General features: G+C 59.2%; 120 protein-coding genes (1 of these 120 only partly in view). 50 read left to right on the top strand and 70 right to left on the bottom strand.

The window, feature by feature from the left end:
• The 4 genes from RUE5091_RS10670 to lpdA form a co-directional block, all read left to right on the top strand.
• Nucleotides 1-565: the 3' end of a 2-oxoglutarate dehydrogenase E1 component gene (locus RUE5091_RS10670; protein WP_058281902.1), read on the top strand. The gene continues 2393 nt to the left of window position 1, outside the view; only the last 565 of its 2958 coding nucleotides appear in the window; its start codon lies off the left edge, out of view; it ends in the stop codon at nt 563-565.
• Nucleotides 566-568: 3 nt separating this feature from the next.
• Entirely contained in the window at nt 569-2065 is a 1497-nt protein-coding gene (gene odhB, locus RUE5091_RS10665) for a 2-oxoglutarate dehydrogenase complex dihydrolipoyllysine-residue succinyltransferase (RefSeq protein ID WP_058281901.1), read from the top strand.
• A 2-nt stretch (nt 2066-2067) separates the two neighbouring features.
• Nucleotides 2068-2337 (top strand): hypothetical protein, encoded by a 270-nt coding sequence (locus RUE5091_RS10660; RefSeq protein WP_058281900.1) that lies wholly within the window; start codon nt 2068-2070, stop codon nt 2335-2337.
• A gap of 73 nt (nt 2338-2410) precedes the next feature.
• A complete protein-coding gene (lpdA, locus tag RUE5091_RS10655) occupies nt 2411-3799 on the top strand; it encodes a dihydrolipoyl dehydrogenase (RefSeq protein WP_058281899.1) in 1389 nt (462 codons plus the stop codon).
• Between the two features lie 85 nt (nt 3800-3884).
• On the opposite strand, the gene RUE5091_RS10650 is transcribed toward lpdA, so the two are convergent.
• From RUE5091_RS10650 to RUE5091_RS10635, 4 genes are read right to left on the bottom strand one after another with little or no spacing between them, the layout of a single operon-like run.
• Nucleotides 3885-4490, bottom strand: a complete 606-nt coding sequence (locus tag RUE5091_RS10650) for a pyridoxamine 5'-phosphate oxidase family protein (protein WP_058281898.1) — start codon at nt 4488-4490, stop codon at nt 3885-3887.
• Entirely contained in the window at nt 4477-5217 is a 741-nt protein-coding gene (locus tag RUE5091_RS10645) for a lysophospholipid acyltransferase family protein (protein ID WP_058281897.1), read from the bottom strand. The genes RUE5091_RS10650 and RUE5091_RS10645 overlap by 14 nt, the downstream gene beginning before the upstream one ends.
• Entirely contained in the window at nt 5217-6116 is a 900-nt protein-coding gene (locus RUE5091_RS10640; RefSeq protein ID WP_058281896.1) for a cell division protein FtsX, read from the bottom strand. The genes RUE5091_RS10645 and RUE5091_RS10640 overlap by 1 nt, the downstream gene beginning before the upstream one ends.
• On the bottom strand, nt 6113-6790 hold the full coding sequence (locus RUE5091_RS10635; protein ID WP_058281895.1) for a cell division ATP-binding protein FtsE: 678 nt from the start codon (nt 6788-6790) through the stop codon (nt 6113-6115). The genes RUE5091_RS10640 and RUE5091_RS10635 overlap by 4 nt, the downstream gene beginning before the upstream one ends.
• A gap of 183 nt (nt 6791-6973) precedes the next feature.
• Here RUE5091_RS10635 and RUE5091_RS10630 point away from each other — a divergent pair, with 183 nt between their 5' ends.
• Nucleotides 6974-7723, top strand: coding sequence for a zinc-ribbon domain-containing protein (locus RUE5091_RS10630; RefSeq protein WP_058281894.1), 750 nt, complete (start codon nt 6974-6976; stop codon nt 7721-7723).
• Between the two features lie 18 nt (nt 7724-7741).
• Here the strand turns inward: RUE5091_RS10630 and RUE5091_RS10625 are convergent, their stop codons facing one another.
• The 5 genes from RUE5091_RS10625 to argH all read right to left on the bottom strand — a co-directional run bounded on the left by RUE5091_RS10625 (nt 7742) and on the right by argH (nt 13456).
• Complete coding sequence (locus tag RUE5091_RS10625) at nt 7742-10279, bottom strand: TIGR02302 family protein (RefSeq protein ID WP_058281893.1); 2538 nt, start codon at nt 10277-10279, stop codon at nt 7742-7744.
• A 36-nt stretch (nt 10280-10315) separates the two neighbouring features.
• Entirely contained in the window at nt 10316-11581 is a 1266-nt protein-coding gene (lysA, locus tag RUE5091_RS10620) for a diaminopimelate decarboxylase (RefSeq protein WP_058281892.1), read from the bottom strand.
• A 65-nt stretch (nt 11582-11646) separates the two neighbouring features.
• Nucleotides 11647-11796 carry a hypothetical protein gene (locus tag RUE5091_RS23245; protein ID WP_165590764.1) on the bottom strand — a complete coding sequence of 50 codons (150 nt, stop codon included), beginning with the start codon at nt 11794-11796 and terminating at the stop codon, nt 11647-11649.
• An 89-nt stretch (nt 11797-11885) separates the two neighbouring features.
• The gene (locus RUE5091_RS10615) at nt 11886-12071 is read right to left on the bottom strand and encodes an argininosuccinate lyase (RefSeq protein ID WP_370732170.1); all 186 of its coding nucleotides are present in this window, start codon (nt 12069-12071) and stop codon (nt 11886-11888) included.
• Nucleotides 12068-13456, bottom strand: a complete 1389-nt coding sequence (gene argH, locus RUE5091_RS10610) for an argininosuccinate lyase (RefSeq protein ID WP_058281890.1) — start codon at nt 13454-13456, stop codon at nt 12068-12070. The genes RUE5091_RS10615 and argH overlap by 4 nt, the downstream gene beginning before the upstream one ends.
• A gap of 21 nt (nt 13457-13477) precedes the next feature.
• On the opposite strand from argH, the gene RUE5091_RS10605 reads away from it, so the two are divergent.
• Nucleotides 13478-14044, top strand: coding sequence for a TlpA disulfide reductase family protein (locus RUE5091_RS10605; RefSeq protein WP_058281889.1), 567 nt, complete (start codon nt 13478-13480; stop codon nt 14042-14044).
• Here the strand turns inward: RUE5091_RS10605 and RUE5091_RS10600 are convergent.
• Nucleotides 14041-14364: a phosphotyrosine protein phosphatase gene (locus RUE5091_RS10600; RefSeq protein WP_243470766.1), complete on the bottom strand. Its 324-nt coding sequence runs from the start codon at nt 14362-14364 to the stop codon at nt 14041-14043. The two genes, RUE5091_RS10605 and RUE5091_RS10600, sit on opposite strands and share 4 nt — an antisense overlap.
• 124 nt (nt 14365-14488) lie before the next feature.
• On the opposite strand from RUE5091_RS10600, the gene RUE5091_RS10595 reads away from it, so the two are divergent.
• The 8 genes from RUE5091_RS10595 to yddG all read left to right on the top strand — a co-directional run bounded on the left by RUE5091_RS10595 (nt 14489) and on the right by yddG (nt 20713).
• Entirely contained in the window at nt 14489-14818 is a 330-nt protein-coding gene (locus tag RUE5091_RS10595) for a hypothetical protein (RefSeq protein ID WP_058281887.1), read from the top strand.
• Nucleotides 14819-14878: 60 nt separating this feature from the next.
• Nucleotides 14879-15265, top strand: coding sequence for a hypothetical protein (locus RUE5091_RS10590; protein WP_058281886.1), 387 nt, complete (start codon nt 14879-14881; stop codon nt 15263-15265).
• Nucleotides 15262-16233 (top strand): sterol desaturase family protein, encoded by a 972-nt coding sequence (locus tag RUE5091_RS10585; protein ID WP_058281885.1) that lies wholly within the window; start codon nt 15262-15264, stop codon nt 16231-16233. The genes RUE5091_RS10590 and RUE5091_RS10585 overlap by 4 nt, the downstream gene beginning before the upstream one ends.
• Before the next feature lie 92 nt (nt 16234-16325).
• Entirely contained in the window at nt 16326-16514 is a 189-nt protein-coding gene (locus RUE5091_RS10580; protein WP_058281884.1) for a hypothetical protein, read from the top strand.
• Nucleotides 16515-16606: 92 nt separating this feature from the next.
• Nucleotides 16607-17440: an EAL domain-containing protein gene (locus RUE5091_RS10575; RefSeq protein ID WP_058281883.1), complete on the top strand. Its 834-nt coding sequence runs from the start codon at nt 16607-16609 to the stop codon at nt 17438-17440.
• Nucleotides 17441-17623: 183 nt separating this feature from the next.
• A complete protein-coding gene (locus RUE5091_RS10570; protein ID WP_058281882.1) occupies nt 17624-18799 on the top strand; it encodes an acetyl-CoA C-acetyltransferase in 1176 nt (391 codons plus the stop codon).
• Nucleotides 18800-18986: 187 nt separating this feature from the next.
• On the top strand, nt 18987-19709 hold the full coding sequence (gene phbB / locus RUE5091_RS10565; protein ID WP_058281881.1) for an acetoacetyl-CoA reductase: 723 nt from the start codon (nt 18987-18989) through the stop codon (nt 19707-19709).
• 137 nt (nt 19710-19846) lie between these two features.
• Nucleotides 19847-20713 (top strand): aromatic amino acid exporter YddG, encoded by an 867-nt coding sequence (yddG, locus tag RUE5091_RS10560; RefSeq protein ID WP_058281880.1) that lies wholly within the window; start codon nt 19847-19849, stop codon nt 20711-20713.
• Here the strand turns inward: yddG and RUE5091_RS10555 are convergent.
• The 3 genes from RUE5091_RS10555 to RUE5091_RS10545 form a co-directional block, all read right to left on the bottom strand.
• Complete coding sequence (locus RUE5091_RS10555; protein ID WP_082643634.1) at nt 20710-20874, bottom strand: YdcH family protein; 165 nt, start codon at nt 20872-20874, stop codon at nt 20710-20712. The two genes, yddG and RUE5091_RS10555, sit on opposite strands and share 4 nt — an antisense overlap.
• A gap of 121 nt (nt 20875-20995) precedes the next feature.
• Entirely contained in the window at nt 20996-21769 is a 774-nt protein-coding gene (locus RUE5091_RS10550) for a tRNA1(Val) (adenine(37)-N6)-methyltransferase (RefSeq protein ID WP_058281878.1), read from the bottom strand.
• Nucleotides 21766-21981 (bottom strand): putative signal transducing protein, encoded by a 216-nt coding sequence (locus tag RUE5091_RS10545; protein WP_037316655.1) that lies wholly within the window; start codon nt 21979-21981, stop codon nt 21766-21768. The genes RUE5091_RS10550 and RUE5091_RS10545 overlap by 4 nt, the downstream gene beginning before the upstream one ends.
• Nucleotides 21982-22037: 56 nt before the next feature.
• On the opposite strand from RUE5091_RS10545, the gene RUE5091_RS10540 reads away from it, so the two are divergent.
• Nucleotides 22038-23036, top strand: coding sequence for a polyprenyl synthetase family protein (locus tag RUE5091_RS10540; RefSeq protein WP_058281877.1), 999 nt, complete (start codon nt 22038-22040; stop codon nt 23034-23036).
• On the opposite strand, the gene RUE5091_RS10535 is transcribed toward RUE5091_RS10540, so the two are convergent.
• From RUE5091_RS10535 to soxR, 4 genes are all read right to left on the bottom strand, one after another.
• The gene (locus RUE5091_RS10535) at nt 23029-23850 is read right to left on the bottom strand and encodes a 4-(cytidine 5'-diphospho)-2-C-methyl-D-erythritol kinase (RefSeq protein WP_058281876.1); all 822 of its coding nucleotides are present in this window, start codon (nt 23848-23850) and stop codon (nt 23029-23031) included. The genes RUE5091_RS10540 and RUE5091_RS10535 overlap by 8 nt on opposite strands.
• Nucleotides 23840-25501, bottom strand: coding sequence for a tetratricopeptide repeat protein (locus RUE5091_RS10530; RefSeq protein WP_082643633.1), 1662 nt, complete (start codon nt 25499-25501; stop codon nt 23840-23842). Before RUE5091_RS10530 ends, RUE5091_RS10535 begins: the two co-directional genes overlap by 11 nt.
• Nucleotides 25502-25656: 155 nt before the next feature.
• Nucleotides 25657-27303 carry an electron transfer flavoprotein-ubiquinone oxidoreductase gene (locus RUE5091_RS10525; protein ID WP_058281874.1) on the bottom strand — a complete coding sequence of 549 codons (1647 nt, stop codon included), beginning with the start codon at nt 27301-27303 and terminating at the stop codon, nt 25657-25659.
• Between the two features lie 135 nt (nt 27304-27438).
• Nucleotides 27439-27894 carry a redox-sensitive transcriptional activator SoxR gene (gene soxR, locus RUE5091_RS10520; protein WP_058281873.1) on the bottom strand — a complete coding sequence of 152 codons (456 nt, stop codon included), beginning with the start codon at nt 27892-27894 and terminating at the stop codon, nt 27439-27441.
• A gap of 88 nt (nt 27895-27982) precedes the next feature.
• On the opposite strand from soxR, the gene RUE5091_RS10515 reads away from it, so the two are divergent.
• The 3 genes from RUE5091_RS10515 to RUE5091_RS10505 all read left to right on the top strand — a co-directional run bounded on the left by RUE5091_RS10515 (nt 27983) and on the right by RUE5091_RS10505 (nt 29981).
• The gene (locus tag RUE5091_RS10515; protein ID WP_058281872.1) at nt 27983-28363 is read left to right on the top strand and encodes a VOC family protein; all 381 of its coding nucleotides are present in this window, start codon (nt 27983-27985) and stop codon (nt 28361-28363) included.
• Nucleotides 28364-28503: 140 nt separating this feature from the next.
• Complete coding sequence (greA, locus tag RUE5091_RS10510; RefSeq protein ID WP_058282071.1) at nt 28504-28974, top strand: transcription elongation factor GreA; 471 nt, start codon at nt 28504-28506, stop codon at nt 28972-28974.
• A 14-nt stretch (nt 28975-28988) separates the two neighbouring features.
• Nucleotides 28989-29981 (top strand): hypothetical protein, encoded by a 993-nt coding sequence (locus RUE5091_RS10505; protein ID WP_058281871.1) that lies wholly within the window; start codon nt 28989-28991, stop codon nt 29979-29981.
• On the opposite strand, the gene RUE5091_RS10500 is transcribed toward RUE5091_RS10505, so the two are convergent.
• From RUE5091_RS10500 to RUE5091_RS10480, 5 genes are all read right to left on the bottom strand, one after another.
• A complete protein-coding gene (locus RUE5091_RS10500) occupies nt 29978-32053 on the bottom strand; it encodes a molybdopterin-binding protein (RefSeq protein WP_370732164.1) in 2076 nt (691 codons plus the stop codon). The genes RUE5091_RS10505 and RUE5091_RS10500 overlap by 4 nt on opposite strands.
• Nucleotides 32050-32541 (bottom strand): molybdopterin-guanine dinucleotide biosynthesis protein B, encoded by a 492-nt coding sequence (gene mobB, locus RUE5091_RS10495; RefSeq protein WP_058281870.1) that lies wholly within the window; start codon nt 32539-32541, stop codon nt 32050-32052. Before mobB ends, RUE5091_RS10500 begins: the two co-directional genes overlap by 4 nt.
• The gene (mobA, locus tag RUE5091_RS10490) at nt 32538-33182 is read right to left on the bottom strand and encodes a molybdenum cofactor guanylyltransferase MobA (protein WP_082643632.1); all 645 of its coding nucleotides are present in this window, start codon (nt 33180-33182) and stop codon (nt 32538-32540) included. The genes mobB and mobA overlap by 4 nt, the downstream gene beginning before the upstream one ends.
• A gap of 58 nt (nt 33183-33240) precedes the next feature.
• Complete coding sequence (locus tag RUE5091_RS10485) at nt 33241-34194, bottom strand: AEC family transporter (protein WP_058281868.1); 954 nt, start codon at nt 34192-34194, stop codon at nt 33241-33243.
• A gap of 110 nt (nt 34195-34304) precedes the next feature.
• Entirely contained in the window at nt 34305-35246 is a 942-nt protein-coding gene (locus RUE5091_RS10480; RefSeq protein ID WP_243470762.1) for a formate dehydrogenase accessory sulfurtransferase FdhD, read from the bottom strand.
• Between RUE5091_RS10480 and RUE5091_RS10475 the strand changes: the two genes are divergently transcribed.
• Together RUE5091_RS10475 and RUE5091_RS10470 are read left to right on the top strand one after the other, a co-directional pair.
• Complete coding sequence (locus tag RUE5091_RS10475) at nt 35245-35955, top strand: AzlC family ABC transporter permease (protein WP_058281867.1); 711 nt, start codon at nt 35245-35247, stop codon at nt 35953-35955. The two genes, RUE5091_RS10480 and RUE5091_RS10475, sit on opposite strands and share 2 nt — an antisense overlap.
• Complete coding sequence (locus RUE5091_RS10470; RefSeq protein ID WP_058281866.1) at nt 35952-36284, top strand: AzlD domain-containing protein; 333 nt, start codon at nt 35952-35954, stop codon at nt 36282-36284. Before RUE5091_RS10475 ends, RUE5091_RS10470 begins: the two co-directional genes overlap by 4 nt.
• Here RUE5091_RS10470 and RUE5091_RS10465 read toward each other — a convergent pair.
• From RUE5091_RS10465 to RUE5091_RS10435, 7 genes are all read right to left on the bottom strand, one after another.
• Nucleotides 36273-36905, bottom strand: a complete 633-nt coding sequence (locus RUE5091_RS10465) for a hypothetical protein (RefSeq protein ID WP_058281865.1) — start codon at nt 36903-36905, stop codon at nt 36273-36275. The genes RUE5091_RS10470 and RUE5091_RS10465 overlap by 12 nt on opposite strands.
• An 18-nt stretch (nt 36906-36923) precedes the next feature.
• Nucleotides 36924-37058 (bottom strand): aa3-type cytochrome c oxidase subunit IV, encoded by a 135-nt coding sequence (locus RUE5091_RS10460; protein ID WP_058281864.1) that lies wholly within the window; start codon nt 37056-37058, stop codon nt 36924-36926.
• A gap of 69 nt (nt 37059-37127) precedes the next feature.
• Nucleotides 37128-37688 (bottom strand): hypothetical protein, encoded by a 561-nt coding sequence (locus tag RUE5091_RS10455; protein ID WP_058281863.1) that lies wholly within the window; start codon nt 37686-37688, stop codon nt 37128-37130.
• Nucleotides 37675-39513, bottom strand: a complete 1839-nt coding sequence (locus RUE5091_RS10450; RefSeq protein WP_058281862.1) for a glycerophosphodiester phosphodiesterase — start codon at nt 39511-39513, stop codon at nt 37675-37677. The genes RUE5091_RS10455 and RUE5091_RS10450 overlap by 14 nt, the downstream gene beginning before the upstream one ends.
• 62 nt (nt 39514-39575) lie before the next feature.
• Nucleotides 39576-40028: a DUF6173 family protein gene (locus RUE5091_RS10445; protein WP_058281861.1), complete on the bottom strand. Its 453-nt coding sequence runs from the start codon at nt 40026-40028 to the stop codon at nt 39576-39578.
• Nucleotides 40029-40032: 4 nt separating this feature from the next.
• The gene (locus RUE5091_RS10440; RefSeq protein ID WP_058281860.1) at nt 40033-41079 is read right to left on the bottom strand and encodes an MBL fold metallo-hydrolase; all 1047 of its coding nucleotides are present in this window, start codon (nt 41077-41079) and stop codon (nt 40033-40035) included.
• Nucleotides 41079-42782: an acyl-CoA dehydrogenase family protein gene (locus RUE5091_RS10435; protein ID WP_058282068.1), complete on the bottom strand. Its 1704-nt coding sequence runs from the start codon at nt 42780-42782 to the stop codon at nt 41079-41081. Before RUE5091_RS10435 ends, RUE5091_RS10440 begins: the two co-directional genes overlap by 1 nt.
• Nucleotides 42783-42920: 138 nt before the next feature.
• On the opposite strand from RUE5091_RS10435, the gene RUE5091_RS10430 reads away from it, so the two are divergent.
• Nucleotides 42921-43871, top strand: coding sequence for an L-threonylcarbamoyladenylate synthase (locus RUE5091_RS10430; protein ID WP_058281859.1), 951 nt, complete (start codon nt 42921-42923; stop codon nt 43869-43871).
• Here RUE5091_RS10430 and RUE5091_RS10425 read toward each other — a convergent pair whose 3' ends face one another.
• Nucleotides 43872-44426 (bottom strand): YqgE/AlgH family protein, encoded by a 555-nt coding sequence (locus RUE5091_RS10425; RefSeq protein WP_058281858.1) that lies wholly within the window; start codon nt 44424-44426, stop codon nt 43872-43874.
• Between the two features lie 146 nt (nt 44427-44572).
• On the opposite strand from RUE5091_RS10425, the gene RUE5091_RS10420 reads away from it, so the two are divergent.
• Together RUE5091_RS10420 and RUE5091_RS10415 are read left to right on the top strand one after the other, a co-directional pair.
• Nucleotides 44573-45385 carry a protein-disulfide reductase DsbD domain-containing protein gene (locus RUE5091_RS10420; protein ID WP_058281857.1) on the top strand — a complete coding sequence of 271 codons (813 nt, stop codon included), beginning with the start codon at nt 44573-44575 and terminating at the stop codon, nt 45383-45385.
• A 3-nt stretch (nt 45386-45388) separates the two neighbouring features.
• Nucleotides 45389-45808, top strand: coding sequence for an NUDIX hydrolase (locus tag RUE5091_RS10415; protein ID WP_058281856.1), 420 nt, complete (start codon nt 45389-45391; stop codon nt 45806-45808).
• Here RUE5091_RS10415 and RUE5091_RS10410 read toward each other — a convergent pair.
• From RUE5091_RS10410 to RUE5091_RS10385, 6 genes are all read right to left on the bottom strand, one after another.
• The gene (locus RUE5091_RS10410; protein WP_058281855.1) at nt 45805-49206 is read right to left on the bottom strand and encodes an efflux RND transporter permease subunit; all 3402 of its coding nucleotides are present in this window, start codon (nt 49204-49206) and stop codon (nt 45805-45807) included. The two genes, RUE5091_RS10415 and RUE5091_RS10410, sit on opposite strands and share 4 nt — an antisense overlap.
• 5 nt (nt 49207-49211) lie before the next feature.
• Nucleotides 49212-50666, bottom strand: a complete 1455-nt coding sequence (locus RUE5091_RS10405) for an efflux RND transporter periplasmic adaptor subunit (RefSeq protein WP_058281854.1) — start codon at nt 50664-50666, stop codon at nt 49212-49214.
• 106 nt (nt 50667-50772) lie between these two features.
• A complete protein-coding gene (moaB, locus tag RUE5091_RS10400) occupies nt 50773-51315 on the bottom strand; it encodes a molybdenum cofactor biosynthesis protein B (RefSeq protein ID WP_058281853.1) in 543 nt (180 codons plus the stop codon).
• A gap of 6 nt (nt 51316-51321) precedes the next feature.
• Nucleotides 51322-51942 carry a LysE family translocator gene (locus RUE5091_RS10395; protein WP_058281852.1) on the bottom strand — a complete coding sequence of 207 codons (621 nt, stop codon included), beginning with the start codon at nt 51940-51942 and terminating at the stop codon, nt 51322-51324.
• The gene (locus RUE5091_RS10390; RefSeq protein WP_058282067.1) at nt 51939-52538 is read right to left on the bottom strand and encodes a metallophosphoesterase family protein; all 600 of its coding nucleotides are present in this window, start codon (nt 52536-52538) and stop codon (nt 51939-51941) included. The genes RUE5091_RS10395 and RUE5091_RS10390 overlap by 4 nt, the downstream gene beginning before the upstream one ends.
• Nucleotides 52538-53302 carry a uracil-DNA glycosylase gene (locus RUE5091_RS10385; protein WP_058281851.1) on the bottom strand — a complete coding sequence of 255 codons (765 nt, stop codon included), beginning with the start codon at nt 53300-53302 and terminating at the stop codon, nt 52538-52540. The genes RUE5091_RS10390 and RUE5091_RS10385 overlap by 1 nt, the downstream gene beginning before the upstream one ends.
• An 85-nt stretch (nt 53303-53387) precedes the next feature.
• On the opposite strand from RUE5091_RS10385, the gene RUE5091_RS10380 reads away from it, so the two are divergent.
• The 9 genes from RUE5091_RS10380 (at nt 53388) to RUE5091_RS10340 (ending at nt 59165) form a co-directional block, all read left to right on the top strand.
• Nucleotides 53388-54017 (top strand): scavenger receptor class F, member 2, encoded by a 630-nt coding sequence (locus RUE5091_RS10380; protein ID WP_243470761.1) that lies wholly within the window; start codon nt 53388-53390, stop codon nt 54015-54017.
• 60 nt (nt 54018-54077) lie between these two features.
• Nucleotides 54078-55013 carry an aspartate carbamoyltransferase catalytic subunit gene (locus RUE5091_RS10375; protein ID WP_058281849.1) on the top strand — a complete coding sequence of 312 codons (936 nt, stop codon included), beginning with the start codon at nt 54078-54080 and terminating at the stop codon, nt 55011-55013.
• Nucleotides 55010-55528, top strand: coding sequence for a hypothetical protein (locus RUE5091_RS10370; protein ID WP_058281848.1), 519 nt, complete (start codon nt 55010-55012; stop codon nt 55526-55528). The genes RUE5091_RS10375 and RUE5091_RS10370 overlap by 4 nt, the downstream gene beginning before the upstream one ends.
• Nucleotides 55513-55899: a hypothetical protein gene (locus tag RUE5091_RS10365; protein WP_243470760.1), complete on the top strand. Its 387-nt coding sequence runs from the start codon at nt 55513-55515 to the stop codon at nt 55897-55899. Before RUE5091_RS10370 ends, RUE5091_RS10365 begins: the two co-directional genes overlap by 16 nt.
• A complete protein-coding gene (locus tag RUE5091_RS10360; RefSeq protein ID WP_058281846.1) occupies nt 55896-56357 on the top strand; it encodes a hypothetical protein in 462 nt (153 codons plus the stop codon). The genes RUE5091_RS10365 and RUE5091_RS10360 overlap by 4 nt, the downstream gene beginning before the upstream one ends.
• Entirely contained in the window at nt 56354-57634 is a 1281-nt protein-coding gene (gene pyrC, locus RUE5091_RS10355; protein WP_058281845.1) for a dihydroorotase, read from the top strand. The genes RUE5091_RS10360 and pyrC overlap by 4 nt, the downstream gene beginning before the upstream one ends.
• Nucleotides 57634-58239: a glycerol-3-phosphate 1-O-acyltransferase PlsY gene (plsY, locus tag RUE5091_RS10350; protein ID WP_058281844.1), complete on the top strand. Its 606-nt coding sequence runs from the start codon at nt 57634-57636 to the stop codon at nt 58237-58239. Before pyrC ends, plsY begins: the two co-directional genes overlap by 1 nt.
• Nucleotides 58236-58511: a hypothetical protein gene (locus RUE5091_RS10345; RefSeq protein WP_058281843.1), complete on the top strand. Its 276-nt coding sequence runs from the start codon at nt 58236-58238 to the stop codon at nt 58509-58511. The genes plsY and RUE5091_RS10345 overlap by 4 nt, the downstream gene beginning before the upstream one ends.
• 174 nt (nt 58512-58685) lie before the next feature.
• Nucleotides 58686-59165, top strand: coding sequence for a YHS domain-containing (seleno)protein (locus RUE5091_RS10340; RefSeq protein ID WP_058281842.1), 480 nt, complete (start codon nt 58686-58688; stop codon nt 59163-59165).
• Nucleotides 59166-59231: 66 nt separating this feature from the next.
• Here RUE5091_RS10340 and RUE5091_RS10335 read toward each other — a convergent pair whose 3' ends face one another.
• Entirely contained in the window at nt 59232-60215 is a 984-nt protein-coding gene (locus tag RUE5091_RS10335) for a quinone oxidoreductase family protein (RefSeq protein ID WP_058281841.1), read from the bottom strand.
• A gap of 192 nt (nt 60216-60407) precedes the next feature.
• Here RUE5091_RS10335 and RUE5091_RS10330 point away from each other — a divergent pair, with 192 nt between their 5' ends.
• The gene (locus RUE5091_RS10330; RefSeq protein ID WP_058281840.1) at nt 60408-61265 is read left to right on the top strand and encodes a DUF2189 domain-containing protein; all 858 of its coding nucleotides are present in this window, start codon (nt 60408-60410) and stop codon (nt 61263-61265) included.
• 31 nt (nt 61266-61296) lie between these two features.
• Here the strand turns inward: RUE5091_RS10330 and RUE5091_RS10325 are convergent, their stop codons facing one another.
• Together RUE5091_RS10325 and RUE5091_RS10320 are read right to left on the bottom strand one after the other, a co-directional pair.
• Complete coding sequence (locus RUE5091_RS10325; RefSeq protein WP_058281839.1) at nt 61297-62283, bottom strand: NAD(P)H-quinone oxidoreductase; 987 nt, start codon at nt 62281-62283, stop codon at nt 61297-61299.
• A 55-nt stretch (nt 62284-62338) separates the two neighbouring features.
• Nucleotides 62339-63031 (bottom strand): COQ9 family protein, encoded by a 693-nt coding sequence (locus tag RUE5091_RS10320; protein ID WP_058281838.1) that lies wholly within the window; start codon nt 63029-63031, stop codon nt 62339-62341.
• Between the two features lie 111 nt (nt 63032-63142).
• Here RUE5091_RS10320 and rpsU point away from each other — a divergent pair, with 111 nt between their 5' ends.
• From rpsU to RUE5091_RS10305, 3 genes are all read left to right on the top strand, one after another.
• The gene (rpsU, locus tag RUE5091_RS10315; protein WP_005614280.1) at nt 63143-63349 is read left to right on the top strand and encodes a 30S ribosomal protein S21; all 207 of its coding nucleotides are present in this window, start codon (nt 63143-63145) and stop codon (nt 63347-63349) included.
• 295 nt (nt 63350-63644) lie between these two features.
• Nucleotides 63645-64589 carry a CAP domain-containing protein gene (locus tag RUE5091_RS22625; protein ID WP_082643617.1) on the top strand — a complete coding sequence of 315 codons (945 nt, stop codon included), beginning with the start codon at nt 63645-63647 and terminating at the stop codon, nt 64587-64589.
• A gap of 233 nt (nt 64590-64822) precedes the next feature.
• Nucleotides 64823-65923: a CAP domain-containing protein gene (locus RUE5091_RS10305; RefSeq protein WP_243470759.1), complete on the top strand. Its 1101-nt coding sequence runs from the start codon at nt 64823-64825 to the stop codon at nt 65921-65923.
• 60 nt (nt 65924-65983) lie between these two features.
• Here RUE5091_RS10305 and ppk2 read toward each other — a convergent pair whose 3' ends face one another.
• Complete coding sequence (gene ppk2 / locus RUE5091_RS10300) at nt 65984-66901, bottom strand: polyphosphate kinase 2 (protein ID WP_058282066.1); 918 nt, start codon at nt 66899-66901, stop codon at nt 65984-65986.
• Between the two features lie 281 nt (nt 66902-67182).
• Here ppk2 and RUE5091_RS10295 point away from each other — a divergent pair, with 281 nt between their 5' ends.
• Nucleotides 67183-68022, top strand: a complete 840-nt coding sequence (locus RUE5091_RS10295) for a CPBP family intramembrane glutamic endopeptidase (protein WP_207383729.1) — start codon at nt 67183-67185, stop codon at nt 68020-68022.
• A gap of 3 nt (nt 68023-68025) precedes the next feature.
• Here the strand turns inward: RUE5091_RS10295 and RUE5091_RS10290 are convergent, their stop codons facing one another.
• Nucleotides 68026-68484 carry an Lrp/AsnC family transcriptional regulator gene (locus tag RUE5091_RS10290; RefSeq protein ID WP_058281836.1) on the bottom strand — a complete coding sequence of 153 codons (459 nt, stop codon included), beginning with the start codon at nt 68482-68484 and terminating at the stop codon, nt 68026-68028.
• 138 nt (nt 68485-68622) lie between these two features.
• On the opposite strand from RUE5091_RS10290, the gene ald reads away from it, so the two are divergent.
• Nucleotides 68623-69741 (top strand): alanine dehydrogenase, encoded by a 1119-nt coding sequence (gene ald, locus RUE5091_RS10285; protein WP_058282064.1) that lies wholly within the window; start codon nt 68623-68625, stop codon nt 69739-69741.
• Nucleotides 69742-69933: 192 nt separating this feature from the next.
• Here the strand turns inward: ald and RUE5091_RS10280 are convergent, their stop codons facing one another.
• Complete coding sequence (locus RUE5091_RS10280; RefSeq protein ID WP_370732157.1) at nt 69934-70746, bottom strand: mechanosensitive ion channel family protein; 813 nt, start codon at nt 70744-70746, stop codon at nt 69934-69936.
• Between the two features lie 208 nt (nt 70747-70954).
• Between RUE5091_RS10280 and RUE5091_RS10275 the strand changes: the two genes are divergently transcribed.
• Nucleotides 70955-71653: a glutathione S-transferase family protein gene (locus RUE5091_RS10275; RefSeq protein WP_058281835.1), complete on the top strand. Its 699-nt coding sequence runs from the start codon at nt 70955-70957 to the stop codon at nt 71651-71653.
• 70 nt (nt 71654-71723) lie between these two features.
• Here the strand turns inward: RUE5091_RS10275 and RUE5091_RS10270 are convergent, their stop codons facing one another.
• The 10 genes from RUE5091_RS10270 to RUE5091_RS10225 form a co-directional block, all read right to left on the bottom strand.
• A complete protein-coding gene (locus RUE5091_RS10270) occupies nt 71724-72173 on the bottom strand; it encodes a YtoQ family protein (RefSeq protein WP_058282062.1) in 450 nt (149 codons plus the stop codon).
• Between the two features lie 104 nt (nt 72174-72277).
• Nucleotides 72278-74674, bottom strand: a complete 2397-nt coding sequence (pheT, locus tag RUE5091_RS10265) for a phenylalanine--tRNA ligase subunit beta (RefSeq protein ID WP_058281834.1) — start codon at nt 74672-74674, stop codon at nt 72278-72280.
• Between the two features lie 88 nt (nt 74675-74762).
• Nucleotides 74763-75170 carry a cupin domain-containing protein gene (locus RUE5091_RS10260; RefSeq protein WP_058281833.1) on the bottom strand — a complete coding sequence of 136 codons (408 nt, stop codon included), beginning with the start codon at nt 75168-75170 and terminating at the stop codon, nt 74763-74765.
• A gap of 69 nt (nt 75171-75239) precedes the next feature.
• Nucleotides 75240-76046 carry a CE1 family esterase gene (locus tag RUE5091_RS10255; RefSeq protein WP_058281832.1) on the bottom strand — a complete coding sequence of 269 codons (807 nt, stop codon included), beginning with the start codon at nt 76044-76046 and terminating at the stop codon, nt 75240-75242.
• Nucleotides 76047-76257: 211 nt separating this feature from the next.
• Complete coding sequence (locus RUE5091_RS10250; protein WP_131726298.1) at nt 76258-76608, bottom strand: hypothetical protein; 351 nt, start codon at nt 76606-76608, stop codon at nt 76258-76260.
• 41 nt (nt 76609-76649) lie between these two features.
• Nucleotides 76650-77723: a phenylalanine--tRNA ligase subunit alpha gene (gene pheS, locus RUE5091_RS10245; RefSeq protein WP_058281830.1), complete on the bottom strand. Its 1074-nt coding sequence runs from the start codon at nt 77721-77723 to the stop codon at nt 76650-76652.
• An 83-nt stretch (nt 77724-77806) separates the two neighbouring features.
• A complete protein-coding gene (locus tag RUE5091_RS10240; RefSeq protein WP_058281829.1) occupies nt 77807-79177 on the bottom strand; it encodes a glutamate--cysteine ligase in 1371 nt (456 codons plus the stop codon).
• Nucleotides 79178-79241: 64 nt separating this feature from the next.
• Nucleotides 79242-79769 carry a hypothetical protein gene (locus tag RUE5091_RS10235; RefSeq protein ID WP_058281828.1) on the bottom strand — a complete coding sequence of 176 codons (528 nt, stop codon included), beginning with the start codon at nt 79767-79769 and terminating at the stop codon, nt 79242-79244.
• A complete protein-coding gene (locus RUE5091_RS10230) occupies nt 79766-80614 on the bottom strand; it encodes a GNAT family N-acetyltransferase (protein ID WP_058281827.1) in 849 nt (282 codons plus the stop codon). Before RUE5091_RS10230 ends, RUE5091_RS10235 begins: the two co-directional genes overlap by 4 nt.
• Entirely contained in the window at nt 80611-81336 is a 726-nt protein-coding gene (locus tag RUE5091_RS10225) for a 16S rRNA (uracil(1498)-N(3))-methyltransferase (protein WP_058281826.1), read from the bottom strand. Before RUE5091_RS10225 ends, RUE5091_RS10230 begins: the two co-directional genes overlap by 4 nt.
• A gap of 12 nt (nt 81337-81348) precedes the next feature.
• Between RUE5091_RS10225 and ubiA the strand changes: the two genes are divergently transcribed.
• The 4 genes from ubiA to RUE5091_RS10205 all read left to right on the top strand — a co-directional run bounded on the left by ubiA (nt 81349) and on the right by RUE5091_RS10205 (nt 85500).
• On the top strand, nt 81349-82311 hold the full coding sequence (ubiA, locus tag RUE5091_RS10220; protein ID WP_058281825.1) for a 4-hydroxybenzoate octaprenyltransferase: 963 nt from the start codon (nt 81349-81351) through the stop codon (nt 82309-82311).
• Nucleotides 82312-82375: 64 nt separating this feature from the next.
• Nucleotides 82376-84292, top strand: a complete 1917-nt coding sequence (locus tag RUE5091_RS10215) for an OmpA family protein (RefSeq protein WP_058281824.1) — start codon at nt 82376-82378, stop codon at nt 84290-84292.
• Between the two features lies 1 nt (nt 84293).
• Nucleotides 84294-84614, top strand: coding sequence for a hypothetical protein (locus RUE5091_RS10210; RefSeq protein WP_058281823.1), 321 nt, complete (start codon nt 84294-84296; stop codon nt 84612-84614).
• Between the two features lie 67 nt (nt 84615-84681).
• On the top strand, nt 84682-85500 hold the full coding sequence (locus RUE5091_RS10205) for an isocitrate lyase/PEP mutase family protein (protein ID WP_058281822.1): 819 nt from the start codon (nt 84682-84684) through the stop codon (nt 85498-85500).
• Nucleotides 85501-85533: 33 nt separating this feature from the next.
• Here RUE5091_RS10205 and RUE5091_RS10200 read toward each other — a convergent pair whose 3' ends face one another.
• The 3 genes from RUE5091_RS10200 to pgsA are packed head-to-tail and all read right to left on the bottom strand — an operon-like array spanning nt 85534 to nt 86896.
• Nucleotides 85534-85977 (bottom strand): molybdenum cofactor biosynthesis protein MoaE, encoded by a 444-nt coding sequence (locus RUE5091_RS10200; RefSeq protein WP_058281821.1) that lies wholly within the window; start codon nt 85975-85977, stop codon nt 85534-85536.
• Nucleotide 85978: 1 nt separating this feature from the next.
• Nucleotides 85979-86224, bottom strand: a complete 246-nt coding sequence (moaD, locus tag RUE5091_RS10195; protein ID WP_058281820.1) for a molybdopterin converting factor subunit 1 — start codon at nt 86222-86224, stop codon at nt 85979-85981.
• 3 nt (nt 86225-86227) lie between these two features.
• Nucleotides 86228-86896 carry a CDP-diacylglycerol--glycerol-3-phosphate 3-phosphatidyltransferase gene (gene pgsA, locus RUE5091_RS10190; RefSeq protein ID WP_058281819.1) on the bottom strand — a complete coding sequence of 223 codons (669 nt, stop codon included), beginning with the start codon at nt 86894-86896 and terminating at the stop codon, nt 86228-86230.
• 181 nt (nt 86897-87077) lie between these two features.
• Here pgsA and RUE5091_RS10185 point away from each other — a divergent pair, with 181 nt between their 5' ends.
• On the top strand, nt 87078-87962 hold the full coding sequence (locus tag RUE5091_RS10185) for a DMT family transporter (RefSeq protein WP_058281818.1): 885 nt from the start codon (nt 87078-87080) through the stop codon (nt 87960-87962).
• On the opposite strand, the gene uvrC is transcribed toward RUE5091_RS10185, so the two are convergent.
• The 6 genes from uvrC to RUE5091_RS10150 form a co-directional block, all read right to left on the bottom strand.
• Entirely contained in the window at nt 87959-89833 is a 1875-nt protein-coding gene (gene uvrC / locus RUE5091_RS10180) for an excinuclease ABC subunit UvrC (protein ID WP_058281817.1), read from the bottom strand. The two genes, RUE5091_RS10185 and uvrC, sit on opposite strands and share 4 nt — an antisense overlap.
• Before the next feature lie 290 nt (nt 89834-90123).
• Nucleotides 90124-90903 carry an SDR family oxidoreductase gene (locus RUE5091_RS10175; protein WP_058281816.1) on the bottom strand — a complete coding sequence of 260 codons (780 nt, stop codon included), beginning with the start codon at nt 90901-90903 and terminating at the stop codon, nt 90124-90126.
• Nucleotides 90904-90924: 21 nt separating this feature from the next.
• The gene (locus RUE5091_RS10170; protein WP_058281815.1) at nt 90925-91887 is read right to left on the bottom strand and encodes a calcium/sodium antiporter; all 963 of its coding nucleotides are present in this window, start codon (nt 91885-91887) and stop codon (nt 90925-90927) included.
• Nucleotides 91888-92055: 168 nt separating this feature from the next.
• Nucleotides 92056-92853, bottom strand: coding sequence for a S49 family peptidase (locus RUE5091_RS10160; RefSeq protein ID WP_058281813.1), 798 nt, complete (start codon nt 92851-92853; stop codon nt 92056-92058).
• Nucleotides 92854-92967: 114 nt separating this feature from the next.
• On the bottom strand, nt 92968-93729 hold the full coding sequence (locus tag RUE5091_RS10155; RefSeq protein ID WP_058281812.1) for an ABC transporter permease: 762 nt from the start codon (nt 93727-93729) through the stop codon (nt 92968-92970).
• Nucleotides 93726-94655 (bottom strand): ABC transporter ATP-binding protein, encoded by a 930-nt coding sequence (locus RUE5091_RS10150; protein ID WP_058281811.1) that lies wholly within the window; start codon nt 94653-94655, stop codon nt 93726-93728. Before RUE5091_RS10150 ends, RUE5091_RS10155 begins: the two co-directional genes overlap by 4 nt.
• A gap of 171 nt (nt 94656-94826) precedes the next feature.
• Here RUE5091_RS10150 and RUE5091_RS10140 point away from each other — a divergent pair, with 171 nt between their 5' ends.
• Nucleotides 94827-95936: a CaiB/BaiF CoA transferase family protein gene (locus tag RUE5091_RS10140; protein ID WP_058281809.1), complete on the top strand. Its 1110-nt coding sequence runs from the start codon at nt 94827-94829 to the stop codon at nt 95934-95936.
• Nucleotides 95937-95966: 30 nt separating this feature from the next.
• Here RUE5091_RS10140 and hemE read toward each other — a convergent pair whose 3' ends face one another.
• The gene (hemE, locus tag RUE5091_RS10135) at nt 95967-97001 is read right to left on the bottom strand and encodes a uroporphyrinogen decarboxylase (protein ID WP_058281808.1); all 1035 of its coding nucleotides are present in this window, start codon (nt 96999-97001) and stop codon (nt 95967-95969) included.
• A 107-nt stretch (nt 97002-97108) separates the two neighbouring features.
• Between hemE and hemC the strand changes: the two genes are divergently transcribed.
• Nucleotides 97109-98068, top strand: a complete 960-nt coding sequence (hemC, locus tag RUE5091_RS10130) for a hydroxymethylbilane synthase (protein ID WP_058281807.1) — start codon at nt 97109-97111, stop codon at nt 98066-98068.
• Between the two features lie 226 nt (nt 98069-98294).
• On the opposite strand, the gene RUE5091_RS10125 is transcribed toward hemC, so the two are convergent.
• Genes RUE5091_RS10125 through RUE5091_RS10090 form a run of 8 tightly spaced genes read right to left on the bottom strand, consistent with a single transcriptional unit; the run spans nt 98295 to nt 107283 of the window.
• A complete protein-coding gene (locus tag RUE5091_RS10125; RefSeq protein WP_058281806.1) occupies nt 98295-99572 on the bottom strand; it encodes an aspartate aminotransferase family protein in 1278 nt (425 codons plus the stop codon).
• A 1-nt stretch (nt 99573) separates the two neighbouring features.
• Nucleotides 99574-100677 carry a mandelate racemase/muconate lactonizing enzyme family protein gene (locus tag RUE5091_RS10120; protein WP_058281805.1) on the bottom strand — a complete coding sequence of 368 codons (1104 nt, stop codon included), beginning with the start codon at nt 100675-100677 and terminating at the stop codon, nt 99574-99576.
• The gene (locus tag RUE5091_RS10115; RefSeq protein ID WP_058281804.1) at nt 100674-101780 is read right to left on the bottom strand and encodes a mandelate racemase/muconate lactonizing enzyme family protein; all 1107 of its coding nucleotides are present in this window, start codon (nt 101778-101780) and stop codon (nt 100674-100676) included. The genes RUE5091_RS10120 and RUE5091_RS10115 overlap by 4 nt, the downstream gene beginning before the upstream one ends.
• Nucleotides 101777-102061 carry a cupin domain-containing protein gene (locus RUE5091_RS10110; RefSeq protein WP_058281803.1) on the bottom strand — a complete coding sequence of 95 codons (285 nt, stop codon included), beginning with the start codon at nt 102059-102061 and terminating at the stop codon, nt 101777-101779. Before RUE5091_RS10110 ends, RUE5091_RS10115 begins: the two co-directional genes overlap by 4 nt.
• Complete coding sequence (locus RUE5091_RS10105; protein ID WP_058281802.1) at nt 102058-103164, bottom strand: mandelate racemase/muconate lactonizing enzyme family protein; 1107 nt, start codon at nt 103162-103164, stop codon at nt 102058-102060. The genes RUE5091_RS10110 and RUE5091_RS10105 overlap by 4 nt, the downstream gene beginning before the upstream one ends.
• Nucleotides 103161-103739, bottom strand: coding sequence for a dimethylsulfonioproprionate lyase family protein (locus RUE5091_RS10100; RefSeq protein WP_058281801.1), 579 nt, complete (start codon nt 103737-103739; stop codon nt 103161-103163). Before RUE5091_RS10100 ends, RUE5091_RS10105 begins: the two co-directional genes overlap by 4 nt.
• Nucleotides 103736-104818 carry an alcohol dehydrogenase family protein gene (locus tag RUE5091_RS10095; RefSeq protein WP_058281800.1) on the bottom strand — a complete coding sequence of 361 codons (1083 nt, stop codon included), beginning with the start codon at nt 104816-104818 and terminating at the stop codon, nt 103736-103738. The genes RUE5091_RS10100 and RUE5091_RS10095 overlap by 4 nt, the downstream gene beginning before the upstream one ends.
• A complete protein-coding gene (locus RUE5091_RS10090) occupies nt 104815-107283 on the bottom strand; it encodes an FAD-dependent oxidoreductase (RefSeq protein ID WP_058281799.1) in 2469 nt (822 codons plus the stop codon). Before RUE5091_RS10090 ends, RUE5091_RS10095 begins: the two co-directional genes overlap by 4 nt.
• A gap of 68 nt (nt 107284-107351) precedes the next feature.
• Here RUE5091_RS10090 and RUE5091_RS10085 point away from each other — a divergent pair, with 68 nt between their 5' ends.
• The 4 genes from RUE5091_RS10085 to RUE5091_RS10070 all read left to right on the top strand — a co-directional run bounded on the left by RUE5091_RS10085 (nt 107352) and on the right by RUE5091_RS10070 (nt 110589).
• On the top strand, nt 107352-108239 hold the full coding sequence (locus RUE5091_RS10085; RefSeq protein WP_058281798.1) for a MurR/RpiR family transcriptional regulator: 888 nt from the start codon (nt 107352-107354) through the stop codon (nt 108237-108239).
• A complete protein-coding gene (locus RUE5091_RS10080; RefSeq protein WP_058281797.1) occupies nt 108236-109327 on the top strand; it encodes an aromatic ring-hydroxylating oxygenase subunit alpha in 1092 nt (363 codons plus the stop codon). Before RUE5091_RS10085 ends, RUE5091_RS10080 begins: the two co-directional genes overlap by 4 nt.
• 373 nt (nt 109328-109700) lie before the next feature.
• Entirely contained in the window at nt 109701-110123 is a 423-nt protein-coding gene (locus tag RUE5091_RS23430; protein WP_207383728.1) for a hypothetical protein, read from the top strand.
• Between the two features lie 82 nt (nt 110124-110205).
• Nucleotides 110206-110589, top strand: coding sequence for a carboxymuconolactone decarboxylase family protein (locus tag RUE5091_RS10070; protein WP_058281795.1), 384 nt, complete (start codon nt 110206-110208; stop codon nt 110587-110589).
• The last annotated feature ends 96 nt before the right edge of the window (nt 110590-110685 follow it).

The following is a 110685-nucleotide window of genomic DNA, read 5'->3' as shown; positions in this document are numbered from 1 at the left end:
CCTGCGCCGTCAGCTGCACCGCACCTTCCGTAAACCGCTGATCCTGGTAACGCCGAAATCGCTGCTACGCCACAAGCTGGCAGTCAGCACCGCTGACGATTTCACCACCGGGTCAAGCTTCCACCGGGTGTTGTGGGATGACGCGCAAAAGGGCAATTCGGATACCAAGCTGGTCAAGGATGACAAGATCAAACGGGTCGTGATGTGTTCCGGCAAGGTATATTTTGACCTGCTGGAAGAACGCGACGCCCGCGGGATCGACGATGTCTACCTGATGCGGATCGAACAATTCTACCCCTTCCCCGCCCACTCGCTGATCAATGAGCTTGAGCGTTTCAAAGGGGCTGAGATTGTCTGGTGTCAGGAGGAACCCAAGAACCAAGGCGCCTGGACCTTTATCGAACCCAATATTGAATGGGTGCTGACCCGCATCGGCGCCAAACACACACGGCCGCGCTATGTCGGTCGCGCAACCTCGGCTTCGCCCGCGACGGGTCTGGCCAGCCAACACAAAGCTCAACAAGAGGCGCTTGTGAACGAAGCGCTGAGCCTCGAAGGAAAGTAAACGATGACCATTGAAGTTCGTGTACCTACGCTAGGCGAATCCGTCACCGAAGCCACGGTTGCCACCTGGTTCAAGAAACCCGGTGACGCTGTGGCCGTGGATGAGATGCTCTGTGAGCTTGAAACCGACAAAGTAACGGTCGAGGTTCCGGCCCCCGCTGCCGGTGTGATGGGCGAAATCGTCGCCGCCGAAGGCGAAACTGTGGGCGTTGACGCGCTGCTGGCCACCATCACTGCAGGCGAAGGGGCCGCTCCGGCCCCTGCCACAGCCCCGGCCCCTGCCGCCGCGCCCGCCCCGGCTGCCGGTGGTGGCAGTGTCGATGTGATGGTGCCCACTCTGGGTGAATCCGTGACCGAGGCCACCGTTTCGACCTGGTTTAAACAGGTTGGCGATGCCGTGGTGCAGGACGAGATGCTGTGCGAATTGGAAACCGACAAGGTTTCCGTCGAGGTTCCGGCCCCCGCAGCGGGCGTTCTGGCCGAGATTGTGGCGCCCGAAGGCGCTACCGTGGGCGCCTCGGCCAAGCTGGCCGTGATCTCGAGTTCTGGTGCTGGTGCCGCCCTGTCTGCGGCCCCAGCCGCTGCAGCAGCCCCTGCAGCAGCAACCGCTGGTAAGGACGTAGCAAATGCGCCTTCGGCGGAAAAAGCCATGGCCGAGGCGGGTCTCTCCGCCGATCAGGTCACCGGCACCGGTCGCGATGGCCGCATTATGAAAGAGGACGTGGCACGTGCCGCCGCAGCCCCCGCACCGGCCCCAGCGCCTGCACCTGCACCGCGCGCGCCGGTTGCCGCTGGTGACGCTGCACGTGAGGAACGGGTCAAGATGACCCGCCTGCGCCAGACCATCGCCAAGCGTCTAAAAGACAGCCAGAACACCGCTGCCATGCTGACCACCTATAACGAGGTGGACATGACTGAGGTGATGGCCCTGCGCAACGAATACAAAGAGCTGTTCCAGAAGAAGCACGGGGTCAAACTGGGCTTTATGTCTTTCTTCACCAAGGCCTGCTGCCATGCGCTGAAAGAAGTGCCCGAGGTCAACGCGGAAATCGACGGCACCGACATCGTCTACAAAAGCTTTGTCCACATGGGCGTCGCCGCGGGAACCCCAACCGGCCTTGTGGTTCCGGTTATCCGCGACGCAGATTCGATGTCTTTTGCCGCGATCGAGAAAGCCATCGCCGAAAAGGGCAAGCGCGCCCGTGACGGCAAGCTGTCGATGGCGGAAATGCAGGGCGGTACCTTCACCATCTCGAACGGTGGTGTCTATGGCTCGCTGATGTCCTCGCCGATCCTGAACCCGCCTCAATCGGGTATCCTGGGCATGCACAAGATTCAGGACCGTCCGATGGCGATCAACGGTCAGGTCGTGATCCGTCCGATGATGTATCTGGCCCTGTCCTATGACCACCGGATCGTTGACGGCAAAGGCGCCGTGACCTTCCTTGTTCGTGTAAAAGAGGCGCTGGAAGACCCGCGCCGCCTGCTGATGGATCTGTAATTATGGCAACTCATGTACTGTGGCAGGCCGATGTGGCCGATTTCGATGCCTGGCTGAAAGTGTTTCGTGAGGATACGCCGATGCGCAAGGCCGCGGGTATCCGCGACTTGCATGTCTGGCGTGACCCGGATCAGTCCGATCATGCCATCGCCATGTTCGAAGTTACGAATCTGGAAAAGGCGCGGGCCTTTTTCGGCTCGGAAGAGCTGGCGATGCACCACGAACGGGGCGGCATTGCCCATATCACCATCAAGCTGCTGGAACCGGTTTGAAGAAAGCATCACATGATCCATTCACTGTGGATCATGCAGCCACCGGTCATTCCGGTCGACTTAGGAGAGTAAAATGGCAAATTATGATGTCATCGTTATCGGCGCCGGCCCCGGCGGCTATGTCTGCGCCATCCGCTGCGCCCAGCTGGGCCTGAAAACCGCCGTTGTCGAAAGGCGTGAAACCTTGGGCGGCACCTGTCTGAACGTTGGTTGTATCCCGTCCAAGGCGCTGCTGCACGCTTCTCATCAATTGCATGAGGCCGAGCATAACTTTGCCAAGATGGGTCTGAAGGGCAAAAGCCCCTCGGTCGACTGGAAACAGATGCAGGCCTACAAGGAAGAGACCATCGACGGGAACACCAAAGGCATCGAGTTCCTGTTTAAAAAGAACAAGATCGACTGGCTGAAAGGCTGGGGGGCGATCCCCGCCGCAGGTCAGGTCAAGGTGGGGGACGAGGTTCACTCGGCCAAGAACATCATCATCGCATCCGGGTCCGAACCGTCCTCGCTGCCGGGTGTTGAGGTGGATGAGAAAGTCGTCGTGACCTCGACCGGGGCGTTGTCGCTGGGCAAGATTCCGAAAAAGATGGTCGTCATCGGTGCTGGTGTGATCGGGTTGGAGCTGGGCTCGGTCTATCAGCGACTGGGCGCTGAGGTCACGGTGATCGAATTCCTCGACGTGATCACCCCGGGCATGGATCCAGAGGTGCAGAAGACCTTCCAGCGCATCCTCAAGAAACAGGGCATCAAGTTTGTCATGGGTGCGGCGGTGCAAAAGACCGAAGCCACCAAGACCAAGGCCAAGGTGACCTATAAGTTGCGCAAGAATGACAGCGAACATGTGATTGACGCGGATACTGTGCTGGTCGCGACCGGGCGCGCGCCGTTCTCGGACGGGCTGGGGCTGGACGCACTGGGTGTCGAAATGACCCCTCGCGGCCAGATCAAGGTGGGCGCAGACTGGCAGACCAACGTGCCGGGCATCTACGCCATCGGCGACGTCACCGAAGGCCCGATGCTGGCTCACAAGGCCGAGGATGAAGGCATGGCCGCTGCCGAGCAGGTTGCAGGCAAGCATGGCCACGTGAACTATGGTGTCATTCCCGGCGTGATCTACACCTGGCCCGAAGTGGCCAATGTGGGCGAAACCGAAGAGACGTTGAAAGCGCAGGGCCGCAACTATAAGGTCGGCAAGTTCATGTTTATGGGCAACGGCCGCGCCAAAGCGAACTTTGCCGCCGATGGTTTTGTGAAGATACTGGCCGACAAGGACACCGACCGCATTCTGGGCTGTCACATCATCGGCCCGGCAGCGGGCGATCTGATTCACGAGGTCTGTGTAGCGATGGAATTTGGCGCTTCAGCCGAAGATCTGGCGTTGACCTGCCACGCCCACCCGACCTATTCGGAAGCGGTGCGTGAGGCTGCGCTGGCTTGTGGTGACGGTCCGATCCACTCGTAGGACAGCAATGAACCAACCGGAGTTCGCGAGGCTAAGCCTCGCGCTCCGGGACATTCTAACGCTCAATGAAGAAGCCGAGCCCCCGTTACCACATCGTTTTCGCCGCGCGTGCCGCCCATTCTGAATCGTAGCTTTCACCACCTTCTTCACCCTGGCTGGCCTCGGCCAGAATCGCGCCAATGCTGGGCAAGTCAGCGGTTTCATCGCCCGAAGTCCAGATTTTGGCCCGCATCAATGCACGGGCGCATTGCGTGTAGATCTCGTTGATTTTGATAACAATAACCGTAGCAGGCTGTTTGCCGTGTTTCTCAAACCGGACACGCAGGTCAGCTTCCGCAGTCAACCGGGCCGTTCCATTCACGCGCACCACGTTGTTGGACCCCGGCACCAAAAACATCAACGCCACGCGCGGATCACGCACGATATTACGCAGCGAATCCAATCGGTTATTCCCGCGCCAATCCGGCAAGGCCAGTGTGTGCGGATCAAGTTCCAACACCGCCGGGCCATCATCGCCCCGGGGGCTGCCGTCGACACCTTCGGGCCCTACTGTGCTGAGAATGCACAGCCGCGAGGTCATGATCCATTTGCGGTAAAGCGGCGTCAGGCTGTGAACCACCTTCCGCAATGAGGGCGCACCAGGTGTGCGATAGAGCCCTTCTAGCGTTTCGATATCCTCAATGAACTCCATCCGGATCAAACCCCACTTCTTTCATCAATGCATCGGAACGCGTTTCGATTACGTCTTCCAATCGACCTAGAAACGAATTGCGCGCAACGCCGGGCTCGATCGGATCAAGAAAGTCCACAATCGCCAAACCCGGCTTGCGCAGAACACCCGTGCGCGGCCAAAAAACACCGGCATTTGTCGCGACCGGGACACAGGGAAATCCCAGTCCTTCATAAAGAACTGCTGTGCCCACTTTGTAAGGTTTCTGAACCCCTGGTGCAACGCGTGTACCCTGGGGGTAGATCACCAACTGACCGGGTTCGGTAAACTCTTTGGCGACGTCTTTGACCATCTTGGCCACGGCCGCGCCCTTTTTGCCGCGATCGACCGGGATACAACCCAGACGCCGGGCGTACATGCCGATGACTGGGGTCCACAGCAACTCTCTCTTCATGATGAATTTGCCGTGGGGGATGGCATCGAAAATGATGATGATGTCGAGAAAGGACTGGTGCTTGGCGCCGATCACCACTTCGTCCACCGGCACCGTTCCGCGTACCTCAGACCGAATGCCGACCATCCAGCGCGCCAGCCACAGGGTCGTGCGGGCATAGGTCTTGCAGGCCCGCAGCGCGCCACGTTTGTTGAACAAGGCAAAAGGGGCAAACACGATGCCCAGGATCAGCATCCAGACATAGATCACGATCATGAAGATCAAAGAGCGCACCCATTGAAACGCTGTGGCCATCACGAAAGCTCCTTCAATTTACGGCTGGCTGCGGCCCAAGTGGCCAGAAAGGCCACCGCCGCCCCCAACAGAGGGATCAGCACCGGCAGCAGCCAGCCAATCCCTTGAAAACCCAGACCGGTTAGAAACCCGCCCTCGTCCGAAGCTTCGGGCAGTAGTAAAACGCCGGTCATGCCTAGTAGAACCCCGACGACCGCCCCAAAGAACGCCCGATAGGTAAAGCGCCGGACAAAGGCACGAGCGATAAAGCCATCGCGGGCCCCGACCAGACGCAGCACCTCGATGATTTGCGCGTTCGCGGCAAGTGAGGCATTGGCGGCCAGCGTGATCATCGCTGCCGTGGCGCCGCCTATCAGCAGGATCGCAACCCAGCCCAGTCGGCGCAGCGACATCGCCGCATCCACCAGCGGCTCGCGCCAGCGGGTGTGGTCGTCCAGCACTGCACCTGGGACTTCGGCCCCCAATCGCAGACGCAGCCCGGTCGTGTCCAGACCGGGTTCACCTTCGACAATCTCGATCAGTTGTGGAACGGGCAACGTATCCAACGGTAGGTCCGATCCGAACCAAGGCGACAACAAAGCAGCCTGTTCTTCAGCCGTCAGCGCCCGTGCTGACGCAACACCGGGCGTTTGAGTCAACACCGTCAGCGCTGCCTCAGTTTGAGCTGCCAACTGGTCTGCCGGTGCGTTGATCCGCAGCGTGGCGGCCCCGGCCAATTCGGTTGCCCAACGGTCGGCTAGCCGCCCGGATGCCAGTGCCAGCGCCAGTGCAAACACGGCCAGGAAAGCCATCGCGCCAGATACGAACAGGGTCAGATGCGCAGTATAACCTGTGGGTGGCACCACCCTGTCAGCGCGCGCATCTCGTTTTAGCAGGTTCCGGATCGTCCACTTGCTCATAGGTCGGCCCCCGCAAGCTGGACCTGCCGTTGCGAGATCCGCAGTACCCGCGCCTGCACCTGGCTTTTGGCGGCGCGGATCAGGCTCAGGTCATGGGTGGCGATCAACACTGTTTTGCCCATCTTGTTCAGTTCGACCAGCAGGCGCAGCAGACGTTGCGACATTTCCCAATCTACATTGCCTGTGGGCTCATCGGCCAGAACCACATCGGGCGAAAGGATCACCGCACGGGCCAGCGCAGCACGCTGACGCTCGCCACCAGACAGTTCAGGAGGGTACGCGCCCAGCCGCGTGCCCAGACCGACCCATGTCAGCAAATCGGCCAGATCGTCCTGCAGCGCGGATTCTGATCGCCCCGACACCATCAATGGCATTGAAACGTTCTCGGCCAGGGTCATGTGATCCAGAAACCGACAATCTTGATGCACAACGCCAACCCGGCGGCGCAACAGGGCCATCTGATCGCGATCCAGTTGGGCAACGTCCTGTTCAAACACGCTCAGCCGTCCGGATGTGGATAACAGCGCGCCGTAACACAACTTGAGCAAAGTGGTCTTACCCGCGCCCGAAGGGCCGGTCAGAAAGTGAAACGAGCCCGGCTGCAGCCGCAGGGACACGTTGCTCAGCAATTCACCACCACCATAGGTGTAGCTGACATTTTCCAGCTCGATCACAGGGGCCCCCGTTCTAATTGCCGCTCTTCTTGCCTTAGCGCGGTTGTGGTTTCAATGCCTGCACCGGGTCGAATTGGTGACAATTGTATTCCGAAACCGAAAACACCCTTTGCGGTCAGGTCTTAACGGAATATCATCCCTGAAAAAACTATTATCAGGTCGAGGTCCCGACCAGGAGGCAGCATGCGTCTTACTTGTCCTAATTGCAGTGCCCAATATGAGGTGCCAGACGAGGTCATCCCGGAAGAGGGCCGCGATGTTCAGTGTTCAAGTTGCGAGAACACCTGGTTTCAGGACAAGTATCCGGATCGACCCGCACCCACACCCGCAGCTGAAGAGCAGCCGGACCAGGAGAAAGCCTCAGAACCTGCGCCCACGCCGGTAGATGAAGCATTTGCCGCCGACGTGAATGTGGAAAGCAGCCCAGAGCCCGCTCCAGAACCGGAAAAACCTGCTGCGACCGGTAATGTCGACCCCGCAGTTGCCAGCATCCTCAAAGAGGAAGCCGCTCGCGAAGCTGACCTGCGCGCCCGTGAAGGTGGTAGTCTTGAAACCCAGCCGGATCTGGCACTCGATACCCCTCCGGAGCCTGATCCCGAACACGCCGTCAAGGAACTGACGGCCACGGAAACCGCCGAAGATGCGGGCCAGAAAGACGCTCTACCGGATGTTGAGGCGATCAATTCCAGCCTACGCAGCGATGACATCATGGGAGTGGACGAAGAACCTGCACCACGCAAGTCGGGCGGTTTTGCACGCGGATTTGCGTTAATCCTGATTGTCGGCATCATTCTGCTGCTGGTTTACAGCAACGCCCAAAAAATCAGCGAGGCTGTACCACAGGCCGAGCCGATCCTGGACCCTTATGTGTCAATGGTAGATCAGGCGCGGTTGTGGCTTGAGGCGCAGACCTCGGGGACCGCGCAGAACTAAACTGGTTATCGGGCGGGCCTAGAACCGCTCCAACAGCCGCTTGAGGTATTCCAATTCGATCTGAGGACGGTCCGTATCGCCGGTACGGCGACGGATTTCGTCCAGCAATTCGCGTGCACGGCGATAGACATCTTCGCCCTGCAACAGGCTGTCATCGGTCGAAATCGACCCGTTTGCGCCCGGGCTGCGGCCAAGCGGATCGCGGCTGTTGGCCTGCATATCACCTTCTTGCGACCCCTGGCCCGGTTGGTTCTGCTGATTTTGGGCCAATGCCTCACCCAGGGACCGCATACCTTCGCGCAGGGCTTCCATCGCCTCGGACTGGCTGTCGATCGCGTCGGCCAGATCATCATTGCGCAGCGCATTCTCGGCCTCATCCATGGCCCGCCCGGCCCGGCCCAACGCATCGCGCGCGGCGTCGCCTTCGGACGTACCCGCTCCGGGCAAGTTCTGCTGCTGGCGGCCCAATTCATCGCGCAGGGCTTGCTGGCGGTCAGCCAGTGATCCCTGACCTTGCTCACCGTCGCTGTCTTGATCGGAACCTCGACCGCCCTGGCCTTCGTGGCTTTGCCCACGGCCCTGACCGCCGTTGCGGCCTTCGTTGCCCTGGCTTTCGCCCGCCTGAGCGCCCGGGTTGAACTGTTCCTGCAAATCGCGGAAGGCCTGATCGCTAAGACCCTGCTGTTCACGCAGGGTTTCAGCCAACCCTTCCATCGCCTGTTCGCCCTCGGATTGCTGACCCTGACCCTGGCCCTGAGTGACGCGCATATTCTCCATCATCCGCTGGAACTCTTCCAGCGCCTGCTGCGCCTCAGCCATGCGGCCCTGTTCCATCAGTTCCTGAATGCGGTCCATCATCCGTTGCAGGTCATCCTGCGTCATCTGCAGGGCATCGTCGTTCTGGCTTTGCTGGTTCTGGTCAAACTCACCATTTTCCTGCGCCAGACGCTGCAATTGGCGCATGTAGTCCTGCGTTGCCTCGCGCAGCTCTTGCATCAATTCAGTGATTTCCTCATCGGTGGCGCCGTTCTTCATCGCCTCGGACAGGCGCTCCTGCGCGCGACGCATGCGCTCCAGCGCATCAGCCAGCGTGCCCTCTTCGATGATAATCGCCAGATCCCACAGAGCCTGGGCAATTTCTTCCTGTTGTTCCAACGTCAGCCCATAGTCGTCGAACATTTCCAACCGCCGCAGAGTCACGCGCAAACGCAGATATGCGGTTTCGGACCGGAAGAAACCTTCGGGCAAATGCGATACCGCACGCAGGATCCGAGACACCCGGGTCGCATTGTCCCGCGCCCACAGCAGATCGCGCCGCTGTTCGATCACCGCTGCGGCCAGCGGATCAAAAAAGCGCCGCGCAGGTAAGTTGGTTTGATAAGGTTCAGAATGACCGTCCTGATCTGCTGCATCCCGCGCGGTCAGGGTGATCTTTACCGGCAGATGCGCCCATGGATGCTGTGAGAAATCCTCGATCAGGGCTTCGTTGAAATCCATCCGGTCGCCGATGATTGGCATCGGCAGTTCTACTTGGATAACATCGCGTGGTTCGGGCGCCGTGGCCAGACCATAACGGCGGCTGACCTCGGGCAGGTCCAGCGCGATCACGGCCGAGCCAGAGACTACGCCATAATCATCCGCTGCCGCAAAAAGCAGCTTCATGCGTCCGCCTGCTTCGGCCTCGGCATCTTCGGCCACAGCGATCTTCGGTGATGTATCCGCAATGACATTCACGGCCCAATCGCGACCTGCCGGGCCATCAATTGTCAATTGACCCGAACGGGTGGCGACAAAATCCTGTTCCGGCTCGGATGCGCTCTCAGCACCTATTGGTGAAGTCGTCTCGGTCAGGCTATGGTCACCAACCTCTCCATAGAAGCGCAGGGTGATGCGGCTGCCTTGCGGCACTGACAACGTCGTGCCGGATTGATCCGCCAAGTACAGTGTCGGCAATCCGGTATAGCGCGGCGGCTCCACCCAGCCTTCCCAACTAGGCCCTTGTCCGGCTATGGCTGCGCCCGGAGTCATTTCGGCCACGGAACCAATGCGCCAGAAAGACCCGAACAGTCCTGCGATCACCAGCGCCAGCAAGGCAGAGTAGCGCAGGGCATAGGGATCACGGTCAGCCAATCGCAAATCCGGTTTGACAGGCTCGGCCTGCGCAGCGCGTTGCGCCATGCGCGTTTGATGCGCCTGCCACAAAGCCACCGATTCCGCATCCATTGCCCCAATGGCCTGATCGTCCATAAGCGCCTGAATCGGGCGCCCCGGCAATGACGCATCCAACCGCATCAGCGCTTCGGCCCGGCTGGGGAGGTGGAATCGCCTGAAACCCCAAACCAGCGTCGCCATCACGGCAATCGCAGCGATAGCACCCGCAGCCCAGACCATTTCGACACGGACATGATCTTGCAATCCCAGCATCAAAACGGCCAGAATTGCCATGAAAATTGAGAAAAAAGGCCAAAAGGCGCGCAAAACCTGCTCGGCCAGCATCCCTGCATGCGTCAGCCACAGAGACAGTCTTGGAATCGGCAGGTTATGTCTTGCGGTCAAGGCAGGCCTCCTGAGCGGGCCCGCGCGGTTATCGCGTCAAAGCCACCCGGGTATGGTATCGCGGTTTATGATTTCGTCAAAGCTCGGCCGTTCACGAATAACTGCAAATTGATCCCCATGGACCAAAACCTCGGGGATCAGGGGGCGGGTATTGTATTCGCTGGCCATCACCGCCCCATAGGCTCCGGCGCTGCGAAAGGCGACCAGATCGCCCGGCGCAAGCGGCGGCATATTGCGCTGTTTTGCAAACGTATCGCCGGTCTCACACACAGGGCCGACGATATCATAGGGCTGTTGTTCAACGCCCGGCGCGGGTTCCTGCACGGCAACGATATCGTGATACGCCTCGTACATCGCAGGGCGGATCAGATCATTCATGGCCCCGTCGAGGATCAGGAAATCGCGCCCCTCGCCGGATTTCACATAAATCACCTTGCTGACCATCAAACCAGCATTACCCGCGATCAGGCGGCCCGGTTCGATCTCGATCTCGCAGCCCAGATGGCCCAGCGTTTTCTTGATCAGCGCGCCATATTCCACCGGCAGCGGCGGTGCGTCGTTGGCGCGGGTATAAGGAATGCCCAAGCCCCCGCCCAGATCAAGACGGCGGATGTTATGGCCCTCGGCACGCAGTTGCTCGGTCAACTCGGCGACTTTGGTATAAGCCAGTTCGAACGGCTCCAGCTCGGTCAGTTGCGAGCCGATATGGACGTCGATGCCAATCACCTCGAGCCCCGGCAAGGTCGCTGCATGAGCATAAACCTCGGACGCACGGGTGATGGGAATGCCGAACTTGTTTTCGGACTTACCAGTAGCGATCTTGGCGTGGGTCTTGGCATCCACGTCCGGGTTCACCCGCACGGTGATCGGCGCGACCACACCCAATTCCAGCGCAACTGCGTTGATCACTTCCATCTCAGGCTCGGATTCGACGTTGAACTGGCGGATACCACCGGTCAGCGCAGCCCGGATTTCATCCGCGGTTTTGCCTACTCCCGAGAACACGATCTTGTCACCCGGCACACCCGCCACCTTGGCGCGCAGGTATTCCCCGCCCGAAACCACGTCCATCCCTGCGCCCGCCTGCGCCAGCGTCCTCAGGATTGCCTGATTGCTGGCCGCCTTCATCGCATAGCAGACAAGGTGGTCGGTTCCTTCCAGTGCATCATCGAACAGCTGGAAATGGCGCAACAGAGTCGCCGTCGAATAAACGTAAAACGGGGTTCCGACCGCAGCAGCGATTTCGGAGATTGGGACATCCTCGGCGTAAAGCGCGCCGTCGCGGTAGAGAAAGTGATCCATGACTGCGCGCTTAGACCAAAACGGACCTGCGGATCAATGGCTTCCGCACATTCGGTGGCGGTCGGTCAGTTGGTGACGGAAACGCCGACCCGGCCATAGCCCGAGACGGAAACGCCAGAACTGCCCGAATTCGCCTCGGGCTCGGGGCGGGAATTGTGCGAAGGTTCGCAGGCCGCAAGAACTGCTAGAGTCAGGATCAGGCCAAAAATTTTCATATTGTCATCTTAGTCCAAGAAATTCGGCGTCAAGCCAACTAAACGAAAAACAGAGCGCGGTTCAGGTGAAACGCGATTACCTCTGAGATTTAAATCCCCAGGTAAACACCTAGCCCACCGCGCCGAAAACCAACGCCACCGCCGACATGGGTGCCACTGCTGCCGACTCCGACATTGGCGCTCATCGTGGGTTGGATTGGCTCACCATCAGCACCGCAGGCAGCCAAGGCGAACCCGGCCACAATCAGCAGGACCACACGGAGTATATGCATCATACCAGCGCCTTCCATCGCTTGACCTGGGCACGTACCTGATCCGGAGCGGTGCCACCATAGGACTGGCGCGAGTTTACCGAATTTTGGACGGTAAGGACAGAATAGACATCATCGGTGATATCCGCATGGACCGATTGCATATCTTCCAGCGTCAGGTCTGGCAGGTCGCAGCCCTTGCTTTCGGCCATGGCCACTAGTGAACCAGTAACGTGGTGCGCATCGCGGAACGGCAGGCCCAGCACCCGCACCAGCCAGTCAGCCAGATCGGTCGCGGTCGAGAAACCAGACCCGGCAGCGGCGGCAAGGCTTTCACGGTTGGCGGTCATGTCCTTGACCATACCTTCCATCGCCGCCAGCGCCAGCATCCAGTTGTCCGCGGCGTCAAAGACCTGTTCCTTGTCTTCCTGCATATCCTTAGAATAGGCCAGCGGCAGGCCTTTCATCACCATCATAAGCGCAGTGTTGGCGCCATAGATACGGCCCACCTTGGCGCGGATCAGTTCCGCCGCATCGGGATTCTTTTTCTGCGGCATGATTGACGAACCGGTCGAGAAGCGATCGGACAGCGTGACAAACCGGAACTGGGCCGAGGACCAGATCACCAGTTCCTCTGCAAAGCGCGACAAATGGACGGCGCAGATCGAGGCGGAGGACAAAAATTCCAACGCAAAATCGCGGTCGCTTACGGCGTCCAGAGAGTTTGCGGCGGGGCGATCAAAGCCCAGCGCCTCGGCCGTCATTTGGCGGTCGATGGGGAAGGACGTACCCGCCAGCGCAGCCGCCCCCAGTGGGGATTCGTTCATTCGTGCGCGCGCGTCGCGGACGCGTGAAAGATCACGGCCAAACATCTCGACATAGGCCATCATGTGGTGGCCCCATGTCACCGGCTGCGCGGTTTGCAGATGGGTAAAGCCTGGCATGACCCAATCGGCACCGGCCTCGGCCTGCGCCAAAAGCGCGCGGATCAGGGCCAACAAGCCCGATTCCGCAGCGTCCAGTTGATCGCGCACCCACAGTTTGAAATCGGTCGCGACTTGGTCATTACGCGACCGGCCTGTGTGCAAACGGCCTGCGGGCTCGCCGATCACCTCTTTCAGGCGTGCTTCGACATTCATGTGGATGTCTTCCAGCGCGGTCGAGAACTGAAATTCTCCGTTCTGGATTTCTGACAAAACGGTGAGCAGCCCTTCCCGAATGGCCTGTGCGTCACTATCAGTTATAACGCCTGTGGCGGCCAGCATGGCGGCATGGGCGCGCGAGCCTGCGATGTCCTGGGCTGCCATCCGCTGATCGAACCCGATCGAGGCGTTGATTGCCTCCATGATCGCGTCTGGACCTGCGGCAAAGCGGCCGCCCCACATCTGGTTCGAAGATTGATCGGTCATGTAAGAAAACCCGGAGTTGATATGCGCCTATTTCGTCTGATCCCCCTTTATCTTGCCCTTGCGCTGGGTGCAAACGCGGCTTTGGCCACGGATGCCGAAACTCTTGGTCCGCTGCGCGACGGCACCCTGAAACGCCTGATACTGCATTCTGAACCCAAGGCCGCCAAGACAATCGAATTCCAGCTGGAAGACGATGGCGGTGTTGGCACACTTGAGGATTATGCAGGTAAATATGTTCTAGTGAATTTCTGGGCGACCTGGTGTGCACCATGCCGCAAAGAAATGCCGCAGATCGCCGAGCTGCAGGAAGAATTCGGCGGCGACAAGTTCGAGGTTCTTACCCTCGCCACTGGGCGCAACTCGCCCGCCGGGATCAAGAAGTTCTTCGAGGAAAACGGCATCAACAACCTGCCCCGCCATCAGGACCCCGGTTCAGCCGCCGCGCGTGAGTTTGGCGTCGTCGCGCTGCCGATCACGGTCATCCTGAACCCCGAAGGTCAGGAAATAGCCCGGCTGATTGGTGATGCGGAATGGAATTCCGAAAGCGCCAAGGCGATTATCGCGACGCTGGTAGGCACTGAAAGCTAAGCCGGGGCAACCAGAACTTGCTTCAACTTTGGCATCATGAAAGCAACTAATTCTGGCGACATGTAGTCAAATCGATCGGGGACACCCAGAACAACAACCTTGGTGTCCCTTAAAATATCGTCAAATTGATTCGACAGACGCTTTTTCTGACGCCTGTCCATTACAAAAATCACATCCGCCCACTCAATGTGATCAGATGAGAGTCTCTCATCAGCATCCCGGCTGAGACCTGCAAAATCAGTGCAGTAGCCCGGCCATTTAGCCACTATGTCGGCGGCCGTAGGGCTGCGCATCCGCGCTTTACCACAGACAAAAAGCACATTCTTCAAAGATACATTCCAGTTCGATGGGCAGCTAACTCAAAATCATTCCGAACATTGTCGTGCTATACTTACCTCTCTCTTGGCAAAACCTTTGACCGGGTTCAATTGAAAGGAGGCGACAATGAAACCAGTGGTTCTGTTGATCGGCCGCTTGCCGAATGTCATCGGCGACGTGGCCCGGCGTCTGGATCATATGCCGATCCAATGGCTGGGCGCGCATGATCAGGAGGAGGTCCGACGGCAACTGGATGCCGAACCCCGGATTGTCTGTGCAATCATGGGGGCCGGTCTGGATGACAATATCCGCGGCGAGTTGGTCGGCGTAATCGCGGCACGCCGGCCGGATATCTGTATCCACCTGAAAGACAGGGCCTCGGGGCCCGACGGGCTAGTGCCCTTTGTGCAACGCGTGGTGCAGCACGAAATCCTGGACTCGCTCGAAACTGGCTGACGCCACGCCACCTTTGACAGCATCGTCACCACCCTGCAGTTTGTCGGGCGGGAGGAAAGTATGCCGCTTGAAATACTTCTGGTTCTGGTGATCGGAGGCGTCGTCGGGATAACCGTGATGTTGCATCTGTCAGGACGATCCCGCGTGCGTGAACTGACCCCACAGACGGCACGTTCGGAATGGCTGCGCCATGCACCGGACGACGTAATCATTGACATTACAATCGCTCATGACAAGCGGTCCGCCCTGATCCGGACCGAGACCGGCAATGGGCTGCTGTGGTCCTTTGGCGCCGATACGGTGGCACGTCACCTGCTGGATTTCGACTGGATCGACCACCCCGAGGGCTTCGAGATTGTTTTTCACGACTTCGGAACGCCCAAAGCTCTCATCCGCCTTGACGATTTTGAACGCCCACACTGGCAAAACCTGATGGACCCTGCATGACCGACCAAGTGAGCTTTCCCGACGCCGTGCAGTGGGCAGTACCCTTTTTTATTGCTGCCATTCTGGCCGAGTTCCTGTGGATCGCTTTCAAGGGCAAAGGTGGACGGTATGAGACCCGCGATGCCGTGACCTCGCTGGTGATGGGGGCGGGGAACATCGCCTCGGGCCTAGTGCTGGGGTTCATCGCCTATGGCTTTTTCATGTGGCTGTGGCAGATCACGCCGCTGAACCTTGGTACCTCGATTCCGGTGATCCTCCTGTGCTTTGTACTGGATGATCTGCGCTATTACTGGGTGCATCGCTTCGGCCACCGCATTCGCTGGGTCTGGGCCAGCCATGTTAACCACCACAGCTCGCAGCACTACAACCTGACCACAGCGCTGCGGCAGACCTGGACCTATACGTTCACCTTCATGATGGTGGTGCGCGCGCCGCTGATCCTGCTGGGGTTTCATCCGGCGATGGTGCTGTTCTGCGGCGGTTTGAACCTGATCTACCAGTTCTGGATTCACACCGAGGCGATTGGCAAAATGCCCCGCTGGTTCGAGGCGGTAATGAACACCCCCAGCCACCACCGCGCCCATCATGGCCGCAATGCGCGCTATCTGGATTGCAACTATGCCGGGGTTTTCATCATCTGGGACAAACTGTTCGGCACCTTCGTGCCCGAACAAGAAGACGATCGCGTCGACTTTGGACTGGTGCACAATATCGGCACGTTCAACCCGCTGCGTGTGGCCTTTCACGAATGGGTTGGTATCTGGCGCGACGTGACCCAACCGGGGCTGACCCTGCGCGAACGCCTTGCCTATTGCTTTGCTCCGCCGGGCTACAGCCATGATGGCAGCCGCGAAAGCTCGGAACAGATCAAAGCCCGGCACCTGGCGCGCCATCCCGAAGACCGCGGGACGCCTGGTTTCGAGCAATTCGAGACCAAAGCGCCCAATACGCAGGCAAAACAGGCTTAAATCCGCCGGTCCGATTCCCCGTTTCCTTGAAATCGGGATTTCACATTCCATATTCAGCGGATGTGACCCGTTTCGAGTAACCGGAGGCCGCCATGACCCGTTTGATGACAGTATCGACCGCACTTGGCTTGATCGGTCTGGCTCTGGCCATGTTGACGGCACTGACGGGCGGTCCCTCAATTATTGTTGCATTGGGTTTTGTCATGCTGGCGCTAGGCTTCATGGGCGCCGTGGTCAGCGCGGCGGCTGCGCTGGGGCGCGTCTGGGAAACCGCGCGCTAACGGTGGGCAAATTCACCCCTCTTAACCGCAGATTCATACCTTTACCTTGAAATGAGACCCTGACCGTCGACGTTAGGGGGCTTGGCAAGGACATGCGGGACAGAAAACAAGCAGATGTGCCCGAAGGTACTGAAAGCCCGCTGAACGCGGCCGTCACGTCCCGTGACGAATCCTCGGTTCAGATGGCGACTGATGCGGTGAAGCACAAACAGTGCAAACTGGCCTTTCAGCCTGTCATGCAGGCCCATCAACCATTTGGCGTGGCATTCTACGAAGGGTTCATCCGGGTGCTGGACGAAACCGGGCGGGTCATCCCCGCGCGCGATTTCATGCCACAGCTTGAAAACACCCCCATCGGTCGAGATCTGGATTGCGTCGCGCTTGAAATGGGACTGCGAACGCTGACCCAAAACCCCGACATTCGCCTGTCCATCAACATGTCCGCGCGCTCGATCGGCTATGCGCGATATTCCCGGGTGATGGAACGTTTTCTGAAAAAGGACTCCAGTGTAGGCGAACGGCTGATTCTTGAGATTTCGGAAAGCTCGGCCATGACAGTGCCCGAACTGGTGATTGATTTCATGGACCGGCTGCAACCGCGCGGCGTGGCCTTTGCGCTGGACGATTTCGGGGCCAGCAATTTCAGCTTCCGCCATTTTCGCGAATTTTTGTTCGATGCTGCCAAGATTGATGGGCAGTTCGTCCGCGGAATTGCCGACAACCCGGACAATCAGGCTCTGGTCCGGGCACTGGTCGCAGTGGCGAGGGAATTTGAAATTCTAGTGACCGCCGAATCGGTCGAAACCAGAAAGGATGCCGAATTCCTTGTGGCCAATGGCGTGGACTGCCTGCAGGGGTTTTTATTCGGCGCACCCACTGTCTCGGCCCCATGGAAGGGTGAAAAAGCCAAGCAAACAGGTAGCTAAGCGCTGAAAAACTGCCCCTACGGCATCTGAGGCAAGCTAACCGTTGCTGCAACTGCAGCATTACGCTATTCCATGTACAGTCGGAGCGGGGGATCATGAGGCGCTCTTGTTCACAGGGGCCGGGCCTCTGCGATCTGCGCCATCACGGTTCCCACAGGACCTTGATGGTAAAGGATTGTCTATATGACCAACGTAGTAATCGCATCCGCCGCACGCACTGGCGTCGGCAGTTTTGGCGGCTCGTTTGCAAACACACCCGCACATGATTTGGGTACCGCTGTACTTGAGGCCGTCGTTGAACGGGCCGGGATCGACAAGGGTGAAGTCAGCGAAACCATCATGGGTCAGGTGCTGACGGCCGCTCAGGGCCAGAATCCGGCGCGTCAGGCTCATATCAACGCCGGTCTGCCGCAGGAAAGCGCGGCCTGGGGTATCAACCAGGTGTGCGGGTCGGGCCTGCGGGCTGTGGCACTGGGTGCCCAGCACATCCAGCTGGGCGATGCCGAGATCGTCGCTGCTGGTGGACAAGAAAACATGACCCTGTCGCCCCATGCCGCCGCCCTGCGCGCCGGTCATAAAATGGGTGACATGAAATACATCGACACGATGATCCGCGACGGTCTGTGGGATGCGTTCAACGGCTATCACATGGGTCAGACCGCCGAGAACGTCGCCGAGAAATGGCAGATCAGCCGCGACATGCAGGATGAATTCGCCGTTGCCTCGCAGAACAAGGCCGAAGCCGCGCAAAAGGCTGGCAAATTCGCCGACGAAATCGTGCCCTTCACCATCAAGACTCGCAAAGGCGACATCGTGATGGACAAGGACGAATACATCCGCCACGGCGCAACCATGGAAGCCATGGGTAAACTGCGTCCGGCCTTCGCCAAGGACGGCTCAGTCACTGCGGCAAACGCATCCGGTCTGAACGACGGTGCGGCTGCAACTCTGCTGATGTCGGCCGAAAATGCCGAAAATCGCGGGATCGAGCCCTTGGCACGCATCGCATCCTACGCCACCGCCGGTCTGGACCCGTCGATCATGGGCGTCGGTCCGATCTATGCTTCACGCAAGGCGCTGGAAAAGGCAGGCTGGTCGGTTGACGATCTGGATCTGATTGAGGCCAACGAAGCCTTTGCCGCACAGGCCTGTGCAGTGAACAAAGACATGGGTTGGGATCCGTCCATCGTGAATGTCAATGGTGGTGCCATCGCTATCGGTCACCCAATCGGGGCATCGGGTTGCCGCGTTCTGAACACGCTGCTTTTTGAGATGAAACGCCGCGACGCGAAAAAGGGTCTTGCGACCCTGTGCATTGGTGGCGGCATGGGTGTCGCCCTGTGCGTGGAGCGCGACTAAGGGCGTTGACATCTAAATAGAAAAGGGCGTCCACTGGACGCCCTTTTTCGTTACAATAAGGCATTATCCCTTAGATGCGACAATATCGCCGAACAGAAAGAGCAAAACAGACACGAAACGATATTGCGCAGCAATCTCTCTCAGAGTAACAGAATTACCAAGTCAGACTAAATTGGAGGATTCCTCAATGGCACGTACAGCACTCGTCACCGGCGGTTCACGCGGCATCGGCGCAGCAATTTCCAAGGCGCTCAAGGCCGAAGGCTACAATGTTGCAGCCACCTATGCCGGCAATGACGAAGCCGCCGCAAAGTTTACCGAGGAAACCGGCATCGCCACCTACAAGTGGAACGTGGCCGATTACGACGAATCAAAAGCGGGCATCGAAAAGGTCGAGGCTGAGGTCGGACCAATCGACATCGTGGTCGCCAACGCCGGCATCACCCGCGATGCGCCGTTCCACAAGATGACGCCCGATCAGTGGAAAGATGTGATCGACACAAACCTGACCGGCGTGTTCAATACCGTTCACCCTGTCTGGCCCGGCATGCGCGAGCGTAAGTTTGGCCGCGTGATCGTCATCAGCTCGATCAATGGTCAGAAAGGCCAGTTTGCTCAGGTGAACTATGCCGCAACAAAAGCAGGTGATCTGGGCATCGTGAAATCGCTGGCCCAAGAAGGTGCGCGTGCAGGTATCACAGCGAACGCCATCTGCCCCGGCTACATCGCAACCGAGATGGTGATGGCGGTTCCCGAGAAGGTTCGTGAATCCATCATCGGTCAGATCCCGGCGGGTCGTCTGGGTGAGCCTGAAGAAATCGCGCGCTGCGTTGCGTTCCTGGCGTCGGACGATTCTCAATTCATCAATGGCTCGACAATTTCGGCCAACGGTGCGCAGTTCTTCGTCTGATCCGAAAGCTCATATTCAAATCAGGCCGATCCTTTTGGGTCGGCCTTTTTCGTTCCGAAACCGACAGTTAAAGAATTGCGCGTCTTCCCGTTGGTTGTATCCTTTCAAATCAAATCAGTGAAAGAGGTCACGGCTCCATGAAAAAAGCACAGGCGACAGCAATCGGCTTTGTGGCCGTTCTGCTTTGGTCTTTGTTGGCCCTGTTCACAGTCGGCTCGACCCCGACACCACCGCTTTTGCTGAACGCCATCTGTTTTTCTATCGGAGGCACACTGGGCCTGATCTGGACAGGTATCACCGGCGGGCTGCACCAATTGCGGACAGTGCCCCGGACAACGTATCTCTTCGGTGCAGTCGGATTGTTTGGCTATCACGCACTGTATTTTTCAGCCCTGCGCATGGCTCCAGCGGCCGAGGCCGGGCTGATCGCCTATCTTTGGCCCCTGTTGATCGTGCTGTTTTCCGGGCTTCTACCGGGCGAGCATCTGCGTATTGGTCATTTTTTCGGGGCGTGCCTGGGTTTTGCCGGGGCTGCGGTTATCATCGCAGGGGGCGGCAGCACAGGGTTTCAAACCGCACATCTGCCGGGGTATGGGCTGGCGCTGCTTTGCGCTCTGACATGGTCGGGCTATTCGGTCCTGTCGCGCCGATTGGGGGACACGCCGACCAGTTCGGTCACCATATTCTGCTTCGCGGCAGCGATCGCCTCGGGCATGCTGCATCTGGCCGTCGAGGAAACCATCTGGCCTGACAGCACCTTTGGCTGGGCCTCGGTCGTGGCACTGGGTCTGGGGCCGGTGGGGTTGGCATTTTATGTATGGGATATCGGGGTAAAGCAGGGCGACATACAGATACTCGGCACGGCGTCATACGCGGCACCGCTATTGTCTACGCTGGCTTTGGTTTTGGCCGGGATCGCCGCCCCGTCCTGGGGTTTGGCGACCGCGGCCGTGTTGATCACTGGCGGCGCGGCCATCGCCGCGCGGGCGAGCCTGGGTCGCTAGTTCGACAGGCGCTCGATCTCTTCTTTAAGCCTAAGCTTCTGCTTTTTGAGTTGTGCAATATGGAGATCGTCGATGCCAGGCGAGCGTTGGGCTTGTTCAACTTCAAGACCGAGTGTTTCGTGCTTCTTCTTCAGTTCGGTCAGGTGTGCGCTCACGCTCATGGCGATACTCCTCTGTTGGTGTCTGAGTTTCACGTAAGAAGTTGACCACATCGTTTCCACCCTGTCACGCTGCATACGCACAGATTCTGTAATAAATCCGACAAATTCGGCTGGTTAATGCCTATTGACTGGAAAATCCCGGCAACACAGCCCCGTCGCGCAGAACCGCTGAAACCTGCGGCGTATAGCTTTCACCGTCCCTTTCATGGCTATCCCCGGCATGCAGGATCAGTGGTGCATGCAGCTGAAACGCGGCTTTTCCGCCCTTTCTGGCCCGTAAAATCACCAATTCTGCGGCCCGACCAGTGCGTGCCACCAGCGGCAGTACCTCGACCGAGCCCAAACGCCCGTTACACCCCGCCAGCATATCCGGCAAACGGTCGGCCTTTTGGATCATGTGCAAATAGCCACGCGGCGCGAGGCGTCTGGCGGCAATATCGAGCCAAAGGTCCAGCGCCGTGCCCTCGCCCAGCGCGATGGCCCGCCCGTCGTCGGCGGCAGCGCTGTGCGCGCCAGCACGATAGTAAGGCGGGTTGGCAATCACATGGTCGAACTGGCGCTGCTTCAAATCGGCCGGAAGTGCGGCCAGATCGGCCTCGACCACCTCTAACGGTGCTTCGTTTTCAGCCGCGTTGCGACGCGCCAGCTCGGCATAGGGTGCCTGCAGTTCAACTCCGACCCCCTGCAACCCCGGCACACGCGCCAGAAGGCTCAGGATCGCAGCCCCTGCTCCACAGCCCAGCTCCAACACGGTGTGACCACATGTCGCCGGGACGGCAGCCGCCAGCAACACCGGGTCCACACCAGCACGATATCCCGAACGTGGCTGCCACAGGCGCACACGACCGTTCAAAAAATCGTTACAAGTCAACTCATTATTCGAAAAATCGCTCATCGACCCAACGGAATTTCGTTATCCCGCATCACCCGTTCGGCCCGTGTCAGATCATCGGCCCTCACCATCAGGCGTCGGGGGAAGATTCCGATGCCGCCTTCGAGGATGCTCATATTTACGTCCATTTGAAAGCAGTCTATATCCTCACCCTCAAGAAGGGCTGAAGCAAAGGCCAGGATCGTTGGATCGGTGCTGCGCAAAAGTTCTTTCATGGGGATGGATGTAAGGGCAAGGTAAGCCGAAAGTCGAGCCTTGTATCAGGAGTGTGATGGATATCGACACGATCACAAAACCGCATGAGCGGCTGGCCGACCTTCTGACCGGCGAAATGGGCGCAGTGAATGAACTGATCCGAACGCGCATGGCCTCGGAACACGCGCCGCGCATCCCCGAGGTGACAGCCCATCTGGTCGAAGCTGGCGGCAAACGCCTGCGCCCGATGCTGACGCTGGCCGCTGCACGTCTGTTTGGTTACATGGGCGACCATCATGTGCGTCTGGCCGCAACAGTGGAATTCATTCATACCGCAACCCTGCTGCATGACGATGTGGTGGACGAAAGCGCCCAGCGACGTGGCCGCCCGACTGCAAACCTGTTGTGGGACAACAAATCCAGCGTTCTGGTGGGCGACTACCTGTTCTCCCGCAGTTTCCAGTTAATGGTTGAAACCGGGTCGCTGCGTGTTCTGGACATTCTGGCCAATGCCTCGGCTACAATTGCCGAAGGCGAAGTACTTCAGATGACCGCCGCCACCGATCTGGGCACCGACGAGGCGATTTATCTGCAGGTTGTACGCGGCAAGACTGCCGCTCTGTTCTCGGCCGCGACCGAGGTTGGCGGAGTAATCGCCGGAGCGTCAGAGGAACAGGTCAAGGCGCTGCACGACTATGGCGATGCATTGGGCATTGCCTTTCAAATCGCTGATGATCTGCTGGATTATCAAGGTGATAGTAAAGCCACCGGCAAGAACATCGGCGACGATTTTCGCGAGCGCAAGTTAACCTTGCCGGTGATCAAGGCCGTCGCCCAAGCCACCCCCGACGAACACGCGTTTTGGGAGCGTACGATTGGCCGGGGCCGTCAGGAAGAGGGCGATCTGGACCATGCGCTGAGCCTGATGGGTAAATACGGCACGCTCGACGCCACCCGGGCGGATGCGTTTGGCTGGGCCGTCAAGGCCAAGGAAGCGTTGGCACCCCTGCCCGATCATGAGATTCGCGCATTGCTGCGTGATCTGGCGGATTACGTGGTCTCGCGCCTCAATTAAGCAGTACCGCGCGGCACCACCAATCGGGATGGGCCGCGCCGATCTCGTAAGCCGCAAAATGCGCGTCTTTCATCGTCGGATAGAGCGCAAAACAGGTTGAACCTGACCCCGACATACGGGCCAACAGAGCTCGTTTGGAGTCTTCCAATGCATCAAGCAAACGGACTACGTCAGGAGCCAAACTTTTTGTCGGCGGTTCAAGATCGTTGCGATGATCTTGCAGCCATGTCGCGCAATCTTCGGGCGTCTCAAAAGCCGGAATATCCTCGGGCATGGGCGAGTTGTTCCGACTCTCCAAAGCCGAGAATACCGCGCCAGTGGGCACTTCGACCCCAGGATTGACCAACAGGGCAGGCAATTGGGGCAACACCACCGGGTCAAGTTGCTCACCGATCCCGCGCATCCGGGCGGCTCGCGCCAACATACAGACCGGAACGTCCGCACCCAGTGACAGCGGCATGTCACGCAATATTGGCGTGCCTTGATCAGCAACCATTCGAAGGGTCGCCGCAGCATCGGATGATCCACCGCCAATCCCGCCGCCGTGAGGCAGCACCTTGTTCAGGTTGATATGCCCGGTCCAGCCCGCAGCCTCGGCAGCTTTCAAGACCAGGTTTCGGCTGTCCGTTGGTACACCCGCCGCATGTTCTCCGCTGACCGAGATCGACAATTCCAGGCCCGGCGTGAACTGCAACCTGTCGCCGACATCCGCAAATACAACCAGCGAATCCAGCAGATGAAATCCATCAACCCGTTGGCCGGTCACATGCAGGGTCAGGTTGATCTTGGCGGGCGCAAAGGCCTCAGTTGCCATTGGCAACCTTCAGCGGTTCTGCCCCTTCTTCGGCCAGAACGCCATCCAGACCGATTTCCAGCTTTCGGCGGATGCGGTCAGGATCAGCCTCACCGTCAGTATCTTCGGGATCAATAAAGGACAGCGCACGCTTCCACTGGAATTCAGCCTCACGCGCGCGGCCCACGGCCCAATAAACGTCGCCCAGATGATCGTTCACCACCGGGTCAACCGCCATCAGCTCGACGGCACGCTCCATATGTTCAACAGCTTCGTCATAGCGGCCCAGACGGAACAGGACCCAGCCCAGACTGTCGACGATGTAGCCACTGTCGGGGCGTGCGGCGACGGCGCGTTCGATCATGTCCAGCGCCTCATCCAGCTTTTCGCGCCGTTCAACCAGAGAATAGCCCAGGTAGTTCAGCACCTGCGGCTGACCAGGGTTCAGTTCCAGCGCGCGACGAAAATCGGCCTCGGCCTGATCCCATTGCTTGAGCCGTTCGTGCGAGATTCCACGAGCATAATGCAGGAACCAGTTCCCGCCAGAGCCTCCATCGGTCAGCTCAATCGCACGATCATAAGACGCGACAGCACTGGCGTAGTCCTCTTGCTGGCGTTGCAGATCGGCCAATGCCACATGAACGCTGGGCAGGTCCGGGTTTTGACTTGCCAGCGTCTGCAGAACCTCGGCGGCGGCATCCTTTTTTTCCGACCGGCTGAGCACCTCAGCTCGGCCCAGTTCAGCGGCGTGATAGTCGCTGCTGCTGGTGGGTACCTGACGATAGGCTTCTACCGCCAGATCGTATTGTTCCAGCGCGTCCAACAGTTCAGCGCTCAGCAGAAGTGCATCAACGTGACCCGGGCGCAGGAACGCAGCTGTCCGCACATACAGCAGAACATAATTCTGCGCCGCTTCATTGCTCAGCGCGGCGCCGACAGAAAAGAACACCTCGGCCATGCCGTCCTGCGCCGATTGCACATGGGTAAAAGGCAGAGTGTCACCAGCGGTCAGGCGTGCCACATAGCCTTCGATGGACGGATCGCGGCCTGCCGCAAACACTTCACCGAGGAATTGCAGTGCCTCTTCATTCCGGTCCAGCTGCGACAGCACCTCGGCTCGGGCCAGAGCAGCCCGACGCGACATGCGTGCGATGACACCGTTATGTGCCGTGAAAACGTCTTCGGCACCTTCGAAATCACCCACCGATGCCAGCGCCAAGGCCTTGTGGAACAGCGCGAAGTCACGCAACCCGTCTTGGGTTGCGACCTCGTCAAACTTCTCGATCGCGCGGGTCATGGCCCCTTGGCCGATATACGCCCAGCCTTGCATCAGGCCGTCAACCAAAGGTCCCACACCCTGTGTTTCCGGATCGCGCGCCAGAAATTCATCCAGTTTCCCATCGGCCACCAGGTTGGCCGTGATCACCATCCGGGCCGCCTGACTGGGCAGGCCTATATCTTCGATCATCTGCGCAACAGGAAGCGCGCGCTTTACTTCGCCCAGGGCCAACCGGGCGACCACAACACTTTCCAACAAAGCTGGGTTTTCAGGGTCGGCCTTCAGGGCCTGTGCATAGTATCTTTCAGCTGACGCATAGTCGTTCTGATAGATGGCCTGACGGCCAGCCAGATACGCACCCGACCCGGAATCCGCCAGAGCCGGAAGCACCATAGACGAGGAGAAGAGCGCAGCCATTGCGGCGCGACGAACCAGAGAAATCACCGAAATCCTGCCTTGCTGTTCTTATCTGCGCAACAAGCTAGGGCTTTGGCTGGCAAGAGGCAATGGCAGAGCCTTCACGACCCTGCCAATGCCCGGTTTTTTGCTTACATGTTTGGATAGTTTGGCCCGTCTCCACCCTGAGGCGTAGTCCAGGTGATGTTCTGGCTCGGGTCCTTGATATCACAGGTCTTGCAATGGACGCAGTTCTGAAAGTTGATCACGAACCGCGGGGTACCCTCATCCTCGACCATCTCATACACGCCCGCTGGGCAGTAGCGCTGCGCCGGTTCGTCGAACTTGGGCAGGTTCACTTTGACCGGGATGTCCGGGTCAGTCAGCTTCAGGTGGCAGGGCTGGCTTTCCTCGTGATTGGTCGCAGCGAAGGAAACGTTTGTCAGGCGATCAAAGGACAGTGTGCCATCAGGTTTCGGATAATCGATGGGCTGATGCTTGCTGGCCTCTTCAGTCGATTCCGCATCGTTCTTGCCGTGACCCAATGTGCCCAACAGCGAAAAGCCCAGCGTGTTGGTCCACATATCCATACCACCCAGCACCAGGCTGGCAGTCAGGCCGTACTTCGACCACAGCGGCTTGACGTTGCGCACCTTTTTCAGGTCGTCGCCAATTGCGCCGTCACGGACATCGACCTCATAAGCGGTCAGCTCATCGCCCGAACGGTCGGCTTTGATCGCGTCATAGGCTGCTTCGGCAGCGGCCTTGCCTGACAGCATGGCGTTGTGGTTGCCTTTGATACGCGGCACGTTGACCATGCCCGCCGAGCAGCCCAGCAGCGCCACGCCCGGAGCGACCAGCTTGGGCATCGACTGATAACCGCCCTCGGTGATCGCACGCGCACCATAGGCCACGCGCTTGCCGCCCTTCAGCAGCTCAGCCACCACCGGGTGATGTTTGAAGCGCTGGAATTCCATGTACGGGTACAAGTGCGGGTTCTTGTAGTTCAGGTGAACCACAAACCCGACATAGACTTGATTGTTTTCAAGGTGATAGATGAACGATCCACCACCCGCATTGCTGCCCAGCGGCCAGCCCATCGTGTGGGTGACGGTGCCTTCCTTGTGCTTGGCCGGGTCGACCTCCCAGATCTCTTTCATGCCAACGCCGTATTTCTGCACCTCTTTGCCGGCAGACAGGTCGTATTTGGCGATCACTTCCTTGGACAGCGAGCCACGCACGCCCTCCGACAGGAAGACATATTTGCCGTGCAGCTCCATCCCCGGCTCGGTGCCGGGTCCGTATGATCCGTCGGGTTCCAGCCCAAAGACACCGGCCACAACGCCCTTGACCTCACCATTGTCGCCATAGACCAGTTCGGAACAGGCCATGCCGGGGAAGATTTCCACGCCCAGCTCCTCGGCTTGTTCGGCCATCCAACGGCAGACATTGCCCATCGAGACGATGTAATTGCCGTGGTTGTTCATCAACGGCGGCATCGGGAAGTTGGGAATGCGGATCTTGCCCGCCTCACCCAGCATATAGAAATTGTCTTCGGTCACCGGCGTGTTCAGCGGCGCGCCTTTTTCCTTCCAGTCAGGGATCAGCGCATCCAGACCACAGGGGTCCAGCACCGCGCCAGACAGGATATGTGCGCCCACTTCCGAGCCCTTTTCAAGAACAACAACGTTCAGATCGCCATCCAGCTGTTTCAGACGGATGGCCGCCGACAGGCCCGCCGGGCCTGCGCCCACGATCACCACATCGTATTCCATCGCTTCGCGTTCAATCTCGGCCATCGCGGGCTCCCTAGCTAACTTTCCGAATTGGCGCTTTCACTGCGTGGTCTGCGCAATATTGTTTCACGGCTGATTACATGGTTGCTAAGACCTTGGTCAATCAAAACACGGCGTAACATTGCTGCAATGCGGCAGTTATGTATCGGGAGAGTCCCCCATAAGGTACCTGGGACCGCTACCATGGGATTTGGCGCGGTCATCCGGGTTGTAAAGGGCGCACTTTGGCAGGCTCAGGCAGCCACAGCCGATGCAACCATCCAGATTGTCGCGCAATCGCGTCAGGGTGGCGATTCGCTGATCCAAGCGGGCACGTAGTCTTACGCTGATTTTCCGCCAATCCTGAGGCGTTGGTGTGCGGCTTCCAGGCAAGCCGGACAATACGTCACGAATCTCGGGCAATGTCAGGCCGAATTGTTGGGCAATCATGATGAAGCTCAACCGCCGGATATCCGCACGTTGATACCGTCGCTGCCCACCTGCGTTGCGCCAAGGCGCGATCAACCCCTGCGCCTCGTAATATCGGATGGCCGATACGGCCAACCCCGTGCGCCGGGCCAACGCGCCAATTGCCAGCCCTTCGGATACCGCCATTTTGACCTCAAAAAAATACCTTGACCTAAAGTTAGGTTTAGAAATTACAGTGAGTCGTGACAAGCCTCAATTCACAAAGGAGACCCCCATGATGGCGACGCTTGAGCACACCAATTTCACCGTTCGCGACCCGCAGGCTTCGGCCGCATGGATGCACAAGGTATTTGGCTGGAAAACCCGCTGGGAAGGCCCGGCGATTGCGGGCGGCTACACGGTGCATGTGGGCAGCGCGCATACCTATCTGGCGCTTTATGCGCCCAGCGATCCGCAGCCATCGGGCGAAAGCAGCTATGACATCATTGGCGGGTTGAATCATGTGGGTGTTCTGGTCGAAGATCTCGACGCCACCGAACAGCAAGTGATCAAAGCCGGATTCACGCCCAAATCACATGGGGATTACGAACCTGGCAAACGGTTCTACTTTGACGACGACAATGGCATCGAATTCGAAGTGATTAGTTATGGATAGGCCGTAATCCGCCCGCTGAAGGTTCAAGCCCTCTTGCAATTCACGCCTCATTTGGGTCAGGTATTTATCAACCCATCAATTCGCCCCGACGCTGGTTCCATGCGGCGGGGCGCATCAATTTATGCGTGGACGACAAGACCATGGAAAAAATTCCGATGACGCCTACGGGCAATGCCGCGCTTGCGGCAGAGCTGAAGAACCTCAAATCCGTTGAGCGCCCTGCGATCATCGAAGCCATCGCTACGGCCCGTGAACTGGGCGACCTGAAGGAAAACGCCGAGTATCACTCGGCCCGCGAAAAGCAGGGGTTCATCGAAGGCCGCATCAAGGAACTCGAAGGTATCCTGTCGCTGGCCGATGTGATCGACCCCGCGAAGCTGTCCGGCGCGATCAAGTTTGGGGCCAAGGTCACGCTGGTCGACGAGGACACTGACGAGGAAAAGACCTGGCAGATCGTGGGTGAGTATGAGGCCAATATCGAAAACGGCCTGCTTAACATCAAATCTCCTATCGCCCGCGCCCTGATCGGCAAGGACGAAGGCGACAGCGTCGAGGTCCGCACCCCCGGCGGCGTGCGGTCTTACGAAGTTCTGAGTATCGAGTACGCCTGACCGGAGCGTCCCTCATGTCCGAACCTACACCAGATCACGAACCCGAGCGACCGACGTCGCTGGGTATTTACGACAAGCCATCGCGGCCTTCAGTTACCGAGATCGAAATCGCGGCCATCGTGCTCAGCGTGATCTGGCTGGTGGTTTCGGTGGTCTTCCTGGTGCTGCCCGACGATGTCGAAGGCGGCGGGTTCGTGGTGACCTTGCTGGCGGTATTCATGCCAGTGGCGATGATCTGGGTCGCGGCCACGGCGATGCGTGCAAGCCGCGTCATGCGCGAAGAAAGCGAGCGTCTGCAGACCGCAATCGACGCGATCCGACAAACCTATGTCCTCCAGCAACAGCGGGCCGCCATTTCCCATGAACCGGCCGTCAGCAAGAAGCTTGATGAAATCGCTGTTTCCACGAAAAAGACCGAAAGCGCGCTGGCCACGTTTTCCACCAATCGCAGCGAACCCGCGCGGGCGGCAGCGCCGAACAGAACTGGCGACCAGACTTCGTTAGAGTTGGGCACGCAGGCCGAGGACATCGCGCCACCGCTTGGCACCGATATCTTTATCCGGGCGTTAAACTTTCCCGAAACGCAGGATGACGCCGAGGGGTTCGATGCCCTGCGTCTGGCGCTGAAGGACCGCAAGACTGCGCAGCTGGTACAGGCCTCGCAGGATGTCTTGACCCTACTCAGCCAGGAAGGCATCTATATGGACGACCTGCGCCCCGACATGGCTCGCCCCGAGATTTGGCGGCAATTCGCGCAAGGTGCCCGCGGTCGTTCTGTGGCGGCATTGGGTGGCATTCGGGATCGGTCATCGTTGGCGCTGACGGCCGCGCGGATGAAGCAAGACCCGATCTTTCGCGACGCCGCACATCATTTCCTGCGCCGCTTTGACCACATGATCGTGGCGTTCGAGCCCGACGCCAGCGATGCCGACCTATCCGCCCTTGGCGAAACCCGCACAGCACGAGCTTTCATGCTGCTGGGGCGAGTGGCCGGAACTTTCGATTAAAGCCCGAAACTGCCGTAGGGGATGAACCGTACCATATCGCCCGGTTTGATATGGCGTGCGCCGTCTTCGATTTCGACCAACCCTTCGGCCCAGCTGAGCCCGCTGATCCGGCCCGATCCTTCCGAGGCAAAAACTTCGGCCCGGCCATCGCGCACACGGGCGCGCAGATATTCGCGGCGACCCGGTTTCTTGCGTTTCTCAAAAGCAGCGGGCAGGTCAAACCCTTGAGGGTCTTGCCACCCCTCACCCGCCATCAGGCCCAGCGCCGGGCGGGCAAAAATCAGCGTACAAACCATGGCAGCAACCGGATTTCCCGGCAGGCCAAACACCGGCGTGCCGTCCCACAGCCCCAGAGCCAGTGGCCGCCCCGGTTTCAGCGCGATCCGCCATTCCTGCATCGCACCCGCCTCTCGCAACAAGGCCGACACGTGATCCTCATCCCCAGCCGACGCACCACCGCTGGTCAGGATCACATCCGCCTGTTTCGCGGCTGAATTCAGTCGGGCGCGCAAATCCTCCCGATCATCTGAAACGCGCCCCATATCCACCGGCTGAAAACCCAAGCGGTCGATCAGCGACAGCAGCATCGGACGGTTGGCGTCGAATATCTGACCGGGACCGGCACTTTTCCCGGGCTCGACCAACTCGTCCCCGGTCGAAAGCACGGCCACACGCAATGTCTTGCGCACCAAGACCTTTGCAATTCCGGTGGCCGACAAAAGCGCCAGATCGGCTGGCGTCAACCTGCGCCCGGCGGGCAGAACCAGATCGCCCTCGGTCACGTCCTCACCAGCACGCCGAGTATTGGCTCCCTGTTTCAGTGGACCGTGAAAGGCGATGTGGTTGTCCTGTACGGTCACGTCCTCTTCGAGAATGACCGTGTCCACTCCCGCGGGCAGCGCCGCACCGGTCAACACGCGCAGTGCATGACCCTCCGGCACTAAGCCATCGAACGGAATTCCCGCCGCTGCGCGTCCGGGATGCAATGGCATCACCTGTGGGCCCTCGGGGGCGGCACCGGCAAACCCATAGCCATCCACAGCCGTATTCGGCTGCGGCGGGTTCGAGCGTTTAGCGATGATATCCTCGGCCAGAATGCGCCCTGTAGCCTTCGGCAAAGCCACCATTTCGGTCGCTGTGACCACCGTCAAGCGCTGGCGCAGCAAGGCCAGCGCGTCATCCACCGGCGTCCAGTTCACCCCGGCGGGCAAGGCAAAACAATCGTTGCGCAGGGGGGGCGGTGCGATATCCGGCTTGTGTTGTGACACTCCCAAAATCCAACCTTCCTCTGCTGCGGTGACGTTCAGATGACCCGCCAATTCCTCGGGAGGCATTCCAGCGAGCGACATGGCAACTTGTTCAACTTGCCAAGCATCCTTGATACGACCTTCCGGCCCAGCCCCCAAGGTAAGCGAAGGCCAGATTTCCACAAAGGCGACCGGGGTGTCCAGCGCCTCGAACGGCCAGACCGAGACCTTCCCCGCAAAAACCCGACGCAGGCGGGCCAGAACCGGCAGGCCGGTCATGATCTGCCCACCCACAGCACCGGTCCCTCCCATTTGCCAGCAGGTAAAGCTGCCTTTGGCTTCAGGGTTCAGTTCAACGGAACGGCGGTCGGGAAAAGGGTTGTGATAGTCTGACTTGTTCTTGGGCAGACCGTCGATGTCCCGCTGCAGCCCATTGAACCAGAACGGCCCCCTACAGCTAAAGCGCCGGTTAATCTCCCCGGCCAGATCGAACCGGTTGTTGGCTTTTGGCGTATCCTCGATCCGTTCCTCAAACCACTCCCACAAACGCAGCGGATCATCCGACCCGGTTAGCGCGTGGGCGAACCCTTTGGGATAGCCAAAGGGGAAATCGAACCCCAAAAACAGCCGCCGCCCGGAGGCAATCTCATCCGCAATCAGGTTGTGCAGCCATTGCTCGGCAATCTTGCGATTTCTGAGGTATATCGGCTCCTCTGCCCTACCCTTGCGCACCACACAGGCCCAGATGGCATCCTTGCGCGGGCGGGGTCCGGTGTCATTGCCACCGGACCAGTCGACCATGGCAAAACTGTCGAAACTGGTCACAAACCGACCTCGTGCAGGATGAAATCTGCGATGCCTGCGGTGTCATTCAGGTCAAAGACCGGCACTGCTACATCCAACGGCGTGTCGCTGGCTACGGCGCGAATGGTGGCGTTTTCGGGTGCCATCAACGGATTCCCGGCCACGGCCCGATAGGCCTCGACCTTAGGGTGCGCCTCGCGTTTGAACCCCTCGATCAACACCAGATCGACAGGCGACAGGCGCGCCAGCAACGCATCCAAAGATGGCTCGGGCGCGCCGCGCAGCTCTTGCATGATCGCGACGCGCTGACCCGAGGCAAGCAGCACTTCTGACGCACCCGCAACACGGTGACGATAGCTGTCCGTGCCTGGCTGATCTACGTCAACGTTGTGATGGGCGTGCTTGAGGGTCGAGACAGTAAAGCCACGCGGGGTGATCTCGGCCACCAGCCGCTCCATCAGCCCGGTCTTGCCGGCGTTTTTCCAGCCGGTGACGCCGTAGACCCTCATGCCTGCTCCAGCAGTTGTTCCGCTCGCGCCAGATCCTCGGGAGTATTGACGTTGAAAAACGGGTCGAAGGGGTCGGCGTCGAACAGCGCTTCACGCCCGTCATGCTTGTCGGTCCACAGCACGACCTTGCGTAGCCCATCGTTAAGCGCGCCCCGCAAATCATCTCGCAATGCGACCGGCCAGAGGCCAAAGGTCGGGTGCCGGTTGATCCGCTTACCTCCACCGGATTTCAGCGCCTCATCCCCGGTGCGCGGCGTGGTGGCCAGCACCAGCGGATGCGCCTGCCCTTGGGCAGCCTCAGTCAGCCGTGCCACCAGATCACGCGGGAAGAACGGCGTGTCGGCGGCGGCGGTGACAATGCAGTCAGCCCCCTGCGTGGCCGCCCAGTCAAGGCCAGCCAGAACTCCGGCCAAAGGTCCCGCGTACCCATCGATCGTGTCTGGCAGAATGGGCAGATTCAGATCGAAAAACCGTTCCGGATCACCATTGGCGTTCAGCGCAAGGCCGTCCACTTGCGGGGCAAGGCGGTCGATCACATGGGACAGCAGACTCTGCCCGCCGACCTGCAACAATCCTTTATCGCCTCCGCCCATTCGGGTAGCGAGGCCACCTGCGAGGATCACACCTAGAGGGTTGCTCATTTCCGCACCTTGCATCTTCACCTGCCCGAACAGTCTTCCGCAACTTTGTAGATCGAACTCAATTCAATTGAAACGCGGTTGGGTACAGATGGTGCAGGACAAACAACCACAGGATCAACGTTCCCACCGAAAGAAAGGATGTGGCCGAGACGATGTGCGCTGCAAGCTGGGGTTCCTGGTCGTAGTGCTTGGCCAGCAGAAATATATTCTTTGCCGTCGGCACAGCCGATGAAACAGTGGCTGCAATTGTCCATAACGGGTCGAGCCCAACAAGATGCGCTGCCACTAATACGAGCCCGGGCGCGACAATCAATTTCACGAGTGTTAAGAACAGGATCAATGGCCCGGTTTGAACAATCGTTCGCACACTGGTCGTGAACCCGATCGCGAACAACGCAACGGCAGCTAGCGCCTGACTGAGCAATTCCAGATAATCCGAAACCGCATCTGAAAACCCAATATCGGTGAAGGAATACGCAACGCCCAGAAGGGTTGCTGCGATAATCGGGTTCTTCAGGACATTCACGAGAATCTTGTAAATTGGCGTCTTTGTGCTTGCTTTATGGCCTGCCGAGCTCTCGAGAATCGTGGTCATGACAAGAAGCAATACCGCTACCACGAGGTTCGCCAGAACAGCCGGCAACGCACCCTTAGAGCCAAAGATTGCGTGAAGGATGGGTAAGGCAACCAGCGCTGTATTCGATGCAACACCAGCAAACGCCGCAACGGTCGCTGACCCGATCTGAAAGCCCACCACAGTTTTCAGGCATACGAACAGAACGACGAAGAGAAGCATCAGAGTCCCGCCGTAGGAGAGATAAAAACCATAGTTCAGAAGGTTCTCAAATTTCTCCTGCCCGATCAGATAGAACATGATGGCGGGGATCAGGACATAAACTGCAAATTGAACAAGCGCGTCGGATGTGTCTTCGCCGAGGAGTTGGGTCCACGAAAACACATATCCGGTCAAGATCACCGCAAAGACCGGAGCAATGAGGTTGATTAGCTCCATAGCGCTCTCAATTTATAACTTCCAAAATTCCACACAGTTGCGTCCTACTGTAGGGCACATCCTTTTGAATTTGAATGGTTTTCTGAAAACACCCCCACTGCAGCTGATGTTCATTGTTGAGCGCTTTTTCTTCTGTGTTTCTTATCCTCAACCGCCACGCTTGCCGGGTCCACGTCGCGCATCAGCCGATCCTCGCCCGACAGGCACACGAACCGCTGCCCGCGCATGCGACCGATCAGGGTCAGTCCGACCTCGCGGGCGATCTCGACCCCCCAGGCGGTGAAACCGGACCGTGAGGCCAGCACCGGAATACCCATCATCGCCGTTTTGATTACCATTTCGGATGTCAGACGGCCGGTGGTGTATAGGATCTTGTCCTCTGCCGTCTCGCCTTCGGACAGCATCCAGCCCGCGATTTTGTCGACCGCGTTGTGGCGGCCAACATCTTCCATATAGACCAACGGGCGGTCTTCGTGGCACAGGACCGTGCCGTGGATCGCACCGGCCTCAAGATACAGCGACGGGGTACGGTTAATTTTGGCGGCCAGATCGTACAGCCACGAGGTCCGCACCTGAACCTGCGGCAGACGCACGTCCTCTAGCCCTTCCATCATGTCGCCGAACACCGTGCCGACCGCACATCCGCTGGTGCGGGTTTTTTTCTTCAGCTTGTCCTCATAGGATGTCTCGCGCGCGGTGCGCACAATCACGGTTTCCAGATCATCGTCATAATCAACCTGCGTGATCTGATCGTCGGTCAGCAACATTCCCTGATTGCGCAGGAACCCCAGCGCCAGATATTCCGGATAATCCCCAATGGTCATTGCGGTCACAATTTCCTGCGAATTGAGAAAAATTGTCAGAGGGCGTTCTTCGACAACCGAGATCTGGCTGATCTCTCCATTTTGGTCCACGCCTTCAACCGCGCGGGTCAGGCGGGCCGCGCCGGGATCGGGGGCGATGATATAGTCCGAGACATCCAGTTCCTTGGCCAATTGCAACCCTTTCCCAAGACCGCTACTGCTGCGGCTATCACCATAGGATTTAGCCATGGCAGACACCACAACCAAGTCATACTATTGGAAGGGTTTTCGCGACGGGGCCCCGTTCATTTTCGTCGCCATCCCCTTTGGTGCGCTTTTTGGCGTATTCGCCACCGAGGCTGGGCTGAATATCGTTCAGACAATAGCCTTTTCGGCCACCGTTTTCGCGGGCGCTGCACAGTTTGCGGCCCTGCAATTGCTGCAGGACAATGCGCCAACCGTTATCATTCTGGCCTCGGCATTGGCGGTAAACCTGCGAGTGGCGATGTATTCGGCCTCGCTGACCCCTTATCTGGGGGCCGCCCCGCTGTGGCAGAGGGCTTGTGCTGCCTATTTGATCGTGGATCAATCCTATGCCTGCTCGATCGTAAGGTTCGAGAAAGAGCCAAAGATGACCGTGCCCCAGCGCATGACGTATTTCTTCGGCACAGTCTCTCTGATTACGCCGTTGTGGATGCTCACCACTTATCTCGGCGCCGTTCTCGGAACACAAATTCCCGAAAGCTGGGCGCTGGATTTTGCGCTGCCGATTACATTTTTATCCATGGTTGGGCCAATGATGCGGACGCTTGCACATGTGGTTGCCGCGCTAGTCGCAATCATTGTCGCGCTGCTGACCGTCGCTGTGCCGTTCAATCTGGGTTTGCTGATTGCCGGGGCGGCAGGGATGATCGCCGGGGCACAGGCCGAATTGTTGCTTGAGCGGAGGAAGCCATGACTCAGGTCGATCCTGCAACCATCTGGATTATCATCGCCGGGCTCGCCATCGGTAGCTTCGCCCTGCGCTTTACCTTTATCGGAGTGGTCGGCGACCGTCCTATGCCCCCGTGGCTGCTACGGCATCTGCGGTACACGGCAGTGGCAATCATACCTGCTCTGATCGCGCCCCTCGTAGTTTGGCCAACTGCGACCGACGGTCAACCGGACATCCCGCGCTTGGCTGCCGCCGCCGTTGCGGTGGTAGTCGGGTTGATCACAAAAAACGTGCTTGCGGCGATCTTTTCAGGGGCTGCGACCCTGTACGGGCTGCTGTACCTATTGGGCTAGCGCGCCGCTCTGCTGGTTCAGCAGGGCATTGTTCGCCGCAAGACCCTTTTGCAGGTCGGCATCGTCATTCTCACGGTACTCGGAGGTGGAAACCCCCGGTATCTGGCCGAATTGCTCGGACAGTTTGACCGGGTAAAACGTGGTGCCGATCTGTTCGAACCCCGGCACCTGCTGCAACAGCTGAGAAGTCGAGTTGGCGCAGTACGCGCTGGACACTGGCCCCATCTGCTTAGCCAGCTGCAGGGCGATCTCAGCCTGTTGTGGGGTGACCTCGATGGTTTGAATGCGCGCAAAATGCGTCTCGCGCGCGTGGCTGCTGCGATAGGCGCGTTCGACATTCGGAGTGATGCCGTACAGCACGTCATTCTTGATCGGCACAACATCCGCACGGAACGAGCCTGCCGGGTCAAAGATCACCCGCTCACTGCCGCTGATCATCAACGAGGTATGCGCACCCGAACCGGTTCGAGTGTTGATCATCGTATAAAGGGTCAGCGTTGACGGGCCCGGATCACGGTAAGACCGCGCCACAACCTCCGACTGATCCGCCTGAGGGCGCTGCGATCCGGTGCAGCCTGCAACGGTTGCCGCCAGAAGGCAGGCAATCAAAATCCTGATCACGGTCTACCCCGATTTGGATTACGCGGCGAAAACCGCCAGGAACAGGCAAAGGAAGGCGATCGCAACTACGCACCATGTGGTGGCCTTGATGAAACCGTTGAAGGTTTTGGTTTGAACGGTGATGTCCATTTCGCCGTGCTTGTATTCAGCCATGACTCAGAGATTCCTAAATTCGCGTGTTTGAGATGTTGGATAATCGAAAAACCAGGGCCTGTCACCACGTCATTCGCGCGCAGGGGCCCCGGATTGAAACACGGAACACCCCGGATACCCAAATCCCCAGCGCCAGGGCAGGCCGGAACAGGGCCCACCCCCCAATCGCACGGCGGTATGCATCGCCTCGGCCGTAAAGAAGTGGGCTGTGCGAATCTGATCGGGTGTCATGTCATAGCGTTGGGCATAATCTGCAGCATGGTCTTCGCCATGCTGTTTGACGCAGGCGCGCAACGCATCATCTGCCGATAGGCGCGCGTCAAAGCTTTGCTCGGCGTGCGACGCGCCGCCCGCGTTGTGATAGGCGCGATCATGGGTCACGCAGCAATATTCCCACGGTGGATGTGCCTCATACAGCGCGCTGAATTTGGGGAAGGTTTCAGCCACAAAGCGCCAACTGGCCGACAGACCGCCGGAACAACCATCCGTTTCAAAGGGAATGACCTCGGCATCACCACGTTGCGCAATCAACGCGCGGTGGGCTGGCATTTCGAGGTTGCGCATGAATTCCTGTGCTGTCGCCGGGGCGGCCACCAACGCCAACACACCCGCCAGCTTAGGGGCTTTCATCGCGCATCGCCTCTGTGTCGATGGACATGCCAAAGGTGGTCGCCATCCACAGCAGCAACCGTTCGGCCGGGCCCATTTCGGCCCGCACCCGCAGCACTTCATTGGCCATTGCGGGGCGGTCGGTGATCAGCCCATCTACGCCCATCGAAGCCATGGCCGACATCTGCAACGGGTCATTCACCGTCCAGACATAAATATCCTTGCCCGCCTCATGGACCGAGCGCACCAACCCCGGCGTTGCCATCGCGGCGTTGACGGCAAGGAAATCACCCTCAAGCCCTGTCAGGTCACCCACTGCCGTTGCCGCCAGAACGCCGGCCCGCCAATCGGGGCGGATGGACTTCATCTTTTGCACCGCAGGATATTTCAACGACATAGTGGCGATGTCGTCCTGCATCCCCAATTCTTCAACAAGGGCCACCACGCGATTTTCCAGATCGACGTCATGGCCGTAATACTTCAGTTCGATGATGACCTTGGCTTTGCCTTTTGCCGCCTCAAGCACCTCACGCAGGGTCGGGGTGCGTTCATCGGCATATTCAGGACCAAACCAGCTACCGATGTCGATCTGGGCGACATCCTCCATTGTCGCATCCCAGACCTTGAGGTTCACACCCGCCAGTTTCATGAAATCGCTGTCATGGGCAACGATGACCACATCATCAGCCGTTTCCTGCACGTCGATTTCGACCCAGTCCGCGCCGTCCTCGATGGCCTTGAGCACTGCCGCCATTGTGTTTTCCGGACGCACCGCCGCCGCGCCGCGATGGCCGATGACCTCAGCCCGGTCAGGGGCCTGTACGCGTTCCAGCAAATGCTGGCCGAACCACAGCCCGATCAACACGGCCACCGCAGCCGCACCGACGGTTGCAAACAGCGGAATGCGCAGGCCGCCGGGTTCGGGATGAGGTGGCTCGTCTGTCTTGATCTCAAAAAATCCATCCAGCAATACCGCCAGCGCACCCAGCGCGGTGGCCGCCAGCACCAACCCGGCCAATGACCAAACTCCCGCCACCAGCAGGCTGTAAAGCAATGCCAAACGCAGATGGCTGGCACCTTGCAGGGGGACGATGGCGAATAAGAGACCCGCTACCCATGCAATCAGCGCGGCGATGATCAGACGCAGGATCAGCCATACCGCCAGTTCGATCTTGAGGCGCCCGCGTTTACCCTCCATCCGGGTTGTGCTGATGTTGAAGGCGTGCGCGGGATGTACGTTCTCAAACAGGACCAAGTGCAGAGACAGCGCCCACGCAGACAATCTACGGATCAGCACCCAGGCCATGACCAGAACCACTGCTCCGATCAGCACCACCGCCACCCAGAACGAGGGAGGGTGGAAAGTCAGGTAATAGTTGATGTCATACTCGGTCAGCGTCCACCATGCGATCAGCGCAGCAATCACGGCAAAGGGCAGCACCAGCAGCAGCACGCGCAGCACGAACCGCACGGCAAATCCGAACAATGCCGGGAGGCGCGACAGGATCAGACCAATGGCCGAACTTCCCGCGCGCCACGGATCGGATTCGCCCATCCGCAACGATCCGGCCATGACCGAGAAGACAAACACCTCGGCCAGCAAAAACAGGCTCAGCACGGCGACGGCGGCGAAGAACCCGGCAGGCGACAGGATAAAAGCCGCGATGGCCTGATCGGTCAGCGCGGTCTGATTCGACAGCGACACAGCAAGGTTCACAGTAATTGCCACACCCGGCGCAATCAGCGCCACCAGCAGCAGGCGCACGGCGATATAGATCGGCACAAACACGCGGCGACGCGCCCACGCGCGCCTGTAGGCAGTTGTAACGGCTGAGAAACTGGTCACGTGGCCCCCTTGAAAGTTGCACTTATTCAAGGCTGCGCAGACGTGAATTGCAAGTCAGTCGATCAGCTTTCTTCCAGATCCTTGGCCAGCCGGAACCCGATGCGATTGGCGGGCTTGTCCTCGACCGATTTGGGCAGCGCGCGCAGCATCACGTTTAGCTGGCTAACATGCTGCACCAACTGGGTTCGCGCACCGGTTGCGTCCGAGCCGTAAAAGGTAATGATATCGGGATCGAAATAACCCATACCCTCGATCCGCATCACGCCCGCGTCGCCACCGGTGAAACCCATGGCGACCTCCTGATCTCCGGTTAGCGTCTGCTCAAAATTCTGGATGTACAGAATCAACCGCTCATAGGCCCATTGCGCCGGGCTTTTGGTCTCGACCGGTTTTTGCAGCTGTCCGGGCAGGTCCTTGGTACCAGATTGCGCGTCCGGGTTGGCGTGCACCTCATAGCAACGGGGCAAAGCTGCTGCTTCTGCTGCCTCGGCCGATGTTTCGATCTGGTCCTGCATGGCTTTACCCTTTGCGCTGAAACTCCCAAGCCCCGTCCGCGCGGCGCGACCGGGTGACAACTCCAATGTGGTAAAGATGGTTCAGATGTGCAACCGCTTCGACCAGCGCCAGCCCATACTCAAGCTCTCCGATCTGGCGTTTGAACAGAGGCATAAAACAGTCGGCTGCAGTTTTGGGTTGATCGAGGGAACCCTGCAACCGGTCCAGCGCGCCATGATGGTTGTCGATCAATTGCTTCATCCGAATAGGCAACCCGGTAAAGGGCAGCTTGTGCCCGCCCAGCGCCAGATGATCGGGCCGCGCCAGACCCTGCAACCTCTCACACGCCTCAAGCCATTCGGCTACCGGATCAGCCAATGGTTCGGTGACATAGACGCCCAGATTGGGACTGATCGAGCTCAGGATCTGGTCGCCGGTGATCACCAGATTGTCATCGCGGCTCCAGAACGTGGCGTGTTCGGGTGCGTGGCCGTTGCCCATATGCACGTCCCAGTCGCGCCCGCCCATGCGGATGACGCTGCCCTGTTTGATTCGGGTAAAGCCTAGCGGCATGGGATAGACAGTGTCGCAATAGTTGAACGGCCGCTGGGTCATCCGCCTGGCCAGAAGATCCGCATCCATCCCGGCACTGCGATAATAATCCAGTGTTTCCTTCGGCCAGCTTTCCTGCACGTCCAGTTGCAGCATCCGCGCGAACAGCCAGGCAGTGCGCGTGGTGACCAGCTCGGTACCATGCTCGGATTGAAACCACCCCGCATTGCCGACGTGATCGGGATGATGGTGGGTCACAACCACCCGGTTTACCGGTTTACCAGCCAAGGGCCCTGCCATCAGCGTGTCCCAGATACGGCGGGTTTTGTTCGAAGACATGCCCGTGTCGATCACCGTCCACCCATCGCCATCATCCAGCGCATAGATATTGACGTGATTCAGCGCCATTGGCAGAGGCAGGCGCATCCACAGCACCCCTTCGGCGACCTCAATCGCCTCACCCTCGGTCGGAGGTTCAGGCCACGGATAGCGCATCGTCAAAGGAGTATCTCCGTCCATCAGACCGCCAGCTCCTCGGCGCTGAGGGCATAGATATCCTCGGCCCCGTTCTGCGTTTGCGCCAGCAGACCGGCGTATTCGGGCAGCAATGCGTTGATGTAGTACCGCGCCAGCTTAAAGCGCGGACCGTTTGGTTCGGCCAGCGCCGCCTTCAGATGGTAGTGCGCCCCCAGAACGCGAGCGAAGGAGTGCAGATAAGGCACGGCACCGGCAAACCGGGCGTTCATGTCGGATTGCGCCACGATCCATTCGGTGGCCTCGCGCAGGCTTTCTGTGGCCTCCCACACGGGGCCAGCCAGATCCGGCAGGCTGGCACGGGCCTGTTCAGCGTGATCCTCGATCTCGTCCAACAGGCGCGAGGCTGCCTCGCCGCCATCCATCATCTTGCGCGCCACAAGGTCCATGGCCTGAATGCCGTTCGTGCCCTCATAAATCGCTGTCACGCGGACATCCCGGTAATATTGCGCCGCACCAGTTTCTTCGATGAAGCCCATACCACCGTGAACCTGCACGCCGGTTTCCGAGACACGCATGCCCGTTTCGGTCCCGAAGGCCTTACAGATTGGGGTCAGTAGTGCGGCGCGTGCGTTCCATTCGGCGTCATCGGTGGCCGTGGCCATGTCGATGGCGGCAGCATTGGCAAGCATGATGGCGCGCGCCGCAAAGGTATCGGCACGCATGCTCATCAGCATCCGGCGCACATCCGCGTGGTCAATGATCGTGCCCGAGGGCGTCCTGCCCTGCTTGCGTTCCAACGCATAGGCCAAGGCGTGCTGATATGCGCCCTCGGCTGCGCCCACGCCCTGGCCACCAACACCCAGGCGGGCATTGTTCATCATGGTGAACATCGCCGCCATACCGCCATGTTCCTTGCCCACAAGCCAACCCTTGGCCCCGTCATATTGCATCACGCAAGTAGGCGAGCCATGCAGGCCCATCTTGTGTTCCAGTGACACCACTTTCAGATCGTTGGTCACACCGGGATTGCCGTTTTCATCGGGCAGGTATTTGGGCACCAAAAACAGCGAAATCCCCTTGGTTCCCGGCACCCCGTCCGGCAGGCGCGCCAGCACCAGATGGCAGACATTCTCGGTAAAGTCGTTGTCGCCCCACGAAATGAAAATCTTCTGCCCGCTTACCGCATATGTCCCGTCACCATTGGCTTCGGCTTTCGAGGACAGCGCCCCCACATCCGATCCAGCCTGCGGCTCGGTCAGGTTCATGGTGCCTGCCCAATCGCCCGCCATCATCTTGGGCAGATACAGCGATTTCAACTCGTCGCTGGCGTGATGTTCCAGCGCCTCGATCTGGCCTTGGGTCATCAACGGTGCCAGTTGCAGGGACAGGCACGCCGCCGACATCATCTCATTCACCGCAGTGGTCAGGGTCATTGGCAGGCCCATACCGCCGTATTCGGGATCACCGCTCATCCCGACCCAGCCGCCATCGGCGATGGCTTTCCAGCCCTCGGCATAACCGGGTGAGGTGCGCAGCACACCGTTTTCCAACCGCGCCGGTTCCAGATCGCCGGGACGCTGCAACGGGGCCATAACTTCTTGGCACAACTTGCCCGCTTCGGTCAGGATTGCACCGACCACATCCTCGCTGGCTTCCGAGAATTTCTCGGTCGCCGCGATCTGATCGAATCCGACAACATGACGGAACAACAGTTCGTAATCGGATATGGGCGCGCGGTATGGCATGTCTTCCCCCGGGGTTGTCTCTTCGGTTTTTCGCGGGTGGGGTTGGAAATTGCAACGCCCACCTTTATGCATCCTGGATTAATTCGATTACCTAGCCAGCCAAGTGGTACAAGCAATCAAAACGCGGCGTCACCAGATATGATCCCCAACGGTACTTTGGATTTAGCCGCCGATCCGGGCGGAATCGCGCAGGCGGCCGATTTGCTGCGGCAAGGCCTGCTGGTTGCCTTTGCCACTGAAACCGTCTACGGGCTGGGCGGCGATGCCCGCAATAGTGAGGCCGTAGCCAGCATCTACGCGGCCAAAGGGCGGCCCAGCTTTAACCCTCTGATCGCACATGTGGCGTCTGCCGAGGCGGCACAGCGTTTTGTCGAATGGTCCGATCGGGCCGAGTCTTTGGCCGCAGCCTTTTGGCCCGGCCCCCTTACGATGGTGCTGCCGCTGCGTGAAGGGCATGGGATTTCACCGCTGGTCACGGCCGGGCTGGATACGCTGGCGGTTCGGGTGCCCGCGCATGGAACCGCTCGGGCTCTGTTGTCAGCCTTCGACGGGCCGGTTGCGGCGCCATCGGCCAACCCGTCGGGCCAAATCAGCCCCACGACCGCCGATCACGTGCGCGCGGGCCTGAACGGGCGTATCGCGGCCATTCTGGATGACGGTCCCTGCGGTGTAGGTCTGGAATCCACCATCGTCGGGTTGGCCGGAGAGCCCGCTTTGCTTCGCCCCGGCGGTGTGCCGCTGGAACAGATCGAAGCGGTTCTGAACACGCAATTGCACCTTCATCAGGCCACGGATGTACTGACCGCGCCGGGTCAATTGCAGTCACACTACGCCCCGGAAGCGCCGGTGCGCCTGAATGCGGACAACCCGCAGGGCGACGAGGTGTTGCTGGGGTTTGGTCCCGTTCAATGTGATCTGAACCTGTCAGAGAGCGGTGATTTGACCGAAGCCGCAGCGAACCTTTTCTCGGCGCTACACAGGCTGAACATTACGGGTCGCCCGATTGCTGTATCACCGATTCCGAATCATGGGCTGGGCGCAGCCATCAATGACCGCCTGCGCCGCGCCGCCGCACCGCGCGACAGTTGATCAGGCGCGTCCGGCGCTGGCCGACAAGGACAGCGGGTCTACACCCAGCGTCGCCAGCGCGGCCTCCCATTTCTCATCATCGGGAACGTCAAACACCAGTTTCGAGGTCGCCTCGGTGGTCAGCCAGCCGTTCATGCCAATCTCATCCTCAAGCTGATCTGGGCCCCACCCGGAATAGCCCAGCGCCAGCATCGAATTCAAAGGCCCTTGCCCCGAAGCCAGATCCTCGAGCACATCCAACGTGGCGGTCATGCTGAAATCGTCCGAGATTTGCATCGAATGCAGGTTGGCATCGTAATCCGCGCTGTGCAGGACAAAGCCGCGTGACATTTCGACCGGGCCACCGAAATGAACCAGACGTTCGCCCACGACTGGGATGCTGCAAGCGATGTTCAACTGGCTCAGCAGGGTTTTAATCCGCAAATCCGACGGTTTGTTGACGATCAGACCCATGGCCCCGTCCTCACCGTGACTGCAGATATACACCACCGAGTGATCGAAGCGTGGATCACCCATCCCGGGCATCGCAATCAACAGTTTTCCAGTCAGGTCCATGAATTTAAAACTCTTGCTTCGTCTTCCTTCAACAATGGCCCCGGCACGTGGGGGTTGGCAAGAGATCAGGTCACATTTCGACAGATTTCATCCAGGTTACCCGAACGTGACTTGGAATCGCGGGCAAGACCGCGCATCTATGAGGTATGAAGCGTTATCTAAAGTCGACTGCGGCTGCCCTGACCGCCTGTTTTGTCCTGACCACCCCCGCCCATGCGCAGGTGGCGGACAATGTCGTACAACTGGATGTTCTTGATGGAGGTCGCACGGCCAACGGCACCTATCTGGGGGCGTTGCGACTGACGCTGAAGGACGGCTGGAAAACTTATTGGCGTGCGCCCGGCGATGCTGGGATCCCGCCGCAGTTTGATTGGAACCGTTCGCAGAATGTGGGCGATGTGGAGATCACATGGCCCGCGCCCGACGTATTCGTACAAAACGGCCTGCAATCCCTAGGCTATGCCAATCAACTGGTGCTTCCGGTTGAGATCACGCCCCGAAACCCCGCCAAACCCGTGCGACTGCGTGGGGAAATGGATTTGGGCGTCTGCAAAGACGTCTGCATCCCCGAAACGTTGGATTTCGACCATACACTGGACGCTGACGCGGGGCGCAACCCGGCCATCGCCGCAGCGCTGGCACAACGTCCCTATTCAGCGAAAGAAGCGCGCGTAACCGCTGCTAGCTGCCATCTGAGCCCCACGTCGGACGGCATGCGGATCGAAGCCCGGGTGACCATGCCCTCGGCCGGAGGACGCGAGGTTACCGTGATCGAGCCGGGCAATCCTACGCTTTGGACTTCGGAACCCGAAACGACACGGCAAGGCGGGACTCTGGTGGCCACATCCGAGGTTATCAGCGCCTCGGGCGGACCCTTCGCCTTGGACCGGTCCGATATCCGCATTACAGTGCTGGGCGCCAATCATGCCGTTGATATTCAGGGATGCAGCGCGGGCTAAGACATGGAGAAATCGCCGAAGATCGGCGCGCTGGCCGTAGTGGTGCATGAGGCGCGCGTATTGCTGGTTCAACGCAGCAAGCAGCCTGACGCGGGGCTATGGGGCTTTCCCGGTGGGCATGTGGAATGGGGTGAGACCGTCTTTCAAGCCGCGCAACGGGAATTGCTTGAAGAAACGTCCGTCATCGCGGAACCGCTGCGCTACCTCGACAATCTGGATCTGCTGCGCCACGACGAACAGGGCGCAGTGCAATCGCACTATTTACTGGTCGGAGTAGCCTGCGACTATCGCTCAGGTTCTCCGACAGCCGGGGATGATGCCTTGGACGCCCGCTGGTTTCCGATTGATCAGATCAGGCAGGGTAATCTGCCCATGAGCGAGCGGGTCATCGACCTGCTGGAAACCGCCCTGCAGGCGCGTTAAACCGCCTGTCCCCTAAGGCGAATGTAAAGCAAACCGGACAGCACGACGCTTAGCACCAGAATTGGCAGTGCCCCAGCAACAAATGCACCCAACCCCATTTGCAGGGCTGCGACGCCCTCTTCGCCCGGATAGAGCCCAGACAACAGCGCAACCGGCGCGCCCGCTACCGCGGGCCAGATCATCGTCACACCGAACCACAGAAACAGCACAAACCCGGTGGCGGTCACCGCGCCCTGCACCACACGATCCGGTGCCCGCAACGCCCTTCGCAATGCGGTCATCGGGCGCGACAGGTCGTTCAGAATGGCCAGCAGCGCTGGCACCAGCAACAACACCAGCAGCATTCCGAAACCCAACCCGTACACCAGCGTGATCACCGTCGGTTTTAAGAATTGCGCCTGCTGCGAGCCTTCGTACAGCAGCGGCGTCAGTCCCAGCACCGTGGTCAATGTCGTCAGCATCACCGGGCGCAGCCGGTCTGCAGTGCCCTCGACAATCGACGGCACCAACCCGCGATCCTGCTGATAGTCGTCGATGGTTGTAACCAGCACGATCGAGTCGTTGATGATGATCCCGGTCATCCCCAACAGGCCGATCACGGTAAACATACTCAGCGGCACTTCCCAAATGTAATGGCCCCAGATCGCGCCTACCAAGCCAAACGGAATGATCGCCATCACCACCAGGGGCCGCGCCCAGCTGGCAAATACCCAGGCGAGCACAAGGTAAATCCCGGTCAGACACAGGATCAGGCCGGTGCGTGCCTCGGTCAGGAATTCGTCTTCCTGCTCGCTCAAACCCGCCATTTGCCACTCGACTTGCCGTTCGGAGGCGATTTTGGGCAGAATCTCGTCGTTCATTGCTCGGGCAATTTCCGCCGCGCGGGCCGGATCATCCTCGGAGATGTCGCCGGTCACCGAAATCACCCGAAGGCCGTTTTCACGCCGAACCGTCGAAAAGCCCGACTTGCGCTCGACCGAGACAATATCGGCCAACGGCACATACACCCCGTCCGGCGTGCGCATCAGGGTGCGTTCCAGAAAATCGGCAGTCAGCTCGCCCTCGGGCAGTTCCACGCGTATTTCAGCACTGCGTGGGCCGTCGGGGAAGGTCGCGGCCTCGATACCATTCAGCCGGTCACGCAGAACCCGGCCCAGCGTTTCCATGCGAAAGCCCAGCGACTGTCCTTGCGCAGTCAGATCCAGAATGAAATCTTCTTTGTCATAGGTCAGGTCGTCTTCCAGCGCGGAAACTTCGGCGTATTTCGACAGTTCAGCCTGCAAATCCTGGGATGCGGATTTGAGCGTATTCACATCCGCCCCGTAAAATTGCACATCAATCGCATCACCGCCGGGGCCGGACCGCCAACCGCGGAAGCTGAGCAATTCCACCTTGGGGTGGCGCGGCACAAAGTCCTGCAATTCACCCACAAATTCGAAACTGGAATAAGGCCGCAGGTCGGCGTCAATCAACTCGATTGAAATCCCGCCGAGCAGATCCTGATCCTTGCCTTCTGCAGCGGGCGGGTTGAACCAACCAGCATTGCCGCCCACTTCGGCCAGAACATAGTCGATCGGGTTGCGACCGTGACGTTCTTCGTAAATCTGCCCCAGCTCTTCGGTGGCGCGCTGGATCTCGTGCATCATCGCAAGTGAATCTTCGCGGGTTGCACCCTCGGCCATGATAAAATTGCCGGTGACTGAGCCACGCTCGGGCGCATTGAAGAACCGCCAGTTCACGTCGCCTTTGATGAACAGCGCAATCTGACTGGCGAGGATTACCACCATCACCGCCACGACGACATAGCGCGCCCAGACCACCCAGGCGATCAATGGTCGGAACAGGTGATCGCGGACCCAGCGGAAGCCGCGATTGACCACGCGGTTCGGCAGGTCATACCAATGTTCTTTGGCCGAATGCGCGATGGCATGGGCCATGTGATTGGGCAGGATCAGGAAACATTCAATCAACGAAGCAATCAGCACTGCAATCACGGTGAACGGGATGTCATAGATCAGTTCGCCGAACCGGCCACCGATGGCTGTCAGACCGAAAAAGGCGATCACGGTGGTCAGGGTGGCTGCAAAGACCGGCATCGCCATGCGCCGCGCCGCACGCTCAGCCGCCACAACCGGGGCCTCGCCCAATCGGCGGGCCCGGAAATCGGCGTGCTCGCCAACAACGATGGCGTCATCCACCACAATGCCCAGCGTGATGATCAACCCAAACAGTGAAATCATGTTGATCGACAATCCGCCGATATACATGAACGCAATCGCTGCGGACATCGCCACCGGGATACCCGCCGCCACCCAGAAGGCTATGCGCGCATTCAGGAACAGAAACAGCAGGCAGACCACAAGGCCCAGACCCACCAACCCGTTGTCGACCAGAATATCCAGACGGTCGGTGATCGCCTGCGCGCGGGTTCGTATCAGCTCGATCGTCACACCTTCGGGCAGGCTGGCCTGAAGCTCAGCCACGACATCCTCGACCGCGCGCTGAATCTGGATGGCGTCGCCTAGGTTCGAGCGGTCGACCCGCACCGACATGGCCGGATTTTCACCAACAAAGTAGCTGCGGTTGCGATTGACGCCCTCAATTCGGATGTCCGCCACGTCTCCTATATACAGCTTGGAGCCGTCGGCGAAGTTGCGCAGCGCAATGCCCTCGATCTCTTCGGGCGTGCGTTTTTCGGTGCCAGTGCGGATGCGGGCGTTGGCGCCGGTGACGTCGCCTGCGGGGCTGGCCATCGCCTCGGCGGCAATGGCCTGGGCAATTTCGGATAGGGTGATGTCATTTGCGATCAGCTGCGCCGTCGGCACCTCGACCACCACACGGGGCGCGGCAAGACCCCGGATCGTGGTGCGGGTCACGCCAACCGCAAACAGGCGATTGATCAGCTCATCGGTGAATTTGGCCAGTTGATCCGGATCGACCGGGCCTGTCACGACCACATCCGTCACCCGATCCCGCCAAGCCGCCCGCCGGATCGAGGGTTCTTCGGCATCCTCGGGCAGGTTGGTTACGCTGTCGACTGCGGTTCTGACCTCGTCAACAGCACGCGACATGTCCCAATTGGGCTCGAATTCCAGCCGGATATTGGCGCGCCCCTCGCGCGAGGTCGAGGTCGTACTGGCCACTCCCTCGACCGCCAAAAGGGCCGGTTCCAGCAACTGGACAATGCCGTTGTCCACGTCCTCGGGGCCGGCGCCTTCCCATTCGACGTTGACGTCGACACGCTCAAGAATCACGTCGGGGAAGAACTGCGCCCGCATGGCTGGAATAGCCGCCGCCCCCAGAACCATCATCACCAGCAACAGCAGGTTGGCCACCGTCCGATGACGGGTAAAGTAGCTGAGGATACCGCCCGCCGCGCCGGGGATGTCGCGCATCATGGCGCTTACCCTCCTGCCCGGGTCTCGATGCTACGCACCAGTGAAGCCGGGACGCGGACCTCATTCAACTGCCCCAGAACACGGGCCTTGACGTCTTTGGGCATCTGATCGCTGGCCTCGACTCGTGCCATCAGTTGGGCGCGCTGTTCATCCGACAATTCAACCATATCCTGTTCAGCCCCGGCATTTGCCTCAATCCGCAGCGGGCGCACCCGGACCCCACCACCCAGCAGCGGCGTCCGGCCAACAACGACCTCGCGCCCAACCAGCCCGTCACCGCGCAACAACACCTCATCGCCTTGACGGCGGATCAGTTGCACCGGCAGCGCCTCGAGCCGGTCGTCGGGACCCAGCACCAGCACCGTACCCGCCGAATCCAGAACCGAAGATGGCAGGCGCACCACATTGTCCAGCGGCTGTTCCTGCACCGTAACAGTTACAAAATCGCCGGGTTTGAACCCCGGCGCATCATCCAGACGGGCATAAATCAAACGGCCAGTCTGCCCCTCACCCGCTGATCCGCTGTCGCGGCTGATGCGCCCCGTGGCTTTCAGATCGGCGCCTGTCACCTCAAGCGACACGGTCACCGGCGCGTTGATCAAATCACCCTCGGCATCCAAAAGACGGACAAACTGTGCGGTCGAGACGCGAAAGGCGACCTCCAGCGCGTTGGGGTCAACCAGTTCCGCCAGCTTTTCATTCGCGGCAACCAACCGTCCCTCAACCAAGGTCACATCCGTTAGCGTCCCGGCAAACCGCGCGCGGACGGTCATGTCGTCCAGATCGCGTTCAGCGGCCTCAAGCGTAATACGGGCGCGGGCCAGCAACGTGGTCGCCTGATCGACCCGCGATTCCGCTTGTGCCAGCGCGATGCGGCGCGCCAAAACCGCCTGCTGCGCAACCGCTTCGGCCAATTCCGCCTCTTCCGCGGCGGCAGGGGTTCCAACCCCGCGGCTTTGCAAATCCTTCTGGCGCTGCATGGCACGTCCGCGCAGCGCCGCCTGTGCCTCGGCCGAGTTCAACTCATCTTGCGCCAGCAACAGTGAACGTTCAGCATCGCGTTCTTCGAACTGAGCGTCCAGCAGATCGGACTTGGCCCGATCCAGTGCCGATTGCGCATCAGCCGGGTCCAACTGGACCAGAATCTCTCCGGTGGAGACGACTCCCCCATCCTCGAAATCGTCGGCCAGTGCAATCACACGCCCACCCAGCGCCGCGCGCAGTTCCAAGCGACGACGGCTTTGCACCTCGCCAAAGGCTTCTAGATAGGGGGTTACCGTCTCTAATTCGGCAGGCTGCACGCTGACGGCGAATATACGTTCGCGCGCCTCGGGTGGTTCACTGTCGCGGTTCAGCGCCTCTTGCACCGCGCTGGTGATCAGTTGCACCGCGACAAATATCAAGGCCAGCGTCAGAAACGCCAGAAAGACACCAACAAGGCTTTGCCTCAAAAATCGCATCTATCACTTACCCCGGTCGCAGCAGGCTGCCATGTGCAAAACGTAGCCGGGCACAGAAAAATGCCAAGCCACAAAGCGGTTACAATCAGTTATACGCGCAACCAGTTTACTTCCGTCGCAGATGTTCGTCCAATCGGGGCATAATTTCCACGAAATTGCAGGGGCGATGCCGGTAATCGAACTGTTTTTCCAAAATACCGTCCCAGGCGTCCTTACAGGCACCAGGGCTGCCAGGCAGAGCAAACAGATAAGTACCTTGTGCCACGCCACCCGTAGCGCGGGATTGTACAGCCGACGTGCCAATCTTTTCCATCGAAATGAGGGTGAAAACGATGCTGAACGCCTCGATTTCCTTTTCATAAACGTCCCGATGCGCCTCAACCGTCACATCACGGCCTGTCAGGCCGGTGCCGCCGGTTGAGATCACCACGTCAATCTCCGGATCCCCGGCCCATAGCCGCAGCTGCGCCGCGATTTCACCGCGCTCATCGCGGATAATTTTGCGGTCGGCCACGGAATGACCCGCGCGTTCGATCCGGTCCACCAATGTCTGGCCCGAGCGGTCATCGTCCAGCGATCGTGTATCCGAGACGGTCAAAACAGCGATCCGAACTGGAATGAACTCCATGCTTTCATCAATGCGTGACATATGGCGTCAGGCCCTTTCCATGATGGCAAGCCGGATGGCGAGAGCGGCGAATATCCCCCCGCTCACCCAGCCCATGATACGTGAGGCGCACGGGTTCGAAATCAGAGCCTTCCCTGCACCTCCGGCAAATATGCCCAGCAGCCCGTTCACCACGAACCCGCCCAGCGCGATGATGACACCGAGAATCAGAAATTGCGGCAGGATCGGCCCGATTGCGGGGTTCACGAATTGCGGAATGAAGGCCAGAACGAACAGAATGACCTTGGGATTCGTCAGGTTCACCACCAGCCCATCGCGAAACGCATGGCTTGTGGATTTCGCGGGCGCTTCGGATGGCATTGCCCCGTTGCGGATCGCGCCCCAGGCGAGAAACAGCAGATAGGCCACTCCCATCCAGCGGATCGCATCGAACAGCCAAGGTATCGTCGCCACGGCCGCCCCCAATCCAAGCCCGGCCAGCAGAACATGAACCATTGACCCAAGCGAAATTCCGGCGCTGGCTGCAATCGCCGAGCGCGCGCCCGAGCGTAAACCCTGCCCGAAACAGAACATTAAATCGGCACCAGGCGTTAAATTCAGCGCTAAAGCCGCCGGAATAAACGCCAGCAGAGTAACCGTTTCAATCATACGGTGACCTCGAACCAGTTTACACTAGGACCCAGATTGGCGATCTGCGTGCGGCCCAAGGCCCCGCGATAACCCCAGCTGTCATGGATGTGGCCGCACAACGCGTATTGCGGCTGCAGGCGTTCCACCGCGTCGCGTACAGCAACAGAGCCCACCGCATCGCCCTGCGACGTGACATCTCCATATCCCTTGGGCGGAGAATGCGCGATCAGAATATCCGCCCCGTCACAGCGGTCCAGCAGTTCGGTCGCCTCGGCGTCGGTCAGATCGCAGGACCAGTCGCCAAAGGGCGTAACCGGCACGCCATACCCCAGTCCGAACAGGCGCAGGCCGTCCAAGGTCATGCCCGAGCCGTGCAGCACATGGCCACCTTCCGGCGCGGCCTCGACCAGTTCCTGCGCGCTTTCGGCATTGCCAGGCACCATCACGAACGGCGCGGTTATGCCGGACAGCATCGCCATCGCCTGGTCCAACCCCTGTCGCGCGTTGCAGAAATCCCCAGCCCCGATCACCAAATCGGCCTCGGCGCTGGCCGCGACAACCTCGGCCGCGCGGTTACGCGCCATATGCAGATCCGAAAAGGCCAGAATACGCATCATTTGCCCTCCAACCGGGCTTTCAACTCAAGCAGATCGGCCCAAGCCTGCCGCTTCATCTGTGGCTGGCGCAGCAGGTAGGCCGGGTGGAACATTGGGATGACTGGGAGATCCAGAGCCTGGCTCCATTGCCCCCGCAACCGGGTAATGCCGCGTTTGCCCAGCACTGCCTGACAACTGATATTGCCCATGATCACCAGAACTTCGGGCTTGGCCAGCGCGACGTGCCGTTCCAGAAACGGTTTCATCATCCCGATCTCTTCGGGTTTTGGGTCGCGGTTCTGCGGTGGACGCCAAGGCAGGACGTTGGTGATATAAGCATTCTGGGTCCGGTACAGATCAATTGCCGCCAACATCCTGTCCAGCAATTGACCGGCGTTGCCGACAAAGGGCTTGCCTGCGTGGTCCTCTTCCCGGCCCGGTGCTTCACCGATGATCATCACGCGCGCACCCGGTGTGCCGTCAGCAAAGACCAACTGCCGCGCGCCCCGCTTTAGCTCGCAATGCTCAAACCCATCCAGCGCCGCACGCAACTGATCCAGCGATCCCGCGGTTTGTGCTGCCGCTTTCGCCACCACAACCGGGTCTACTTGCCTGGGCTTTTCCGGGGCAGTCTGGGCCACGGCGGGCTTTTTGGCCTTGGGCGCAGTGTCGGGCAGCGCAAAACGGTCAACCGGCGTGTCACCGATTGCGTCTGTCGCGCCCAGTTCGATCTGCCATTCCAGCAGAGCCCGCGCCGTATGATAGTCCAAAGCCGATTCCATACCCCTCAATCTAACCAGCTTTTGATCGAGGGAAAGCGAATAGGCCTTGATCGGGCGGTCCGTCGCACCGACCATGAGGGTATTCATGTTCGTTCTATTGCGATTCCTTATGATTTTACTGCTGCTGACCACCCTCAGCGGCCCTGCTTTTGCGCAACTTTTCGACCGCAACGGTCAATGCCGCGCCGGTCAGTTTCAATGCGGCACAAGGTGCTGTTCCGGCGGGCAAAGGTGCAGCTTTGATGGCCACTGCATTCCTCTGGGCGGCACCTATTGCGGCGGCGGACGCACCTGCGGACCGTTCGAACGTTGCGTGGCGGGCGGCACGCGATGCGCACCTGCGGGGGCGAACAGATGTACTACGCGCGCAGATTGTCCGGGCGGTTCGATCTGCAACGCACGACGCGAATGTGAACGGATCACACCCGATTTCGATCCCAACACAGCGATCGAGGGTCTGCCCACACTCTGCGACGACGGCGTGACCTGCGGTGCGGGATCGTCCTGCCTGCCGGGCGGCGGGTGCACGCGCCCCGGTTGGTTTTTATGCGAAGAGACCGACTCGCAATGCCGTCCCGGGTTCAAATGTTCCGAACATCAGGGCTGTGTACCGATCAAGGCCGTCGACTGCGGCTATGGCAAATGGTGCAAACCCGGCGAGCAATGTCTGCCGGAAGGCGGGTGCGAGAAACTGCCCGAAGGGAGCGATCCCTAGCTTGCCTAGGCGCACGGACCTTTCTATAAGCGGCCCGATTGTCAGACAGGAGCCCGCCACATGCGTTTCGCCCATCGTCACCTTCTTGGCATCGAGCATCTGTCGCAGTCCGATATCACCGCCATTCTTGATTTGGCCGAGACATATGTCGACCTGAACCGACAATCGGCCAAGCATTCCGACGTACTGTCGGGGCTGACACAGATCAACATGTTCTTCGAAAACTCGACCCGCACACAGGCCAGTTTCGAAATCGCCGGCAAGCGATTGGGCGCGGATGTGATGAACATGGCGATGCAGGCCAGTTCGATCAAAAAGGGTGAGACCCTGATTGACACGGCGATGACGCTGAACGCGATGCATCCCGATCTGCTTGTGGTTCGGCATCCACATTCCGGCGCGGTCGATTTGCTGGCGCAAAAGGTGAACTGCGCTGTCCTGAACGCGGGCGACGGCAAGCACGAACACCCGACGCAGGCCCTGCTGGATGCGCTGACCATTCGCCGCGCCAAGGGTCGACTACATCGTCTGAACATCGCCATTTGCGGCGATGTCGCGCATTCCCGCGTAGCGCGGTCGAACCTGATCCTGCTGGGTAAGATGGAAAACCGCATCCGACTGATCGGCCCGCCCACTTTGGTGCCCGACCACTTTGCCGAATTTGGTGCCGAGATCTATGACGACATGAATGAGGGCCTTAGGGACGTCGATGTCGTAATGATGCTTCGCCTTCAAAAGGAACGGATGGATGGCGGCTTTATTCCGTCCGAGCGTGAGTATTACCACCGCTATGGGCTGGACGCCGCCAAGCTGGCACTGGCCAAGCCTGATGCCATTGTCATGCATCCCGGCCCGATGAACCGCGGGGTCGAGATTGACGGAACGCTGGCCGACGACATCAACCGCTCGGTCATTCAGGAACAGGTCGAAATGGGCGTCGCAGTTCGCATGGCCGCGATGGAACTGTTGGCCCGCAACCTGCGTGAAGTCGCATGAGCGATCTGACCGTTGCCCCAAACGAACGCGGTGTGATCCGCCTGTTCGCGCTGAACATGCGCTCGGAAGAGGCCAAGTTCCTGCGTGAACCCGGTGCGGCCAATCAGGTATTGGGCGTTGCGAAACTGGATATGGATCAGATCGACATCTTTCCGGTCTCGGACCTCGAAGATCTGGGGCTTTATGGTTATCTGAACGAAGGCTGCGGCGTGTCTGCCGATCTGCTGGATCGCAAGTCACTTGAGGCCATCACAGGGTGGGTCATGGTGGTCCGCAGTGCAGCCTTTGGCGGTCGCGCGGTCACTATTACCCCTGACCGGCGATTGCACCTGTTTGGCCCGTTCACCGAAGAGGCGACTAACTGGGCCGGCGGCCCGATTGAGACCGAAAGCGCGAAACCGTTCTCGGCCCCTCAGACCTCACCGCAATCAGATCAACCGCGCCGCATCGGCTCCGCCGTTCTGGCGCTGCTGATCCTTCTGGCCATCGGAGGCATCCTGTGGCTGATCCTGTGATCTTTGCGCCCGACAAAGGCGCCTATATCCGCACCAACGCATGGCTGGCCGCCGTGGCCATGGCGGGCGCAATGATTGTGTTATGGCTGATCGGCAATCCCTATCCTTGGACCGGTGCCCCGGCTGGTCTCGCTGCTGTCGGTATCCGGGCGTGGTACATGGCCTCGGAAGAACTTGTCGCCACATGGCAGATGACGGATACCACCCTCACCGGCCCCGGCCCGCGCAAGGTGGTGCTGAACCAGATCGAGGCCGTCAAAATCATGGGCAGCTTTGTCCAGATCGTCACCAAAGGCGGCGACAAACACCTGATCAAATACCAAGCAGACCCCGCCGCCACTAAAGCCGCAATCGAAAGGGCGATTGGATGACGGTTGCCGACGCAGATTGGTGGCGCGCGCGCCTTACTGATGAAGAGGATGTGCTGTGGTCAGGGCGTCCAGATCAGGGGTTTTTTCCGCTACAATACGGTTGGGTGTACAAAGTCTTCCTTCTTGCTCTTGCTGTCCTGTGGCTGGTCAGCCCTTGGATGTTGGAATCCGTCCGAGAGTTCTGGAAACTCACAAGTGTTACTCTGCTGCTGACTTTTACATTGTGGGCGGACCAGTTCGTCCGATCACAACGGGTGTATGTAGTGACCTCGCAAGACGCTTGGACGCTCAACAAAAAGCTGAAATCAAAAGCGTTGAAAATTGACCGGTTTCTGAGCTTCACAACCGGTCGCCGAGCAGTCGTGTTCAATCGTCACCCGTTTTTCCGATTTGATCATCTGTCCGACCCCAGTGCCGCATTTTCGGCGTTGCTCCAAGCCCAAGAGGCCTCGAAATGACTGCTGTACTCTTCACCAACGCCCGCCTAATCGACCCTGAAACCGGCACAGACAGCCTTGGCTGGCTGCAGGTGGAAAACGGACGCATTGCCGCGCGCGGTGAGGATGAGGCCCCCGCGACTGACGCCCAAATCATCGACTGCAGCGGGCACTGTCTTGCCCCCGGCATCGTCGATATCGGCGTCAAAGTTTGCGAACCGGGCGAGCGGCACAAGGAAAGCTATAAATCCGCCGGTCTGGCAGCAGCGGCCGGTGGTGTGACCACCATCGTCACCCGCCCCGATACCAGCCCGGCTATCGACACGCCCGAAAGCCTTGAATTTGTCACCCGCCGCGCGCAGGCGGATACGTCGGTCAACGTGTTGCCCATGGCCGCCCTGACCAAGGAGCGCGACGGGCGCGAGATGACCGAGATTGGCTTTTTGCAGGATGCAGGCGCGGTGGCATTCACCGATTGCGACCATGTCGTCACAAATACTAAGGTTTTTACCCGGGCATTGACCTATGCGCGGTCGTGCGACGCGCTTGTCATCGCGCATCCGCAGGAATCCATCCTCAGCGCCGGGGCTGCCGCGACCAGCGGCAAGTTCGCCACCCTGCGCGGCTTGCCCTCTGTGTCCCCCATGGCCGAACGGATGGGGTTGGACCGCGACATCGCTCTGTTGGAGATGACCGGCGCAAAATACCACGCCGATCAGATCACAACCGCCCGCGCGCTGCCGGCGTTGGAACGCGCCAAGCGCAACGGGCTGGATATCACCGCCGGAACCTCGATCCACCATCTGACACTGAATGAGCTCGACGTGGCCGACTATCGCACCTTCTTCAAGGTCAAGCCGCCGCTGCGGTCTGAGGATGACCGGCAGGCCGTGATCGATGCCGTGCGAAGTGGCTTGATCGACATCATCAGCTCGATGCACACACCGCAGGACGAGGAAAGCAAGCGCCTGCCGTTTGAAGAGGCGGCCTCGGGCGCAGTTGCGCTGGAAACACTGCTGCCTGCAGCGCTGCGCCTTTATCATGCGGACCAGTTGGACCTGCCGACGCTGTTCAGGGCCATGGCGCTGAACCCGGCAAAACGGCTGGGGCTGGACAGCGGTCGCCTGTCCGAGGGCGCGCCTGCCGATCTGGTGCTGTTCGACCCGGATGTGCCCTTTGTGCTGGACCGGTTCTCGCTGAAATCAAAATCGCAGAACACACCGTTTGACGGCCAGCGGATGCAAGGTAAGGTCACGGCAACCTACGTGGCTGGACAAGAAGTTTACCGGAGACCCTGATGCCCCCCTTTGACAGTTCGATGACCCAGCTGATCCTCTGGGCTGTGCTTGGTTATCTGATGGGGTCTGTTCCTTTTGGCATGATCATTGCCAAGGTCATGGGGCTGGGCAACCTGCGCAATATCGGGTCAGGCAATATCGGGGCAACCAATGTGCTGCGCACAGGCAACAAGGCCGCCGCCGCGCTGACGCTGATATTTGATGCCGCCAAAGGTGCGGTGGCCGTACTGCTGGCGCGGGCGCTGGCCGGGGAAGACGCCGCCCAGATTGCGGCGCTGGCTGCGTTACTGGGCCACTGCTTTCCAGTCTGGCTGGGCTTCAACGGCGGCAAGGGTGTTGCCACATTTCTGGGCCTGTGGCTAGCGCTGGACTGGCGCGTGGGCGTGGCCTGCTGCCTGACATGGCTGGTGGCCGCGGCAATCTGGCGGATCTCGTCGCTGGGCGCGCTGGCGGCGGCGGCCATGTCGGTCATCTGGGTGCTGGTGCTGACCGATAGTTCTGCCTTTGCGCTGAGCATTATCCTGACCCTGCTGGTCTATTGGCGCCACAGTGCAAATCTAGCGCGGATCAAGGCCGGAACCGAGCCGAAAATCGGCAAATCGTGATCGCGTCGGAGACGTTTCTGAACGCCTTTCTCGCGCTGCCCGAGGGCACTTTCATCGGTCATACCAACGGGCGGCGTTATGTTGTCAGCCGCACGGTTTTTGGCGCTGGAAAATCCCACAAGCTGGTGGCCCATGAACTTGGCGGGCCGGGCTACATCAGTATGAACCTGTATTTGACTCAACACAGCGGCGCCTTGTTGCGCCCGTGCGAAATGCCTGCCGAAAAAGTCGTGTTGTTTGTTACCAATCTGATCCCCGATACTGATATTTAGTCACCAGATTTTTATGTTACCGCACCTTCACAATTGATTGTCTTGAACGTGATCAGAGCGCTGCCCAATTGAGGTTCTGTGACGGCCAATTACCGGCGTCGCAAAAACAAATCCGGCTTGCCCGGGGCAAAATTTAGGTGCTCTTGAGCGAGCCTATTCACGAAAGGTGAAATCATGAACAAGTTCAAATCCATTCTGGGCGGTGTTGCGCTGTCCGTTGCAATCGCAAGCTCGGCTCTGGCCGCTGGTGTTGAGATCAACGCAAGCTCGACCGGTCTGGCAATGCAGGGCTATGACCCGGTTGCATATTTCACCGTAGGCGAGCCGACCAAAGGCGATTACCGCATCTCGACCCTGCACAACGACGCGCTGTACCGTTTTGCTTCGGAAGAGAACAAAGTAGCCTTTGAAGCGAACCCGGAAGCGTATCTGCCTGCCTATGGCGGCTACTGCGCATTCGGCACCGCGATGGGCTTCAAGTTCGACGGCGACCCGACCTACTGGAAAATCGTTGACAACAAACTGTACCTGAACCTGTCGAAAGACATTCAGGAGCGCTGGGAAGGCGACATCCCGGGCTTCAACGAGCGCGCCGACGTAAACTGGAAAGATATTGCTGACAAAACCCCCGCTGAGCTGCAGGCCGATCAGTAATCATCTAAGCAAGACTTGGATGAGTGGCGACGGGGAAACCCGTCGCCATTTCTCGTTGAGCATGGATCAAGGTTCTAGGACCGTGCTGCCAGTTGTCTGTCGTGTTTCGAGCGCGCGCTGCGCATCCGCCACCTGATCCAGCGGAAAACGCTGGTCGATGTGGATCTTGACTTCTCCGCCCTCGACCTTGCCGAACAGACGTCGGGCCATCGCCTGACAGACCGCATGATCAGCAAGGTGTGTAAACAAGGTCGGCCGGGTGATCTTGAGTGAGCCCTTCTTGGCCAGCATCCCGATATCAATCAACGGCACCGATCCCGAGGCATTGCCGAAGGAAATCATCATCCCCAGCGGTTTAAGACAATTCAGTGACCCGTTGAATGTGTCTGCCCCGATGGAGTCCATCACCACATCCACACCCTTGCCACCGGTGATCTCGGTTACCCGCTCAACAAAGTCTTCGGTCCGGTAGTTGATGCAATGCGCGGCGCCGTTGAATTGCGCCAAACTGCATTTCTCGTCGGTGCCGGCGGTGCCGATCAGAGTGATCCCCTCGGATTTAGCCCATTGGCAGGCGATCAGCCCCACACCCCCGGCTGCCGCGTGGAACAAAACGGTATCCCCACGTTTCAACGGTGTGGTGCGGTGAAACAGGTATTCGACCGTCATCCCCTTAAGCATCATCGCTGCCGCCGCATCAAAGGAAATTCCATCAGGCAGTGGGCAGACCTGTGCGGCAGGCATCACCCGCGCCGCGGAATAAGCACCAGCGGGCGCCGCAGCATAGGCCGCCCGCTGACCGTGTTCTAGATGGGTTACACCTTCGCCAACAGCTTCGATCACGCCAGCGGCCTCCATGCCCAGGGCGTGCGGCAGGTCCATCGGATACAGCCCGATACGTTGGTAAATATCAATAAAATTCAGCCCGCAGGTATGGTGGCGGATGCGCACCTCGCCGGGGCCGGGGCCCCCCAGGGGGCGGTCTTCGATCTTCAGAACTTCGGGGCCGCCGTGTTCATAAATGACGACGGTTCTTGCCGTTTGCTGCATGCTGACCTCCTGTTGCCTGCAGCCAAGCTAACACGGCTGAAAATAAGGGCAATCCGCACAATTCCGCATCACGCAACCGCAACGAGAAAAAATATGCTATACTGCTATCTGTGCGTTGCCGGCGAGTCCGGCCAAGGGCAATTGTTGCCGGATTCACCCCGCTGCGCTGATACGCAATGGGAGGGGATATCAATGGCGAAAACGATTGGAAATCCAATTAGCTGGGCCGCTCAGAATATCGGCGCGACCAGCGATCACATAGCCGAAAGCGTAAACCGCATCGGCAGTTCGGACACGCGGCATCTGCCGGTGGTGCAGAACCTGACAATGCAGGACATCAGGGCCTGTTTACGTGCGGGGTATGATGATTTTCTTGAGACACGCGCAGATGCCATCTTCATCGTGCTGATCTACCCTATCGCGGGGTTGCTGATGTTCGGGTTCGGGCTGAACCGCAACATGGTGCCGCTGTTGGCACCGCTGATCATGGGCTTCGCGCTGATCGGCCCGATCGCCGCTGTGGGCCTGTACGAAATCAGCCGCAAGCGCGAACAAGGGGACGAGGTGCATTGGCTGGACGCGTTTGGCGTGTTCCGTTCACCGTCCTTCGGAGCAATTCTGATGTTGGGCTTCTATCTGGTTATGCTGCTGCTGGTCTGGCTGATGGTAGCGCAGAGTATCTATGTCCACACGCTGGGCCCTGATCTGCCAACATCCATCGGTGCCTTCGTGACACAGTTATTCACCACCGGAGCGGGATGGACGATGATCATCTTCGGCAACGCGGTAGGGTTCTTGTTTGCTCTGGTCGCACTTGCGATCAGCGTGGTCAGCTTTCCGTTATTGCTGGACCGTAAAGTAGGTCTGCCAGTGGCGGTTGTGACCTCGGTCCGCGTGCTGCGGCAAAATCCCGGAGTGATACTGACATGGGGCTTTGTAGTCGCCGCCCTGCTGGTGATTGGCGCGATCCCGATGCTGCTGGGTTTAATCGTGGTGATGCCGGTTCTGGGTCATGCCACGTGGCATCTGTATCGCCGGGCCGTCGCCTAAAGCGCGCGGTCTGAACCGCGCGCCGGTCAGGTTATCCGGATACGTTCAAAGCAATCTTGCCGATGTGATTTGAACTTTCCATACGCGCATGCGCAGCGACGGCATCGGCCAGCGCGAACTCGCTGTCCATCACGGGCGCTACCCTTCCGGCGTCCAGCAATGGCCAGACCGCCTCGCGCAGGTTCTGCGCAATCTTTGCTTTGGCCAGATCGCTTTGCGGGCGCAGAGTGCTGCCTGTCAAGGTCAGTCGTCTGACCATCATCAGAGCGAAGTTCAGTTCGACCTTTGGCCCCTGCAAAAAGGCGATCTGCACCAGACGCCCATCCTCGGCCAGCGTCTTGATGTTCCGCGGGATATAGTCGCCACCAACCATGTCTAGAATCAGGTTCGCTCCGCCTTCGGCGCGCATGATGGCCACGAAATCCTCATCGCGGTAATTGATCGCCTTTTCGGCCCCCAGTTTGACGCAGGCCTCGCATTTTTCGGTCGACCCGGCGGTCGCAAAGACCCGTGCGCCGAATGCGTTGGCCAGTTGGATGGCTGTGGTCCCGATACCGCTGGAGCCACCGTGGATCAAAATACGCTCACCGGCTTTTAACCCGCCGCGCATAAAGACGTTGGACCACACGGTAAAGAAGGTCTCGGGCAGGCAGGCTGCCTCTTTCATGCCCATGCCCGCAGGCACCGGCAAACAATGCGTTGCAGGCGTGGCGACATATTCGGCATATCCACCGCCGGGCAACAACGCACAGACCTTGTCGCCAACCGACAGACCATCGACACCCGGGCCGATGGCCGCGACCTCTCCCGACGCTTCCAGACCCGGCAGATCGCTGGCACCCGGAGGGGGATCATATGCCCCTGCGCGCTGCAACGCATCCGGGCGGTTTACCCCGGCATATGCCACTTTGAGGATAATCTGCCCGGCCCGCGGCTCCGGCACGGGGCGGTCTGTCAGCTGCAAGACCTCTGGTCCACCGGGTTTGGTGATCTCAACGGCGCGCATTGTCTGGGTCATGGGCAAATCTCCTTTGCCCAATGCCTAGCAGGCAATTTCTGCAAGGCCCAGATGCTTACTTGCGCGGATTCAGCATCCCGGGCAGATCGACCCGCATTTTCACGGGCGGTTTCACGTGGCTGGCAAACCAGTTCGGCACTGCCAGAAACGGTTTGAACAGCGGATTGCCATTCACCTGCGCCTTGAGCTTTTCGAATTGCATGACGTTGTCGATGCGACGGTCCAGAAACTCCCACGTTTTCTGATGGTCCGGCGAATCATCCCCCAACCAGAACAACAGGGTCGAGGAATAGACTCCAGACAAGGTCGCGCGCTTGGTGTACCAGTTCACATCGTCCGAGGTATCGCCCAGCGTGTCCCAGATCAGATCGCAGGTCTGCCACAGCGCCTTGGCCCCATCCGCCGCATGGGTCGGCAGCGAAAACAGCGTCATGCCCCGGCGCACCAATTCCTTGTCGGGCACAGCCTCAAGCCGGAACCGAACGGCAGCGGCCACACGCTCGCGGAATTTCAACTCGCTCAGGTCGGTGGATTTCAGACGCTCTACCATGGCCGCATCCCCGCGCGCGTGAAAAGCCAGCGCCAGATCAACCGCGCCTCGGGGGCAGATCGCGCGCGCCAAACCGTCATCCAGATCGCAATCAATGATCGCGGCGCGAAAGCTGGTTTCAGACCAACCGTCAAAGGGCACGTGGGTCAGCATCGCGTCCAAAAGCTGTTGTTTTGCATCTTCATAGGTAACGGTCATGGCGGTTCTCCGGTTCTCGGGGCCAGTACTAGACAAGATAGACCGGCTTTGCTATACGGCCAACTCCTGCAATTTCCTTGCAACTCTATCTAGAAAGGTGGTGACAACCACATGCAGGTTAGTGTTCGCGACAATAACGTCGATCAGGCGCTTCGTGCCCTGAAGAAAAAGCTGCAGCGCGAAGGCGTGTTCCGTGAAATGAAGCTGAAGCAACATTTCGAGAAACCGTCCGAGAAAAAAGCGCGCGAGAAAGCTGAAGCGATCCGCCGTGCCCGTAAACTGGCACGTAAGAAAGCCCAGCGCGAAGGTCTGCTCTAAGACCCGCCTCGTCCAGCTTTGGATGACACTATTTGACGACCCCCGAGGCCCCGCCCGGGGGTTTGTCGTTTCTAGCACCGGTTGCATCCCGCCGAGTCTGCCTCAGCCCTAAGCGACAAGCTGCTAAATCGGACCAAGCAACATTTTGCCCGGCATTTTGCAGCGCAGCGAATCCCGCATCGGTAGCACGCCCCTGCTGAAATTCGCCTAAAACGCCGGCACCTCTATCAGTCTTTTCAATGCCTCCTGTAACTGGCCCCGTCTACTCAGACGACCACTTAAACCGGAGGCTACCATGTCAACTGCAAGTACATTCGAGCAAGAAATGCTGGCGCTGATCAATGATGAGCGCACATCCCGCGGATTGAACCCGCTGCAACTGGAAACCCGCCTGAACGACTCGGCCGAGGATCACAGCACCTGGATGCTGAACGCCGATATATTCAGCCACACCGGTTCGGGCGGATCGAGCGCGACCGAGCGTATGCAGGATGCCGGGTTCGATTTTTCGGGCAGCTGGCGGTCGGGTGAAAACATCGCCTGGCAATCGGAACGCGGCACTGAGGGCATCAGCGACGATGTGGAGCAACTGCACCAAAGCCTGATGAACAGCCCCGGCCACCGCGCCAACATCCTGAACCCTGACTACGAATATATCGGCATCGGGATTGAAGAAGGTGACTATAATGGGTGGGACGCCGTCATGGTGACCCAGAACTTTGCCACCACAGACGCCGAGGTCGTGCTGGACAATGGCGCGGCACCAACACCGCCCACGGACGAAGTGGCAGAACCCGAAGATCCCGTGACAGAAGATCCGGACACGGATGTTACCGAGACTGAAGACCCGGTTGAAGAAACGCCAGGCACGGACGTTACCGAGACCGAAGAACCGGTCGATGAAACGCCGGACACGGACGTCACCGAGACCGAAGAACCGGACGACGAAACGACGGACACTGATACAGTGGCAGGCGATTGCTTCAACGTCGAAGAGTTCCTTGCGGCGATCGAAGATTTCGTGAACGACCTGCTGGCTCTGGTCGACGATTTCAGGATGAACGACAACCTGGTGACTGATGCGGACAACACTGCAGAGGATGACTTCATGCTGACCCTGGATATGTGTGACGACACTCCGTCGGCAAGCGAGGATTCCCCGGTTATGGAGGCAGACGCACCGGATGATTTCTTTGTCCTGATGCCGGTCGATAACGGGTGCATGATGGACTTTGTCTAAGGACCTACGCAGGAAGTGGGGCACTGAAACGGCGTCCCACACCACATTCACAGCGCACTTGCGCAGGTTTTCGCACAAACAAGACGAAACGGGCGGTGGCAAATCGCCGAGCGAGTCGGGATGTCCGGATTGTGTCTGTATCCCGCCAAATTCTCGCCATTAATGTCACGCCAAAATAACTCAATTCAATTGGAGGCAGAATCATGTCAACCGCCAGCAATCTAGAAAGGCAGATGCTTGCGCTCATTAATGAGGAACGCACAAGCCGGGGGCTGCAGCCGCTGAAGCTTGAACGGCAGCTGAACGACTCGGCCGAAGATCACAGCGAATGGATGCTGCAGACGGACACCTTCAGCCATACCGGTCAGGGTGGATCAAGCGCGACGCAGCGGATGAGAGATGCGGGTTTCGATTTCACGGGCAGTTGGAGATCGGGTGAAAACATCGCCTGGCAATCGGAACGTGGCCCCGCTGGCGCCAGCGACGATGTCGTGCAACTGCACCAAAGCCTGATGAACAGCCCCGGCCACCGGGCCAACATCCTGAACCCCGATTTCGAATATATCGGGATCGGCATCGAAGAGGGTAACTTCAACGGTTGGGATGCCGTGATCGTGACTCAGAACTTTGCCACGACCTCCGCGCCGGTTCTGCTGGATACCGGTGGCTCAGGCGGCGGCTCAGGCGGCACCCCAACGCCAACCCAACCCGGCCAACTGGCCGTGGACGCGGGTACTGTCGGCGATGCATCAGATAACTGGTTTATTCTGAAATCCGGCCAGGCGGGAACACTGGATGGCGCAGACGGCGATGACATTCTTGGCGGCGGCAGCGGCAGCGATACGTTGCGGGGCGGAATGGGTGACGATAACCTGAGCGGTCATGGCGGCAACGACAGACTTTTTGGCGGCCAGGGCGTCGATTTGCTGAAGGGATCAACCGGGAATGACTTGCTGCAATCCGGCACAGGCGCTGATCGGCTACAAGGCGGTGCTGGTGACGATGTGCTTCGCGGTGGCCGTGGCCGCGACACCCTGATCGGAGGCGAAGACGACGATGTACTGATCGGTGCGCGCGGTATTGACACTCTGACTGGTGGTTCCGGTTCGGACACGTTCGTATTCACCATTGGGCCGGACACCGTCACGGACTTTACCCTGGAGGATTTCATCGACCTCAGCCAGAGTGCGGCGATCACCGGATATAACGACCTGATGACCAATCACATTTCGCAATCCGGCAGCGATGTGATCATCGACGACAACGCAGGGAATACCCTGACGTTGCAGAACACACAGCTTGCTGATCTGGCAAACGAATATTTCGTGTTCTAAATATTCCTGAAGCCCAAACAGAGAACGTCCCCGAATGCGGGGGCGTTTATTTGTTTTTGGTCAATAGATTTTGGGAACATGCAACTCATCCGGCAGGACGCGCCGTTCATATTCCGGGTTGTATTTTCGATCCGGCAAATCGACCTTTTCCTGCGGAACGTCTGTATAGGGGATCTTGGTCAGAAGATGCTCGATACAGTTCAGACGCTCTCGTTTCTTGTCGTTGCCTTCGACAATGTACCAAGGCGCCTCTGGGATGTTTGTGCGGAACAGCATGTCTTCCTTAGCCTTGGTGTAGGCCTCCCAGCGGATGCGGGATTCAAGGTCCATCGGCGACAGCTTCCATTGTTTCATCGGGTCATGAATACGCATGAGGAATCGCAGTTGCTGCTCCTCGTCCGTGATCGAGAACCAGTATTTCAGCAAGATGATCCCCGACCGCACCAGCATCCGTTCGAATTCGGGAACGTCCTGAAAGAACTGCCCCACCTGATCCTCGGACGCAAAGCCCATTACCCGTTCTACCCCGGCGCGGTTGTACCAGGACCGGTCGAACAGCACGATTTCCCCGGCTGCGGGCAGATGCGGCACATAGCGCTGAAAATACCATTGGCTTTGTTCCCGGCGGCTGGGCGCAGGCAAGGCGACCACGCGCGCGACCCGTGGATTTAGACGCTGGGTTATACGCTTGATCACGCCCCCTTTACCGGCACTGTCGCGCCCTTCGAACAGGATACAGACTTTGGCCCCGGTATACTGCACCCAGTCCTGCACCTTGATCAACTCGGCCTGCAGGCGCAGCAGATTGCGGAAATATACCTTGCGGTCCAGCATTTCAGGGTGCTGGTCCTTGTAGATCTTGCGGATTTCCATCGAAAGCATGGGTTCGCTGAACTCGATCTCGAAATCTTCGTCCAGCGTGTCTTCCAACTCGGCTTCCAGCCAATCTTTGGGGGCATCGTTATGTTCGTAAGCCAAGGTCTTTTCCTTATCGTCTATCGGGTCCGGACCGTACACCGAGCGTGTAACCACCTGATGTCATCAGAAGAATAGATGAAAGCCCTGCCCCAAGCGAAACCGTATATGGCAGCAAGGTCAAGGTTATGCAAAAAGGGGTTTGGTCTATCCCCAAATTTGAACCGACAAGTCACGGGATACAAGCGGCAGAATTGCCGCATTGCCAACAGGTTGGCGCTGACCTGCTTGCCTGACGATACATTCTAACGGCAGTAATACCCCGTCAAACCCTTGAGGCACCCGTGGCACATTTCATTTCCCTTCTGCCTGCGATCTGGCCCTGGTTCATCCTGATAGCGGCACAAATAGGCATGGCGGCTGGCCGACAAAGGTTGGGCCTGACTCTGCTGGCGGTGTTCACAGGTTCCGCAGCAGTGCTTGGTCTAGTGACCCCGATGGCGGTGACAATTGCAGCGGCGGGCCTGCTGGGCGCGGGGGGTCTGCGCCGTCTGACGGGCGGTACTGCCCTTTTTGCACACCTAGCGCTGATCCTTTGGTGCTTTGCGCTGGGGGCGCATCTGATCCCCGGATTTCACAATCTGCTGATTTTGGATCAAGTGCAGGCAGGACCGGAGAGTTCTGCCTTCACTATGTACCTCAATCTAGACAAGCCAATGGTCTTGTTTGCCGTTCTGTTGGCCTGGCCCGGTATGATCCATGACGGACGACAGTTCAGAACGATGCCATTGCTGACCGGGCTGGCGATGTTGCCTGCCCTGTTCATCCTAGCACTTGCATTGGGCGCGGTGCGATCCGAGATCGGCCTGCCCGTCTGGTGGCTGATCTTCGCTTTATCAAATCTGTTCCTGACCTGTCTGACCGAAGAGGCGTTTTTCCGCGGCTATATGCAGTCGGCTCTGTCTTCGCGAATTGGGGCGGGGTTGGGGATCGCGGCGGCCAGTCTTCTGTTCGGTCTGGCCCATGCAGGCGGAGGTCCAGCACTTGTAGTATTCGCCTCGATCCTCGGGGCCGCCTGCGGATTGGGATATTACGCAACCGGGCGGCTCTGGGTGCCAATTCTGATGCATTTTGGCTTCAACGCCCTGCATCTGGCGTTGTTCACCTATCCCGGCCCGGCCTAAGCATCACACCGGTAGGGCGGTGGTCTTGAACACTGTGCGCAACGCAAACGAGCTTTGCATCTGCGCCACGCCTGGCAGCCGCGACAGGTATTGGCGGTGGATACGGGCGAAATCCTCGGTGTTTTCAGCGACGACCTTCAGGATATAATCTGCCGTGCCGGCCATAAGATGGCATTCCAGAACGTCCGGAATCCGGGCCACAGACTTTTCGAACGCGTCCAGAAGCTCTTCAGCCTGACCCTGCAACGTGATCTCGACAAACACCGTCGTGGGCACATTCATCTTGCGCGCATCCAACAGCGCCACATAATTGCGGATATAACCGTCAGCTTCCAGTCGCTGAACCCGTCGGTGGCAGGCCGAAGGTGACAGATTCACCTGCTCGGACAGTTCCGCATTCGACATGCGGCCGTCCCGCTGTAGGGCCGCCAGAATCTTTTTATCTGTCGCGTCCAAGCTCATTCACGCAATTCCTTTGCGAGTTTTTAGTAATGTAACGCAGAATCTCCTAAATAAAAACCATTTCGCAGGCAGAGTTTCACAGAAATTGCGCTCCGAATCGCCCATTATTTAGGCAGTTTATGAATGGAGGAGCGAAAAATGAAAATCGGTTGCCCCAAGGAAATCAAACCCCAAGAATTCCGCGTTGGCATGACGCCCAACGCCGCGCAAGAGGCCGTTGCACGTGGCCATGAGGTTCTGATCGAAACCAATGCCGGGATCGGCTCGGGCTTTGATGATGAATCCTATGTCGCCGCCGGCGCCCGGATCATCGACACGGCAGAAGAGGTGTTCGCCACTGCCGACATGATCGTCAAGGTCAAGGAACCCCAGGCGGTCGAGCGCAAGATGCTGCGCGAAGGCCAGCTGCTGTTCACCTACTTGCACCTGGCACCCGATCCGGATCAGACCCATGACCTGCTGGCGTCAGGCTGTACCGCAATTGCATACGAAACCGTCACTGCGCCCGGCGGCGGCTTGCCTCTGCTGGCCCCGATGTCCGAGGTTGCCGGTCGTCTGGCTCCGCAAGTTGGCTCATGGACCCTGCAAAAGGCCAATGGTGGCCGCGGCGTTCTGATGGGCGGTGTTCCGGGCGTGGGTCCGGCCAAAGTCGTCGTGATCGGCGGCGGTGTTGTCGGCACGCATGCTGCAAAAATCGCAGCGGGCATGGGCGCGGATGTTACCATTCTGGATCGCTCTCTGCCGCGCCTGCGTTACCTCGATGACGTGTTCGGCGGAACTTTCAAAAACCAGTACTCGACCGCTGGTGCCACTGCCGAACTGATCCAGGATGCCGATATGGTTATCGGCGCGGTTCTGATCCCCGGTGCGGCCGCCCCCAAACTGGTGACCCGCGAGCAGCTGTCCACCATGAAACCCGGTGCGGTTCTGGTTGACGTTGCCATCGACCAGGGTGGCTGTTTTGAGACCTCCAAAGCAACCACCCACGCAGATCCGATCTACGACGTGGATGGCATCATGCACTACTGCGTTGCCAACATGCCGGGCGCCGTCGCGCGCACCTCGACCATCGCACTGGGCAACGCAACCATGCCGTTCCTGCTGTCACTGGCCGACAAAGGCTGGAAAAAAGCATGTCAGGACGACCCGCACCTGCTGGCCGGTCTGAACGTACATGCTGGCAAACTGACCTATGAAGCGGTTGGTACGGCGCTGGGTATCGACGTCGTCGCCCCCGAGGCGATCATCAACTCCTAAGGTCCTCCCGCCCCTGAAAGCGCCCTCTGACGAGGGCGTTTACAGCGTTGGGCCAAGCGCCGCACCTGCGGTGCTGCGCAGTTGAACTTTGATCCAACCTTCCTACAAACGAAAACGGCGCCGCGCGATCAGCGCGGCGCCGGGCCCAACAAGAGGAGGGCATTCCAATGCCCGATCGATGGGCGGGAGCCCTCAGGCCTGTTTGTGAATCTCCACAGAATGCGGATACGGGATCGACACGCCTTTTGCGTCGAACGCCTCTTTCACAGCTTTGGTGATTTCGAATTTCACATCCCAATAATCCGCCGCTGCGCACCACAGGCGGGCTGTCAGATCAACCGAACTGTCGCCCAGATTGGTGACACGCACCCAAGGCTCGGGGTCGCTGTGAATTCGTTCATCTGCTTTAGCAACGTCCAGAATGATCTTCATGGCCTCATCTGCGCTGTCGCCATAATCGATGCCGAAAACCAGATCGACGCGCCGGGTGTCATGCGCCGAATAGTTGGTGATGATCGAGCCCCAAGATTGCCCGTTGGGTACGATGATCTGCACATTGTCAGGCGTCACCAGTTCGGTGGTGAACAGGTTTAAGTCTTTAACCGTCCCTGCCGTACCCCCAATATCCACATATTGACCCAGCTTGTATGGGCGGAACACTACCAACATGACACCGGCCGCCAGATCGCTGAGCGTTCCTTGCAGCGCCAGGCCAATGGCCAGTGACGCGGCACCCAGAATGGCAACAATGCTTGTGGCTTCGATCCCGAAGATACCCAGAACGGCAACCAGAACCATCGCCAGGATGACCCATTTCACCAGACTGGCCGAGAAATTGCCCAGCGTCGGATCAATCTGTGGGGTCGAGTTGATCCGGCGGCGCACCAGGCCACCAACGGCCCCAGCCACGATCCATCCAAGGATCAGAACAATCAACGCCTTGACCGCGTTCATGATCAGCGGGGCAAACGCGCCCACCTGTGTTACGACCTCATCCACGGCCATCTCCTTTCAACAACAAGAAACCCGCGGCTTTGGCGCGGGATTTGCCAAAGTCTGAGGCAAAAACACCCTTTGGTCTAGGTGCCAGTTGCACCGGATTTCCCCGTTGTTCACCAGCAAACACGCGCTGACCGGCCGCGCACAGCTTTGGGGGGTTACAAGATGACCCGCCGCTCCCTACCTTTGGGTCATACCCACTCAGGAGCTCCCAATGCTGGACACCAAACTTCATCCGATCATGAATCGCTGGCCCGCGCAGTTCCCAGACCGAATTCAACTGTATTCCTTCCCCACTCCAAACGGGGTCAAAGCCTCGATTATGCTGGAAGAGACCAGCCTACCTTATGAGGCGCATAAGGTTACCCTGTCGGATGCGGATGTCAAAAGTCCCGAGTTTCTGTCGCTGAACCCAAACAACAAGATCCCTGCGATCATTGACCCGAACGGCCCAGACGGAGAGCCCATTGGATTGTTCGAAAGCGGTGCCATCCTGCTGTATCTGGCCGAAAAGTCTGGCAAGTTCATTGGCCAGACCAAGGCGGACAAACACCGGATCACCCAATGGTTGATGTTCCAGATGGGCGGCATTGGCCCGATGTTTGGGCAGCTTGGTTTTTTCCACAAATTCGCCGGCAGCGAGATCGAAGACCCAAGACCCCGTGAGCGGTATGTAAACGAGGCCAAACGGCTGCTGAACGTGCTAAACCAGCAACTTGACGGGCAGGACTGGATCGCCAGAGAGTACTCGATTGCCGATATAGCCATCGCGCCCTGGCTGCGCGGGCTGGAATTTTATGGCGCCAAAGAACTGGTCGGTTGGGACGACTACACCAATGTGACGGCCTATCTGGACCGGTTTCTTGATCGCCCGGCCGTTCAGACAGGGCTTGTGACGCCGTCACGGGACTGACCGCACAGTTCTTCGGCGTGCCCGGGCTTGCGGTCGCAATGTGCCGCAAGCCCGCTTTTACAGGACTAAATTAACCCGGCAGCTTGCCGGTTAGCACATAGCGCAGAATCTCAACCACTTGCGAGGGTTGCTCGGCCACGGCCAGCGCGGCAGCGTCCACCTCTTTCAGCGGGTGCTGGTGTTCTGGGCCGTGCAGCACGATCAGCGACTTACCCAGCGCCGCCGCATAGCCCGCGTCAAAGGCTGCGTTCCACTGTTTGTATTTCTCGCCAAACCGAACCACGACAACATCGGCATCCTCAATGCCCTTGCGGGTGCGGATCGCGTTGACCATCGCACCTTTGTGGTCGTGCCAGTATTTGTTCGGCTCTTGACCCAGAATGGCCACGCCGCAATCATCGCTGGCGTCGTGATCGGTCACGGGGCTGTTGAATGTGATGTCCAACCCCTGTGCGCCTTCGGTGATTTGTTCGCGCCAATCGGTGTGGATTTCTCCGGACAGGTAGACGTTAAGACCCATTTCAAACTCCGTTTTTGCTTCCATGCCCACTCAAGGCGCTTTCAGGGAAAGCCCCGTGAACACCGCGTCCCTAGGCGCGGTGTTCGATTCTTAGGCCAGATATGTCACCCGCGCAGAACGCCGCCGGTGGCTTTGGAAACCTTGGCGATGATCTTCTCGGCCACGGCTTCGATGTCTTTTTCCTTCAGCGTCGCATCTGTCGGCTGCAGGCGCACGGTGATGGCCAGAGATTTCTTGCCGTCACCCAGGCTGCCGCCGATGAATTCGTCAAAGACGCGCACATCCTCGATCAGGGCCTTGTCGGCCCCGGCAGCAGCATTCACCAGCGTCAGCGCCTCGACACCCTCGTCGACGACAAATGCAAAGTCACGCTCAACCGCTTGCAGATCACGCAGTTCCAGCGCGGCACGGGTGGCACCGGATTTACGGGGAAGAGGCACCTCGTCCGGCCAGATGGTGAAGGCCATCGCCGGGCCTTTGATGTCCAACGTCTGTAACACGCGCGGGTGCAACTCGCCAAAGACGCCCAGCACCTTTTTTGGACCCAAACAAATCTTGCCGTGACGGCCCGGATGCCACCAGGCATCACCGTCACGCAAGATTTGCACCTTGGCGGGTGCGCCGATGGCGGCCAGAACAGCCTCGGCATCCGCTTTAACGTCGAACACATCGACCGATCGCGAAGCGCCGTGCACATCTTTGGGACCATTGCGACCGACCAACAAGCCGGTGATCTGGATTTTCTGATCGCCCGGTTCACCATCATGGAACACCGGACCAACTTCAAACAAAGCCACATCCGCATAACCGCGCGCCTGATTGCGGGCGGCAGCCTGCAGCAGACCGGGCAGCAGATCGGGGCGCATATGGCTCATCTCGGACGAGATCGGGTTTTCCAACTGAGTCGCTTCGTCCCCGCCACCAAACAAGGCCGCCGAGGCCTGATCGATGAAGGTGTAGGAAACACATTCATTGTATCCCAGCGCTGCGCAGGTGCGGCGCGCCATCGATTGACGGCGTTGTGTCGGGGTCATCACAGGATTGGGGATTCCATCGGTCACACGCGGCAACGGCTTGCCCTGCAGTTTGGTCAGGGATGCAATCCGCGCGACCTCTTCCACCAGATCGGCCTCACCCATGACATCTGGGCGCCAGCTGGGCACATGGGCCATCTCGCCCTCAAGGCGGAAGCCCAGTCGGGTCAGGGTCTGGCGCTGCTCGCTTTCAGGAATGTCCATCCCAACCAACGACTGTACGCGCTCGGCATCCAGCTTGTAGGCGCGCGCATGGTTCGGCACTTTGCCCGCTTCGACCACCTTGGACGCCTCTCCGCCGCAGATATCCAGAATCATCTGTGTCGCCTGCTCCAGCCCTTCCAGCGTGTATTCAGGGTCGACGCCACGTTCGAACCGATAGCGCGCGTCAGAGTTGATCTTGAGCGCACGCCCGGTCAGCGCGACCTGAACATGATCCCAGAACGCGCTTTCAAGAAACACGTTGACTGTTTCATCGGTGCAGCCGGTTGCCTCACCGCCCATGACGGCTGAAATGGATTCCGGGCCATTGTCGTCCGAAATCACCATCATGCCGGGTTGCATGGTATATTCTTTCTCGTCCAACGCGACCAGCTTCTCGCCACCTTTAGCACGGTGCACCCGTAGGTTTCCGTGCACCTTGTCGGCATCGAACACGTGCAGAGGACGGTTGTGGTCGTAGGTCATGTAGTTAGTGATATCCACCAAGGCCGAGATCGGGCGCAGACCTATCGCTTTCAACTGATCCTGCAACCACTGAGGGCTGGGACCGTTTTTGACCCCCCGGATCAAACGACCGGTGTAATATGGCGCGCCGTCCAGTGTATCCTTGTCGATTGTCACCTTGATCGGGCTTTCGAATTCACCCGGCACCGGCACATAGTCACGAACTTTCAACGTGCCCAATCCCCGTGCCGCCAGGTCGCGGGCGATCCCGGCCACACCCAGCGCATCGGGACGGTTCGGTGTGATCGCGATCTCGATCATCGGGTCGACCTTGGACGGCTCATTCTCGGCCAGCCAGTCGATGAACTTGTCACCCACCGCGCCCGAGGGCAGCTCGATGATGCCATCATGCTCATCCGACAGTTCCAGCTCGCGCTCGGACGCCATCATGCCAAAGCTCTCAACACCGCGGATCTTGCCGACGCTGATGGTCAGGTCCAAACCGGGAATATACATGCCCGGTTTGCAAACTACGACAGTGATGCCTTCGCGTGCGTTTGGGGCACCGCAGATGATCTGCAGCTCGCCCTCATCCGTGTCCACCTTGCAAACGCGCAGCTTGTCAGCGTCGGGGTGTTTCTCGGCGTGTTTCACATACCCAAGGGTAAAGTCCTTCAGCCGGTCTGCCGGGTTCACGATCTCTTCGACCTCAAGGCCCAGATCAGTCAGCGCCTCAGCAATCTCGTCCACCGAAGCGTCAGTGTCGAGGTGGTCTTTCAGCCAGGAAAGAGTGAATTTCATCGGTCGGTTTCCGCCAGTAAATCTCGGGTCAGACCGCGTTTACCGGATAATGCGCAGAGGGGAAAGAGGGCGCGTAAGGCCGTCGCCCTTACTCCTCGGTCACTGTGTTGGAAACGCTGTTCGATCCGGCAAACACCGCCAGAATCCGAGCGATCCCGTCGCCGGTATTCTCGCCCACATGGGGCGACCGGAACGCCTCGACCAACGCATCACCTTCTTTGTAGGTCCGGCTGCCCGCATCACCATAATCAACAGTGATCTCACCTTCGAGGATATAGGCCGCCAGCGGCGCGTCATGGCGGTGTAGGCCGGTTTTCTGACCGGGCTGCATGGTGACGATGGCCATGGTGATCTGCGGCGTGCCTTCGGGATATTCCAGCGCCTCGCCAATGACCGAGGTTTCGGTTTGCAACAGCACGTCGACCGGTGGGTAGGTGTCACGCGCAAAGGCGGGCGCGGCAGCTAGGATCAGGGCGAAAGGCAAATGCAGTTTCATGCGTTAAGAAATCCCGTGTCAGATCGTTTCGCCTAACAGGAGGGTTAGCGGGCGGCGATGTCAAATAGTTCAGGGATAGCTTGGGGTGCGGCCCAGCAATTCATCCAACTGCCGCCCGATCCAGCCATGGGGGATGAAGTGCCCGCCAGGATGCGTGTCCAGCACCACCTGCCCCTGCGCGCAATTGGTCCACTCCATCCGGCTGAGCGTCAGGATCGGCACCACGCTCCAGTCCCCGCGCGGGGCCCCGTCGTGGCAGCCATATTTCTGCCGCCACAGCGCCACCGGATAGGTGGTGTCGCCATCCGCGCCATAGGGGAAATCCATCACCGTATCACTCAGGCCATGCACATGCCGCGCCTCGCGGGGCGCTTCGGGGCAGTCTTCAGTCTGACGGATCGAACCCGCAACGGCCAACAGCGCCGCCGTGTCATTGCCCGACTGGCAGACATAGCGCCACGCCATTGCCCCGCCAAAGGAATAGCCCGAGACATAGATGCGATCGGGGTCAATCGGATAGCGTCTGGCCACGTCCTCTAACACCCGATCAGCAAAGGGCACGTCGCCCGTGTCCGACGCCCAAAAATCCCAGCTTTTGCCCAACCCGTTCGGGGCCACCAGCAACACACCGCGCAGTTTTGTGGCCCCGGCGATGCGTTCGTGGTTCACCACCACATTCCCCTGCCGCGCCCAGCCATGGAAATGCAGCAACACCGGCAGAGGCGTTTCGCCATCCCAGCCCTCGGGTTCAAGGACGTGATACGAGCGATCCCCGAGATCACAGGCGGTGTCGCCATGGCATTCGGTGTTCCACGGCCCCATGGCGAATACGGGAGAGGCGGTCAGCAGGAAGAGGCAGAGCAGTCGGTAAATCATCCGTCGAACCCTAGCGAGCCTGCGCCCGCTGTCACGTCACAACCCCGTGCGAGCCTGTAACAAGCCGCGCTGTCGTCAGACCGCGGGATGGCGATCCTCGGGCAATGTTGGGTAATTTATGCTGACCAAGTCCGTGTAGCGTTCAAACGGAGTGCCTGCGGAAACAAATCGCCAGCCCGTGCGGGCGGTCTGGCGATGGCGCGGTACAATCTCAACTCAAAACTTTTAGGACTATGTCTGACGTCAGCGCGCTAACCACGTAAGGCACACCCAATGAAATACTTGTCGTAACCGCTACAAAACCAATTTTTGCCAAAGGTTTATCTGCATGCGATTTAAGATGCTCGAACAGCAGTGCAAGTAGGTAATTCGCCCCTCTTAATATGTAGACACCAGTCGAAACCCAACATACCGCCAACAGTGCAAACAATAGGATTGAAGCCGACTCATGCATGCCGGCTTTGAGCAAGCCTAGAACAATTCCCGCCTGTATTAGGCTAAATACTGACGAGAAAATCTTCTCAGCCCGTTCCCAACCAATTCGGTTTGCTTCAACGTCCAAATTGTCTGACCCTAAGAGTAGGTACAGCTTTTGGAAAAACCTCACCTAGACAATCCACCATGCAGGTTCGGCATATCCAGCGCCGCAAACCCATAGTGGCGCAGCCAGCGCAGGTCGGAATCAAAGAACGCCCGCAAGTCAGGAATCCCGTATTTCAGCATCGCCAAACGGTCGATGCCGATTCCAAATGCAAAGCCCTGATAGACCTCAGGATCAATCCCACCGGCGGCGATCACCTTGGGATGGACCATGCCCGAGCCCAAAATCTCCATCCAGTCGTCGCCCTCGCCGATCTTCAGCTGGCCGTTGTCCCAGGAACAGCGGATATCGACCTCGGCCGAAGGCTCGGTGAAGGGGAAGTGCGAGGCGCGGAAGCGCAGTTCGACGTCGTCGACCTCGAAGAAGGCCTTTACGAACTCTTCCAGAACCCATTTCAGGTTCGCCATCGAGATGTCCTTGTCGATGGCCAGCCCTTCGACCTGATGGAACATCGGCGTGTGGGTCTGGTCATAGTCGGCGCGGTACACGCCGCCCGGACAGATGACGCGGATGGGCGCGCCCTGTTTCTCCATCGACCGAATCTGCACCGGAGAGGTATGGGTCCGCAGCACATGCGGCGGGCGATTGTCGCCCTCGGCACGGTGCATATAGAACGTGTCCATCTCGGCCCGCGCGGGGTGGTGGCCAGGGATGTTCAGGGCATCAAAGTTATACCAGTCATCCTCGATCCGCGGCCCTTCGGCTACCGAGAAGCCCAGTTCAGCAAAGATCGCGGTCAATTCTTCGGTCGCCTGGCTGATCGGGTGGATCGAGCCCTGACGACGCGCACGGGTCGGCAGAGTAACGTCCAGCCATTCGGTGCGCAGACGTTCATCCAGCGCGGCATCGGCCAAAGCGGATTTCTTGGCGGACAGGGCCGAGTTGATCTCGTCCTTCAGGGCGTTCAGCGCGGGGCCTGCGACTTGGCGTTCCTCGGGCGTCATTTTGCCCAGCTCGCGCATCTTCAGCGCAACCTCGCCTTTTTTGCCCACAGCGGCGACGCGGATCGCCTCAAGCGCGTTTTCGTCGCCTGCCTCGGCAATCTGCCCCAGATATTTTGACTTAAGATCGTCCATGACGCTTTCCGAAACCGGCCCCTGAATTTGGTCCAGAACCTGCTATCGGCCAATCCGGATGAATGCAAGCCGCACGGCGCGGATCAATAGCTGTATTCCGGGAACACCCGTGTCAGATCGCCATTCCAATCGCCATTGTAGTGATCCAGCAACTCATCCGCCGGAACCTTGCCGGTTTCGATGCTGTCCTTCAGCGCGTTGAGGAAATGGGTCTCATCCGGGACCAGACCGCCTGCGCCAGGGAAGGCGCGGGATTTCAGACCGGCCTCAGAGATTGCGACCACCTCACGCGCCAGATCGTGCATGTTGATGTTGCCGACCTGCGCCTGCAACCCGTCTTTAGCGGCCTCGATCCGCAGTGCTTCACGCGTTTCGGCATCCCAGCCTTTGACCAGATCCCAAGCCGCATCCAGCGCGCCCTGATCGTAGGTCAGACCGACCCAGAACGCTGGCAGCGCACACAGGCGACGCCACGGGCCACCATCGGCACCGCGCATCTCCATGAACTTCTTGATCCGTGCCTCGGGGAAGGCGGTGGTCAGGTGATCGGCCCAATCCGACAGGGTCGGCGTTTCGCCCGGCAGCGCGGGCAGTTTGCCTTGCAGGAAGTCGCGGAAGGACTGGCCCAGCGCGTCGACATACTGACCGTCGCGATAGACGAAATACATTGGTACATCCAACGCGTATTGGACCCAGCGTTCGAACCCGAACCCTTCCTCGAACACAAAGGGCAGCATGCCGGTGCGTGCATTGTCCAGATGCTGCCAGATATAGCTGCGCCAGCTTTTCTGGCCATTGGGCTTGCCTTCGAAGAACGGAGAATTGGCAAACAGAGCCGTCGCCACAGGCTGCAACGCCAGTGCGACGCGCAGTTTCTGCACCATGTCGGCCTCGGACCCGAAGTCGATATTGACCTGCACGGTGCAGGTCCGGCGCATCATCGACCGGCCCATGGTGCCGACCTTCTCCATATAGTCGTTCATCAGCCGATACCGCCCTTTGGGCATCAGCGGCATTTCATCATGTGTCCAGATTGGCGCGGCCCCAAGGCCGATGAAACCAACGCCGATCTTGTCGGCGATATCTTTCACGTCGCGCAGGTGGGCGTTCACCTCATCACAAGTTTCATGAATGGTTTCCAAAGGCGCACCGGACAGCTCCAACTGTCCGCCGGGTTCAAGCGAAACGTTCGCCCCGTCTTTTTGCAGGCCGATAAGCTTGCCGTTCTCTTCCAGCGGCTCCCACGCGTGCAGGTCTCGCAGGCCTTTGAGTACGGCAAGGATCGAGCGCTCGCCCTCATAAGGCAGCGGTTTCAGCGTGTCTTTGCAATAGCCGAACTTTTCATGTTCGGTACCGATGCGCCAATCCTGCTTGGGCTTGCAACCCGATTCCAGATATTCGGCCAGTTGCTCATGGCGTTCAATCGGTCCGCCGCCGGACTGGGGGATGGACATGAACCGTTCTCCGATCCTGATGTGTCTGTCGTTGGGTCTTTCGTGGTCGGAAACCGCGCCAGTGTCAATGCAGCCTGAGATGCGCCGGGCGCGAGGGTGTGCGCTCCCAGATGATCACCTGATGTGCCGTGCCGCTGTTCAGTTCCGCCAGCATTTGTTCGGTTTTCAACCCCGGCAGCGCCGAGAAGACATCGAACAGTGCTTCAGCCCCTTCGGCATTCACAGGAATGTGAAGCACCGGCTGACCCGGTTGTTCCAGCACCCAATGCGCGGGGGACGAGGTCGGGTCCAGCGCCAAACGCTCGATCTCGCGGGCGGCGACCATACCTCCATCCAGCGGACCCAGATAGGTGATCTGGCCTTCGTCGATGGTCACAATACCGGGACCACCTGCACCGGTACGGAAGCGAGCGCGCTGAATGCCAATGACTGCAAGCGCGACTGAAAACAGAACCAGCACCCAGCCCAGCCAGCCCAGCAAACCGCCGGGGCCGCCGATCCAACTGAGGCCCACAAGCAGGACAGCCCCGGCCACCAACACTTCGCGCCAGCGCCACAGGGTCAGTTTGGCTTCGGGTCGGATGAAACTCATGCCGTGTCCTCGGGGTTTGTGAACAGGATCAGTGAATACTGCCCCGCCGGTTGAAATCCGATTCCGATATAGGCACGCGCGGCGGAATCGGAAGCCGCGAACAGAACTGAACGGGTCACTCCGGCGTTGCGCGCCTCAAGCAGATGCAGTGCAACCGCCAAGCGGGCATAGCCACGACCGCGCAGATTGGGCGGCGTATAGACGCCTCCGATTTGTACAATCTCGGGCAGACGCGCGTTGAATCCGGTCATGGCCACCGGCCGTCCGTCGATCAGCAGAACTCGGTGTGAATCGCGGGCTGTATACGCCAGACAATCCTCGCCCGCCTGTTTTCGCGCCCGGTCGGGAGTGAAATCCATCGCCTCAATCAGATAGCTTTCGCGCCACCCTTCGGTGATCGCTCTGTCAACTTCGCCTAAGGGCACAAGTTCGGCGCCCTTGGTATCCGGCAGTACAAGCTGTTCCAGATCCAGCGAGAAACCCGGCTCGTCACTGTTCAGCGTCGCGGGGCGGCCTTCCCAACCGGCCAGCCGCATGATCCGGCGGGCCTGCACCGCCTCGGCGGCCAGACCGAACAGCTTGCGGCCGCGGATCAGAGCAATCGCGTCAGCAAGCTCTTGATCGGAACAGTCGGGGCATTGCGGCAGGACCATGCCTTCGTTGGTGATGCCAAACACGGCCCGTGGTTCATTCCCCAGAACCCAGAAATTCACGGCACGCGGGCGAGGCCCGCACAAACCATAATCCCTCAGATTGGCCAGCGGAAACATCGAGGTCTGAATATGCCGGGACAGAAATGAGTCGATCTTTGACACATCAGCGGTTTGCGCCAATTGCCATGTCACGACCAATCCCCCAGTGCCTGCTGCCACATGGTCAGCGCCGCGACAGCCGCCGTGTCAGCGCGCAGGATACGAGGGCCCAGACTTACCACATGGGCAAAGGGCAGGCCAACAAGATGCGCGCGCTCACGGTCCGAAAAACCACCCTCGGGGCCGATGAGTATGGCCCAAGGTTGCCCCTTGTCGTTTGCTGCCAGACGCAGGGCAGAGCCCACCTCGGCCTCGTTGCAAAACATCAGCTGGCGACCATCCGGCCATGCGTCCAGAATACGGCTCAACCGCTGCAGATCGGCGACCTTGGGCACGAAGGTACCGCCGCATTGCTCGGCAGCCTCAACCGCGTGGGCTTGCAGGCGGTCCTGCCGGATGCGTTCGGAATTTGTGAACTCGGTCTGCACAGGCAGGATGCGCGCCGCGCCCATTTCCGCCGCCTTTTCAACGATAAAATCGGTGCGCGCCTTTTTGATCGGCGCAAACAGGAACCACAGATCGGGTGGCAATTGCAGCGGCTTGGTTTGTTCGATACAGCGCAGAACGCCTCCGCGCTTGCCTGCCTCGGCGACTTCGGCCAGCCACTCTCCGTCCTGGCCATTGAACAGGGCCACATGGCCGCCCACGGCCAGACGCATGACACTGAACAGGTAATGCGCCTGCTCGCGCGTCAAATCTACCGATTGCCCCTGACCCAGAGGGTGCTCTACATACAGTCTGATCTTTGCACTCATGAGGCCTTACATATGCAAGGCAACGCCCCAACACCAGACGGTCAGGTCGCCGATGCCGTATCCGGCAACTGGGTCGACACCCATGCGCCTGCTTTTACCCGCCCCTATCTGCGCCTCAGCCGCGCGGACCGGCCCATTGGCACGTGGCTGCTGCTGATTCCGTGCTGGTGGGGGCTTGCGCTGGCGATCCTCAGCGACGGCAATCCCCGGTGGGAGGATCTGTGGATCGCCATCGGCTGTGCTCTTGGCGCATTCCTGATGCGCGGCGCAGGTTGCACCTGGAACGACATCACCGACCGCGAGTTTGACGGGCAGGTGGAACGCACACGGTCACGCCCGATTCCATCCGGTCAGGTCAGCGTGCGGCAGGCGGTGATCTGGATGGGCCTGCAATGCCTGCTGGCGCTGGGGATTCTGCTGACCTTCAACCAAGCCGCCATCGCCATGGGCGTGCTGTCGCTGCTGCCGGTGACGATCTACCCCTTTGCCAAACGGTTCACATGGTGGCCGCAGGTGTTCCTGGGACTGGCCTTCAACTGGGGTATCCTGCTGACCTGGGCCGCGCATACAGGCACAGTCGGCCTGCCCGCGATCATACTATACGCGGCAGGTATCGCTTGGACGCTGTTCTACGACACAATCTATGCCCATCAGGATACCGAGGATGATGAGCTGATCGGCATCAAATCCACCGCCCGGCTGTTTGGCACCGATACAGGTCGCTGGCTGAAATACTTCCTCGTGGCCACAGTGTTCCTGATGGGACTGGCCATTATCGACGGAGCGCTGGCACAAGCCTCGGTCATGGCTATGGTCGTGGCCTTGGCCGGGCCGTGGGCGATGGGCTGGCACATGGCTTGGCAATTGCGCGGGCTGGATCTTGAGGACAACGCGAAGTTACTGCAACTGTTCCGCGCCAATCGGGACACCGGCCTTATTCCGCTGATCTTCCTCTGCGTCGCGCTGTTGCTCTGATTGCACCTTGGCGCAGGGCTAGGTAAGAGTTCGCACATTCGCCTGAGGAGTCGATAAACCGCACATGCGTTTGCCCTATTTCTTTGCCGTTGCCTTTATCTTTCTCGTGTCGGCTGGCCTATGCCTGTGGGCCGCCAGCTTTGCGGTGACCAAGGTCGAAGAATCCTCCGAATTTGCCGTGCGCCGGGCGCTGGACCTGAAAGGGCACGACTGGGCCGAGGTGCATTCGGACGGTTTGCGCGTCGTGCTAACGGGTACTGCCACGGACGAAGCCACCCGCTTTAATGCTTTGACCGCAGCAGGCACCGAGGTCGACACCTCGCGCGTGATCGACGAGATGAATGTGGCCCCGACCTCGCAATTGGCCGCACCCCGGTTTTCCGCGGAGATTTTGCGCAACGACAGCGGGATTTCTGTAATCGGCCTGATCCCGGCCAGCCAGGATCGCGATGCACTGGTGGATCGGTTGCGCGATCTGGGCAATGGCAACCAGGTTTCGGACCTGATGGAAACCGCCGACTATCCAAAACCCAAAGGTTGGGACGACGCAATCTCCTACGCCCTCGAGTCGCTGACCCGCCTGCCCCGTGCCAAGATATCGGCCAGCCCGGGTCTGGTCAAAATCACCGCGATTGCCGACAGCCAGCAGGAAAAGGAACGGTTGGAACAAAACCTTACCCGCGCCGCACCGCCCAGCCTGCGGATTGGGTTGTCGATCTCGGCCCCGCGCCCGGTGATCACGCCTTTTACCCTGCGGTTTTTAATCGACGAAACTGGTAGCCAATTCGATGCCTGTTCGGCGCAAGACGAAAAAGCCCGCGATGCCATTATCGCCGCGGCGAAAGAGGCCGGGATGGGTGCCGCCTACAACTGCACCATCGGGCTGGGCGTTCCCTCCCCACGCTGGCCTGACGCCGCGACACTGAGCATTCGGGCACTGGCCGAATTAGGTGGCGGATCGGTAACCATGTCGGACGCAGATATCACACTTGCTGCGGCACGGGGCATTGATGCCGGAACTTTTGATCGCGTGGTGGGCGAGCTTGAGAATGCCCTGCCCCCGGTCTTTGCCCTGCACGCGATCCTGCCTCCCCCGGAAACCGACGCCGAATCCGGCCCCCCCGAGTTCACCGCCACGCGCAGCCCCGAAGGGTTGGTGCAGATGCGCGGGCGTCTGGGCGACGATACCCAGCGCGACATGGTCGACAGCTATGCCCGGGCCGCCTTTGGGTCCGAACAGGTCCACACCGCCACCCGTATTGCGCCTGAAAGACTGCCGACGGGCTGGCCCGTACGTATTCTGACCGGGCTTGAGGCGCTGGCACAGCTGCATAACGGCGCTCTGACGGTTACGCCGGATGACCTCGTGCTGAACGGAGTCAGCCATGACCCCGACACAAAAGCGCAGATCGCCGGTCTGCTGTCCGATAAACTGGGCGATGCGCAGGAATTCACCCTATCGATCACCTATCAGGAACCGCCCGAACCCGTCGACAAACTGCCCGACCCCGAAGAATGCGAGGCTCGTATCGCCGAAGTTCAGGCCGACACCAAGATCGCGTTTGAACCGGGCTCGGCCACTGTCGCCAGCGATTCACGCGATACGGTGAACCGGATCGCCGACATCCTACGGGAATGCGGCCCGATCCGGCTTGAGATTCAGGGCCATACCGACAGTCAGGGCCGGGAAGAGATGAACCAGCAGCTCAGCCAGTCTCGAGCGCAGTCTATTTTGAACGAGTTGCGCGCGCGCCGGGTGCCCACCGCCAGCTTTTCCGCTGTGGGCTACGGGGAAACGCAACCCATCGCCGACAACGATACCGAAGAAGGCCGCGAAGAGAATCGACGCATCGAGTTCCGCCTGATCCGGCCCGAACCGGTTGAGAACTCGGAAACCGGACTGGACGCCATCGAGGCCGAAGCGATCGAGGCCGAACAGACGGACAATACCGCCGCAGACGCGGATGCAGGGGACCAGTAAGTTGAACCGAATCGAATTCATCATCGCCACCGCCATCATCCTGTTCTCGGCCTTCTGCATGGGCTGGTTCGCCAACTGGCTGGCCCATCGCCTGTCACGCGTGCGCCAAAGCGACGTGGCCGATCTGGACCGCATGAGTCAGGAGCTGCACGAGGCCGAGGAAACCCGCGATCAGGCAATCACCTACCTGCAACAGCGCGAGGCCGAGCTAACCAATCAGCTGACTCAGGCCGAGGCCGAACTGGCCGCCGCCATGGACGGCCTGCGCGCCGCCCGGCAAGAAGCCGAAGAACTGCGTGGGCGGATCAACAACGCGGATTGAGGAACCGAATATTTCGCTCTTATTCCGGTTTCATTGCTGTAGGGTCGTCCAAACATGAGGGCGAACCATGTCAAACCAAACAGTCAAATTTGAACAATTCAGAGACCTGCACTTTAGGTCTGAAGCTTTTGTTGTGCCCAACCCCTGGGATGCAGGTTCGGCCCGGTTGCTGTCCAATTTGGGCTTCGAGGCATTAGCCACAACCAGCGCCGGTTATGCGTTCACAAAGGGCAAACGTGACTCTTTCGACGACCTGAGCAGGGATGAGCTGCTGGAAAATGCCGCTGATATCGTCAAAGCGGTTCCCCTTCCCGTTTCCGCCGACCTTGAGGCAGGCTTTGGGGATGAGCCCGAAACCTGCGCCGAAACCATTCGCATGGCGGCGGAAATCGGTCTGGTGGGCGGGTCAATAGAAGACGCGACAGGCAACCCCGATGCCCCGATCTATGACCTTAGCCAAGCAGTTGACCGCATTCGGGCGGCAGCGGATACCGCTGCAGATTTGCCATTCCTGTTGACCGCACGGGCAGAAAACTACCTTTGGGGCCGCGCGGATCTGGGCGATACGATCAAACGGTTGCAAATGTTTTCCGAAGCGGGCGCTGCTGTGTTGTACGCGCCTGGTCTGCCGGACCTGGACGCGATCAGAACCGTGTGCCGCGAAGTCGACAAACCGGTGAATGTGGTGATGGGACTCAGCGGTCCTGTCTATTCCGTATCCGAGCTTTCCGACGCAGGCGTTCGACGGATCAGCGTCGGCGGGTCATTTGCACGCGCCGCGTTTGGCGCATTGAAGCGGGCGGCTGACGAAGTGAAATCGAAAGGCACGTTCAGCTATTCGACCGATGCGATCCCCGGCGAGGAGCTTGGCAAGCTTTTGAATTGACGCAAGGGTTCGTATTGTGTGCGAAGGGCAGTGTCACCAGCGGGTCAGCGCGTCTTCATCCTCGTCCTTCGCGGCCACCCATTCGGCACCGCCCGAGGTGATCTCCTTCTTCCAGAACGGTGCGCGGGACTTCAGATAATCCATCAGGTATTCCGCCGCTTCAAACGCATCCTTGCGATGGGGCGCAGCCGTGGCGACCATCATAATCCGGTCCCCCGGGGCCAGCCGACCGTGGCGATGGATCACCAGCACGTCGCCCAAAGACCAGCGTTGCCGCGCTTCTTCGGCGATCTTGGTCAGGGCGCGCTCGGTCATGCCGGGATAGTGTTCGATCTCCATCACATCCAGATCGCCCGAGGCGAGATCGCGCACGACGCCAGTGAAGGTCACAATCGCTCCGTTGGCATCGTCGCCAGCGGCAAAGGCGTTGGCCTCAGCCCCCAGATCGAACTCTTCTTCCTGAACCGCGATACGCATCTTAGCCGCCAGTCATGGGCGGGAAAAAAGCCACCTCGCGCACGCCGGCCAGCGAGGCGTCAAAGTCCGACAGTTCCTGATCCAGCGCAACCCGCAGCGCGGAGAGGTCGGCAAAGGCCGCAGCATAGCGGTCCTCGCGCGCGCTAAGCTCGGCAACCAGATCGGAAACCGTCGCGGCCTCGGTCTCGACCCGCTCTTTCGGCAGACCGATACGTTCGCGCACCCAGGCGAAATACAGCACGTCCATCGCTTAGCTCTCCTTCAGATGGGGCATGGCTTTACGTAGGTAGTCATAGCCGGTGATCAATGTCAGCGTCGCGGCAATCCACAACAGCCATAGCCCAACGCGGCCCGACCAGAACATCCCTTCCAGATGCCAGCGCAGGTTGTTCACATCCTCGATCTGCCCGGTCAGAGCCTGATCAATCAATTCCGGGCTCATACCGAAAGAGCCCATCACGAAGTTATGCTCAAAGATACCTTGGGAAAACAGAACGGCAATCGCCACCATCTGCGCCGTGGTCTTCCATTTCGCCAGCTTCGTCACCTTAAGCGTTCCGGCCGTGTCACCCAGATATTCGCGCAGGCCCGAGACGAACACCTCGCGAAACAGGATCACAGTGGCAGGTAGCACCAACCATGGCGTCCAGTGTTCGGCGGAATATCCAACCAAAATCATCAACGCGATCACCACCATCGCCTTGTCGGCTATGGGGTCCAGCATCGCGCCGATCTTGGTTTCCTGTTTCCACGCGCGCGCCAGATAGCCGTCAAACCAGTCGGTGATCGCCGCAGATAAAAACAGGATCAGTGCGAACCAATCCGCATAAGGGCGAGTAAAATACAAAAACATCACGGCCAGACCGGGGGCTGCAATAAGGCGTAGCACGGTCAGGATATTAGGCAGGTTCCACTTCATGATCCGGACATTACATCGCCGGTTGCAGACATAAAAGGCAGCACCGCAAAAAACGGACCCGATCACAGGCAGTTGTGGCACAGTTGGTCAAAGGGTCGCAAGCTGGAACTCTCAGCCAGATACCCCCTTGGCGCGCGAACCCTTTACGGTCAGTTTGGCGCAGTTTCTACGTGGCAGAGCAATGACAACACATATTCAAACCGATCCCCGATCAAATCTGATCGGCAGCGCCTGGATGATCTCGGCCATGGCGCTGTTCGCGTTAGAGGACGCGCTGCTTAAGGGGGCCTCGGCCACGTTACCCATATGGCAGATTCTGTTGTTGTTCGGCGCGGGCGGAACTGTGGTCTTTGCGATTGTCGCGATAGTGCGCGGAACACGGTTGTTTCACCCCGATGTGCTGTCGCGCCCAATGAAAGTGCGGGTCCTGTTCGAAATCCTCGGGCGGTTGTTCTATGTGCTGGCGATCACTCTGACCCCTTTGTCGGCGGCCACGGTGATCCTGCAGGCAACGCCGCTTGTCGTGGTCGCCGGTGCGGCTTTGTTCTTTGGCGAAACTGTCGGCTGGCGACGGTGGAGCGCCATCCTGATTGGCCTGATTGGCGTGGTGGTGATCATCCAACCAACCGGGGACAGTTTCTCGGCCCTATCCATTTTGGCCGTGCTGGGGATGCTGGGTTTTGCCGGGCGCGATCTGGCCAGCCGGGCCGCACCGGCCACACTGGGAACCGAGGTGTTGGGGTTTTACGGCTTTCTCTGCATCATCGTCGCCGGGCTGGCCTATCGGTTCTGGGAAGGCGCGCCACTCGCACCTTTGGACCTGCACACCAGCCTGCATGTCAGCGGCGCTGTTTTAATGGGAACCGCCGCCTACGCATCTCTGATGAAAGCGATGCGGACGGGCGAGGTTTCGGCCGTCACGCCGTTCCGCTATTCCCGCCTGCTGTTCGGTGTCGGCCTGGGCGTGATGATGTTTGGCGAAAGGCTGAATCAGACCATGTGGATCGGCAGCGGGCTGATCGTGGCCTCGGGGCTCTACATCCTGTGGCGCGGGCGGCAGGTTTAGCCCTTGTCGTGGAAGAAGTCATAAACCTTCTGCGCCAACCCGGCTGAGATACCGTCCACCGCCTTGAGATCGGCCAAGTTGGCCCGGCTGACCGCCTTGGCACTGCCGAAATGGGACAGCAAGGCGCGTTTGCGTGCGGCACCCACACCGGGGATTTCATCCAACGGAGTTGCCCCTACGGCTTTGGCACGTTTGGCCCGATGAGTGCCAATGGCGAACCTGTGCGCCTCGTCCCTGAGACGCTGAATGAAATACAACACCGGGTCGTTGCGTTTCAGGGCAAAGGGACGTTGGCCGATGCGATGGAATTCTTCCTTGCCATGATCCCGGTCGACACCTTTGGCTACACCCACCATCGGGATATCCTCGACGCCGTGGGTTTGCATAATCTCATGCACGGCGCTGACCTGTCCGGCACCGCCGTCGATCAACAGCAGATCGGGCCATAGCCCCTTGTCACGATCCGGGTCCTCCTTCTGCAGGCGGGTAAAGCGGCGGGTCAGGACTTCTTTCATCATGCCGAAATCGTCTCCTGGGGTCAGATCATCGCCGCGAATGTTGAACTTGCGATAGGCATTTTTCATAAAGCCTTCGGGGCCAGCCACAATCATGCCGCCCACAGCATTGGTGCCCTGTATGTGGCTGTTGTCATAAACCTCGATCCGGCCCGGTGGGGTGTCGAGATCAAACGCCTCGGCCACGCCACGCAACAGCTTGGCCTGCGTGGCGCTTTCCGACATGCGTCGCGCCAGAGATTCACGCGCATTGCGCAGAGCACCGGCGACCAGTTCCTGCTTTTCGCCCCGTTGAGGCACCAGGATTTCCACCTTGCGCCCGGCCTTCTCGGTCAGCGCCTCTTGCATAAGATCGGCGTTTTCGATGGCATCTGACAGGATCAACTGCCGGGGCGGTTCCTTGTTGTCGTAGAACTGGCCAAGGAATGCCTCCATCGCCTCGGCCGGGGACACGTCCAGCCCCACACGGGGATAGAAATCCTTGTTCCCCCAGTTCTGGTTCGCCCGGATGAAAAACACCTGAACGCAGGCCTGCCCGCTATCCATATACAAGCCGATCACATCCGCTTCGGCCACGCCACGCGGGTTGATGCCCTGAGAGGTCTGCACCTGCGTCAGCGCCCGAATACGGTCGCGCAGGCTGGCTGCACGCTCGAACTCCATCGCCTCGGACGCGGCCATCATCTGTTCGGCCAGTTCTTCTTGCACCTTGGTGGACCGGCCCGACAGAAAACGTTCGGCATCCTTGACGCTTTCGCGATAGTCGTCTTCCGAGATCAACCCGACACAAGGCCCCGAACAGCGCTTGATCTGATACAGCAGGCAGGGCCGCGTGCGGCTATCGAACATGGAATCCGAACAGTTGCGCAGCAGGAAGGCCTTTTGCAGCTGGTTCAAAGTGCGGTTCACCGCCCCGGCATTGGCAAAGGGGCCGAAGTAAGCACCCTTTTCCTTCTTCGCACCGCGATGTTTCTTGATCTGGGGAAAGGCGTGGTCCTTGGCGACCAGAATATTCGGGAAGCTTTTGTCATCCCGGAGCAGCACGTTGTACTTGGGCTTGAGCTGCTTGATCAGGTTCTGTTCCAGTAGCAGCGCTTCGGTCTCGGTCCGCGTGGTCAGAAACATCATCGAAGCCGTCGACGCGATCATCCGCTCGATCCGTCCGGAGTGACCGGGCCGGGCATAGTTCGACACCCGCGCCTTCAGGTTCCGCGCCTTGCCAACGTACAAAACGCGGCTGTCGCCATCCAACATCCGATACACACCGGGCGAGCTGTCCAGCGTTTTTACGTAGCGCTGAATACAGGCATAGCCGGTGGGTTGGGCGTTCGATGTCGGGTCGTCTTGGATGGTCATGGGCCTGAGATATGATTCTCTGACCATGGCTGCAATCTTGAAGCCCCCAGATCAAGAGAAAACAAATCCACGGTTTCTGTGGATAACTATGAAGATAAGTTTCCGGGCACCGTGAAATTCCCTTGTTTTATTAAGAAATCCTTGATCTGCACAAAAAATAGGCAGTAATTTAACATGTTGTTTTTGAAAGAAAGAATTTCGTACACATGGCAAGTGTATGAAAAAAAAGACATTTTTATAGCGGGCAGGTAACACAAATGCGAGCGGTGCAAAACTTGCGGCAGAATTACCTATTCTACCCCCAGAACATCCGGTGTCTGCCAGCCAAGATGCTGCCCGCCATCCACGCATAAAAGCTGTCCAGTGACCGCATGCGCGTCCAGAAAATAGCCCAGCGCAGCGGTGATATCCGACGGATTCGCGCCCCGTTCGAGTAGCGTGTTGGCGCGCTGAGCTTTGAAGTGATCCTCGCTTTGGCGATGGCCCTGCATGGTAGGGCCCGGCCCGATGGCGTTGACGCGGATCGCGGGTGTCAGCGCCTGTGCAGCGGTGCGAGTCAGCGCCCACAGCCCCATCTTGGCGATGGTGTAGGACATGAACTCAGGCGTCAGCTTGCGCACCCTCATATCGACCATGTTAATGATCAAACCGGTGGCTACGGGCTCTCCGGCATCGTCCGTATCGGGTGCAAGTCCCTGTTCGGCCATCGCCTGCGTCAGCACGAAAGGCGCGCGCAGGTTGCTGTCCATGTGACGGTCCCAGCTTTGCCGGGTGGTCGTGTGGATGTTGTCGTATTCAAAGATCGAGGCGTTGTTGACCAGACAGGTGATCGGTCCGCCCAGCACCTCGGCTGCGCGCGGCAACAAAGCGCTGACTTGCGCCTCGTCCAGTAGATCGGCCTGCAATGCAACCGCCTTGCGCCCAAGCGCCTCCACCTCGGCCACGGTGTCCAGCGCGGGCTGTTCAGAGGTGGCATAGTGCACCGCTACATCATAACCACGGTGCGCCAGATGCAGCGCCATGGCCCGCCCAAGTCGAATTCCGGCACCGGTCACTAGGGCTCGGGTCATGAATGGTCCCTCTTTGTCAAATCACACCAACAAAGCGATGACGTAGACCGCGTATAGAAGAGTCAACACAATGCCCCAGGTTCGCGTGATGTCCCGTTTGAAAAACACGAACGGGATCAGCAACAGCGATGCGCCCAGCATGACCCACAGATCAAATTCAAGGAACTCCGGGTCGACAGGTATGGGGCCAACAAATGTGGCAATCCCGACAATGGCCAGCAGGTTGAACATGTTCGACCCGATCACATTGCCCAGCGCCACATCCGCCTGCCGCCGCATCGCGGCCATCATCGTGGTCGCCAGTTCCGGCAGAGACGTCCCCACTGCAACCAGCGTCAGTCCGATCACCGTTTCGCTGACACCATAAGTGCGGGCAATGACAGTCGCATTATCGACCAAAAGATGCGCGCCCATTGGCAAGCCGATCAGGCCAAGCACTAGATAGATCGAGATCTTCCAGTAGGCCATGTTGGGATCGGCCTCTTCCAGACCGTCCAACTCATCATCGTCGGCGCAGGCTTCGCCGCACGCCTTACGGTGCGCGTAGGCCTCGCGAAACGCGTTCCATAAAACCAGCGCCAGCGCGCCCAGTAGAATAGCCCCGCTGAACATGTTGAACACGCCACAGAAGGCCAGCCCGATAAACAAGACTGACGCCAGCAGCATGAAGACATAGTTCTTTCGGCTGTCGCATTCGCTGGTGTGCAACGTGGCCAGCAAAGCAGGCAGACCGAGAACCAGCAGGATATTCGCCGTATTCGAACCGACCACGTTGCCCAGCGCGATCCCCGGCGCGTTTTCCTTGATCGCGCTGATTGCGATCAACAGCTCGGGCGCGGATGTGCCGAAGGCCACAATCGTCAGGCTTACGATCAGCGCGGGTACGCCCATGCGCAGGCTCAGGTTCACTGCGCCACGTACAAGTGCGTCACCTGCCAAAAGCAGGATCAGCAAGCCAAGGCCGGATAACAGCCATGCCGTCATGTACGGCCTCCTTTTTCGCAGACGCAGGGGCCCTTACCGATCCTGAACCGTCCGCAACGCGGGCATCTTGATGATTGCAACCGCTTTTGCCCCGGAAAGCGCAGCTTTCCGAACATCGCCAGCACGCCCATGGCGATCAGAAACAGGGTGACAATCTTGATAATCACGTCACAAACCGAAACGCGCGTAGGCGGCACGCTCCTCAAGCCCGGCAATTGCATCCTGTGCCAGCGACGCCCCGAAGCGCGACCATAGAGGTTTGCGTATGCCATAGCGGCGGAACTTGACCTTTTCGCCAAAGCGTTCCTGCATCTTGGGCTTCAAATGAGCGATGCCGTCTATCAGACCCAGTTCCTGCGCGCGCCGTGCCAGCCAGATTTCCCCAGTGAACAGGTCCTGACTTTCATCCAGCTTGCCACCGCGCCGGGTTTTAACATGAGTGATGAAATTTTCGTGAATGTCGGCCAGCAGCACTTCCAGCCGGGCGACATCGTCTTTCTTTTCGGGCGAAAACGGGTCGAGCATGGACTTCGATTTTCCGGCGGTGTGCACGCGGCGCTCGATACCCTGTTTACGCAACAGGACATGCGCCCCGAACCCCGAGGAGATCACTCCGATCGAACCCAGAACCGAACTGTCATCGGCATAGATTTCGTCCGCAGCTGCCGCCAACCAATAGCCGCCCGAAGCCGCAACATCTTCGACAAATGCAATGACGGGGACGCTCAGTTCATCAGACAAGCGCCGGATACGTGCCCCAATCAGTGAACTTTGCACCGGCGATCCGCCGGGCGAGTTGACCTCAAGCGCGACGGCAGCGGGTTTACCTTTGCGAAAGGCTTTTTCAAGAACGGGGGCCAGCGCGGTGTCGGACATCGACCCACGGCCGGCCATTCCGATGGCACCGGACAGGCGCACAACGGCCACACAAGGTTGTTTTTTGAGAAACGGCAGGCTGAGCTTCATGGGTGCCGATGTAGAGTGCACCCAACCGGTAAACAAGGGACCGATTTGTCGATAAGCGGGACGTGAACACATTTCCCAGGGCTGGTGGGCAAAAATGCAACGCCTTTCGGTGGCTTAGCTGCGGATGCGCCAACCGGTTTTAAAGATCCAACCGATGATGCCAAGACACAGGCCGGTAAAGGCCAGAATGGCCAGCAGGCTTAACCCGATCGGCACATCCGCCAGCCCGTAAAACGACCAACGAAATCCTGAAATCAGATAGACAACAGGGTTGAACAAGGTGACCGTCTGCCATAGCGGCGGCAGCATCGAAATGGAATAAAACGTGCCACCCAGAAAGATCAGCGGCGTCACGACAAGCTGCGGCACCAGCGACATCTGTTCGAAATTGCTGGCCCAGATGCCGATTATGAACCCCAGCAAAGAAAAGCTGAGACAGGTCAGGATCAGAAACGCCGCCATCGCAAACGGGTGTTCGATGCGCAAATCCACGAAGAATGAGGCTGTGACCAGAATGACCACCCCCACGAAAAGCGCCTTGGTTGCGGCCGCCCCGACATAACCGATCACTATTTCGATAAAATCTACGGGTGCTGAGAGCAGCTCGTATATCGTACCCAGAAACTTCGGAAAATAAATTCCGAAGGACGCGTTGGAGATCGCCAGCATCACCACCGACAGCATGATCAGCCCCGGCACGATGAACGCGCCGTAGGACACGCCCTCAACTTCCTGAATACGGCTACCGATGGCCGTTCCAAAAACCACGAAATACAGCGAAGTTGAAAGGACAGGCGACAGAAAGCTCTGCGCCAGAGTACGAAAGAACCGGGCCATTTCGAACCGGTAGATGGCGGCAATAGCAGACCAGTTCATGCGGGCTCTCCGGACACCAGATTGACAAAGATTTCCTCAAGGCTCGATTGCCGGGTCTGCACATCGCGCAACACCAGCCCCGCCTGCGCCACGTCATTCAACAGCGTAGTGATCCCGGTCCGGTCGGCATGGGTATCATAGGTATAGACCAGCGCATCGCCATTGCCATTCAGCATCAGGTTATGCTCTGCCAGACTGTCCGGGATGGTTTGAATTGGCTCACTCAGCATCACCTCGAGCTGCTTTTTCCCCATCTGAGCCATCAGCGTATTCTTGTCCTGGACCAGCAGCAGCTCGCCCTTGTCGATGACACCGATGCGGTCAGCAATAGCTTCGGCCTCTTCGATGTAATGCGTGGTCAGAATGATGGTGACACCGGCCTGCTTCAGTTCAGCCACGATCTCCCACATATCCTTGCGCAGCTCGACGTCGACACCGGCAGTGGGTTCATCCAGAAACAACACGCGCGGCTCATGCGACAGCGCTTTGGCGATCAGCACCCGGCGCTTCATACCGCCGGACAGCTCTTTGATCGCGTTCTTGCGTTTGTCCCACAGGGACAGTTTGCGAAGAATATCCTCGATCTTTGCATCGTCGCGGCCCAAACCGAATAACCCGCGCGACAGGCGGACCGTGTTCCAGACCTTCTCGAACGGCTCCAACGCGATTTCTTGCGGCACCAGCCCGATCATCCGGCGCGCGGCGCGAAAATCGGTCAGGGTATCGTGACCGCCCACCATAACCGTGCCCGAGGTCGGCGTGGTGATGCCGCAGATGGTGGAAATCAGCGTCGTCTTGCCGGCCCCATTGGGCCCCAGCAGCGCCAGGATTTCCCCCTGCTCAATATCCAGCGAAACGCCTTTCAGCGCCTCAAACCCGTCGGCATAGGATTTGCGCAGATCCTTGATCGAAAGAATGGTTGTCATGCAGGTTCCCCGTTCTGGCGGCGACCCTACCCCGCCCGTCCGGCGCATAACAGGTCAATTTCGCACAAAGCCCTGCGCTTTTTTGCAGTTGGAAAGCCCGCTGTTGCGCGCAACGCGGGCCTTGCAATTCACCGGACAAGGCGAAACCCTGCGCCGAAACGGAGGGGCGCAATGCTGAACGGTATTCGGATCATCGAGATCGAAGGGCTGGGCCCTGCCCCATTTGCCGCCATGATGCTGGCGGATATGGGTGCGGACGTCATCACCATCCACCGCAAGGGGCAGGCGGTAACGCCCGGTATGCCCGAACGCTCGGTTCTGGATCGCGGCAAACGGTCGATTGATCTGAACCTGAAAGACGCGCACGATCTGCAGAATGCCAAACGCCTGATCGCCTCGGCTGATGCGCTGATCGAAGGATTTCGACCTGGCGTGATGGAAAAGCTCGGCCTTGGTCCCGAGCTCTGTCATGATCTGAAGCCCAAACTGGTCTACTGTCGGATGACCGGCTGGGGTCAGGGCAGCCCTCTGTCGGACACGGCCGGCCATGACCTGAACTATATCGCCCTGTCCGGCGCGCTCTGGTACGGATCGCCTCCCGGTCATCCGCCGCAAACCCCTGCCACGCTGGTCGGTGATATCGGCGGTGGCGCCATGTATTTGGTCGCTGGCCTACTGGCCGGGCTGCTGAATGCGCAAAGAACCGGCAAAGGCACAATTGTCGACGCCGCGATCTATGACGGTTCAGCCCACATGATGAACCTGCTGATGAGCCTGGGCCAAACGGGAAACCTGTCAGACATACGCGGTCAAAGCCTGCTGGACGGCCCTCATTGGAGCCGCACTTACGCTTGTGCCGACGGAGGCTTCGTGACGGTTCAATGTCTTGAACCCAAGTTCTACGCCCAGTTTCTGCAAAAACTGGGCCTGTCGGACGATCCTGAATTCCAACAGCAATACAATCGCACTAATTGGCCCGCGCTGTCCCAACGTCTGATCGAAATATTCGCAACCAAACCCCGGGATCATTGGGCAGACCTGTTCGAAGGCACCGATGCATGCGTTGCGCCAGTCCTCAGCCCTTCAGAAGCGCAGGCCCATCCGATGAATACCGTGCGCCAGACCTGGCAGGCACCTGACGGCATCCTGCAAGCAGCCCCCGCCCCAAGATTCTCAACCGCCGAATGGCAGCCCAAACCCAGCCCTGCGCGCGGAGAACATCGTCAGGACATCCTGAACGAGCTTAACGCACCACAAGAATCCGCCTCTTCATCCGGCTAAAAATATCTCGGGGGCTGGCCCCCTTCCCCATTACCGTCCGCGCACCGTGTCGATCATCAATTGCACATTCTCGGGATCGGCATCCGGTGTGATCCCGTGACCCAGATTGAAAATATGCGGACCTTTCGAGAACGCCTTAACGATCTGCCGCGTCTCATCCACCAGCGCCTGACCGCCCGTCACCATATGGGACGAGGCAAGATTGCCCTGAACACATCCATCCGCTTGCACATGTTGCGCTGCCCATTCCGGCGAAACCGAGTTATCAAGCGCCACGCAATCCACACCGGTCGCATTGGCAAATCCGATATAGCCATCCCCGGCCTCACGTGGGAAACCAACCACCGGGATACCGGGATGGCGTTCCTTGATGGCCTGTGTGATCACCCGACATGGCTCAAGCGCGTATTTCCGGAATGCCTCACCCTTCAATGACCCGGCCCAACTGTCAAAAATCTTGACCACCTCGGCCCCGGCCTCGATCTGGGCAGAGAGGTATTCGATTGTGGCCAGCGTGATTCGCTCCAACAGCGCCTCGAACAAGGCGGTATTCTCCTCGCGTAACGCATGCGCTGGCCCCTGATCCGGGGTACCGCGCCCGGCGATCATATAGGTCGCCACCGTCCAGGGCGCGCCCGCGAACCCGATCAGGGTCGTCTCGGACGGCAAGTCGCGCGACAGGATCCGCACCGTCTCATAGACCGGCGACAGGGTTTCGTGGATATCCTCGACCGGTTTCAGCGCATCGAACTCCGATTGCTGCGTAGTAGTCGACAGGCGCGGGCCTTCACCGGTGACAAACCATAAATCTGCGCCCAGCGCCTGCGGCACCAGCAGGATATCGGCAAACAAGATCGCCGCGTCGAACCCATAGCGCCGTATCGGCTGCAACGTCACCTCGGCGGCCAGTTCAGGGTTATAACAGAGCGACAGAAAATCTCCGGCTTGCGCCCGTGTCGCGCGGTATTCTGGCAGATACCGCCCGGCCTGACGCATCATCCAGATCGGCGGCACATCCTGCACCTCACCCGCCAGCGCCCGCAGCAGTTTCTTTGTCTCGGCCATCTTTGTCCCCAATCGTCTGGTTTGTCGCAACGGGTCGGCCCTCAGTGGCAATTTGTCAAGGTGTGCCCCCATTGTCAGGGCAATGTGACGCGACTAAAGCTGTGGCCATGACACTGACCCTGCCTTCCCCCGACTCACCGCTGAAAATTGGCACCCGTGGATCGCCTCTGGCGCTGGCACAAGCTTACGAAACCCGGCAACGGCTGGGCGCTGCGCATGATCTGCCGGAAGAGGCGTTCGAGATCGTGGTGATCAAGACCACCGGCGACAACCGCGCAATGATCGACGCCGACCGCCCGTTGAAAGAGATCGGCAACAAGGGTCTGTTCACCAAGGAAATCGAAGAGGCGATGCTGCGCGGCGATATCGACATTGCTGTGCATTCCACCAAAGACATGCCGGTGGAACAGCCCGCAGGCCTGGTACTGGATATGTTCCTGCCACGTGAGGATGTCCGCGATGCGTTTATTTCGCCCAGCCTGACCTCGATCCACGAACTGCCGCAGGGCGCGGTGGTCGGCACCTCATCCCTGCGTCGTCGGGCGCAGCTGCTGAACCGGCGGCCTGACCTGAACGTGGTCGAATTTCGCGGCAATGTGCAGACGCGCCTGAAGAAACTGGCTGACGGCGTGGCGGACTGCACGTTTCTGGCCATGGCAGGCATCCGCCGCTTGAACATGGCCGAGGTTCCCGCCACCGCCATCGCCCCCGAGGACATGCTCCCCGCCATCGCACAGGGCACCATCGGTATCGAACGCCGCAGCAACGATTCCCGCGCAGCGGGTATGCTCGAAGCGATCCACCATACCGAGACCGGCCAACGTCTGGCGGCTGAACGGGCCTTGCTGGCGGCACTGGACGGATCCTGCGAAACCCCCATCGCTGGTCTGGCCGAAGTGCAGGGCGGTCAACTGCGCTTGCGCGGCGAGGTGTTGCGCCCCGACGGGTCCGAGGCGATCGCCGAAGACCAAACCGGTGCAATCTCTGACGGCGCTGAGATGGGTCGCGCCATGGCGCAAACGCTGCTGAAACAGGCCGGTCCGGGGTTTTTCGACTGGAGATCCTAAAAAATTTATTGAATGTGAATTACTTCACTGTGACCCGCACCTAAATCGGGCATCAATAAAGCACACCAATTGAGACGTCAGTTCAGTCTCGAAAAAGTCGAAAAGTTTATTGTTCAGTTTGTTTGATTAAGTGGTATTCGAGGGGGCGAGACGAAATCTTGATATCCGATTGGTTAGGGCCGCTGTCATATTTTGACGGCGGCCCGATTACTTTCACAACACAGTTTCAGACAGCACAGATCGCCCGCACTGCCTGATTGACGGCTAACCGAGTCTGTTCCAAATCCGCCTGGGTGACCGCCAGCGACGGATAAAGCTTTCCGGGGGCTTTGAAGATTCCCTGTGCGCGCAACGTATCGTTGTAAATCACGTTGCGCTGCGGGTCGTCATGTCTGGCACTGCGATAGTCGCGGCAGATCGCATCGGTAAAGTAGATATCGAACAGCGTTTCATCGCCGACGACTCGATGCGGAATGCCCGCTCGGGTCAGCGCGTCCACCTGAATCTGCTGCAACGCGGCCCCGGTTGCACGAAGCTGGTCATAGGTTCCATCACGGCGCAGAATCTCCAGGGTTTTTAGACCCGCGACCGAGGCCACCGGATTGCCAGACAAGGTGCCCAGCTGCATCAGCCAGCCTTCTTCACCGACCTGCGCCTTATTGAAATGCTTCATGATCTCGGCGCTGGCACCCAGAGCGGCCAGAGGAAAGCCGCCGCCAGTTGCCTTGCCCAACGTACATATATCGGGCGTCACCCCGTATTTTTCCTGCGCCCCGCCATAGGCCAGGCGGAACCCGGTGACGATCTCGTCAAAGATCAACAAGACTTGGTGCTTGTTGCAAAGATCGCGCAGGCCCTGCAGGTAGCCGGGTTCGGGCGGCACGATCCGTTGCAGAGGTTCAACCATGATCGCGGCGACATCGTCATGTTCGTCCAGCAGAGCAGACACCGCCTCAAGGTCGTTGAAAGGTGCAACCAGTACCTGCTCGGCCACGCTGTCGGGTATACCCGCACTGTCAGGCACCGCCTGTGGAAAGTTGACCTGCCGACTGGGCGCAAGGCTCATCTGCGCCTCGGCGCTCATGCCATGATATCCGCCTTCGAATTTCAGGATCTTGGTACGTCTGGTATAGGCGCGGGCCAGACGGATCGCGTACATATCCGCTTCACCGCCCGAGGCGACAAAGCGCACCTGTTCGCAGCAGGGCACCGCGTCGATGATCGCTTCGGCCAGTTCGATACCTTTAGAGTTATTGGCAAAGAAGGTCATGCCCTTGGGCAGTTGCTCCAAAACCGCCTCCATCACCTCGGGGTGGCCATGGCCCAGCAGCATGGGGCCGGACCCGATCAGGTAGTCGATATATTCGTTGCCGTCCTCATCCCAGACACGGCTGCCTTCGCCGCGCGCAATGATGATGCCGGGATCGAAATTGCCAAACCCTCCGGCCGGCAGAACTGCATTTGCACGGTCGATCCATTCGGATTGAGTATTGATTTTTAGCATCTCACACGATCTCCAGTATCGGGGAACCAAGAACTTCTGGGTCAGGTGAAACACCTAATCCCGAACCTTCGGGCGGGGCAATCCGACCGTTTTCACGATTTGGTGCGACCGGGCAAAGGCGTGGCGCCACATAGGACGACAGATCACAGGTATTCAGCAGCGATCCATGCGGTGTCGAGGCCGCGAAATGCAGCGAGGCTGCGGTGACGATATCCGAGCCCCAGGTGCATTCGGCGCAAATCTCGGCCCCTAGATGTACGATCAAGTCGCGCGCGCGGCGCATCGCCGACAAGCCACCGAACTTGGACAATTTCAACGCTACCGCATCCATGCAGCCCAGTTCGTGCGCACGCAGCAACGAGGCCAGATCAAAGGCGTTTTCGTCAATCTTCATCGGCAAGCCGGTGGCCTGCCGCACGGCGGCGCAATCCTCCAAAGTCTTGCAGGGCTGCTCCAACATAACGTCCAGATGCGCTACGGCCCGCCCTGTACGCGTGGCCTGCAATCGTGATGCGCCGCAATTCCAGTCGCCATAGACCAGAGGGCCCGGCCCGACAGCCTCGCGCACTTTGATCAGGCGCTCCGCATCGGCCTGCCAGTCGCCTTCGACCCCCAGCTTGACCTGAAACTGGCGAATATCGGCTTGGTAGGCGGTTTTGGCGATCCGGGCCATATCGTCCGGTGCGATACAAGTGATCGAATGATAAAGCGGCATGTCCTTCCGCGTCCGCCCGCCCAACAAAGCATAGACCGGTTGGCCTGTGGCCTGACCGAACAGGTCCCACAGGGCGATATCGACGATGGATTTTGCATAGAAATGCCCCTGCAGGACTCCATCCAATTTGTGCATCGGTGCATCGGCACCAAACGGGGACACACCCAGAATTTCCGGCCCCATTTCTGCAACCGCCCCCGGTACACCGTCAGCATAGGCTGGCAAATAATGAGGGATCGGGCAGACCTCACCCCAGCCCTTCAGACCGGTATCCGTTTCAAGGCACAGGACATGTGTCTTGACCGTGGCGCAGGTCTTGCCGTCGGCCATGTGATAAGTCTCATGGCTGGTTAGATCGGCCGACCAAAGCGTTATCTTGTTGATCCTCATTGATAAACTCCAACCGGATCGCCCAGCGTGTCTTCGTCGGGGTGGACGCCAAAGCCGGGCGTTTCAGGCAAGTGCAGGTGGCCATCGATGTTGCGCGGCCCACGGCCACCCGCAATATCGACGGTGATCATGTCCTGACAGGCCCAAACTGCGTGACAATTTTCATCCGGGATGGTGGATGCCAGATGCAGCGCCTCGGTATCGGCCAGAACCGAGCCTCCGGTCGCCATCACGAACATGTCGATCCCATGCGCCAGCGCAATATCCCGCATACGCGCGGCCTTGGTCAGCCCGCCGACGCGGTTCAGCTTGATTCCAAAAACCTCGGCCAGCCCCTCGCGGGCAATGCGTGCGGCGTCCTGCAATGTGACCAGGCTTTCATCTGCTGAGACGGGCGAGGCGTGGCGGCCGGAAATAGCTGCGATATCGTCCAGCGTCTCACCAGGTTGTTCAAAGATGACGTTCAGGTCCTCGCAGGCGCTCATCACCCGAAGGGCCTGTTGCCGGGTCCAGCCCCGGTTTACGTCGTAGAGGACGATCTCACCCGGTCGACGGATGCTTTCAACATCGCGCACGCGGGCAATGTCGCGTTCCACATCGCCGCCGATTTTCACCGAATGGGCGACGTAACCACGGCTGCGATAGCGCTCCATCACTTCACGGGTTTCTTCGACGGTCTTGGCCCCGACCGAAGAGGCAATCGGGCGCGGTGTCCGCGACCCGCCGCCCATCAGATCGGCAATCGGCAGACCCGCGGCCTGACCGGCAATGTCCCAACAGGCCATGTCGATAGGGCTTTTGGCATAGAGGTGACCGGACAGCGCAGTATCCATCGTGCGTTCCACATCCAGCACCCGGCGCGGATCAAGACCCAGAATGAAAGGTGCCACGGTCTGAATCCCCGCGCGAATGCCTGGACCATGCGCGGGTACATAGGTGTGGCCCCAAGGCGTACCTTCGCCCCAGCCGACCAGCCCGGCATCGGTTTCCATCTTGACCAGCGTCGCGTCCAGCACTTCGAATTTCAACCGCCCGCCGGACAGCCAATAAGGATGCTCCAACGGCAGGTCGACATGATAGACCGAAAGGCGGGTGATCTTCATTTCAGCTCCACTTCGACAAAGGACATGGGCGCGTCCCCGGCATTGATCACATTGTGCTCGATGCCCTCGTCGCGGCGATAGGAGGTTCCGGCAGGGACAGTCACTTCGTTCTCCGTTCCGTCAGGCAGTTCCAGCCGCATGTGGCAATCGGTGACGGCCGTGATGACGTAATCCATTTCGTGACGATGCCACCCGGTTTCTGCACCGGGGGCGAAGTCAAAGCGCGTCACCCGCACGCGCGCGTCATCAATCATCTGGGTTGCCGTTGCCTGTGGTCTCATAATCTGAACTCCTCAATCGCCGCGCCAAGGCTTTCGGAATCGGGCACTACGCCCATTCCTGGTGCATCCGAGGCGTAGAGCTTGCCATTCCGCGACATTGGTCCGCCGAGTCCGGTAGATCGCGTATTGTAATTCATCAGGTCCGTTGTGTTTTGCAGGTACTCCGACGGAGTCGAAGCGGCAAAATGGGCGACGGCTGCGGTGGCAATCTGGCCGCCCCATGTGTCTTCGCTGACCACCGGAATGCGGTTTTCAACCAGATAGTCTCGCACTCGCCGCGCCTTGCTGAGCCCCCCGAGGTTCGAAATTTTGAGACAGCAGATCTCGGCCCCGCGATCCGCGACGATGCGCTGTGCCATGTGCATACCAGTCAGGCATTCATCCAGCTTCATCGGTTGCTCGGCCACGCGGCGCACCTGCTGGCATTCCTCGTAGGTGCGGCAGGGCTGTTCCAGAATGTAATCCAGATCCCGCGTTGCACGCGCCACCCGGATCGCATTGTCGACACGCCAACCCTGATTGGCATCGGCTATCGCCTTCTCACCCGGTTCCAGCAGCGGAACAATTGTACGAATGCGTTCAATGTCGCTAGGCCAGTCGCCCCCGATTTTGACCTGAAACTGACGATAACCCTGATCGCGATAGGCATTCATCTCAGCCACAGTTTCATCCACCGTTTTCTGAGGCGTGACACGATACATTGGCGCGCCATCGGTCAGCTTACCACCCAACAGCATCCAGACCGGCTGATCGCAGGCCTGGCCCAGAATATCCCAGCACGCCGCATCGAACGGGGCCTTTGCATAACCATGCCCTTGAACCAAATGATCCATCAACTGTTCAATCCGCCCCACCTGTCGCGGGTCCTGGCCCAACAGTGACGGAGCAACCAACCGGGCCAGCGCGGCCACGCCTTCGGAATGCGCGACCATGTAATTCTCGCCACATGGTGTGAATTCGCCACACCCCTGCAGACCAGCATCTGTGTCGATGACGACCACCGACGCAATCGCGGTTTCAATCGCGTTGCCCGCGCCCCAGGCATAGGCTCCGCCAACATAAGGCAGGCCAGTTTGAAACACGCGCACACGGGTAATTTTCACGCGGCATCCATTCGTGGTAAATCGCCCATTCCCTCACCGCGCCAAAGAACGAAAGTCAGGATCGGCTCGTTGCTTGTGGTCATCGCATGACTTTGCCAGCTGACGTGATGGCGCGTCTGGTTTGGGCCGACATCGGTTTCGTTCTCTTCGATGCGGAACCTTGCCCCGCCCCCTACGACCAAATAGAGTTCCTCGGCCTGATGGCTGTGCCAATCATAGTTCAGACCCGCCCCCCAATAGGCGACGTAACCGCGTAATTGGGTCGAATGGAAATGCCCAGTTGGACCAAACAGTTCGTAATAACCGTAGCGGTTTAGAAAATCGGCACCGACCTCTTCCTCGGTATAGGTAAGTTTCCATTGCGCCAGATGTGCGGTTGCCCTGATCGCATCGGACAGAGTCCGCGTGGCATCCTCGGCCGGGAAATCGGTTTGCTGAACCAATTCCACCGCAGGAATTTGGTTGGGTCGCAGGCCCGCGGCCACAAGGTCGCCCGGCCAGGCACCGAAGCTCGACAGTTCTGGATGTGATTGGTGAAGCAGTCGGGCAGCCTCAAGTACGTCGTCCAGTGTCATGGGGTTACCACTATGTTGCCTGTGTGTTGTTTGGCGATAAAGGCCGCCTGTGCCTCACGCAATTCTTCTAATGGATAGGTTGCCGCCAGCGCTGGCTTGATCTCTCCTGCCTCAATGTATTTCACGAGGTTCTGCATCACCTGAGGATCAATCACCGTCGAGCCGGTGAAGGTCAGGTCACGCAGGTAAAAAGTTCGCAGGTCGAACTCGACCATTGGCCCAGCAATGGCACCCGAGCAAGTATAGCGCCCTCCCCGTTCCAGAATATCGATCAGGTTGGACCAATACGGTCCACCGACCACGTCGGCAACAACAGTGATCTTTTCGTCTCCTAACGCCGCGCGCAAGTTTTCGGGCGCGCGGGGCAGGATCATGTTAGGCCCCAGTTCGGCCACATCAGCGTGCTTGGCCTCGGACGCCAGTGCAATTACACGCGCTCCACGTCGTTTGGCCAATTGCACCAGCGCACCGCCAACACCGCCCGAGGCGCCGGGCACCAATACGGTGTCCCTTGCGGTGACTTTGGCGCGGGTCAACATGCCTTCGGCGGTGGAATACGAGCACGAAAACGTCGCCAGTTCCGCATCCGAAAGGTCCGAGTTGATCGGCACCGCATTCACCGCAAGTGTCGTGGCATATTCGGCAAATCCGCCGTCCCGCTCGGACCCGTAATAACCGGTCTTGTCCATATTGCCCGGATCGTCCGGATCACGCAGCCAGCCATCGGTGATGACGCGTTCACCAATGCGGGCGCGGTCGACGCCGTCGCCTACGGCCACGATCTGACCGCAGATATCAGCCCCCTGAATGCGCGGGAAGGTGATCGGATTGCCGCCCCAGGTGGGGTCTTCCTCACCCACCTCTTCGAACGCACCGCCGGTGGTCGCATCCGTGACGGTTTTTGAGTACCAGCCAGACCGCGTGTTCACATCCGTATTGTTCAAACCACAGGCCGCGACTTTGATCAGCACCTCGCCAGCGGCAGGTGCTGGACGCGGCCAGTCGTTATGCAACACCATCTGTTCAAGGCCGCCATGGCCCATTGTGACCATAGCTTTCATTGTATCGGGCAAGCTCATTGTGCAGTCTCCATAATGGCGTCGGTACGGGGCAACAGACTTTGCGGGTCGTAGGCCGGTTCACCTAGGACGCGGGCCGCACGAGGTTGGCCGTGTATCACGACTTGCAATGCAGTGCCGGGGGCTGCAGCCTCGGGCTTGATGTAGGCAAAGGCCAGGATTTTGCCGACCGTGTGCCCGTAGGCGACTGAAGCCATCGAACCCACAACGCGACTATCCAGCATGACCGCCTCGCCGCCATGCCCATCGATATCGCCGTCCGGTTCAATCTCAATATAGGCGCAGATCCAGGGCAGATCGGTGTTGAGTGTCTTATCCTTGCCCAGATAATCCTTGTCAGTGCGGGCAAAGCGCAGCACATCGGCCTCGGCCAGCGTGACTTCATTGGTCAACTCGCCTGCACCTTTAAAGCCCTTCTCCATCCGCATCACGTTCATGGCAAAGCTGCCGTAATCAGCGATTCCGTACGGCTTTCCCGCCGCCCAGAGCGCGTTATAGACCGGTTCAAGGCAGGCTCGCGGCATATGAAACTCCCACCCCAACTCACCCGCGTAAGACATGCGAAACGCCCAAACCTGTTCTTCGGCAATCGTGTTGATCTGCCAACTCATCCACGGAAAATCCGCGTTTGATAGCCTGTCCTCCGACGGGCTGTATTGGCGAACGGCGTTCAGAACGTCCCGGGCCCTCGGACCATTCAGCGTCAGCGCGCAGTAACTGTGGGACAGGTTCTGAATTTCGACGCGTGCGCCCTGTCTATGGGCATCCAGGTGATCCAGTAGACGCTGTTCGAAGAAAGCGGCACAGACCAGATAGAACGCATCCTCTCGCACTTTGGATACCGTGACTTCCATCTCAATCCGGCCACGTCGGTTCAACATGTGCCCCAAGGCAACCCTACCCACTCGCGGAAGACGATTGGCAATCAGGCGATCTAGTAGAGCTTCTGCATCGTCACCAGAAACCAACACCTTGGTAAAGGCGCTGACATCCATGATGCCAACCCGTTCGCGCACCGCCTTGACCTCGGTCGCGACCATGTCGTCGACAGGAGTGCGACGGAAGGAGTAATGATCGCACTGTTCTACACCGTCCCGTGCGAACCAGCGGGGGCGCTCAAAGCCGTAAACTTCCTCATGCACCGCGCCCTTGGATTTCAGCAATTCGTACAGCGGTGACGGCTTGATCGGGCGCCCTTCCAGGCGGTTGAAATGCGGAAAGGGGATTTCGTGGCGCAGGCAGTAATCCTCTTCCGCCTTGATCACCTGCCAGTCCTTGGTGGCATAGCTGCCAAAACGGCGCGGATCGAACTCACGCATCGAGATATCGGCCGCACCATGCACCATCCAGCGCGCAAGTTCTCGGGTCAGACCCGGCCCCCAGCCAATGCCGATCTGCGTGCCGCAGCAGCACCAGTAGTTCTGAACGCCCGGCGCAGGCCCGATCAGCGGGTTGCCATCCGGCGGATGCGAGATCGCGCCATGCACGTCGCGCTGAATACCCAGCTCGGCAAAGATCGGCATCCGGTTCAGGCTTTCCTCAAGCCAAGGCATCACCCGGTCGTAATCCGCGTCAAACAGCCAGTTTTCGTATTCCCATGGGCAATGATCGTGCCAGACCGAGTTCGGGTTCTCTTTCTCGTAAATCCCGATCAACCCGCGCTGTTGCTCCATCCGGATATAGCCCGAAACCTTGCGGTCATCCCGGATCACCGGCAGTTCCCTGTCCAGATTCTGGAACTCGGGCACCGGTTCCGTCACGAAGTAATGGTGCGTCATCGAGGTCATGGGCAGTTGCAAACCGGACCATTCGCCCATCTGACGAGCATAGGTGCCGCCTGCGTTCACCACATGCTCGCACGTGATGGTCCCCATCTTGGTCTCAACCACCCATTCACCGCTGTCGGCCTGCGTGATGTTGGTGGCACGACAGTTGCGAAAGATACGCACACCTTTCTGACGCGCACCCGCAGCCATCGCCATAGTCACGTTGGTCGGGTCCACATGCCCGTCATCCGGCGTGTGAAGCGCACCTAAAACGCCTTCGAGGTTATAGAACGGGTGAAGCTTTGCCACCTTCTCGGGCCCCACGAGATCAATATTGAACCCCAGCGAGCGGCCCACCGACAGAGTGTGACGTAGCCAGTCCATCTCATCTTCGGTATAGGCCAGCCGGAAGGATCCACACCCATGCCACGTCACAGGCTGGCCGGTTTCAGCCTCCAACGCACCAGAATAGAGACCGATGTTGTAGTCCACACATTTGCCGAGCCCAAAGCTCGACGTTGAATGTGTGATCTGCCCTGCAGCATGCCAGGTGCTGCCGCTTGTCAGTTCAGCCTTTTCCAGCAGGACGGTATCACCGCCCCACCCTTCATGCGCCAGATGATAGGCCAGACCGACCCCCATGACGCCCCCGCCTACGATGACCACGCGGGCATGCGACGGCAGATTCTTCCCGGACATGATTTTTCCTCTTCCCGAGTCGCGTTTCTGCTCGACAGGCTAATTCCACAAATGTACCATCGTCAATCATGAATGACACAAATGTATCATCAATCGTTCTGGACCGCCTGACCGAAGAGTGGGACGCCCTCACCCCTGAGGCGCAGAAAGCCGCGCGGTACGTGCTAGAAAACCCAACGGATGTTGGGGTTTCGACCGTGCGCGAGATAGCCGAGGCCGCCAAGGTCAAACCCAACACTTTTGTCCGGATGGCACGTCAGGTGGGCTTCGAAGGGTACGAGGATTTCCGCGCACCCTTTCGCGAAGCGATTCGTCAGGGCAACGTGTCGTTTCCAGACCGCGCCCGCTGGCTGCAGAACATTGGCAAGTCAGGGGAATTGGGGGGCCTCTATGCCGATATGATTGGCGCGGCGATCCGCAATATCGAAGAAACCTTTGCTGGGATCGACGCCGCGGCCCTGAAAGCGGCCGCCGAAGATATCTGGAACTGCCGTCAGATTTTCACGCTGGGCGTTGGTGTCAACAACTCAAACGCCCGCAACTTCACCTATCTTGCGTCAACCGGAATGAAGCAGTTTCACGCCATTCCACGCCCCGGCTCGACCCCGGTCGATGATCTGGCATGGGCGGACGAACAAGACGTTCTAATCGCGATCACCTGCCACCCCTACCGAACCGAAGTCATCGACGCGATCAAACTGGCGCGGCAGCAGGGCCTTACAGTTATCGGTCTTTCGGACAGCCCCGCCAGTCCGGTGATCCTAAACGCGCAGCATGGCTTTGTCGTGGCCGCTGACACCCCGCAATTCTTCCCATCCTCCGTCTCGACCATCGCATTGCTGGAAACGTTGCTTTCCTTCGTGATCGCGGTTTCCAGCGATGAAATTGTCGAACGGGTGGAACGGTTTCATCAACGCAGACACCAGCTTGGCCTCTACGCGGAGGAGCCTGAATGAACGCCCCCCTGACGCGTTCGCTTGATGCGCGATACTACACCGACCCTGCGATTTTTACGCAAGAAATTCAGGGCCTTTTGGCCCGAACGTGGCAATTTGCCGGGCACGTGGCGCAGGTCCGGGAACCGGGCGACTATTTCGCCTTCACGATTGCTGATCAGAACCTGTTCTGCATTCGCGGGCGCGACGGGGAAATTCGCACCTTTTACAATGTTTGCCAGCATCGCGCGCATGAGATGGTCACCGGCGCGGGCAATACCCGTGTCGTCGTCTGCCCCTATCACGCCTGGACCTATGAATTATCCGGTCAGTTGCGCGCCGGGCCCAACATCAAATCCGTTCCCGGGTTCAACCGCAGCGAAATTTGCCTAACGTCAGTTCGGACCGAGGTGTTCAACGGCTTCATCTTCGTCAACCTTGATGATGACGCGGCCGCGATGGACGACTGGTATCCCGGTGTGCGCGAACAAATCCGAGCCTTTGTGCCCCATATAGATGATCTGGAACCGCTGGAATGGGTCGAGATCTCAGAAAACTGCAATTGGAAGGTCAGTATCGAGAACTACTCGGAGTGTTACCACTGCCCGACTAACCACCCAACCTTTGCCGAGGGCGTGGTCAAACCCGAAACCTATGACATTCAACCCGATCCAAGCGGCGGATATGTGCTGCGCCACACAACGGAATGCCAAAGCCTCGACAAGATGACCTATCCCATCGACATGTCGGTGCCCCACGCGGGCGATTATCAGTCGTGGTTTCTGTGGCCCATGTTCTCGTTCCAGTGCTATCCGGGCAATGTGCTGAACACCTATCACTGGCGCGCGATCGACGCTGACCACTGCACGGTCTGGCGCGGATGGTACACCGAGGGCGGGTCGGAAAGCGCAGTGATCCGACAACTGGCCGTGCAGGACCGTGAGACCACGGTCGAAGAAGACATTCATCTGGTCGAAAGCGTCCACCGTGGGCTAAAATCCCGCGGGTACCGCCCCGGTCCTCTGGTTCTGGACCCCGGTTGCGGCGTGATGTCGGAACATTCGATCGCACGGCTGCAACAATGGATGCGCGAGGCAATCGACACGTGAAAACGCTGATCGCGACACTCAGCCACGAAATTTATCAAGCCTGTCCCGCAATACAGAAAAGAACTAATCCCTATGCTCATGCCCGGAGAGTGGCGTCTTGAACATAAGCTGTTTCCGTATCAGGTGGGCTTTACCTCTCCTCCGTTCGACTTTGACACCGCACCATCGGATTTCCTGCGCATGTGTCCCGAGACGGTCGGAGTGCATCGCTTGATGCTGTACGTGCCCGACTATGTGCACGGGGCTGGATCACCGAAAGCAGAACTTTGGCATGCTCGGAGATTTTACGCATTGCATGTCATGCAATGGCGTCGATGTCTGCGGTCAGGTCGGCTCGAACTGGGTGCATGCCTGAAGGTTGGGCATGTAGGGTGTGCGGCTATATTGCGAGGACCTGTCCAACGAGCACGGCATCCGCTTTCACATGGCCGGATACGCGATGGTCGAAGCCCTGCAAGAGATGAATGTCGAAAAGGTCGCCCTGAACGCCGTCTATCACTGGCCGGAATGGTGGCAGGGCACGGTCAGATTTTTGCAGGAGGCCGGTTTGACGTGCTCTGGGCAGACGATCAGGGATGGTTTAACAGCCAGGTGGAGGTCGACAGCTATCGATGGGTGTTCGATGACGGTCGATATCCCATTTCTTGAAGACGCCCTGAGTTGGGAAGCTGGCGGCGACCCTTCGGCCCATAGTTGGTGGGACGGAGACTCTTTCCACGGCAACCTTGCCAAATCGACCGGGCTGCCCCCCAGCAGTGAAGATTCATTTCGCTCGACAACACTCCGAACCAGATGAAACAAGTACACCGTCGGATGAAACCACATTATGACCACCTATATAAGCACCGCTTGGCATGCTGAACACTCGGAGACCTGACATGGCAGATATTTTCGACGAAGATCTTTTTCTCAAAGGTCTGGAACAACGTAAAAACACTTTGGGGGCAGAATACGTTGAAAAGAACCTGGCCGCCGCAGATGACTTTAGCCGCCCGTTCCAAGAGGCGATGACAGCCTGGTGTTGGGGGTTTGGCTGGGGCGATGATGTAATAGACGCCAAAACCCGGTCAATGATGAACCTGGCGATGATCGGCGCGTTGGGGAAAACGCATGAATGGGAAATCCACTGCAAAGGCGCGATTAGCAATGGCGTCTCGAAAGAAGAAATCCGGGCCATAATCCACGTGATCGGAATCTATTGCGGCGTCCCTCAGGCGCTGGAATGCTTCCGCGTGGCACGAAAGGTGCTTGAAGCTACTTAAAAGTTCGATGCATTCAATTCAAAGGTGAGCACAGAAGCGTCAGCACCGGGCGTTGGTGCAAAGCAAAGGGCCTCGCGCGATGCGAGGCTAAGTGCT

Source organism: Ruegeria denitrificans, assembly GCF_001458295.1.
In the GTDB taxonomy this organism is placed as follows: Bacteria; Pseudomonadota; Alphaproteobacteria; order Rhodobacterales; family Rhodobacteraceae; genus Ruegeria; species Ruegeria denitrificans.
The sequence above is the reverse complement of the archived record's forward strand: the minus strand, read 5'-3'. Positions and strand labels throughout refer to the sequence as shown.

Bases quoted from the DNA above. Each gene is read 5' to 3' on its own strand.
- odhB (WP_058281901.1), top strand. From the start codon at position 569: ATGACCATTGAAGTTCGTGTACCTACGCTAGGCGAATCCGTCACCGAA.
- RUE5091_RS10660 (WP_058281900.1), top strand. From the start codon at position 2,068: ATGGCAACTCATGTACTGTGGCAGGCCGATGTGGCCGATTTCGATGCC.
- lpdA (WP_058281899.1), top strand. From the start codon at position 2,411: ATGGCAAATTATGATGTCATCGTTATCGGCGCCGGCCCCGGCGGCTAT.
- RUE5091_RS10650 (WP_058281898.1), bottom strand. From the start codon at position 4,490: ATGGAGTTCATTGAGGATATCGAAACGCTAGAAGGGCTCTATCGCACA.
- RUE5091_RS10645 (WP_058281897.1), bottom strand. From the start codon at position 5,217: ATGGCCACAGCGTTTCAATGGGTGCGCTCTTTGATCTTCATGATCGTG.
- RUE5091_RS10640 (WP_058281896.1), bottom strand. From the start codon at position 6,116: ATGAGCAAGTGGACGATCCGGAACCTGCTAAAACGAGATGCGCGCGCT.
- RUE5091_RS10630 (WP_058281894.1), top strand. From the start codon at position 6,974: ATGCGTCTTACTTGTCCTAATTGCAGTGCCCAATATGAGGTGCCAGAC.
- lysA (WP_058281892.1), bottom strand. From the start codon at position 11,581: ATGGATCACTTTCTCTACCGCGACGGCGCGCTTTACGCCGAGGATGTC.
- RUE5091_RS23245 (WP_165590764.1), bottom strand. From the start codon at position 11,796: ATGAAAATTTTTGGCCTGATCCTGACTCTAGCAGTTCTTGCGGCCTGC.
- RUE5091_RS10615 (WP_370732170.1), bottom strand. From the start codon at position 12,071: ATGATGCATATACTCCGTGTGGTCCTGCTGATTGTGGCCGGGTTCGCC.
- argH (WP_058281890.1), bottom strand. From the start codon at position 13,456: ATGACCGATCAATCTTCGAACCAGATGTGGGGCGGCCGCTTTGCCGCA.
- RUE5091_RS10605 (WP_058281889.1), top strand. From the start codon at position 13,478: ATGCGCCTATTTCGTCTGATCCCCCTTTATCTTGCCCTTGCGCTGGGT.
- RUE5091_RS10595 (WP_058281887.1), top strand. From the start codon at position 14,489: ATGAAACCAGTGGTTCTGTTGATCGGCCGCTTGCCGAATGTCATCGGC.
- RUE5091_RS10590 (WP_058281886.1), top strand. From the start codon at position 14,879: ATGCCGCTTGAAATACTTCTGGTTCTGGTGATCGGAGGCGTCGTCGGG.
- RUE5091_RS10585 (WP_058281885.1), top strand. From the start codon at position 15,262: ATGACCGACCAAGTGAGCTTTCCCGACGCCGTGCAGTGGGCAGTACCC.
- RUE5091_RS10580 (WP_058281884.1), top strand. From the start codon at position 16,326: ATGACCCGTTTGATGACAGTATCGACCGCACTTGGCTTGATCGGTCTG.
- RUE5091_RS10575 (WP_058281883.1), top strand. From the start codon at position 16,607: ATGCGGGACAGAAAACAAGCAGATGTGCCCGAAGGTACTGAAAGCCCG.
- RUE5091_RS10570 (WP_058281882.1), top strand. From the start codon at position 17,624: ATGACCAACGTAGTAATCGCATCCGCCGCACGCACTGGCGTCGGCAGT.
- phbB (WP_058281881.1), top strand. From the start codon at position 18,987: ATGGCACGTACAGCACTCGTCACCGGCGGTTCACGCGGCATCGGCGCA.
- yddG (WP_058281880.1), top strand. From the start codon at position 19,847: ATGAAAAAAGCACAGGCGACAGCAATCGGCTTTGTGGCCGTTCTGCTT.
- RUE5091_RS10555 (WP_082643634.1), bottom strand. From the start codon at position 20,874: ATGAGCGTGAGCGCACACCTGACCGAACTGAAGAAGAAGCACGAAACA.
- RUE5091_RS10550 (WP_058281878.1), bottom strand. From the start codon at position 21,769: ATGAGCGATTTTTCGAATAATGAGTTGACTTGTAACGATTTTTTGAAC.
- RUE5091_RS10545 (WP_037316655.1), bottom strand. From the start codon at position 21,981: ATGAAAGAACTTTTGCGCAGCACCGATCCAACGATCCTGGCCTTTGCT.
- RUE5091_RS10540 (WP_058281877.1), top strand. From the start codon at position 22,038: ATGGATATCGACACGATCACAAAACCGCATGAGCGGCTGGCCGACCTT.
- RUE5091_RS10535 (WP_058281876.1), bottom strand. From the start codon at position 23,850: ATGGCAACTGAGGCCTTTGCGCCCGCCAAGATCAACCTGACCCTGCAT.
- RUE5091_RS10530 (WP_082643633.1), bottom strand. From the start codon at position 25,501: ATGGTGCTTCCGGCTCTGGCGGATTCCGGGTCGGGTGCGTATCTGGCT.
- RUE5091_RS10525 (WP_058281874.1), bottom strand. From the start codon at position 27,303: ATGGCCGAGATTGAACGCGAAGCGATGGAATACGATGTGGTGATCGTG.
- soxR (WP_058281873.1), bottom strand. From the start codon at position 27,894: ATGGCGGTATCCGAAGGGCTGGCAATTGGCGCGTTGGCCCGGCGCACG.
- RUE5091_RS10515 (WP_058281872.1), top strand. From the start codon at position 27,983: ATGATGGCGACGCTTGAGCACACCAATTTCACCGTTCGCGACCCGCAG.
- greA (WP_058282071.1), top strand. From the start codon at position 28,504: ATGGAAAAAATTCCGATGACGCCTACGGGCAATGCCGCGCTTGCGGCA.
- RUE5091_RS10505 (WP_058281871.1), top strand. From the start codon at position 28,989: ATGTCCGAACCTACACCAGATCACGAACCCGAGCGACCGACGTCGCTG.
- mobB (WP_058281870.1), bottom strand. From the start codon at position 32,541: ATGAGGGTCTACGGCGTCACCGGCTGGAAAAACGCCGGCAAGACCGGG.
- mobA (WP_082643632.1), bottom strand. From the start codon at position 33,182: ATGAGCAACCCTCTAGGTGTGATCCTCGCAGGTGGCCTCGCTACCCGA.
- RUE5091_RS10485 (WP_058281868.1), bottom strand. From the start codon at position 34,194: ATGGAGCTAATCAACCTCATTGCTCCGGTCTTTGCGGTGATCTTGACC.
- RUE5091_RS10475 (WP_058281867.1), top strand. From the start codon at position 35,245: ATGGCAGACACCACAACCAAGTCATACTATTGGAAGGGTTTTCGCGAC.
- RUE5091_RS10480 (WP_243470762.1), bottom strand. From the start codon at position 35,246: ATGGCTAAATCCTATGGTGATAGCCGCAGCAGTAGCGGTCTTGGGAAA.
- RUE5091_RS10470 (WP_058281866.1), top strand. From the start codon at position 35,952: ATGACTCAGGTCGATCCTGCAACCATCTGGATTATCATCGCCGGGCTC.
- RUE5091_RS10460 (WP_058281864.1), bottom strand. From the start codon at position 37,058: ATGGCTGAATACAAGCACGGCGAAATGGACATCACCGTTCAAACCAAA.
- RUE5091_RS10455 (WP_058281863.1), bottom strand. From the start codon at position 37,688: ATGAAAGCCCCTAAGCTGGCGGGTGTGTTGGCGTTGGTGGCCGCCCCG.
- RUE5091_RS10445 (WP_058281861.1), bottom strand. From the start codon at position 40,028: ATGCAGGACCAGATCGAAACATCGGCCGAGGCAGCAGAAGCAGCAGCT.
- RUE5091_RS10440 (WP_058281860.1), bottom strand. From the start codon at position 41,079: ATGGACGGAGATACTCCTTTGACGATGCGCTATCCGTGGCCTGAACCT.
- RUE5091_RS10435 (WP_058282068.1), bottom strand. From the start codon at position 42,782: ATGCCATACCGCGCGCCCATATCCGATTACGAACTGTTGTTCCGTCAT.
- RUE5091_RS10430 (WP_058281859.1), top strand. From the start codon at position 42,921: ATGATCCCCAACGGTACTTTGGATTTAGCCGCCGATCCGGGCGGAATC.
- RUE5091_RS10425 (WP_058281858.1), bottom strand. From the start codon at position 44,426: ATGGACCTGACTGGAAAACTGTTGATTGCGATGCCCGGGATGGGTGAT.
- RUE5091_RS10420 (WP_058281857.1), top strand. From the start codon at position 44,573: ATGAAGCGTTATCTAAAGTCGACTGCGGCTGCCCTGACCGCCTGTTTT.
- RUE5091_RS10415 (WP_058281856.1), top strand. From the start codon at position 45,389: ATGGAGAAATCGCCGAAGATCGGCGCGCTGGCCGTAGTGGTGCATGAG.
- RUE5091_RS10410 (WP_058281855.1), bottom strand. From the start codon at position 49,206: ATGATGCGCGACATCCCCGGCGCGGCGGGCGGTATCCTCAGCTACTTT.
- RUE5091_RS10405 (WP_058281854.1), bottom strand. From the start codon at position 50,666: ATGCGATTTTTGAGGCAAAGCCTTGTTGGTGTCTTTCTGGCGTTTCTG.
- moaB (WP_058281853.1), bottom strand. From the start codon at position 51,315: ATGTCACGCATTGATGAAAGCATGGAGTTCATTCCAGTTCGGATCGCT.
- RUE5091_RS10395 (WP_058281852.1), bottom strand. From the start codon at position 51,942: ATGATTGAAACGGTTACTCTGCTGGCGTTTATTCCGGCGGCTTTAGCG.
- RUE5091_RS10390 (WP_058282067.1), bottom strand. From the start codon at position 52,538: ATGCGTATTCTGGCCTTTTCGGATCTGCATATGGCGCGTAACCGCGCG.
- RUE5091_RS10385 (WP_058281851.1), bottom strand. From the start codon at position 53,302: ATGGAATCGGCTTTGGACTATCATACGGCGCGGGCTCTGCTGGAATGG.
- RUE5091_RS10380 (WP_243470761.1), top strand. From the start codon at position 53,388: ATGTTCGTTCTATTGCGATTCCTTATGATTTTACTGCTGCTGACCACC.
- RUE5091_RS10375 (WP_058281849.1), top strand. From the start codon at position 54,078: ATGCGTTTCGCCCATCGTCACCTTCTTGGCATCGAGCATCTGTCGCAG.
- RUE5091_RS10370 (WP_058281848.1), top strand. From the start codon at position 55,010: ATGAGCGATCTGACCGTTGCCCCAAACGAACGCGGTGTGATCCGCCTG.
- RUE5091_RS10360 (WP_058281846.1), top strand. From the start codon at position 55,896: ATGACGGTTGCCGACGCAGATTGGTGGCGCGCGCGCCTTACTGATGAA.
- pyrC (WP_058281845.1), top strand. From the start codon at position 56,354: ATGACTGCTGTACTCTTCACCAACGCCCGCCTAATCGACCCTGAAACC.
- plsY (WP_058281844.1), top strand. From the start codon at position 57,634: ATGCCCCCCTTTGACAGTTCGATGACCCAGCTGATCCTCTGGGCTGTG.
- RUE5091_RS10340 (WP_058281842.1), top strand. From the start codon at position 58,686: ATGAACAAGTTCAAATCCATTCTGGGCGGTGTTGCGCTGTCCGTTGCA.
- RUE5091_RS10335 (WP_058281841.1), bottom strand. From the start codon at position 60,215: ATGCAGCAAACGGCAAGAACCGTCGTCATTTATGAACACGGCGGCCCC.
- RUE5091_RS10330 (WP_058281840.1), top strand. From the start codon at position 60,408: ATGGCGAAAACGATTGGAAATCCAATTAGCTGGGCCGCTCAGAATATC.
- RUE5091_RS10325 (WP_058281839.1), bottom strand. From the start codon at position 62,283: ATGACCCAGACAATGCGCGCCGTTGAGATCACCAAACCCGGTGGACCA.
- RUE5091_RS10320 (WP_058281838.1), bottom strand. From the start codon at position 63,031: ATGACCGTTACCTATGAAGATGCAAAACAACAGCTTTTGGACGCGATG.
- rpsU (WP_005614280.1), top strand. From the start codon at position 63,143: ATGCAGGTTAGTGTTCGCGACAATAACGTCGATCAGGCGCTTCGTGCC.
- RUE5091_RS22625 (WP_082643617.1), top strand. From the start codon at position 63,645: ATGTCAACTGCAAGTACATTCGAGCAAGAAATGCTGGCGCTGATCAAT.
- RUE5091_RS10305 (WP_243470759.1), top strand. From the start codon at position 64,823: ATGCTTGCGCTCATTAATGAGGAACGCACAAGCCGGGGGCTGCAGCCG.
- RUE5091_RS10290 (WP_058281836.1), bottom strand. From the start codon at position 68,484: ATGAGCTTGGACGCGACAGATAAAAAGATTCTGGCGGCCCTACAGCGG.
- ald (WP_058282064.1), top strand. From the start codon at position 68,623: ATGAAAATCGGTTGCCCCAAGGAAATCAAACCCCAAGAATTCCGCGTT.
- RUE5091_RS10280 (WP_370732157.1), bottom strand. From the start codon at position 70,746: ATGGCCGTGGATGAGGTCGTAACACAGGTGGGCGCGTTTGCCCCGCTG.
- RUE5091_RS10275 (WP_058281835.1), top strand. From the start codon at position 70,955: ATGCTGGACACCAAACTTCATCCGATCATGAATCGCTGGCCCGCGCAG.
- RUE5091_RS10270 (WP_058282062.1), bottom strand. From the start codon at position 72,173: ATGGGTCTTAACGTCTACCTGTCCGGAGAAATCCACACCGATTGGCGC.
- pheT (WP_058281834.1), bottom strand. From the start codon at position 74,674: ATGAAATTCACTCTTTCCTGGCTGAAAGACCACCTCGACACTGACGCT.
- RUE5091_RS10260 (WP_058281833.1), bottom strand. From the start codon at position 75,170: ATGAAACTGCATTTGCCTTTCGCCCTGATCCTAGCTGCCGCGCCCGCC.
- RUE5091_RS10255 (WP_058281832.1), bottom strand. From the start codon at position 76,046: ATGATTTACCGACTGCTCTGCCTCTTCCTGCTGACCGCCTCTCCCGTA.
- pheS (WP_058281830.1), bottom strand. From the start codon at position 77,723: ATGGACGATCTTAAGTCAAAATATCTGGGGCAGATTGCCGAGGCAGGC.
- RUE5091_RS10240 (WP_058281829.1), bottom strand. From the start codon at position 79,177: ATGTCCATCCCCCAGTCCGGCGGCGGACCGATTGAACGCCATGAGCAA.
- RUE5091_RS10235 (WP_058281828.1), bottom strand. From the start codon at position 79,769: ATGAGTTTCATCCGACCCGAAGCCAAACTGACCCTGTGGCGCTGGCGC.
- RUE5091_RS10225 (WP_058281826.1), bottom strand. From the start codon at position 81,336: ATGAGTGCAAAGATCAGACTGTATGTAGAGCACCCTCTGGGTCAGGGG.
- ubiA (WP_058281825.1), top strand. From the start codon at position 81,349: ATGCAAGGCAACGCCCCAACACCAGACGGTCAGGTCGCCGATGCCGTA.
- RUE5091_RS10215 (WP_058281824.1), top strand. From the start codon at position 82,376: ATGCGTTTGCCCTATTTCTTTGCCGTTGCCTTTATCTTTCTCGTGTCG.
- RUE5091_RS10205 (WP_058281822.1), top strand. From the start codon at position 84,682: ATGTCAAACCAAACAGTCAAATTTGAACAATTCAGAGACCTGCACTTT.
- RUE5091_RS10200 (WP_058281821.1), bottom strand. From the start codon at position 85,977: ATGCGTATCGCGGTTCAGGAAGAAGAGTTCGATCTGGGGGCTGAGGCC.
- moaD (WP_058281820.1), bottom strand. From the start codon at position 86,224: ATGGACGTGCTGTATTTCGCCTGGGTGCGCGAACGTATCGGTCTGCCG.
- pgsA (WP_058281819.1), bottom strand. From the start codon at position 86,896: ATGAAGTGGAACCTGCCTAATATCCTGACCGTGCTACGCCTTATTGCA.
- RUE5091_RS10185 (WP_058281818.1), top strand. From the start codon at position 87,078: ATGACAACACATATTCAAACCGATCCCCGATCAAATCTGATCGGCAGC.
- uvrC (WP_058281817.1), bottom strand. From the start codon at position 89,833: ATGACCATCCAAGACGACCCGACATCGAACGCCCAACCCACCGGCTAT.
- RUE5091_RS10175 (WP_058281816.1), bottom strand. From the start codon at position 90,903: ATGACCCGAGCCCTAGTGACCGGTGCCGGAATTCGACTTGGGCGGGCC.
- RUE5091_RS10170 (WP_058281815.1), bottom strand. From the start codon at position 91,887: ATGACGGCATGGCTGTTATCCGGCCTTGGCTTGCTGATCCTGCTTTTG.
- RUE5091_RS10160 (WP_058281813.1), bottom strand. From the start codon at position 92,853: ATGAAGCTCAGCCTGCCGTTTCTCAAAAAACAACCTTGTGTGGCCGTT.
- RUE5091_RS10155 (WP_058281812.1), bottom strand. From the start codon at position 93,729: ATGAACTGGTCTGCTATTGCCGCCATCTACCGGTTCGAAATGGCCCGG.
- RUE5091_RS10150 (WP_058281811.1), bottom strand. From the start codon at position 94,655: ATGACAACCATTCTTTCGATCAAGGATCTGCGCAAATCCTATGCCGAC.
- RUE5091_RS10140 (WP_058281809.1), top strand. From the start codon at position 94,827: ATGCTGAACGGTATTCGGATCATCGAGATCGAAGGGCTGGGCCCTGCC.
- hemE (WP_058281808.1), bottom strand. From the start codon at position 97,001: ATGGCCGAGACAAAGAAACTGCTGCGGGCGCTGGCGGGTGAGGTGCAG.
- hemC (WP_058281807.1), top strand. From the start codon at position 97,109: ATGACACTGACCCTGCCTTCCCCCGACTCACCGCTGAAAATTGGCACC.
- RUE5091_RS10125 (WP_058281806.1), bottom strand. From the start codon at position 99,572: ATGCTAAAAATCAATACTCAATCCGAATGGATCGACCGTGCAAATGCA.
- RUE5091_RS10120 (WP_058281805.1), bottom strand. From the start codon at position 100,677: ATGAGGATCAACAAGATAACGCTTTGGTCGGCCGATCTAACCAGCCAT.
- RUE5091_RS10115 (WP_058281804.1), bottom strand. From the start codon at position 101,780: ATGAAGATCACCCGCCTTTCGGTCTATCATGTCGACCTGCCGTTGGAG.
- RUE5091_RS10110 (WP_058281803.1), bottom strand. From the start codon at position 102,061: ATGAGACCACAGGCAACGGCAACCCAGATGATTGATGACGCGCGCGTG.
- RUE5091_RS10100 (WP_058281801.1), bottom strand. From the start codon at position 103,739: ATGACACTGGACGACGTACTTGAGGCTGCCCGACTGCTTCACCAATCA.
- RUE5091_RS10095 (WP_058281800.1), bottom strand. From the start codon at position 104,818: ATGAGCTTGCCCGATACAATGAAAGCTATGGTCACAATGGGCCATGGC.
- RUE5091_RS10090 (WP_058281799.1), bottom strand. From the start codon at position 107,283: ATGTCCGGGAAGAATCTGCCGTCGCATGCCCGCGTGGTCATCGTAGGC.
- RUE5091_RS10085 (WP_058281798.1), top strand. From the start codon at position 107,352: ATGAATGACACAAATGTATCATCAATCGTTCTGGACCGCCTGACCGAA.
- RUE5091_RS10080 (WP_058281797.1), top strand. From the start codon at position 108,236: ATGAACGCCCCCCTGACGCGTTCGCTTGATGCGCGATACTACACCGAC.
- RUE5091_RS10070 (WP_058281795.1), top strand. From the start codon at position 110,206: ATGGCAGATATTTTCGACGAAGATCTTTTTCTCAAAGGTCTGGAACAA.